The following is a 113,938-nucleotide window of genomic DNA, read 5'->3' on the forward strand; positions in this document are numbered from 1 at the left end:
CAGGGTTACTTGGTGACGTCCTTCAGTAGAATGCTTAGATAACATGTATATTTCTCCCCTCAAACATTATCTAATTTAATTCTACAATAAAAAAAGCTTGTAGACATATACTTTGTCTACAAGCTGAGACTGGTTTTCACCAGTCTTTCATATCCTATTAACTTAATTGCTGAACGGTAAACAAATCATAATATGGTCCTTGTTTTTCCATCAGTTCTTTGTGTTTACCCATTTCGACGATCTTCCCATGATCGACAACGATAATCCGGTCAGCGTGTGTAATTGTTGATAATCGATGAGCGACAATAAATGTCGTTCTATCTTTCGCGAGCTTCTCCAGCGCTTCTTGAATAAGATGCTCACTTTCTAAATCAAGAGCAGATGTCGCTTCATCTAAAATAAGAATAGGAGGATTTTTAAGGAAAACTCTTGAGATCGCGACACGCTGCTTTTGTCCGCCGGAAAGCTTTACGCCCCGCTCCCCTATTTTTGTGTCGTAGCCATTGGGAAGATTCATAATAAAATCATGAGCATTCGCCGCTTTAGCTGCTGCAATCATTTCTTCATCAGAGGCCTCAGGGTTCCCCATAAGAATGTTTGCCCGGACAGATTCGCTGAATAAAATATTATCCTGGAGAACCATCCCAATTTTATCACGCAAACTTCTCACCTGAAAATTTCGGATATCCGTTCCATCTAGCTTAATACTGCCTTCTGTTACATCGTAAAATCTCGGAATCAGACTAATTAACGACGACTTTCCTCCCCCGCTCATTCCAACGAGCGCAATCGTTTCCCCAGCTGCGACAGATAACGAGACATTATGCAGTACATCCGCTTCTTCCTCATTGTATGAAAACGAGACATTTTCAAATTCCAATGCTCCTTTTACAGAATTAAGAGGTTTAGCCCCAGGTGAATCCTCAATATCATAAGTTTCATCCAAAAACTCAAACATTCTATCCATTGAAGCGATCGATTGTGTAAGAGTCGTTGATGAATTCACAAGTCGTCTTAATGGATTATAAAGTCTGTCCATATAAGCAACAAAAGCTACTAAGGCTCCTATGGTTATATTCCCTGTGATAGCCTGATAAGTTGCGAATCCGATAACAAGAAGCGGAGCTATATCAGTAACAGTGTTTACGACAGAAAAAGTTTTAGCGTTCCACTTCGTATGATCCATGGCCCGGTTTAAAAATTTTGTATTCCGCTTATCAAACTGAATTTGCTCGTGATCTTCTAGAGCAAAACTACGGATAACTGACATCCCCTGTACACGTTCATGAAGGTGCCCCTGTACTTCCGCAAGTGCCTGTGAACGATCTTTTGTGAGCTGCCTTAGACGGGCATAAAAAAATTTTACTGAGAACGCGTAAACCGGCAGCATCGATAAAGCAACGATTGTCAGCCAGAAATCCATAGAAAACATAATAGCAGCAGCAATAATAATGGTTGCCATGTCGAGCCAAACATTCATAAGTCCAGTGATTACGAACGTTTTTGTCTGCTCAACATCGTGAATCACCCTGGAGATGATTTCACCTGACTTATTGTTCGAATAAAACCGAAGACTCAACCTTTGAATATGATCGAACATTTTATCACGAATATCATACAGAATCTTACTGCCGACCCATTGTGCGTAATATTGTCTCCAATATTCAATAGGCGGTCTGAAAACAACAAAAATGATTGCAGCGCCGCCCATCAGCCAATATAGCTTATTCATTTTTTCATCTAGAGGCAGTGGGGTTTGAATGATGTCATCAACCACATATTTTAAGATGAGCGGTGTTAATAACGGAATCCCGAATTTAGCAAGTCCGATCAAAATCGTCCAGAAAATCTGCCATTTGTAGGGTTTTACAAAAGCTAAATAACGCTTAATACTATCCATGCACATCACACCATTCTGTATTCATAAAGGAAACTTGGCTGATGCCAAGCCTTTTTCGTCAGCCTTAGTTGAACTTATACTTTTTTCCTAAACTTGTTTGCTACGTCGTTTCTTATACCGTTAACAAGGTATAGTTTCTAAAAAGTGAAAAAAGAAAACTTGGCGGAGGCCAAGTTATCTCTTATTAATGAGTAAAAAAAGGATAACCTGCTGACAATACAACAGGTTTTCCTTTTTATCTAAATTCTAAATATCTTTCATACCATTGTTCCACAAACCCAGGTTCAAAAGGTCCCTTTTTTTGTGTAACCATCAAGATTAGTTCTTGAAGATTTTTTTGGATGATCGCATCCAGCTGACTCGGATACCTCATCATTCTTTTATGAAGTTCATATTCATCTTCATCTAATAAGATATAAGTTCCATCTGGAAAGACTTTGATATCTAAATCATAATCGATATACTTCAATGCTTCCTTGTCCCACATAAATGGTGAACCTAAGTTGCAGTAATAATAAATGCCATCTTCCCGTATCATGCCGATCACGTTAAACCATTGCTTGGAATTGAAATAGCAAATAGCAGGCTCTCTTGTCCGCCACTGACGTCCATCAGATTCGGTAACCAGGATCCGGTCGTTACCGCAGATAACCTGACTTGGAGTCCCCTTTAAAATGACTGTATCTTCCCAGTTACGGTGCAGATAGCCATTATGTTTGTAGCTTTGAATATTGATTATACTTCCGGTTGCAGGAAAACTCATCTCTCTCTCCTTTCTGCCCGAGTTCCGGAAGCTAATGTTACCTATTGAGTTTTTTAACTCTCCTTCCTTGAAACCATTTGTCGGTAATTCACCAGCTCCATGTTTAAACCTCGTTCTACAATTTGATTTTTTATTCCCGATTCATTGCCTTCTTACAAAACACGCTTTTTTTCTCTACTTTATTATATCGTTTTAAGAATAGTTTGGAAATGTACTTGTCCCTGTTTTTTAAAATCAAGCGCCTTTTTTATAATAATTCCACTCTAAATAGTATTCCCATCGGTTATGTATAGAAAACGTATGGATTAAAAACCAAAAAATGCCCCCTAGTTATTAGGGAGCATTTCTGGATAGAGGTTATTGTTGTTGGCCTTGTTGACCTTGTTGACCTTTACGTTGTTGAGACTGTTGGTTTTGCTGACGAACTTGTTGAGCGTTAGTTTCGCTGCCAAATTCAGTCCCGAACTGACCAGCACCAGAAGCAGACTGAGCGTTTTGCTGTCTCACTTGTTGTGCATTTGTTTTTGAAGCTTGTTGTTGTTGTTGTTGTTGTTGTTTGTCCATGTTTTTCACCTCCACGAAATATAATTTACCCGGGGATGCAGTGTTTTATTAGGATTTTTTTTATTATATATTTCCAGTATTAAAAGATTAAAAAATGGGGGATAAATGAATGATTACACTAATTTAAGGAGGGATTAAATCATGTATGTAGGACGAGATATGACCGAACTAAGCATGACAAGCAAGAATGAATGGAAAGACGAAGAACTTGCCTATTTTCATCATTCACTCCAGCAGATGGCCCCTTATTTAAACGAAGAAGGAACAAGTATACACAGAGAAATCATTAAGGAAATTGAGGCAAGAGGCGGTTTGAAACGCGGCGAAGCCGATTGGACACACGGAACGGAGATTAAATACGATTGAGGAAGATGAACCCCAGCGAGCTGGGGTCTTTTTTTGATCGCAACCGAGCATAAAACTTCCTGAACGCGCATAAAACTTCCTGAACGCGCATAAAACTTCCTGAACGCGCATAAAACTTCCTGAACGCGCATAAAACTTCCTGAACGCGCATAAAACTTCCTGAACGCGCATAAAAACAAGCCCCTGCGCTCTGCTGGGGCTTGTTTTTCCTGTTTTTATTAAAAATTGCTATAAGACTGCCCGCCGTCGACATTCAGCGTGCTTCCTACAACCCATGAAGCCTTCTCTGACGCTAAAAACACAACAACATTCGCAATTTCTTCCACTTTACCGAATCGGCCGGCAGAAATATGTTCCTCGACAAAAGCATTAATTTTTTCTGGATCTTGTTCCAATCTTTTTTGCCAGTTGCCAGTTTCATGCAGAATTGATCCTGGAGCAACACCGTTCACACGAACACCTTTTGAGATCATCTCATCTCCAAATGATTTTGTGAAAGAAATTAAGGCAGCTTTACTTGCATTATAGGTCGGCTTTCCGCCTGATTCCCTGCCAAAGATCGATGAAATATTAATGATTGCTCCCCCTTCAGCATTCGTAATCATTACTTCAGCGGCTCTTCTACTCAAGTCTACTGCTGATAAGAAATTCAGATGGATCGCTTCTTCAAACTGTGCCATATTTGTCTCCATGACTGTCGAACCGTTGCTTCCGCCAGCATTATTAACAAGAACATCAATCGTGCCGAACTTTTCTAAAAAGGCACTCATCACACGATCGCGATCCTCTCCGTTTGTAACATCCCCTTGAAAAATTTCAATGCCATCTTTTTGTGCTGCTTCTAAATCCCTTAAGTCTCGCCCTACGATTCCTACTTTTGCACCTTCTTCTAAAAACGCATAAGCAATCGCTTGGCCGATTCCTTTTGATCCGCCTGTTACGAGTACTGCTTTACCTTCCAGTTCTAAATTCATATCAATAATGCCTCCTTTACAAGCCGGATAATTTTTTGATGGGAAACAGGAAACGGATACTGATCAAGCTCGTCCACAGTAACCCATTTCCATTCCGGCGGCAGCTCTCCGGGATACTTTTCAATTTTTCCTTGCCATATATTGATTTCCCATTTCAAATGGGAAAAAACATGTTCAATATAACCTGCCTTGTCTTCAAAAACAGCTTGAACCGCAATTTCATCTAAGTATCCATTCAGCGCCTCGGTTTCGGCATTTTTGTTTTCTCCAAGATATTCCGTATTGGGAAATTCCCACATGTTTGCGAGCAATCCTTCTGATGGCCTTTTATGAATGAGCAAACGCCCATCTTTTCCAACTAAAATCCCTGCTGCCACCTTTGCTTTTCTGACTTTTGTTTTCCCAAGTTTAACAGGGAGCACGTTCTGTTTCCCTTCTTCAAAACCTTTGCAAAGCTCCCGCATGGGACATAGCAAACAAGCTGGAGATTTAGGGGTACATATAAGGGCACCAAGTTCCATCATTCCCTGATTAAAGGAAGAAGGGTCCTCATGAGAAATCAGTTCACGAACTGCATTTTCAAACAGCACCCTGGTTTTGGGCTTGCTGATATCTTCTTCAATTAAGAGTATCCTTGATAAAACACGCATGACGTTTCCATCAACAGCAGGCTCTGGTATACCGTAAGCAATACTTAAAATGGCTCCTGCGGTATAAGGACCCACACCTTTTAAACCTGCAATATCCCGTGGTGTGTCAGGCACTTTTCCTCCGTAAGATTCACATACTTCTCTTACTGCGGTTTGTAAGTTTCGAACTCGGGAATAATATCCTAGACCCTCCCAAGCTTTGAGTACTTTTTCTTCATCGGCGTAAGCAAGATCTTGAAGAGTCGGAAAAAGACTTGTGAACCGTTCGAAATAAGGTATAACAGTGTCTACTCTGGTTTGCTGAAGCATGATTTCGGATACCCAAACCCGATAGGGATCCTGATTTGCACGCCAAGGCAAGGTACGTTTATTTTCATCGTACCAGTTGAGTAATTGCTCCTGAAATTGTTTCACATATGGAACTTCGAGGGAAAATAAAGTATTACTTGTGGTGGTCAATTTACAACTCTTCCTTTACGTTCATTTTTTCAAACGCCCAGCAGTGAATTTTTTCTGCTCCCCCTGATAAAAATGGGAAAAGCTTTGAAAATACAGGATGTTCAGAGGACGTACGGTTTTCTTTTATCGATTGATAAAGCTCATTATCTCTCACATTAAAACATTCAACATAAAGTGATGGCTGATCTGCCGCTCGATACCATTGAATATCAGCAGCACCAAGGTTCTTAAGCTCGCTAATCACAGATGGCATTTCTGCCTCATATGATTGAAGTGTCTCTGGAATTACTTTATACTCCATAAAAACTGTTAACATATAACTTTCACTCCATTCCTACATAGGAGGTGGTCGCCTTGGATACAGGCACACATATCGTGATGGGGTTGGGATTAGGCGGATTAGCCATGCTGGACCCCGCAATAGCGAATGATCCAGCGACATCCCAAGCCATACTTGCCGGGACACTAGTCGGTTCCCAGGCTCCTGATTTTGATACTATTTTAAAACTAAGAAACAACGCAGTCTACATTCGTAATCACAGGGGTCTTACCCATTCCCTGCCAGCATTAATTATCTGGCCGCTTTTATTATTCGGTATCCTATCATTATTTGTACCGCAGGCGGATAGCGGAAAGTTATTGCTCTGGACCGCTATAGCCGTATTTCTTCATGTTTTTGTAGACATTTTCAACGCATACGGCACACAGGCATTATATCCAATATCAAAAAAATGGATAGCACTAGGCGTGATCAGTATCTTTGATCCATTTATCTTTTTCCTTCATATTGCAGGGCTTCTTCTTTGGTATGTTGGTGCAGATCCTGGGTATACGTTCTTAGCCGTATATATCATCCTTGTTTTTTATTACATCTGGCGTATCCTCGCACGTCAAAAAGTGAATAAAATTGTTTTAGAAAAAATACCAGAAGCAGAAGAAATATATGCAAGTCCAACAATCCGATGGGGACAATATCACCTTGCTATTAAATCAAAGCATGAATTTTTTGTTGCAGGCTTAAAGAACGGGAAAGTGACAGTGTGGGATACATTTGACCGGCTCCCAGTTCCTGAATCAGAAGTTATCGATGCTGCAAAATTGGATAAAAACATCTCAGCATTCTTATCCTTTTCCCCTGTCCACAGATGGGAAATTGAAAAGAACGATCACGGCCATATGGTTCAGTTTATTGATCTTCGTTACCGAAGCAAAGGTCATTATCCCTTCGTGGCCATGGTTCAGCTTGACGAGAATCTAAACATTATTACCTCATATACGGGATGGGTCTATTCTGAAGACCGTTTAAAGAAGAAAATGGATTTTTCTCCGATGGATCTTATAAACAACAACGAATAAGTAAAGAGACGGGCTTAGTTTACAGGCCCGTCTTTTTTAATGAAACGTTGAAATTTCGGATTGCTTGAGAAGTATTCATGCAGCTTATGACCATATGAATTAATGAGCTGAGCAACCATTTTCTCTGTAACATCTTGCCCTTCATATTCCCAGCCGGCTTTTGCCCGGGTCGATTCAAAATCTTCCCATAAACCTTCCACCCATTCCCTTGACTCTTGATAACTCAGGCCAGGGTTCACTTTTTGAAGCTGTTTCGCCAGTCTGTCAAAACGCTCTTCCATTTTTCTCCCTCCTTATCCAATTTTTAAAGAAAGTCCCGTCACATAAAGGTTTCTATAACGTTTCATACTAGGTTAGAACCGATTAAAAGGAGGTAAAACAAATGAGAAACAAAGCCAAAGACTTCCCTAATCGGATCTCCTTCTCAGGTGAGCCGAGAGCAAAAGAAGAATTTTCTTCTAAACGGCCAGATGGAACCATTCGTGACCATCCGCAGGAACGAATGTTTTTATCCAATCAACACCGAGATGACCAGTAACTCTTGCGGTTATGAATTTCATTCTGGGGGGTGTATCAGATGAACAAAAAACAGTACTTTAAATCAACTCTGTTTAATGGAAAATATTCTGACCCCTTTCACTCACCGCGTGCCAATTCGAAGCATGCGTACAATCAGGTGAATGGGGAGACCCAGCAAGCATTAAATAATTATGTGCTTGAAATTCAAACACGTAAGCGTTCATAGTGACGAATAAAGAAGCGGTCCTGTTATCGCTTCTTTATTTATGCCGGTTTTTCTTATACCTTTGTTGCTCTTGAAAGTGGTTGATCTTCGTTCCAGGTCGCTCCCTTTCCGCGGGGCGTGCGGTGAGCCTTCTCGACGCTTTGCACCATTAGAAGTCTCATCTGTCCCGCTGCTCCCGCAGGAGTCTCGCACCTTCCACTACAATCAACTTGTCGAAGTAGTCTTTTGTAAAACCTTAGTTATTCTAGTACTGAAATAGGCAATGCCTCTAATGTACTCTGTTTATTTTTATATCCCCAGGCAAAAATACCATTTAAGTACAAAACAGAGAATGTAGATCCTGGATCTCCTTGTATACCGTATTCTTTTCCGCTTTCAATAGACGAAGGATCCATTAAATAGCATTTTGCCATTGCTATTTTGCGTTCATAAACAGCGTACTCACTTACCATGCCCATTTGTTCTGCTTTTTGTGCTTTTGCCCGTAAAGAAGCAATTTCAGCCCTTATTTCAGACTCTGTCATTTCACTAAACCTTTTTTCCATTTGAATCTTTCCTCTCTTTTCTGTACGCTGTATCTGGATGAAAAACCTGATTACATAGGAGTGATTACCTTGAATAAAACTGTCATTATTACAGGCGGAGGTTCAGGTCTTGGTCTTGCCTTAGCCCGCCAATACAATAAAGAATTTAATATATGCCTTCTCGGGCGTACGGAAGCAAAACTGCAAGAAGCAGTACAAACCCTTTCACAAAAAGGTAACCGAGTTTTTTATAAAGTTTGTAATGCTGCTGACTATGAACAAATACAAACCGTTTTGAGAACTGTATTTGAAGAAGAAACTGTACATCTTTTAATCAACAACGCTGGCATTGGCGTTTTCGAGCCCCTGTATTCATTAACAAGAGCTGATATTGAAGGCATGGTCGAAACGAATGTGTATGGTACGATCTACCCCTCACAAGCAGCTTTCCCATATTTTAAAAAACAGGGCTTTGGAAAAGTTATGAACATTATCTCAACTGCTGGATTAAGAGGCAAAGTGAATGAATCAGTATACTGCGCAACGAAGTTTGCCGTGCGCGGTTTTACAGAAAGCCTCGTTAAAGAATGGGAAGGTACAAATATATTCCCAACGGCTGTCTATATGGGAGGCATGGATACCCCGTTTTGGGATGAGACTGACCATATTAAAGACCGGTCCCGGCTAAAGTCTCCTGATACTGTTGCTGAATTGATTTTCAGCCAGGATGATAACCGTTCTGAAATTTTTATAGATCGTTAATTTCTTCACCATTCAGCAATTCAGAAATTACAGATGAATCGAAGCCCTTGCTGTACAAAAAACGCTTCATGCGTGACTCGTACTCGTACCCGTTATATTTTTTGTACTTTTGATGCGCTTTTCTCGCATGAACAAGCAGGGCTTCTTTTTCCTCTTCAGGAGTTTGACTGATTTTTGCTTCCTGAAATGCCATTTCAATTACTTCCCATGTAAATCCTTTTTGCTGAAGCTGCTGAGCGATCTTTTGCTTTTGTTCTTTTTCTGATCGTTTCGCACTGCTCCTGAATTGCTTTTGAATAAACTTCACGGAAGCCTCAAGCTGTTCTTCATAAGTGAACTGATTCAGTGCTTCTTCCGTATGACTCTCACCGATTCCTTTTTTCTTCAGTTCCTGGCGTATTGCGCCCGGTCCCTTAAAAGAAGTATTCATACGGCTTTTCACAAAAGAATCCGCAAAAGTTTTGTCATTAACAAAATCGTATTCTGATAATTTATTCATTACTCTTTTGATCGTGGTTTCAGGAACCTCTTTTTTCTCCAGATAGGCCTCTATTTCATGTACTGTCCGCATACGGTAAGATAAAAAATGAAGGGCTTTGTTAAATGCTTTCCGATATTGATCTTCCTCAATAATCTCTTCCCACTCATCTTCATTGATCTCCATACCTTTTTGCAGCTGAAACTTTATTAAAACATCAGCATCTACACTAAAGGCAAACTCTTCTTTTGTTCCTTTTTTTAAAAAAACATTAAATCGATCATCATTTTTTTGCTGAGCAGAAATCCTTGTTATAACAGCCATCTACCCACCTTCTTTCATCCATTAGTGTACCATAATTTCTAATTTTAGTGGCCAGGTAAACCTCTTTGTTGTGTGTACGGAAACCTGTCTTCCGTGTAATATCAACGAAAGGCTGTTTTCGTAAACTTTGTTGTTCTTAGAAGTGGTTGAATTCCGTTACAGGATGCTCGCTTTCCGCGGGGGTAAGGTGAGCCCGTTCGAAGATAATTAAAGATACTGAGTCAGAGAAGCATATTGCTCCTGCGTCTCCAAGATAATTCTATCGAAGAGGGCTTCCTCGTCGCATGCCTTACGGGAAGGCTACTCAGGTGGTTGGCACGCACCTTGAACTCTAATCAACTTGTCAATGAAGGCACTTTACAAAAATAACCTAAAAGCAACAACCTTTTAGAAAAGAGCCCAACGAAAAAAGCATCCTCCCTATTAGAGAAGATGCTTTATCGTCGAAAGTGCAGCCTGCACTTGTTTGTAGCTTATCAACAGCGTTTTGCGTTTGCACCATATTTATTTTCAAGTAAATCCGCAAAGAACTCTTTCTCAGTTGGCGGCTTTTGTTCAGGATGATTTTTCTCCAAATGCTTCACATAAGCTTGGTAGTCAGGCAGGTTTGATATTCCCTTTCCAATATAAAAAATCACTTGAAAGATACTTCTCACCCATTCCCAAGCGGCTTTAAAACTCATGAAACCTCACCAAGCTTTGTTTGTACAAAAGGCTCTTCAGAAGTTTCTAAAGGTTTATCGCTCTTGATCGCTTTATACCAAATTCTCAATGCATCAATGAGGACACCTAAAATAAGAAGCATAAAGATAGCAGTTAAATAAGCGTTAAGCGTGTTATTAAAAACCAGTTTTTCAGCCGCTTCAATTGATGGTACTGTCGGCGGCAGGTTACCGCTTGCTGCAGCTTCCTTCATAACTTCTGCCTGTTTTAAGAAACCAATCTTTGGAATATCGGAGAAGATCTTTTGCCATGCTGCATAAAAAGTTACAATCATTAACCAAGCAAGCGGAACAAGTGTAACCCAAACAAACTTCTTTTTACCCATCTTCAAAATAACCGTTGTCGCCACAATCAGAGCTATTGCGGCTAACATTTGGTTAACGATACCGAACAATGGCCAAAGCGTGTTGATGCCACCTAGCGGATCTGTTACACCTACTACTAAAAAGTAGCCCCAGCCAGCCACTACTAATGCACTCGTAAAGTATACTGCAGGCATAGAATCTGTCTTACGAAGCGGCTTAAATACTTGTCCAAGCAGATCTTGGAGCATAAACCGTCCCACACGTGTACCTGCATCTATGGTAGTCAAAATAAATACAGCTTCAAATAATATCGCAAAGTGGTACCAGAAGGCCATCAATTGTGGTCCTCCGATTACTTGCGAAAAGATTTGCGCGATCCCGACAGCAAGGGATGGAGCTCCCCCTGTACGGGATAGAATGGACTCTTCATCTACATTTTTAGCAAGTTCATTGATTTCATCAGCTGAAACCGTAAAGCCCCATGACGAAATCGTTGATGCGGCAGTCGCTACATCTGGTCCTATGGCAGCCCCTGGTGAATTAATTGCAAAATAGATTCCAGGAGTCAAAAGCGTTGCAGCTACCATCGCCATAATTGCAACAAAGGATTCTGTAAGCATACCTGCATATCCAATCATAGGAGCATGCTGCTCATTTGCTATTAACTTAGGTGACGTACCAGAAGAGATTAGTGCATGGAAACCAGAAATAGCTCCACAAGCAATGGTAATAAACAGAAACGGAAATAGATTACCTGCGAATACAGGCCCTGTTCCATCAATAAATTTAGTGAGTGCAGGCATCTGAATTTCTGGCATTACAATCAAAATACCTAATGCCATCATTCCGATTACCCCTACTTTTAAAAATGTACTTAAATAATCTCGAGGTGCTAAAAGCATCCATACAGGAAGAACGGACGCTAAGAAACCGTAAATGATCAGCATCCACGCCAATGTTTCACCATCAAATGTGAAAAGAGGTGCCAACGTTGGAGAATCAGCAACCCACTGTCCGCTGATCAATGCAAAAATTAATAAAACAAATCCAATAATAGATGCTTCTCCAACTCTTCCGGGCCTTATGTATCGCATATAAAAGCCCATAAACAAAGCAATTGGAATCGTCATGGCAATCGTATAAGTTCCCCACGGACTGGATTTTAGTGCATTAACTACAACCAATGCGAGTACGGCAATTAAAATAATCATAATAGCAAAAACACCGATTAAAGCTAAAATACCTCCAACTGGTCCTATTTCTTCTTTCGCTATCTGACCAATTGATTTACCTCTTCTTCTCATGGAAATGATTAAAATTACAAAGTCCTGAACCGCTCCAGCTAATACTGCTCCGACGATAATCCATATCGTACCAGGCAAGTATCCCATTTGAGCAGCCAGTGTTGGACCCACAAGCGGACCGGCTCCAGCGATCGCTGCAAAATGATGGCCATATAACACCCATTTGTTTGTTGGTACATAATCTTTTCCATCAGCGTATCGTTCAGCCGGTGTAGCATTATTTTTGTTAAGACTGAAAATTTTCGTTGCAATAAAACGTGCATAAAAACGGTAAGCAATAGCATACGTACACAAAGAAGCAACAACAAACCAAATAGCATTAATCTTTTCGTCTCTCTGCAAAGCTATGATGGAAAGAGCAATACCTCCAGCCAGCGCTATCCCGATCCAAAATAGCGCTTTCAAAAACGGATTCTTTTTCTTTGCAGGTAAGTTTCTCTGAAGCTCCATACGCGTTCTCTCCTCCTCAATAATGGTACTATAATATGTACAAGATGAATTATAACAAATATTCTAAATTTTTAAATAACAATTATTTGATTGAGGTGGAATTTATTGAAAAATATTTTAATAACTGGAGGAACAGGTTTCGTAGGAAGGCATTTGTCAAAACATTTAACAGCACAAGGAAATGAAATTTATATACTCACAAGAAGTGACAGAAAAACAAAGGAAAAAAGTATTCATTATGTAAAATGGATGAACGGTCAGCAGCCAGAACTTCCATCTATTGATGCAGTTATTAACCTCGCTGGAGAATCAATCAATGGAAGATGGACCGATGAGAAGAAGAAGGCAATTTTAAACAGCCGTTTAAAAGTAACAGAAGAATTATTACAACTGGTTGCAAAGATGCAGGAAAAACCGGCCGTTTGGGTCAACGCATCTGCCATCGGCTATTACGGGACATCCAAAACAGATATTTTCACAGAGCAAACAACAAAACACGGAAACGATTTTTTAGCAGAAGTAGTCAAAGCATGGGAAACGAAAGCAAGTGAAGCTGAAACACATGGCTGCAGAACCGTATTTACCCGTTTCGGTCTTATATTAGGAAGGGACGGAGGCGTACTTCCTCAACTTTCTTTTCCGTATCGCTTTTTTGCAGGAGGAACTGTAGGCTCAGGTGTTCAGTGGGTATCGTGGGTTCATGTTGAAGATGTTGCACAGCTAATAAAAGAATCCATTGAAAAAGAGCAATATGCAGGTCCAGTTAACGTTACCGCTCCAAACCCTGTCACCATGAAAGAGTTCGGTCAAGTTACAGGAGACGTTATGCACAGACCACATTGGCTCCCAGTCCCGTCCATTGCATTTAAGCTCTTATTTGGAGAAATGAGCATGCTGATTCTAAAGGGGCAGCAAGTCCTCCCTGAAAAAGCTTTAGACGCAGGCTACACTTTTAAATATCCTCACCTGAAGGGGGCTTTACATGATTTGTTACAATGATAATAAAAACAATTTATCAGGTGACAAAGAATGAAAAAATTAATTCAAAAAGCAAAAGTTTACCCTATAACAAGCAATGAGCTTGAGCAAGGAGACGTACTAATCGAAAACGGCAAGATCATTGCTGTCCAAAACCATATAGAGCCTTCAGATGATATGGAAATCTTTGAAGCAGAAAATCTGCATCTTCTCCCTGGCTTTATTGATGTACATACACACTTAGGTCTCTATGATGAAGGTACTGGCTGGGCTGGAAATGACGCAAACGAAACTCATGAAGTTTTAACTCCCCATATCCGTGCCATTGATGGCTGTCATCCTCTTGATATCGCGTTTAAAGATGCTGTTAAATATGGTGTAACTACCGCTCATATCATGCCGGGAAGTGCAAATGTTATAGGGGGAACCACCTCTGTAATCAAAACACACGGGCATGATATCCGGAAGATGATCATCAAGGAAACAGCAGGATTAAAAATAGCACTCGGAGAAAATCCAAAACGGATTCATAGCGGCCGCCATAACGATTCCATTACTAGAATGGGGATTATGGGAATGCTCCGGGAAGCATTTTATCAAGCCATGGATTCCGCCTATCAGGATAACTTGCGTGTTGCACCTATTGCAGCAGCATTAAAACGAGAGATCCCGGTCCGTATTCATGCACATCGAGCAGATGACATCTTATCCGCCATCCGTTTTGCAGAAGAATTTAATCTTGATTACCGGATTGAGCATTGTACCGAGGGACACCTAGTTGCAGATTCGCTTAAAGATTTAAATCTTAAGGTAAGTGTCGGCCCAACTTTAACGCGTAAATCAAAAATTGAATTAAAGAACAAAACGTGGGACACGTATCGTATACTATCTGAAAATAATGTCGAAGTTTCGATTACGACGGATCATCCTTATATCCCGATTCAATATTTAAATGTTTGTGCAGCCATCGCCGTCCGCGAAGGACTAAGCGAGAAAAAGGCACTTGAAGGCATCACCATTGCACCTGCCAGGAACCTTGGAATAGCGAATCGTGTCGGAAGTATCGAACCTGGAAAAGATGCTGATCTATCCCTTTGGACAGAGCATCCGTTCCACTTTTCAGCAGCCCCTGTAATGACCATGATTGACGGAGAAATAATTTACAAAAAATCAACAAAATAACTATTTTCTTTTTTAGAAAAATGTCTTATGATACAAGAAGAGCAACATGCGGATCACATTGATCCGGTTTAACTATAAAGTGCTCTTCTGTATACCAAAAATTATTTTCATAAATTAAATATTGAGCAAGGGAAGGCAATTGGTGCGCCACCAGCTATGACTGGTCCTAGTGGGTTCGATTCCCACCCCGAATTAATTTTTATTCTTAATTCGAGGGTGGGGGATAATTCTGCCCTCTAGGAGGGATTAAATTGTTGAAAAAGCGTGATTTATCAGAGAGTCATGTTCTTTACAATTTAATGGTGCACCCAGACGTCTTCCCTTTTGTACGGCAAAAAGCTGCTTCTTTTGAGGAATTTATGTTCCTGACGAAGCAAACGATCGAGGAAGAAGACCAAGGAAAAATCATTTCCAGAACAATTTTGGATGAATGGCATAATCCTATCGGCACCATTAATCTTTTCGATGTTCAAGATGGTTACGGCTTTCTTGGAACATGGATTGGTCAGCCATACTTTGGCAAGGGATATAACAATATAGCAAAAGAAGCATTCTTTTCTGAATTGTTTTATGAAAAGGATATTCATACGGTATTTATGAGAATCCGAAAGGTTAACATCCGCTCTCAAAAGGCTGCGGAAAAAATTCCTTATGTCACGCTTGCAAACGAGACACGCAAGGATATTTATGACCAGCTAAATCAAGGTGAGGAAATTTATAACCTTTATCAAATTGAAAAAGACAATTTCTTGATGCATCAGCTGCGTAACCAGCCGCTGGAAGTTGCAGAAGAACAATTAAAGGAAGCTTAACACACGAAACATGTTGATAAAGCTTGCACATACTAAGACCACCTTCATTTTGAAGGTGGTTTATTTAGTTGGTTGTTGCCGCAAACTTTGATGCTCTTGAAAGCAGTTGTTTTCCGTTACAGGATACTCGCTTTCCGCGGGGCGTGTGGTGAGCCTCCTCGGCGCTGTGCACCCATAGGAGTCTCACCTTCCAGGAAATGTGCTCCTGCGTCTGCAAGGAAAACAGTCGAAGCTTGTTCCTCGTCGCATGCCTTGCAGGAAGTATATCAGGTGGCTGGCACGCACCTTGCACTCCAATCAACTTGTCAATGAAGAGCATATCAAAAAATCTAAACAATGTTTTAGATTTGAACCATGAATTAGGAGGGCATTCTGATGAAAAGCAGCAAACGTGAAGCAAAAGAACGTAACAACGATTTAACGAAAACACAGGAAGTGATATACAAAGAAGAATTTAAATCTGCGGAATCAGTTGCGGAAACAAAAGAAATGACAAATGAAGACTATTCATAAATAGGTTGTTTCTTCCTGTATGGGGATTACCTATTCTGCACATTCTAAGTTCGAGGACAAGTTCCTCAAACGCTTTTGTTTTACGTTTCAAACATTGTAATATCTTTAAGGAGGTATTTGTGTGGAAAAACGTAACCGAAAGTCCCCATCGCACAACAATGCTAAAGCTTCACAAGCCAAAGGACTTGACGTCGAGTACTCAAGTGAATTGGCAGATCAGGACGATCTTGAAGCACAAGCACGTGCACAAGCCGCTGACCGACGCCAGAAAAACGGCCGTCGCTAAGTGCAAAAAGACCTGCTGGGATAGCAGGTCTTTTTTTAATATAAGAATTATTGTTTTCTTTATCCATTGTGGATAATGTTATTAACAGGCATGTGGATAATGTGTATAAATCCATTAATCATATAAGTAATTATGTGCAATTCTGTGCAAAAATTGTGAATTATACACAGAATCTGTGGAAAACCATGTGGATAGTGTGTATATTTCTGAATTTTAAAGTAATAAAATTATTATCTAACCTGCAGTGTTTTAATCACTTTAGCAGGATTACCTCCTACCACCACATGATCTGGTATATCTTTTGTAACCACTGCACCTGAAGCAACTACCGCATTGTTTCCAATCGTAACACCTGGATTGATAATTGCTCCTCCCCCAATCCAGACATTGTTACCAATTTTAACAGGTTTTCCAAATTCTCTTCCTGAGTTTCGTTCATCTGGATCTAATGGATGTGTTGCTGTATAGATGTGAACTCCTGGTGCCAGCATGCAGTTATTCCCAATACGAACTTCACAAACATCTAAAATCGTACAGTCAAAATTTGCAAAGAAGTTCTCTCCAACATGAATGTTATAGCCGTAATCACATCGAAATTTAGGTTCTACGCCAACGTTTTTACCGGTTGAACCAAATAATTTTTTGATTAATGAACTTCTTTTATCCCATTCTTCTTCAGTTGTTTCGTTATACTCTCTTGTCATTTTTCTTGCACTTGTCCGCTCTTTCATAAGCTGCTGATCATCTGGCCGATACATCTCTCCATTGATCATCTTTTCTTTTTCAGTACTCATGTAAACAGCTCCCTATTAGATTATTTTAATACTAGTGTACAAACAGCTTCCACCTGAGCGGTTTGCGGGAACATATCCACAGGAGTTACATTTTCAACTTCAAATCCGTTAGTTATCAACATGTGGACATCTTTTGCTAATGTTGATGGATTACAAGAAACATAAACCATACGTTTTGGCTTGATTCTTGCAACAGTTTCGAGAAAAGTCTGGTCACAGCCTGTTCTAGGTGGGTCTACTACAATTACATCGGGATGCCAGCCTTCTTTTACCCATTTCGGCATAAGCATCTCTGCTTTTCCGGTCTCGTAGTGTGCATTTGTGATTCCGTGTTTCTTAGCATTCTTTCTTGCATCTATAATGGATTCCTTAATAATGTCCATTCCTCTGACTTCTTTTGCATGCTTGGCGAGCCACATGCCGATCGTACCTGAACCGCAATATGCGTCAACTACCTTTTCTTCTCCGGATAACTTTGCTTGTTTTTTTACTTCGTCGTATAATTTGACGGTCTGTTGAGGATTCAACTGAAAGAAAGCTCGTGCTGACAACTCAAAACTTAGGTCTCTTAAATGTTCGGTGATGGTAACTTTACCAAAAAGTTCTTCTGTCTGATTCCCAAAGATCAGCGACGTTTTTTCTTCGTTTACGTTTTGAACGAAGGAAGTTATCTGTGGAAGCCGTTTTTTTACCTCGTCTATAAATAGTTTCTTTTTCGGAAAATCCTCTGTTGCCGTTACGATCGCAAGCTGAATTTCATCAGTACGAAATGCGGTTCTTACTACGATTGTACGAATGCTTCCAGTATGTTTTCTTTCGTTATATACAGATAGGTTCAAATCACGAATGATTTGTTTTACCTTATTCGTAACAATATTTGTATCTTCATGCTGAACAAGACAATGATCGATGTTGATCAGTTTATGAGTATTGCTGCTGTATAGCCCTGCAATCACAGTATCTTTATTAATTCCTACTTGGAACTGGGATTTGTTTCGATATGCCCAAGGTTCATCCATCCCTATCGTTTTACCTACTTGCAGCTGGTCTTTTGGGATTTTGGTATAACGTTCAAACGCTTGGATGACCATATCACGTTTTTCTTTTAGCTGAGCTGAATAAGACATATGTTGAACCTGACAGCCACCGCATGTCTCATAGATCGGGCAAAGCGGAGTTACTCTATTTTTGGATGCTTTTTTAATTTTTTTAATCTTGCCTTCCGCTCGATTTGGAAAGACTCTTGTAATTTCGACAAAAATATCTTCACCAGGTATAGCACCTGGAACGAAGACAACTTGCCGTTTATAGAATCCAATCCCTTCACCATTGATTCCAAGCCGCTTGATAGAAAGTGGAAACGTCTGGCCTATTTTCATGATTGGATTAACGCTGCTGTTTTTTTTCAAAATTCCTCACTCATTTCTTAGCTAAAAGTTGCTTTTCTTATTGTAGACGAAACTTGCGAGTTCTACCAATAAGAAAGGTGCAAATAAAAAAAGTACCTTTGTCTAATACAAAGGTACAATCAAGACTTAAACAATAATGGAGGTGCAGACCTTTTCAGCTGCAAGTCATCCAGGCTTTTAAATGTATAGCCTCTCTTCTGAAGTGCTTCTATCGTCGTTTCTAATGCCTCTGCATTATCTCTTGAAACAGTGTGAAGCAGCATGATACTTCCTGGGTGAATCTGTTTCATGATCTGGTTGTATGAATATTTCCAACCACGCTGTTTATTGGTTTCCCAATCTAGAAAAGCAAGCGACCAAAACACATGTGTATAGCCTTCTTCTTTTGCAAGCATGATCGTTCTTTCGCTAAACACACCTCTTGGCGGCCTAATATAATGCATATCCGTTCTTCCGGTTAGTTCCGTATATCTTAATTTTACTTTTTCAAGTTCATTCCTTAACCGGGCATCAGATACTTGTGTCAAATCTGGGTGATGATAAGAGTGATTCCCTACAATATGCCCTTCTTCAGCCATACGTTTTATTAGGTGAGGGTGTGTCTTCATAAATTGTCCGGTTACAAAAAAGGCAGCAGGTACTTTTTTTCTTTTCAATACATCCAGGACATCATCTGTATAACCGTTTTCATATCCATTGTCAAAGGTTAAATAAATGTCTTTCTTTGTTGCATCTCCGATAAAAAGGGCATCATATTTGTTAACGAGTTCCATAAACCTTTTATCAGTAATAGGAGGTGTTTCTTTCCCTTTTTTCTCAAAATACCATTCAAGCCTTTGATTGGATACTCCTCGTTGGGCATAAATAACATGTGATTGGGTTAAAAAAAGAATTGAAACCAATATCAGACACAGGAGCCGGTTGATTTTCATAAAAAATTTCCTCCTTCAAACGACAACCTATATCCTTATTGTGTTTTATTTGGCTAAAACCATGCTAGGGATATAAAGGAAACGGCTTCTGCCTCTTCCCATAAAAAAACCACAGTCCGAAAACCGAACTGTGGTAGTATAGACAAAACATTTATTTAAAAACCCGTTCTTTAAACTGCTCCAGCTTTTGAAGTGATGACTTTTCAACATGTTCGTGAAGGCTGTTTCCATGAGAGTCCATCGTAACAACGGCAGTAAATCCATTAACACGGATATGCCACATCGCTTCAGGAATACCGAATTCCATCAAATCGACACCTTCCACTTTTTCCATACGTTCAGCGTAATACTGTGCTGCCCCGCCAATCGCGTTCAAGTAAACACCGCCATGCTCTTTAAGAGCTGCCAATGTTTTTGGCCCCATGCCGCCTTTACCGATTACAGCACGGATACCAAACTTTTTCATGATATCACCTTGGTAAGGCTCCTCACGAATACTTGTCGTTGGTCCTGCAGCTTTTACAACCCAATTGCCCTCAGCGTCTTTCGCCATTACAGGTCCGCAATGATAGATGATCTGTCCGTTAAGGTCAATCGGAGCCGGATTATCCATAAGATGCTTATGAATCGCATCACGGCCTGTATGCATCATACCGTTGATCGTCACAACATCACCTACTTTTAATTCACGAATCTGTTCTTCTGTGATTGGGGCTTCCAAAGTAATACTTCTTGTTTTTTCTTCTTGTGTTTCTAAGGCCGCAGCAGCTTCTTTATCGGCTTTCGCGAAATCAATTTCTTCGCCTTCTTGGTACAGCCATTCTTGGATTTCCCCTGTTTCAGTGTTCAACTTTACACCTAAGCGGCGATATGCCCAGCAGTTATATGCCACAGAAACGAAAAAGCTTGCAGGAATACGGTTAATTACACCAATTTTACAGCCTAAAAGTGTTGTTTCCCCACCAAAGCCCATTGTTCCGATTCCAAGCTTATTGGCATTTTCCATTACATAATCTTCAAGCTTGCGAAGATTTTCATTCGGGTTCACATCATCCACGGAACGGAACAGCATTTCTTTAGCCAGCTCATATCCAGATGTGCGGTCTCCGCCGATTCCGACTCCAATAAAACCAGCACTGCAGCCTTGTCCTTGTGCTTGATAAACTGAGTGCATGATACATTTGCGAATCCCATCCAAGTCACGTCCCGCACGTCCTAATCCCTCTAACTCAGCAGGCAGACTGTACTGAATATTTTTATTCTCACAGCCGCCACCTTTTAAAATAAGTCGCGCATCAATATAATCTTCTTCCCATTGTTCGAACTTAATAACAGGAGTGCCTTCACCAAGGTTATCCCCACTGTTGTCTCCTGTTATAGAATCAACCGAGTTCGGGCGGAGCTTTGTATCTTTTGTTGCATCAGCAATCGCCTGGCGGATTGCTTTTTTCATTTTGATTTGGTTCACTCCTACCGGTACCTTGATCTTAAATGTAGGAAGACCCGTATCCTGGCAGATCGGTGAAACTTTCTCGTCTGCTTTTAAAATATTATCTGTAATCGTATCTAAAGACATCGCTGCACGAGTTCCTGCATTTTCTTTAAGCTTTGCTGCAAGAATGGCACGGCGAACGTCTTTCGGCAATTTCGTTGATGTTTCCACAATCAGCTTATACATGCTTTCCTGAAACTTTTCCATCTCTCCACTACCCCTTTATGACTTGCTGTTGTAAGCGTAATCAATTCTTATGTCCTATTATAATGGAAACTTGGCTGACGCCAAGCTTTTTTGTAAGCCTTAGTTGAACTTAAAACTATGGACCTAAACTTGTAGCCACGTCGATTTTCGGCATGTTAACAAGTTATCCTGTCTATAGTGTAACAAAAAAACCCGCTTCTTTAATAAAGAAACGGATTTCGAGCTTATTTTTCTTCCCAATCGTAACGAAATTGCTTACATTTTTCTTCTAGATCATCTAGCATTGAAATAATCCTGTCGATTTCATCAATCCCAGCTGTTTCAGCATCTATAGAATCTAACACATCAACTAATAAATCAATACGGTTTTTAATATATTCTTTTTGAGAGTATTTATCCTGAATAGAGTTACCCATGTTGATCTCTCCTTTCCATCCCTTCTACTTTAACAAGGCGAGACGCTTTTGCCAATATAAGATTAAGCTTTTGCCAACATAAGTTTTACTCCTTTTTCTTTACCAATTGTTCAGTTAAGATAAGTATTGTCCATTTTGGCATGAAGGAGACTTATTAATGGTTATAAAAACAGCATTAAAAGCGATCACCCCGGATTATGATCCGTGGGAAGCCTATTTAGATATAGACGAGCATCAGAAACTTCAGCTATCCAATATAGAAATTACGACAACAACACTCTGTAACATGCGCTGTGCACATTGTGCTGTCGGTTACACCCTGCAAACGAAAGACCCTGAACCGCTGCCACTGGAACTTGTCATCAAGAGGCTTGATGAGATTCCCCAATTAAGAGCGTTCAGCATAACGGGCGGAGAACCGATGCTTTCATTAAAATCGGTCAACAGCTACGTCGTTCCTCTTTTAAAATACGCTAAAGAAAGAGGGGCACGCACACAGATCAACTCAAATTTAACATTAGATTTAGCGCGTTACGAAAAAATTATTCCGTACTTGGATGTTCTTCATATTTCCCATAACTGGGGAACGCTCGAGGAATTCTCGGAGACCGGTTTTGCCATGATGGAAAAGAAACCATCTTTAAGCCAGCGAGAAGCTTATTTTTCGCGACTTACGGAAAACGCACGAGCACTCACAAAAGCAGGTGTTATGGTATCTGCTGAAACGATGCTAAACAAAAAGACTGTGCCCTACTTAAAAGATATACATGAACACATACTAGAAATGGGCTGTCAGCGCCACGAGATTCACCCGATGTACCCTAGTGATTTTGCCAGTACGCTTGAAACGATAACCTTGGATGAAATGAGGGAAAGCATTCACAAACTGCTCGATGTACGAGACAAGAAAACCTGGATGCTGTTTGGAACACTTCCTTTTTACGCATGCTCTGACAATAAAGAAGATCTCAGATTGCTGAAAAGACTTCAGACTGAGGAAAATGTGACCGTCAGAAATGATCCTGACGGCAGGTCTCGGCTTAACATCAATCTGTTTGACGGCCATATCATTGTTACTGATTTTGGTGATGCTCCTCCTCTTGGAAATATTAAGGATACAAGTTTGCTTAAGGCTTATGAAACCTGGAATGAATCTAAGCTTGCTAAAGAAATCGGGTGCCATTGTCCCGCTGTTAAATGTCTTGGTCCAAACGTACTTGTCAAACATTCTTATTATAAAGATACTGAATTTAACAGTAGAACATCAAAGCTTTAATGCAGTAAAAAGTTATAAACTTTACAAAAGTAAGTTTAAATCGTATAATAAAAGGCAAATATTAAACTGTAGTTTAAGCTTTATATAGAGGTGAATGGTATGGATTACAGCACAATGTGTCCTAAATATGAAGTAGCCATGGATATAATCGGTAAAAAGTGGACAGGACTCATCATTCGTGTTTTGATGGACGGTCCTAAACGTTTTAAAGATATTAAATCTCAAATTCCTGAGATGAGTGATCGTATGCTTACGGAACGCATGAAGGAATTGGAGTCTGTTGGAATCGTGAAAAGAAACGTTTACCCGGAGACACCTGTAAGAATCGAATATTCACTAACCGATAAAGGAAATTCATTAAAATCAATCATTAATGCGATACAAGACTGGAGTGAACAGTGGGTAGACCACTGTTAGTCTCTATCATAAGAAAAAGGACAGCCATCTAGACGCTGTCCTTTTTTACATATTACTTGTATGGAAACGGAATGATACATGGTCTTGGATTGGAATCCATGCTCCAATACCCTGTTGTGTAACGTTTTGAATAACGATTTGTCTTTTACCGCCTTTTAGAACAATGTAGACCTCTCCGTAAGTAACTCTGCCTCTTTCATTAACTGCTGGAACATAACTATACAAGTATCCGACCTGCTTTGGAGAAACGTGGTAAACATTTGGCTTTTTTGTTCCTGCTCCTACAGCTGTCTGAAACGCAAGCGGCAGTTTTGATTTTTCAGCTGCTGCAATAAGCATCATTTTTTGAACTGCCTCACTATTAGGAATTGACGCTGTTAAACCTCCGCTGACTTTTTTATGAGCGGTCTGGTTGTAATATAATTTCGCAACCGACTTTGCGCCTCTGTTATCCAGGCGGTTTAAATTAATTTGCTGATGCTCCCAGTTTACTGTAGTCTCCGTTGATTGATAAGAAAGCGGCCACTGTCCTAAGTAAATTTTCGCACGATACCAGAATGCCACTTTTGATGCATTGATGCTTGATTCGTTCAAAAGCCTGATTAAATCTGGATTCGTGATAGGAACATCAGATGTCATTAGCATTGCCTTTGCCAGCTTGCTCGGCTCCAGGTATGGAAGATCTTGCGCTGAGTTTGGATACGTATTTTCTTTTGATATGCTAAGCACTGAACCAGGAACTTTAATGTCTGCTTTTTTAACACTCTTTTCAGCTGCTTTTTCTGCTGTTTTTTCAGCCTGTTTTCCTGTGGTTTTTTCAGCTGCAAAAGCCTGGTTAGTCAAAGCAAAAAGCATAACAAATATGATAATAAAAATTCTTTGTCTCATAATATCCTCCTTTACCCCTATTTTTTTCTATCAGATAAAATTTATCCGCATACACGCCCCTCTTTCACTGGGGTATTGTTGGAAATAAAAATACCCCGATTCTAAAAAAGAATCGGGGCTGGCCGTTTTTTATGCCTGTAGTATTTCAAAGCTCTCTGTTATATGAATGCTGTCTTTAACAGACTGTACCATGGAACAATTTTTACGGGTTACTGCTAATGCTTTATTTATTTTTTCATCCGGAAGTTCATTCCCTTTTATTATGAAATGAAGGTGGATGGCTGACACTCTGTTTGCTTCTTTTTCATTGCGAGTCACTTTCGCCTGAACCTCAATGTTTTCATATGGCAATCTCATACGTTCTAACACTTTTCTTAAAACACCCCCGCTGCAAACTGCTACAGAGGATACAAGCAGCTGAAAAGGCCGAAAACCATGTTCTTCATTGCCGCTGATCTGCAAGGTACCGTATTCTACAGTTGTTTCAAAACCAATTTCGGTCATTTTAAATTCCATTGTACTCACACCTTTGGAAAAGTTTTTATTCAACTTTTAGCTGCATCCATTGTACAATGGTTTTAGTTTGTTTTGAAAAGGAGATGCTCATGCAGCTTTCAACTTATAGATTCTCTGTTTTAGTCAGCATTGTTTTTATTTCTGGTTTCGCACAAGGAATGTTATTGCCCTTGATTGCTGTTATTTTTGAACAGAACGGAACCTCAGCTTCTTTAAACGGTTTTCATGCCACTGCCCTATATATTGGAATTTTGATCGCTTCTCCGTTTATAGAAAAACCATTGCGCAAATTCGGCTATAAACCGTTAATCTTGACGGGTCTATTGGCTGTAATATTATGTTTTTCATTATTCCCGCTTTGGAAAGTATTTTGGTTTTGGTTTGTATTGAGACTCCTTATCGGCATTGGCGATCATATGCTGCATTTTTCAACTCAAACCTGGATAACTTCTAATAGCCCCGAGAGCAAGAGAGGTCGGAATATTTCACTATACGGAATTGCTTTTGGTGCAGGCTTCGGAATAGGCCCGTTAATGACAAAAATTCTTGAAGTAAACGAAAACCTGCCATTCTGGCTTGCAGCAATTCTTTGTTTGATATCCTTTTTATTAATGACATCCATCCGGAATGAAAAACCTGAAACGGAATCAGCACGAACGGCTGGTGTTACCGCTCTTTCGCGTTATAAAGATGTCTTTAAAATAGCATGGGTATCATTGCTTCCTCCGTTTGGTTATGGATTTTTAGAAGCTACTCTTCACGGTTCATTCCCTGTTTTCGCGCTTCGTAACGGCATAAGCCTTGATTGGGTTGCTGTACTATTGCCTGCCTTTGTATTAGGAAGTCTTGTTTTCCAGCTTCCTTTAGGAGTATTAAGTGACAAATATGGGAGAAAACCAATTCTAATTTTCTCTTTTGTTTCTGGTTTCTTTTCATTTTTAGCAACGTATTGGACGATGCACTCATTCTGGATACTCCTAGCACTATTCTTTATGTCAGGTATGTTTGTTGGTTCCATGTTCTCTCTTGGTATTGCATATATGAGTGATCTGCTTCCGAAATACCACCTTCCTGCAGGAAATATTTTAGCAGGTATCAGCTTTAGCATGGGAAGCATGGCTGGACCGCTGATCGGCGGTAGTTTTATAAGCTGGTTCGAAGGCGGTGCTTTCGTATTTGCTATATGCGGAATGCTGTTTGTACTTTGTGTGCCGATCATGTTTATGAAAAACCAGACTGCTGCTGAAGTACAAACAAAAACAGCCTGAGTTAAATAATTTTTTGTATTTTACCCATATTATGAAAGCAGGAATTTTGACTTTGAGTGGGCAATCTTTAAACTAGAATTAACGATACTCATACTATTTTGAATGATAAGGAGTAGATTTTTATGATGAGATTACGTTCAGACATGCCTGAACTAAACGGCGCTACAGAGTGGATTAATGGTGAAGTTTCAAAAAGCGACCTAGTTGGTGATAAACCAACGCTTATTCATTTCTGGTCAGTAAGCTGCGGTTTATGTAAAGAGGCAATGCCAAGTATTAATCAGTTCCGTGATGATTACAAAGATGAGCTGAACGTTATTGCAGTACATATGCCTCGTTCTGAAAAAGATCTTGATATTACACAGATAAAAGAAGTTGCTGCAGAACATGATATCACACAGCCGATTTTTGTAGACAATGACCATGCGTTAACAGATGTATTTGAAAACGAATATGTTCCTGCCTATTATGTATTTGATGCAGAAGGAAAACTTCGTCATTACCAAGCTGGCGGAGACGGAATGAAAATGCTGACAAAGCGTGTTAATCGTGTACTAGGAAAAGAAACAAAATAACTTGTTGATTCAGATAGCGAGAAGGTCGAGGAAATGAAGTTTTGAAGAACGGATAGTATTCCAATACTTGAGTACCACAAAAACAAAACTGACATAGAGATTGGACGCTTATCAATTAACAAAAAAATAAAACCGGGCAAGCAGCCCGGTTTTATTTTTTTCTCTTTTTTCCAGTAAAGGGTTTTTCCATAAGACGAAAGATAAGTGCAAAAAATTTATATATGAATAAGCCGGTTATTGCTCCTAATCCATTTAATAATATGTCATCAATATCAAAGATTCGTTTTGCGTATTCGTATTGCAGCACTTCAATAAGGAAGCTTGTTCCAAATCCGACAACAAACATGATGCGCCATGAATTAAACACACGAAAAATTAAAGGCAGTAATAAACCAAGGGGTAAAAACAATATAATATTGCCAATGATATTCTTAAAGATAAGCCAATAATCTCCGCTTCTCCACATCAGCCGTATACTGTCAAACAAAACAAGGTTTGCTGATTTTCCATATACGTACTCATTAAATGAGAAAAGTGTGGCTTTGATAAGAACGGCCATGTACAAGATAAATATAAGTGCACCTAAAACGCTTAATACAATTCTAACTTTTTTCATATTGCCTTTCTCCTGCCTTTATTTCAAAAATTCCCATAAGTGCCTTTCTAAGTGTAACACGCAAAGGTCTTAGGAGATACAGGTAAAAGACACAGAATCTCTCCACTCAAGTTACACGGTGATTTTTTTTCGCACCTTTTTTACAACAATGAATAAAAGAATGGTTGTAATAATGATTCCAGCAACCGGAAACATGTTATTCTTCTGCCTTGGCGCCAACATCTTTCCATTGTGGACCAAATTGTTTTCCAAGATAAATATAAAAAGCGGTTATCGGAAACATGGCTAAGAAGGTGTATATCGAAAAGACCCAAACGTTCATTTTTGCCATGCCGCATGGAACAGAGATCGTTGTACGGACTCCGGGAAGAAAACGTCCGAAAAAAGCAACTCCAGCTCCATATTTTCCAAAGAAACGATCGGCTGCATCAATTTCTTTTTCCTTAATAAATACATACTTTCCGTACTTGAGCAGAAAAGGTCTTCCTCCATATCTGCCGAGTGCATAAAGCGTTAAAGGTCCAAATGTACCCCCGAGTGTTCCTGCAAACACGGCAAGCCAATAATTCATATCTCCTTCATATACCCAAAATCCCGCGAGCGGCAAAACAAGCTCCGCCGGAACAAATTCAAATGTAAGTGCGATGATCAGTCCAAAATAAGAAAATTGTTTTAAAAACTCTATTAATGAGAGTATAAGTTCTTCCATCTTATCTCCCTCCCTTTCTGCCTAAAAACACAACGGAAAATATTATAACACAATCGTGAATTTGCTTTAAAGTTTTCGCAATAAAGAAAAAAAAGCCGCCCGTAACCGGACAGCTTTTACTTGTTAATGAAAGTTGTTCTTTTTATTTGCACTGCTGCTTGTTTTGTGTTTACTTTCATTTTTGTTGTTCTTGCTATGATTGGTATTTTGTTTATTGCTTTTTCCCATAAAATAATACCTCCTTAAATTAAGGTAGTATTAGCTTTCCCTAGGATTCTGCCCTTAACAAGCCCCTTTTCTTGGCAAAATCAATCTTATATTTATGAAATGTAGCGTTGAGAACGCCGCCGGATAGCAGTACGATTCCCGTTAAATAAAACCAAAGCATCAAGACGATTATAGCTCCAATGCTTCCGTACGTTTGCGAGTAGTTCCCAAAGTGATCAACGTAAAAAGCGAATCCTAAAGAAACCATTTGCCATAAAAACGTGGCAACAAGAGAACCATACCAAATTTCACTGTATTTTAATTTTTTGCATGGGGCCATGTAGTACACTACCGAGACAACTGTTGCTATAAGGAAGAAACTGATCAGCCAGCGAAGAACAGACCAGATTGTTAAAAACTCCTCACTCAAACCTAAATAAGAAAATGCAGCGTTCCCGAGCATTTTACCAAAAACGGGGAAGACTAAAGCAACAATAAATGCAAAAATAACGCCAAATGTTAAAAAGATTGCTAACAGCCTTGTCTTAACAAAGCCTCTGCATTCTTCCACGCCATATGCTTCATTCAATGTTTTAATTACGGCGTTAATCGCATTGGAGGCTGACCAGATTGTTGCTAAAATCCCGATCGAAAGGAGACCGCCGCTTCTGCCTTCAAGCACCGCCAATAAGTTTTCCCTGACTGAATCCATTGCTTCTGCTGGTACAAAGTGTTCAAGCAGATCCAGCGCATCAGCAGGTTCAATAAAGAAAGCACCCAGAGTCAATAAGAAAATTAAAAATGGAAACAAAGATAAAAGAAAATAATAAGCAAGCTGAGCTGCAAGCCCAGTAACATCCCCTCTTTTAAAACCGTGCATGAACTCAATCCCAAAGGCTTTTGCCTTCATGTGTTTAAGAATGTGCCATAAAGTCACTGGTTCTCTCCCCCCTTGCATAGTTGTTTATTTCCTATATCATTCCCTTTCCTTATAGTGATAAAAACTTTTTTCGCAGAAGTTTATATTTTTTTATAATGGGTAACTTAAGAATAATTCCATATTACAACACACAAAAAAAGGAGGAATTTTAAATGAGTTTATTATGGGCACTTATAATTGGAGGAATCATCGGTTGGTTAGCAGGACTTTTAACAGGGCGTGACGTACCAGGTGGAATCATCGGTAACATCATCGCTGGTTTTGTTGGTGCATGGTTAGGCGGATTGCTGTTAGGAGACTGGGGTCCAACTGTTGCCGGATTTGCAATTATTCCTGCAATCATCGGAGCTATCGTCGTTGTACTTATTGTGAGCTGGATTATGCGCAGCATGCGTAGCCGTGCTTAATTAGAACCAAAAAAGAACATAACATTAAAAAAGAAAGCTGCCCCAGAAGATCAATTGATCTTAATGGGTCAGCTTTTTTAATGGTAACTGCAGGTTTTATGCGTGTTTATGGAGATTTATGCGCGTTCACGGACTTTTATGCGCGCTCATTTTTTACAGTTCTCCAACCTGCTTAAAACCTCTTTTTAAACACAAAGCTCGGTTTTTCATAATGCATTTTTTCTTCATAAAACCGGTGAGCGTCCAAACGGTTTACGTTAGAGCTTAATGCAACACAATTGCAGTTATTCTGTACTGCAAATGACTCCAAAAATGCTAATAATTCTTCACCATAGCCTTTGGAACGTTCATCTTGATCCGTTATGAGATCGTATAAGTAAACATGTTTTCCATCATAAAAATTCGTTAAAATAGCAAATCCGGCAAGTGCCACAATTTTTTCATTATGATAATTCGCAAACAGCGTGTAGCCTTCATTTTGCATTTTAAGAAAAAGTTCATAAAATAAGTCTTCTGAAAGATGTGTACGCAGCTGGTTCATGACAGGAAAAGCTTCACGGACCTCATGTTCTAACGATAATTGCCTGATCTCACCCATTTTTATATCCTCCAATTAAAGCGATTCTCTATTTAATCTCAATCAGCAATCTTTCACAACCCGCTGATACCAGTTCATAAACTTCATGGAAATTTCCTGTAAAGTACGGATCCGGTACATCTTCAAATTCATTTTCCGGCACAAAGTCCATTAATCTTGCAATCAAGCCTGTCTTGGATTGCCCTGCCATCTTATGCATGTTTCCGATATTCTCAGCATCCATTCCAATTATATAATCATATTGCGTCAAATCGTTGGTTTTGATTTGGCGTGCTTTTTGTCCTACAAATGAGATTTCATTTTTTGTTAAAATATTTCGTGTTCCTTCATGCGGGGGTTCGCCCACATGCCAGTTGCCCGTCCCTGCAGAGTCTATTGAAATTTTGTTCTCCAGTCCTTCTTTTTTAACTAAATCCCGAAATACAGCCTCAGCCATTGGAGAACGGCATATGTTGCCTAAACAAACAAAGAGTACCTTGATCATGATCATACCCCTTTCTTTCTTCCTTATAAAGTATAACATTCTTATCCATTTTTAAAGAGTAATCTGAAGCAAAAAGAAAAACCGGGCTTGTTTCCGCCTGGTTTTCTTATGCAGCAATTACGCGAGGTATGCTTCACGAACTTGTTCATTTGTGATTAATTCATTTCCTTGGCCAGCCATTACGATTTCTCCCGTTTGGATCACATAACCCCTATGGGCAATCTGGAGAGCCTGAAAGGCATTTTGTTCTACTAAAAGGATCGTCATTCCTTCTTTATTCAAATCTCTTATGATATCAAAAATTTGTTCCACAATTACTGGAGCTAATCCCATTGATGGTTCATCCAGCAGCAGCAGACGTGGCTGTGACATCAAGGCACGACCAATCGCGAGCATCTGCTGTTCCCCGCCGCTCATGGTCCCTCCTTTTTGGCTTAACCGTTCCTGAAGACGAGGAAAATATTGAAAAACTCTTTCCATTCGTTCCTTTACGATTTTTTTGTCTTTAACGATAAAAGCACCCATCTCAAGGTTCTCTTTTACGGTTAATCTCGGAAAGATCCTTCTTCCCTCCGGAACATGGGCAATCCCTGTTTGTGCTGTCACGTGGGCAGGCTGCTTTGAGATATCTTTTCCCTCATAAGTAACAGTACCTGTTTTCGGCATTACTTGTCCGCTTATCGTTTTAAGCGTAGTGGATTTTCCTGCACCGTTAGATCCGATTAATGTAACGATTTCGCCTTTTTCAACAGAGATGCTGATTCCTTTTAGCGCATGAATACCACCGTAAAATGTATTTACATCATTTAATTGCAAAATACTCATCGTTCTCCTCCTTTACGCTGGCGTTACGGCACTTTTTCCAAGATAAGCTTCAATCACTTTTACATTGTTGCGGATTTCGGCAGGTTTTCCTTCTGCTATTTTTTCCCCGTGGTCCAAAACAAAGATTTGTTCTGAAATTTCCATAACCAATTTCATATCATGTTCAATTAATACGATAGTGACATCGAGATCTTCTCTCATACGGTGTATAAATTCTGTTAATTCCCTTGTTTCCCTAGGATTCATCCCGGCAGCTGGCTCATCGAGCAGCAATAGTTTCGGTTTTGTTGCAAGTGCACGGGCAATCTCCAGCCGTCGCTGTGCTCCATACGACAGATTTTGAGCATCCTCGTTCAGATGCTGAGAGAGACCTACATATTCAAGCCAATGGTAAGCTTCTTCCTGGGCGCGGTTCTCCTCTTCGCGAACTTTTTTCGTTTGAAATAACGTACCGACTATTCCGGCATTCAATTGTTTATGCAAACCTACCATTACATTTTCAAGAACAGTAATGTTTGAGAAAAGGCGGATATTCTGAAACGTTCTTGCTATTCCGTGTCTCGCAATTTCATGAGGCTTCTTTCCAATTAAGGAAGTGGACCCAAGCTGCACGTTTCCTTTATCAGGCTGATAGACTCCTGTAATTAAGTTAAAAAAAGTAGTTTTGCCTGCTCCATTAGGACCAATGACAGCTGTGATCGAACCTTTTTCAACTGTTATATCCACTGAATTTACGGCAACGAGACCGCCAAATTGTTTTGTTAAATTACTTACTGTTAATATAGACATTTCTTTCCACCCCCTTTATGCTTGAAATCCTTTATCATGCTCAACCGTAATCTGTTCTTTTCTGTGTTTTTTAGAACCCTCTTTTAAAGATTCCTCATCGAACACAGGATTTTTCGCAGGAATTAATCCTTGAGGGCGATAGATGGCAAATATGATTAAGATGGCGCCAAAAATAAATCTTTGCATTTTAGCTGGTGCAAGTGCTTCTGGGAAACTGATCACACCGTTAAGACTTAATTGGTTCAAATAGTTTGTTACTTCTGTAAGCACCTGAAGATTTAGGATCGTGATTACTGCAGCACCTAATATAACTCCAGGCACGCTGCCCATTCCGCCTAAAATAACCATTACCAGAATGGTAATAGACTCCAGCAATGTAAAACTCGTCGGATCAACGAACGTTTGCTTCGCCGCAAAAACTACTCCCATCATTCCTGAGAAAGATGCACCAATAGCAAATGCCAAAAGTTTTGTCCGTACCAGGTGGATTCCCATTGATTGTGCAGCAATCTCATTTTCTCGTACTGCCTTCCATGAACGGCCAATTCTTGAAAACTCAAATCTTCTAACTGCCAGAATGACAAACAGCAAGATTGCAAGAACGATATAATAAAACTGATTCGGATAAACAAATTGATAGCCAAAGATTTCAGGAGGCTTTACAGATGCCAACCCCATTGCACCGTTCGTGATATTAACAGGCTTATCAAGGTTGTTAAAAACAATCCTGATAATCTCACCAAACCCAAGGGTTACGATAGCAAGATAATCACCTTTTACACGCAGTACAGGAATTCCTAAAAGGACACCGAAAAGTGCCGCGACAAAACAGCCGATTAAAATAAAGATCCAAAAGCTTTCACCTGATAATGGAAAATCACCAAATGGCATGAATTTTTCGGCCTGGCCTGTTGCAAAGATTCCATACGTATAAGCACCAATGGCAAAGAATGCGACGAACCCAAGATCTAAAAGACCTGCCAGCCCGACAACAATGTTCAATCCAAGTGCCATTGCCACATAGATTCCTACCACCGTAGCTACTTCCATATATGACTGGTACCCTGGTCCTGTACTTGAGACGAAAGGTATGACACCAACCAGCACGACTCCTGCAATCACCCATTTTAAACGATCCGGCAGTTCTGTATAGTAAAGAAGCAGCAAAGAAAATAAGAGCAGAAGAAATGCTGTTACAGAAGCTTGAGCTAGATATAAGCTCAGTGAAGTTACCAAAACATAAAGCACGAGCAGAATGATTTGTGCCAGCTTGTTGCCTTTTATTTTATTTGTCAGTTTTTGCACGCATCTTCACCTACACTTTCTCAGTAACTGCTTTGCCAAACAGTCCTTCTGGTTTGAAAATCAATACGATGATCAATATGGCAAACGCAAAAACGTCTTTGTATTCTGCACCAAAAATACCGCCAGTTAATAGCTGAAGATTAGCTGCAGCAAACATCTCGAGAAGTCCGAGCATAATACCGCCTGCCATCGCTCCCCGAATATTTCCAATACCGCCTAGTACAGCTGCTGTAAATGCTTTTAATCCCAGAATAAAGCCGATGTAAGGATCGATTGTCCCGTATTGAACCGCGAACAGTACACCCGTTGCTCCTCCAAGAGCTGATCCGATAAAGAAGGTAAGCGAGATGATTTTGTTCACGTTGATTGACATGAGTGATGCTGTTTCACGGTCTTGTGCAACAGCTCTCATCGCCATTCCCCATTTTGTTTTATTAACGAAAAAGTCCAGTCCAATCATCATTAGCACGACAGAAATGATAAGGATGATCGTTGAAGTCTTAAAAAACGCATCACTGAATGATGAAGAAATACTAGAGAATTTAATGGCAAACTGTTCATTAAACATAGATGGACCCGTTAAGATATAGTTGCCTCTTTTGTATTCCGTAATAAAACGAACCAAATCTTGAAGCAAAAACGAGACACCGATCGCAGAAATCAGCGTGATGAGTTTTGGTGCATTCCTCAGAGGCCTATAAGCCATCCGTTCTATTCCAACACCCATAAATCCTGTAAGAATAGAGGTTACAACAAGCACTAAAATCAATGCGAGAACTGCAGGCATAGCAGCAAGCCAGCCCATCCCTGTCATAAGGATCAGCATCGCAACACCGATAAAAGCACCCGCCATAAAAATCTCACCATGTGCAAAGTTAATCAGTTCCAAAATTCCATAAACCATCGTGTACCCGAGTGCAATAACAGCGTATATCGCACCTAGAGCTAAACCATCTACAAGTACTTGAGGCAAGGATTGTAAAATTTCAGCTACCATAAATATTCCTCTCTTTCACAACTAGGGAGTTAATGTAAAAAAGAAGAGGGATATGGCCAATAGGGTCATTCCCTCTCATGTAAACGTCTGTTTACTTACTGATTTCGCCTTCTTGTACTCCTGGATATTTAGGTTCACTGAATTTGTAGATGTAAACTTTTGCGAACTTGTTATCACCTATGTCATCGAATCCGACTTTTGTTACAACACCTTGAAAATCCTGAATTTTACGAACTTCTTCCGCTACTTTTTCACGGGATGGAAGTTCTCCGTCACTGCCTTTAATCGCAGCCTCAAGACCTTTTAATAGAACGCTCATTGAATCATAGCCATAAGCAGAATAAGATTCTACGTTCTTATTAAACTTCTCTTTATATTTAGAAGCGAAGTCTTGCCCTTCTGATGTTTTGCTGGCATCAGCAGCTACAGAAGTATAATACACGTTTTCGACAGCATCACCCGCAATTTCAACGAGTGTTGAAGAATCAAGCCCGTCTCCACCCATGAATGGAATAGAGATTCCTTTATCGCGTGCCTGACGGATTAGCTGTCCGCCTTCCGTATATAGTCCGCCAAAGAATACTAAGTCAGGTTTCTTTGATAAAACTTGTGTAAGTACTCCATTGAAATCTTTCTCGCCAACTGTTATTCCTTCATAGCCAAGAATTTCAGCCCCAGCATCTTCTGCTGCTTTTTTGAACGCGTCAGCAAGCCCAGTTCCGTATGCTGTCTTATCCTGAATAACAAAAATCTTCTTAGCTCCTAATTTATTTATCGCAAAGTCTGCACCTGCAGGACCCTGGAAGTCGTCACGTGCAACAATACGGTTTACTGTTTTAAGCCCGCGGTCCGTTACTTCCGTTGCCGTATTAGCCGGAGAGACCATTGGAACTTTATACTTTTCATAGACTTCAGATGACGGAATAGAAACACCTGAATTTAAGTGGCCAACTACCCCAAGAATCGATTTATCAGAACCGATAAGCTGAGCGTTTGCTACACCTTTTTTAGGGTCAGCCTGATCATCATATGGCTGCAGCTGAAGCTTGTATCCTAAGTCTTCAAACTTCTTTTTGTTTTCTTCAAGAGCAAGCTGTGCACCAAGTTTAATAGATTCCCCAAGTGTTGCACTTCCTCCTGATAATGGAGTTTGTGTTGCGATTTTAATAACCTTTCCGCTTCCTCCACCACTGCCTCCTGATCCTCCTGAAGCATTACAGCCTGCTAAAAGTCCTAAAGACAAAGCAGAAGCTGCTAATACTTTTAACCCTCTTTTAATCCCCACCTAAAAATCCCCCTTGTTAAAATATTTTGATAATTGCAACTATTTAAAAAAATAGTACATGAATACGAGGCTCTAGACAACTAAAATTTTTAAAAAATAGAAATTTTATTTTAAATTTAAAAGTTTTCCCTAATATTCAACAAAATTCCTTAAATGCCGCACCTAGAACTTTAGTAGGAGAAATAAATAAAATCCGCTGCATCCCTGTCAGCGGATTTTTGATAGATTTAATTAGAAATAATTTCAACCTGATAGTTCCTCTGTCTCGGACCATCAAATTCACAAAAATAGATGCCTTGCCATTTTCCTAGGAGCAATTCACCGTTTTGTATCAAAATAACTTGTGATGCTCCTACTGTGCTTGCTTTTAAGTGAGAAGCTGAATTTCCCTCTGCATGACGATACTTTGTGTGTTCCCACGGATACACCTCGTCAAGTCTCATCAGCATGTCTTTCACAACATCAGGATCAGCGTTCTCATTAATCGTTATTCCAGCAGTCGTATGCGGACAGTACACATACATAACACCGTCTTCCACCCGCTGTTCCTCAAGATACGCCTGCAGTGAACTCGTAATCTCATACATTTCGTCGCGCTGGTGTGTTTGAATCGTAAATGTTTGAGCCACTTCCTATCCCTCCTCTACTCTTCTTAATTTGATGATTCCCTATAAAAAACCTTTTTATCTATGAAAAAACCCCAAAAGGGAAATTCCTCTTGAGGTTTATTTTGTATTTTATTTTCGATGAACTCTTGTACGGTCACCAGCGATCTTTTTCCAGCGTGCTTTTTCAGCAAGTGCCAGCTTTTGATCCTCTTTCCTTGAAAAATAAGCGAGTTCACGCTGAAGCTTTAAATAGCTGTTATAGCGCTCATCATTCAGTTCTCCGGTCTCGATAGCACTTCTGACTTCACATCCTGGCTCATTGTTATGTGTACAATCACGGAACCGGCAACGTTCAGCAAAAGACTCTATATCCTGAAAGCTTTGACTTAAGCTATTGTCACCTTCCCAGAGCTGAAGCTCGCGCATTCCCGGTGTATCAATCAGAATGCCGCCTTTTTCAAGTACGAGCAGCTCACGGTGAGTCGTCGTATGTTTTCCTTTTCCATCCTCTTCACGGATAATGTTTGTCTTTAGTACTTCCTGACCAAAAAGCTTATTGGCGAGCGTTGATTTCCCGACACCAGAAGAGCCCAATAGCGCCACGGTCTCTCCTTCTTTTATAAAAGAAGATAGAGCATCAAGGCCTGTTTCGTTTTCCGCGCTTACTGCGAAAGTCGGTACTCCAAAAGCTATCGACTCAACCTCATCGATGTACTTCTGAACATCTTCGCAAAGATCTGCTTTACTCAGAACAATAACTGGCACAGCCCCGCTTTCCCAAGCCATCAATAAATAGCGTTCCAGACGGCGCAGGTTAAAGTCCTGATTCAACGCATTTACTAAAAATACGGTATCTACGTTAGTCGCTACAATCTGTTCTTCTGTAGTAAGTCCTGCGGCTTTTCGGGAGAACTTGCTCTTACGAGGCAGTATGCCGTGAATATAGGCTTTCCCTTCCTGGGGAACAGCTTGAACAGCAACCCAGTCACCTACTGCAGGATAATCGTGTCTTCCAGTAGCGTTGTATCGGATTTTACCCGTGATTTCTCCAAGTAATTCGCCATGTTCAGTCAGAACGTCATATAAACCTTTATGCTCTACACTGATCCTGCCTGGAACAAGTAATTGATTTTCATATTCTTTAAAAGCCTCTTCAAATGTTTGATTCCAACCTAGTGATTTTAAATTCAATGTAATACCCTCCGAATAAATGTTGTCTATTTTTAAAAAATAAAAAAGAACCGCAATATACGGTTCTTTACAGAATAAAAGGTGCACAAATACCCCTTACTTCATATAAAAAACCATGAACTGATGCACAGCCCATGGTTAAAATGACAAATTTAATCGCAGAAATTACAAATCAAAAACGTTATCTGCTATTCTTCATTGTCCCAATAGGCTGTACAAGAAACAATACACTCTCTGAAGTCAATCCTTTAAGTTGTCTCATCATACATCCCTCCTTGGGTTTTGTTAGAATAATTTTACTTCTTTCTTCACTATACCAGTATATGCATTTTTTGTAAATAGATGCTTACATTTATTTTGTAATAGCAGAGTTGTCGTGATAGCCCTTTATGATTCTCTTGATCATCTCTTCATCCATTCTGAGAGATTTTTTACCGAGCATGGCAAGAAGTTCTTGTGTATTAGAATCATCAAAAGTAATGTTTCGGTTCAAGTAATTTTTATATACCTCAACCACATTATTTAAAAGCTTTTCTTCTTCATTTAGATTCGGTTCATAATCGTAAGGAGCAAGCTTGAAAAGTTCTAGATCAGCCTTCTCCCTCATGATTTGAAACACATCCGCACTCATCGGCGGTTTGCTGTTTGTAATGTGGTAGATGTGATTTTCTCTGCCTTTTTGCAACACGTCTGATAAAACATCAGCTACATAATCTACAGGAACGAGATTCTGCGTACTGCCTTCTTCACACAACAAATGAAAAACACGGTCTGTTAATCCTTTTCTCTGAAATCTTTTCTTAAATACTTCCAGACTTCTCATTAAGCCATAAAGCGTAAATTTCGAATCTGCTTCGCCTGTTTTTGAATCACCAATAATAATAGCAGGTCTTAGAATTGTAACGTTGAAGAATTCCTTATATTCCATGCAAAGGTGCTCTGCTCTGCACTTGCTTTCTTCATAAGGATTATTAAATGAACGGTCCAGCGAATGCAGTTCTTCTTTTGCCGTTTCGTCCATTCCTAACGTGTAGGCCGTACTCACATAGTAAAAATGAGAAACACCTATTTTTTTTGCTGCCTCAAGAGCATGTTTTGTACCTGTATAATTTATTTGAAAGAGTTCTTCTTTAAGATCGAGGTCAAACTTTACAAGTGCAGCCATGTGATAAAACACATCAATTTTATTTATAAGCACTTGTTCAGTTTCCTTGTTCATTCCCAGATCAGGATCTGTGATATCCCCTTGAATAATATGAATATCGCCTTTAAGATCGGCAGTCTTTTGAAGAAGTTGTTCTGCTTTTTGTAAGTTGCGTGCCAGCACAAATAATGTGTGTCCTTCACGTGCCAGATTTTGAATTAAGCGTCCACCTAAAAAACCGGTTGCTCCGGTAAGAAAAATAATCATTAAGCCGGTTCCTTCCTATTCCTATATCAGCATATTTTCTCTTCTATAGTAACACATCATCTTACAGTTGGAGCCGTATTCATGGGTTTTGTACGTACTTTAGTAAAGAAAACTTTGTTTGACACTAAGCCATATCCGTCAGTCTTAGTTGAACTTATATTCTTTTCCTAAACTTCTTTGGTCTCGTCGATGATCATACAGTTAACAAGTTACACTTTCTATAAGTTCAAAAAAATAAAGCCGCCGCAGCAGCTTTATTTTTCATCATCTGGTTTTGCAATATTTACGGCTGGCATCTCATTGTTCATATAGTCAGTGGGATGACCATCGTCTTCCCGGTTTTCATCATAGAAGAATTCATTGATTTCTTTTTCAGCGTGAGCTGTCGGATCTTCATATTGATTTTTGGATTTTTGTTCCTTGTCCATCGCTATTCTTCCTTTCCGCAGTTTTCGCAAGCTTTAAATACTTCCTCATATTGAAGTCTTTCGTTTGCATCAAACTTATGATTACAGTAACGAATAATGCCCTCTTGATCGATTACAAAACAAGATCGTTTCGCAGTACCATTCTCTTCGTTCAATACTCCAAAAGCTTTTGTCACTTTTTTATGCCAGTCGGCTAAAAGTGGATAAGGAAGTGTCCCAAGGCTAGCAGAAAAGACATTGTGTGAATAGATGTGGTCCACACTTATCGCAAGTACTTCAGTATTGGCATCTTTAAAACGCTGGTAATCCTCTTTCCAAGAGGTAATTTCCTTAATTCAGCCAGGTGTGAAGTCAAGCGGATAAAACGCAACAAGTACATTTTTATTGCCTCTGAAATCCGCTAAAGAAATATCTTTTTGAAGCGTGGATGGCAACGTAAAATCAGGTGCCCGATCGCCCGTTTTTAACAACTAACCCACCTCCTTAGTTCATCAAGAATATAGTTCCCTGTTCCGTTAAAAGAAAACGTTGGAATATATAGTTATTGTTTAGAATATGCAGGAAGGTTAGAGCTTGTCTCCATATGTGCCTGTTAAGACACACGTCAACAGCGCTGGTTTTGTCGAAAAGCCTATAAATCATCATTTAGGGCCTATAATTTTTATAAAATAAAATTACGGCCTAAAACTTTATGATTACGGCCCATAAATTTAAATTACGGCTTATAAATCATTTTCCACCTAACAAAAAAGCCAGGAAGCTTAGCCCTGGCTTTCTTAAAAAATTATTTTACTTCAACTACAATTGTTTCTTCGGCAGTTTCTTCTTCAGTTGCTGGCACTTCAACAACTTCAGGAGCATTTTCTTCTAAAACATCTTCAACTGCTAAAATCGCTGCATTGATAGCTGCGTTAAGCTTTGCATTTTCACTAGCATTCTCAGCTGCCAAAGAACGGATCTTGTTTAAAAGAGCCGTAACTTTTTCAGTAACTTCTTCTTCAGTCGTAGTTTCTTCAGTTGCTGGTGCTTCCTCAGTTACTTCTTCTTCAATCGCAGTTTCTTCAGTCGCTGGTGCTTCCTCAGTTACTTCTTCTTCTGTTGTAGTTTCTTCAGTTGCTGGTGCTTCCTCAGTTACTTTTTCTTCTGTTGTAGTTTCTTCAGTTGTTTCTTCTTCAGCTGGCACTTCTACTGTTGCTGTAGCGTGTACCGCAGCGTTTGGTGCAGCGTGCAGCTTCGCATTTTCACTTGAACGCTCATACGCATTAGAGTTGATCTTGTTTTGAAGAGATTTATTTTCTTTTACTTCTGTTTCTTCTTCAACAACTTCATCAGTTGTTTCTTCAATAGCCGGAGCTTCCTCAGTTACTTCTTCTTCAGTCGCAGTTTCTTCAGTTGTTTCCTCTTCAGCTGGCACTTCTTCTGTTGCTGTAGCATGTACAGCAGCGTTTGGTGCAGCGTGCAGCTTCGCGTTTTCACTTGAACGCTCATACGCATTAGAGTTGATCTTGTTTTGAAGAGATTTATTTTCTTTTACTTCTGTTTCTTCTTCAACAACTTCATCAGTTGTTTCTTCAGTAGCCGGAGCTTCTTCAGTTACTTCTTCTTCAGTCGCAGTTTCTTCAGTTGTTTCCTCTTCAGCTGGCACTTCTTCTGTTGCTTTAGCATGTACAGCAGCGTTTGGTGCAGCGTGCAGCTTCGCGTTTTCACTTGAACGCTCATACGCATTAGAGTTGATCTTGTTTTGAAGAGATTTGTTTTCTTTTACTTCTTCTGCATCTTCAGACTCATCTTCATCAGAATCTTCGTCTTCTTTCACTGCATCTTCGTCAGCGATAACATCTGTTTCCTCTTCTTCTTTAACAGGATTATCTTCATTTTCCTCTTGAACTTCTTCAGTTTCTGAGTCATCATCGTCTTCTTTTACAGCTTCTTCATCAGAATCAACATCCGTGTCTTCTTCGTTGCGGGTTGCATCCTTTTCTTCAGTTACAGTTTCATCAGTTTTACCCTCATCACTGTCCGCTTCAGGAATTTCAACTTCGATCACTTCAGTTTCTTCTTCCTCAACAGGAACTGTAACCTCAGTTGGCTCTTCTGTTACAGGCTCTGTTACAACTGGTTCTTCTTTTTCAGCTGGAACAGCATGAATAGCTGAGTTTGGAGCTGCGTGCTTTTTTGCAGTTTTACTTGCATGCTCTGCACCTTGAGAGTGGCTCTTATCTTTAACTGATTTTTCGGCTTTTGCAGGCTTTTCAGCTTTTACAGGTTTAGAAGCTTTAACCTGTTTTTCTTCTTTTACAGGTTTTTGGCTAGGCTTTACGTATGTTTCATCTTTTGCCTGTACTTTCCCGTGAGATGCTTTTGCGCTTTGAGCGGCAATCGCTTTCTCCGAATTATGACCAGCCGCTTCAGCAGCACCTGTTCCTACAACTGCCGCAAGAGTTAATGTTCCAGCAAATACTAAAGATTTTACAAATGTACGGTTGACTTTTTTCATTATAATTCGCTCCTTAATTTTTCAAATGGTTGTTTTTACATCACTATTTCTCCATAAAAAATTAAAGAGCAGTTTCCGGTGGTCTTGATGGCGGTGCGTTCACCCATTGACTTCTCAAGAGGTCCATTCTGCTAAAATACACAGAAACCTTTTCACTATCAGTAAAGATCAGCGGCAGAACCAGATTAGCCTTAAAGCTGGCTGATGCTGCAGCTCCATTTCCAACATCCTTTCCGGAAGTGGAATGAGAGGAAGTTTGCCCTGCATTTACTGGTATTGCCTTTGATGCTGGCTGAACAGGGATTTTTTCAGAAGGAATATCAATTGGAACCTTTGGAACAAGCTTTTTCAGCTGTTCTTTATTCTTCGGTTTTAAAGATTTCTTCTCTTTTTGATCCTCTGTCAGCATATAAGGCAGCACTGATTTGTTCTTAGGTGCTTCTGTATGTATATAACTTGATGTCTCAGCCTTTTTCTTAACAGACTGTTTTATTGGAACATTCTTTTTAAGTTGTCCTTGAGGAACTGATTTTTTTATTCCGTTCGTATTTTCCTTTTTTTGAGGAGACTCTGTTTTCACAGCTGCAGGGTTCGTTTGCCTTACTTCAGTACTTTTTTCAGAACCGTTTGAGACGCGTGTTTTTTCTTTAGATTTCTGTGGCTTAGCCTCAGAAACTTCTGGTTTTGACACATTCTCTTTGCGTTCTGCCTGCTTAGGAATATGATCCGTTGCTTGATCCTGTTTAAGTTCCGATTGGTTGTTTTGTTCAGCAGTGGCATTACGTTTTTCTGCATCTGCTTTCTCAGCAAAAACTTCAGCCGGAATAAAAAGGACGGCACCCGCGATCAAACCTTGCATAATAAGGTTTGGTATTCGCACAAATTCACCTCCCTTCTTTCATCTATATAATACTACCAATTTGTGTGATATTTGTCGGTCTTTGTCCAAATTAGTCATTATTTCCTAAAGAGCCATAATTTCAAAAAAAATACAAGAGGAAGTTTGCCTTAAAATGAAGAGAAGTAAACAGCGTGTGAATGAAACTTTACCTGCAGAAAAACGTATAGCTAAAGAGAAGAACGAGAATAGGGGGATTTTATATGAGAAGTGCTAATCCTGCTTTGAAAGGTACAACCTTTGATAAATTCAGAGGAATATCTGTCGGCAAACAGATGACACTGTCTGGGACAGTGTATAAAACATTGATTTTATTGATAGTTTTAATGGCTTCTGCTTTTTATACTTGGCATCAATATAATTTAGGTAATACTGTAGGATATTTAATCTTAACAGGTTTAATTGGTGGGCTTATTACAGCTTTAATTATTGCTTTTGTTCCAAGAACAGCCCCGCTCCTTGCGCCTGTTTACGCAGCACTGGAAGGACTGGCAGTTGGCGGAATATCCGCAAGCTTTGAATCTCAATTTAATGGGATTACTCTCCAGGCTGTTGCTTTAACATTTGGAACATTGTTTGCCCTACTTCTTGCTTATATGTTTCGGATCATAAAAGTCACACACAATTTCAGATTGATTGTTTTCTCTGCTACTGCAGGGATCATGCTAGTCTATCTTACAAGTTTTATCTTAGGATTTTTTGGAATCAGCATTCCCTACCTTCATAGCACAGGACCTATCGGCATTGGCATTAGCTTATTTATTGTCGTTATAGCGGCGCTGAATTTAGTACTGGATTTTGACTTTATTGAATATGGGGCTAATCAGCGGGTTCCCAAATATATGGAATGGTACGGTGCATTCGGTTTAATGGTAACATTAGTCTGGCTTTATTTTGAGATTCTTCATCTCTTGGCAAAGCTTAGACGAAACTAAAACAAGAAGAGAAGCCAAATCGGCTTCTCTTTTCTTATAAAAAAATCATTATCCATCTGTTGATTGTCCAAATCACGATACCGATGTTAACAGCATAAAGTCCGAGACCCATTAACTTATTTCCTTGCATAATAAGCTGCACGAAGTATAAAATCCCCCAAAGAACGAGAATTAACACCGCCCATAGTAAATCGGTGAATTCTCCGTTCATTATTGCTCCATAGCCGTAGATTAAGGTATAAGGCATTAACAGAATAGCTGAAAGAAAATACAAACTATGCACGGTGTGTCTGCTCAATGAGTCTGAAAGAGGAGCTGATTTTACCGCTAAGCTATACAATAAAGCAATTCCAAAACCGAACCCGAGAAAGAAGATAACCTGAAAAATATCATAAAAAAGTATCGGTAAAACTTGAAATGCTTCTGCCCAGTGTATTCTGCTATAAAACAAAAGCCAGAGAACAATAGTTACTACCGATATAGACAGAGCCGTTTTGATTCCCTTCCAAACGGTAGTCGCTATTAAAAAAATACCTAGAATAAAAAACGCAAAACCCAGCAGCTTGCTGGAAAATAACAAAAGAAAACTATAAAAACAGAGAAGAACGGCAAACGCAATATGAAAAATGTAATCATACTTTGTATGTTCAGCTTGTTTGAATGTATGGTTTATTGAAATCATGCTGCACCTGCCAAGTCTAGTCGTGTTTATCAATTTATCGTCATAAAATTGGTTTACCTTAAATTATTCTTTAGGTACCTTACCAACACCGCGAATGTGCCACAAGTTAATAAGTTCGATTCGTTTACGATATTGCTTTGCCTGCAGCTTTCCGTTTTTGTATCTTTTTTTTACCAGCTGCAAGTAATCTTCAATCTTAAGATGATAATCATTCATGCTATCCACCCTCACCATTTTTCTCATTGTCATATTCCCGAATCTAGTCGATTTGTAACATAAAATATGAAAATACATGGCCAGGATAGGAAAAAACAGCTACAAACATCGCAGCTGCTATATTTTTAGATTATTCGCCGAGCTTTTTAATTTGTGTTAATAGGTCTGAATAAACCGCAATCTCATCCAATAAACCGGTTTGTTCGAGCAGATCAGCATTTAGTTTCCCATCTTTTACGATTGTTAAATATTTATCTATTCCCTCTTGAAGGGCATTATTGTGCTCGATCACCTGGTTATGAACATCCTCAAACACGGAAGGTGGTGTCAATTCCCCAAACTCACTAATGTCTGTTTTCATTTCTTCCAGCATCTGTTCAAGTTCAGCTTTCGCTTTCGGATCGTTTACTGCCGTTTCTGCAAGTGCTGAAATTTCTTTTGAAAATTGTTGTACATCATTAATATATTCAGTGGCTTCAGGTACATAGTTCAGACCGTTCGTTACTTCATTCACTGCAGAACAACCACTTAATACAGTGATAGATAACAAAGCTGCCAGCAACGTTTTTTTCATTTTTTGTCTCCTCTTTCCTCAATTTTCCGGCAAAAGATTAAAGTGAAAAACGCCCTGTTTAAACGGAGCGTTTACATTCCTTCTTATTCTCTTCATACGCTGATGAGCGTTCAAAGTTTCGTTTTACTTCCTCAACGAGTAAAAAAGATCTGTGAACTTATCAATCACGTTATTTAGTTTCAAGCTTTCTTTTTCACCATAAACCTTTGATTTTAAACGCTCAGGATCAATAGAAGCGAGTTCCTTCATATAGGCTTCAATCTTTTTTAATACCGCATTAAAACGTTCGAGCGAAATTTCTTTTTTATAAACCTTAGAATCCATCATACGTTCTTCAAAAAGTTTCTGCACTGTTTCGTTAGAAAATTTAATGTCTACTGCCTTACGTGTGCCATACCCGTCCACCACATAGAACATTGTGGTTCCTTCTGATTTTTTGTTAGGATCCGAGAACGTTATTTTAGAAGTGAGACTGCCAACTCTAACCTCCAGCTTAAAAGAACCTGGTGAAAAAACCTGATACGGAGCGGGTGTAATCACCGGGTTGGTCACTGGCGGAATTGGAATAACCGGATTTGATTCCTCAGCTGGCAATGGAGCTTCAATATCGTTTCCCGGATTATCGTTATGATTTTCAGGGACAGCAGGGTCATGTTCCTTAACGGATTTTTCCATTTGATACCATAACAATTCCCGTACAGTTTCTAATAATTGGTGGGCAGACTTCATATGTTTCTTTACTTGTCCTTGCGGAGCTTTTTCCAATAAAGTCTCCAGATCATTTTTCAGACCAGATAAAAACTTATCCAAAGACTCATACATTTCTTCCCTATAAGAATCTGCAGCTGCTTCAGCAGATTCATCCAACTCACTTTTAATGGTATGTATAAAGTCTGCTGAGCTCTCAGCTAATTCATGTCTCCAGTTGTTATAGATCCGTTCCGCTTCTTTAGCGTCTTGGTGCTTTTTTTCTATGTCTTTCTTTGAATATGTTTTAAAGGGGTTAGATTCATTCGTATTTCTTTTATCATAAAAATCTTCTCTTTTTTCTTTTTGGGGTTTTACTGTAGATACTGCTTCAAGATGCTGGACCTTTTCATTATGCTTATTCTTAAAATGACCATATGCAAAATGATTTCCCCGATCATATGAAGATGCAAATGCTGCATGATTTAACACCTTAAAACCCCCTTTTCCCACTAATTTTTTGTGATTGTTCTTGTTTTTTGGGACAAAATAAAAAAGCCCACAACAGAAGATAATATCTTCTACATGCCGGCCGGTTGCATCACTAGCTCCACATACTTATAGATGCCCAAATGAAAAGTATGCTTCCTCACTTCCTTAAGCTGTAATTGGTTACAACTTAAAAATATTCCATTAATTTCAATTATATAACAAAAGACATAAACAACAATATATTTTTTCACTTTACACAAAAGAAAGGTGATAATTATGAACAGCAAAGATAATGCTTATGAAGGAAAAGATGATTTATATCTGGATATTGATAGAATGATAAACGAAGGAATGGCTGGCGGAACTGTAGCGGATACAGAAGACTTAAGACAAATCGGATATGATTCAGGAATTACTTCTCAAGAAGAACCGCCTAATATTACTGATGAACGAAAAGAAAAGACGAAATAAAAGCAGAAAAAAGATGCCACTCAGGGGGCATCCTTTTTTGTTTTTAGCATTATAAAGGTTTTGAGATCTCCGTAAGTGCGTCTCCAGCTTTATCGTTGTCTTCATGTTTAACAGCTAAATCGCCTAATGAAACAATACCCACAACCTTGCCATTATCCAAAACAGGAAGCCTGCGGATTTGATATTCAGACATCAGCTTTTTTGCTTCGTCAACCGTCATTTCAGGAGTTCCAGTTACAGGATCGAGCGTCATAACATCTCTGGCAATTCCTTCGATATTACCATCAGCTACACAGCGAATAACGATATCCCGGTCTGAGACAATCCCTTTAAGTTCTCCATTTTCATAGACAGGTATAGATCCTACACCTAAACTTTTCATCTTTTCCGCAACTTCCGTAATTTTTGCATTTGGTTCACACGTCTCAATATCTACAGTCATAATATCTCTTAATTCCATTTTATCGCCTCCCATAGGTAGTGATACGGTATTCCTGTACCTTTTTCTGAAGGAAGCTAAACCTATTGCAACAGATTCAACACTAAGTTTATTAAGTTTTTAACTGCCTGATTTCTTTTAAAACTTCCAGATACCTTTGATCGAGCTCCTTTTTTCTATCTTCTTTTACGTTTGAAGAAAGCTGCCCGATTAAATCTGTCATTTCAAGCTCGAGTTTCATTAATTTTTCCTGCTGATCAGGTGTTCTATTAACTGACTTACTACCTGTATTTTTATGATCTGTGTACTCCCTATAAGTTCCTTCAAACCAATTTGCTTTTGGCGGTTGAAGATCCAGTACATGTGTGGCTGCCTTTTCCATTAATCTTCTATCATGCGTGGCTAGAATAAACGTGCCAGGATAGGCAATCAGAACCTCTTCTAATGCTTCTCTTGTAAACAAATCCATATAATTCGTCGGCTCATCCAGCAATAGCAAGTTGTGGTCATTTAAGAAAAGCTTAGCTAATGCTGTTTTCATCTTTTCCCCGCCACTCAGAACCTCAACTTTTTTGAAGACATTCTCACGCTTAAATAAGAGCCTCGCCAAAATAGTTCTGACCCATGTCTCATCATACAAGCTGTTTTCCATGACATTTTCTAAAATACTTTTAGAGTCATCCAATATGTTCAGGTGCTGGTGAAAATAACCGATTTTAAGCTGCTTTGATTTTTCGATATTCTCGTGGCCACGATAGATGGCTTCTAATAGCGTTGATTTTCCGGTTCCGTTTTTTCCCGTCAATACAACCTTCATACCCGGTTTTATCGTAAAAGTTACATCATTAAACAGTTGACGCTCACCGAATGCAACAGAGAAATCTTTCACAACAAGAGCTTGTTTCCTATGAATAACAGAAAAACGCTGAATATCAAAATCAATTTTTGGCTGTTCTTTTGGCTTTTCTTTCTTATCCATCATCTCAATTCTCTTTTCAATTACCTTCGAGCTTTTCTCTAAAGACCTCCTTGCATTCTGGAATTTCATTTTTCCTAATTTCGCTTCACTATGAGACATGCGTGCTGGTTTATCTTTCATGCTCTTTGCTTTTGACACTTTTTCTTTTGCGGCATTCTTAAGTCTTTCTTTTTCCTTTATATACTGCTCATATTCAAATTGCTGCCGCTCCAGCTTTTGCTCTTTTTGAACAAGATACTCTGAAAAATTACCTTGATACAATGTGAAAGTTTGCTAATCAAGTTCGATGATCTTGGTACAAACCGTATCCAGAAAAGCTCTGTCATGGGATACTAGTAAAACTGCACCATGATGATGGTTCAAAACTTTTGCAAGCTGATCCATTCCGTCCATATCCAAGTGGCTTGTCGGTTCATCCAATATTAGAATGTCAGGCTGCTGTTCAAGAGCAGCTGCAATTTGTGTCCGCGTCTTTTCTCCTCCGCTCATCGTTTCAAAGCTTTTGCCTTTTAGATTCCAAAGCCCTTCGCTTCTTGATGTTATTATCTGTGAATTCTCCTCAAACTGACTGACCACAGCAAACGTACCGAAAAGATGAACATATCCGGTATCTGCCTCTTCTGCCCCAGTCAAGAGTTTGAGGAATGTTGATTTCCCTGTGCCATTCAGTCCCACTAATCCAATACGTTCTTTGTTAAAGAGCTGAAAAGGCTCAGATTGTTTTAAAATACATTTTCCTTTGTATGATTTTTCAAGTCCTGCCGCTTCTAATAAAAGCATAAAAAAAACCTCCCAGTTTACTAGAGAGGTCTGCCCACGCCAAATATCGCAAAAAACCACTATAAATACGGTTTTTTGGCAACAAAAAAACAGGCATGTAGTTAAGTCCTAAAATGGGCAGAGAAATCCTATCTAGCGTTCTACTTTATTCATTCAAGTAAATGGCTAAAAATAAGATTAATTGCTCATTGGACGTATGCACCTGTTCCTTCCGTTATTTTTCTAAATTGTAATCGATATCCTAATCGATAGTCAAGGGGCATTTCTTTACTCCTGTACCCAATGTAAATTAACTTTTCTTTGATTGGCACCAGGTCTCGTGTCTTTCAGCATTCGGATAAAAAGCAGACCTTTCCTGTAATGCGCTTGAACAGGATCTTGATGCACCCGCACAGGCAGCGTGATCTCCCGCCTAAACTCGCCAAGCTGAAATTCTTCTGTATTCAGTCGATATGAATCGAGTACAATAGATAACTTTCCTTGCACAGTCAGTTTAAATGGATCAACGAGCACTTCTACGTCATCCGTACGGTTCAGTCCAGGCAGAGCCAGCACACAGCAAATTTCTTGAGGTGTTTCGTATATGTTGCAAAGCGGATTTTCATGCCTTATTTCAGAACTCGGTGCCTGATTAGGGGCAAAGAACTGATCTCCAAAATATTCTTCAGCCATCCTTTTCCAGTCCATCATTTGTTTCCATGTGTCCATTCATATTCACCTCTTATGAAGGCGGTCCTAAAGGAACGGAAGGAGTATCAGGATCAGGAAGTTGAGGAGCCGGACCTGTAAAACCGCCTGTGTTAAATAATTGCGAGACCGGTTGTATAACGCCAGCACTGCCGATCTGGAGCACTGAGGAATTTTGAATGCCTTCTACTTTTAATTGCTGAATGACTATGGTCTGGCTCACAAACAGATTCATGATTCCTCCTCCTCAATATCTGGATAAGGATTTTTTAAAAAGTGACGAATGTGCTTTACGCGGGATTGCAAAGTCATCTCGCAAACAGAGCCAATATGAAGAAGCGCAGAACTCGATACACCCAGAATATCAATCTTGCAAACGCGTATAAAAGGATTAGCATTGAACGTTTTTTTGATTTTTACCGGCGGACATACCGGAATGACAACTGGCTGCGAAAAAATATCGTACTTGTTTAACGGGATATCCAACCTGCCGAAATCTGTGCGCTCTCTTTGAATAGCAAGAGCTGCTGAAAAGCATTGAATTTTTTCCGTATCTCCTGTTTGGAGAACGGAAGCTGATGTAAGTGAATTTATGATCACTTCGTCAACAGCAGAAGTCCTGTACATTTCCTCACCTCTATAGCGGAACGAGTGATGATCCTAAAACAAGCGACTCTGGAGGGGTGTCAAAAGCCGACCCAAGATTGATGCAGTCGGTATCTCCTACTAAAACAACCGATGATAGACTTACCCCAATGATGTGGATCTCACCTACAAACAACTCATGGTTGGTTACGCAAAATTTCACTCTCGCCACCTCCGTCTGACTTTGAATCTTTTAGATGAACAATAAAAGTTTCGATTCCTCTATAAATATCTTCTTTCGTTTTTTGAAGAATATCTTTCCGTCCCCGCTCATCTTTTGGTTCATATTTTGTAAGGTAGTGCTTAATTCTGCCCGGCACTTGCCGCTGAACATCTTCTAATATAAAAACGCGATACGATTCATCAAGCGGAACATTTATTTTCGTTTCAAGAGATTTCAGGTATATAGGAGCTTCTTTGACAAAGAACTCATCCATCGCTTTTATCATTTCACTGTAATTAGGGTTTTCAATGACACTCCGCTTCATTTGTCCTGGCATCTGAACTGTATTTTGACCGATATTGAATTGCTCGATCAAATCCTTGCTCTCAGCAGAATGGCCTAAGCCGATATGAAGTGTGCCCTCAAGCTTTTCTACTTTTAATTGATCAAACTTATATTCTACCGTTTGGGGTTTTGAAGCCATTTCTTTTACCTGCTTTTTTAGTTCTTTTATTTGATGTTCCAGTTCTTTCATTTTGTCGTTTTGAACTTCAATCATCTGCTTAAGCTTGCTCAAATAATAGTTATTTTCCTCGTGCATACACAATCAGCTCCTTAGTAAGTTGTATGCCTTCTTACTAAAGAATTTGCATGCCGCTTAAAAATTTGTAGCGTTATTACTGTCATTCACATCTGGATCTTGTGTATGAGTAACGTTGTAGCCATTATGCACGCGAAGGTTATCACCCGTATTAAATGAACCTGCACCCGCATAAGTTTTGGCATAACTTACCGGGCAGATTGTCTGGACATCACCGATATGAAATACAGAACCGCTAGATACGGCGTTTAAAGATATCTTTCCTACGATAGCCGGCATACACGTTCAGTCCTTTTTAAAGTTCTCCTCATATGCTATGCATACGCCCATCTTCCTGTGATAAAAAACATCCATTCACCTTTAGGCTCTTACCTACATAAGCTATCTCGAAGGACGACGTCACACTCGTAAATCCTAAAAAAAGGAGGTGTTAAAGTGCCCTGTTTGATTGTTGCACCTATCAACATCAATGCGGCAGAAGGAGTTGTTAATTTCGGCGATACATTAGTAATCAATCCTAAAACGACAGGTAAGGGATATAGCGGCTCTGGCGGCGGAAATACAGGGAACTTTATTCAGACAATAAATGTTGTCAGTGCAACTAACACGCTGGATCCTGATGTTTTTGATTCTAATAATGCCGGCAATGCGTAGGAGGTATCGCGGATGTTTGGAAAAGGTCCTTTAATGCCTTTCTTTAATAACCGTTCTATGGATGACTGGCTAAAGTCGTTTGAACAGTTTGTTAATAAGGGGATAACCCAATTTGAGCAATATGCAGATCAGTTATCATTCGAGGTAGAGACAGAAGAAACACCTCAGGATTACAGAATTTATGCAAATCTTAAAGAATATCAGCCTGAAGATATTCAAATAGAAGTCCTTAATCAAGGGCTTCAGATCAAAGCCCAAAAAGAAGAAATTCATTCGGTGAAAAATAAGCGTACCGGTCATTTTCAGGAAAGAAAATCCATGAAACGGACAGAGCGATTTGTGCAGCTGCCTTTTATGTTTAGAAATGAAGATATTAAGGCGCAATACAACAGCGGTATTTTAATGATTACCGTTAACAAGAGTGGTGGAGAAACTGCTAATCCAACTGTTCCGATTGAGGTTCCAAAAGAGAATAACGAAAACGAATTTGAAGAATAAAAATAAAAGGCCCCTCACTTTTAATCATGAGGAGCCTTTTATTTTGTTAACGGCCTAAAGTCGGAGCCAGCCAGACCTCACCAGTTCCTTCAAACACATGCAAATATCCTTCACCGCTTGTAGCAGATCCAATGATGGAAGAAGATGAACGTTTTACCGAAAAGTTGATCTCTCCCTTTCTTAGCAAAGCAAACGTACCGTCGACTTGTAGTTTTTCATCATTAAGTTGTACCTTCATGATCTGATTTAATGGAACCGGGCTTTGAAGGACACAGAATCCTGAACCTTTTAGTTTTGTCTGAAATAATCCTTCATCCCCTTTAATGGACGAAGTTAGTTTTTGCCTTGCAACTCCTAATTGAACAGTCGGCTCTGCTGCATAGAACATTCCTTTATCCGCTACCACTTCTTCATCGTTCAAGTCCATTAATAAATAGTGGCCATAGGAAGGCTCTAAGTAGATCTCACCTGTTCCTTCATAAAGCGGTTTAAATAGTGATTCATCCGTTAAAATATTGGACGCCATCTTTTTCATAAAACCGCCTACACCGCCTGCGTTGCTTTTCAATTGCAGATCACCCTTCATGAACTGAAGTGCACCTGCTTCAGCCTGTACAGCCCCTTGCCGAAGTGTAATCCTGACTTGTTTCAGCTTAACTCCTGTTTCTTTTGCGTAATAAGATGAACTTGACCCAGCATTCGTAATGGGCAGTTGATTATATTCCAGGACTTCAAACGTAGCGCGGCGTCCTTCTTGTTTTTCAATAACTGTAAATAGAGATTCATTCATCATTATCACCCTCCTTTTACTAGCATACCAAAGAGTCTCTTAAGCTAGTCAAAGCATGTTATAATTCACATAAACGATAAAAAAGAGAGGTGTGATTTTTTTATGCAAAATAAAATCATTCTAGTCACTACAGATTCTTTTGGTACCGGTAACGATCCTGCTCTTGGTGAAAATGTGATGGAGACATATTTCACTGTATTGAAACAGCATTCAGACCTTCCAGCAGCTATCTTTTTTATGAATCGCGGGGTTTTTTGCCTGACGGATCAGTCACTTTGCTCACTCCACCTAAAAGAGATCGAAGAAAAAGGCGTAAAAGTCTTCGGTTGTAAAACATGCGTTGATCACTACAATGTTGAGAACGAACTGGCAGCTGGAGAAATATCCGGAATGGCACACTTCGTAGAGCTTTCAGCGAAATATGAAGTCATCACGATCGCTTAGTACATAGGTTTAATGAGGGAGATGGATAAAAACGTCCATCTCTTTTCTTATTATCCATATTTCAAAAAAGAACAACCAAAAAAATACACCCCAAATGGCTGGAGTGCATCGTTTTATCTATTTATCTGCGTTTTTCTTTTATAATTCTCTTGTCATGTGATGTTGGCTCTTCTCTGATTACGGTCTCTCTGTGAACTGGATCTTTCCTGGCTGAAAAAAGACGCTTAAGCAGCATGCCCACAACTCCATATACAATGATGGCAACAATTGTAGACAGCTCGACAACAAAACCATTCGCTAATTCGATGTTCGGGAAAATGGCTGCGAAAGGAAGCAGCAGCGGCTGGCTTAATCCGTAAATGAGCTGTGCGAATGCAGCTCCTTCATTTGCATTGAACAATTGAAAGATAAAGCGTAAAACTAAAATTAATTGTATGATACCTAGAATAAATGAAATTATCGTTGCAGGTACGGAACGTCTCATAACAATTCCCTCATTTCAGATGGATTTGCTTTTAAGATACCCGTTAATATTGCACTTTAAGCATTTGTGTCACGCTTTGATGCATTATCGTAGTTGATAAGCCATTTTTGTGTAAAGTCTACAAGTTCGACTTGCGGAATCAGCCGGCAATCCGCTAATCCTGCTCTTCCTTTTTTAACAGGAAGACCCGCTTCTTCATAATCTTTTCCGATCTCCTCAAATAATTCTTCACGGTAAGAGATTTGCGTGAAAGTCTTCCATACTCGTTTTCCATCCAAATAAAATGGTCCAGCATTTTCTTCTATTTTTGGCTCCGGAACACGATGTTCTGCTAAATGCATCGTCGTATTTGAGTCATAACCAACGCCAATCAGCAGCACATAGCCACCGAGTTGATACATTTTTCCAAGCGGCGACTCTTCTCCTAGCGCAAAGTCCAATGTTTGACCGTTTATGATTGTTTCTTTATTTTTCCCCCACGCTGCAAACGATTCAGTTGGATGGTTACTCCTTATGACACCTGGAAACGTCCGAAAAGCTTCAACAATCGCTCCCATAAAATAAGTGGGTGTTACCACAGGATCAAACGCAGGCATTTCTTCTCGAATAACAGGCCACCAATCTTTTGGCACAGGCGGATTCATCCAGCCAGCCGGGTCAGAATAATGCGCTGTATGCGCCGGCATTATGAGCGTGCCTTCTTCAGTTATAACATCCATTAAAGCCTGTACGACAGCTACTGGTCCTCCCACTACCCAGCCTAGAGATTTTAAAGAGGAATGCACGATTATTGTCATACCCTCGTTCAAGCCAAGCTTGCGAAAATCCTCCGCTAAAATTGATCTCGTTTTCGGAAAATCCGTTTTTAATTCCATACTTTCACTCTTTTCAAAATGATGTCCTTACCATTATACAAGCAGATGGATGGTAATGGTTAATGATTATTGTTGATTGTTTTTGATTGAATTTGATTGTTTTTGATTGAGAAATGTAAGGGCTTACGTTAAACTAAAATCAATGAATGCAGACTTTTGGAGGTTTACCCCATGTTAACTCCTGAGAGACATCGAAAGATCATTGAACGATTAGGCGAAAAGCAAGTCGTTACGATACAAGAGCTGGTTGAAGCGACATCTTCTTCCGAATCAACTATACGGAGAGATTTAAGCCAGCTTCAAAAAGAAAAGAAACTTAAACGTGTACACGGAGGTGCTTCTCTTTTACATCAAAAAAGTGAAGAGTTAAGTGTTGTTGAAAAGTCAGCCAGAAATTCTTCAGAAAAAGAAAAAATCGCTCACTTTGCAGCAAACATTGTGAATGATGGCGATTGTATCTATATTGATGCTGGGACGACAACCCACCTGATGATTCCTCATTTGAAGGATAAAGAAATAACAGTGGTAACGAACGGCATTTCACATCTTGATGCTTTGATCGACCATCAGATTACGACATATGTAGTCGGGGGTCTCGTTAAACCAAAAACAAAGGCACTTGTCGGCAGCGGAGCCCTTAACAGCTTAAGCTCTTACAGGTTTGATAAATGTTTTATGGGAATAAACGGCATACATCTTGATGCAGGGTTTACTACACCTGATCCTGAAGAAGCTGCAGTAAAACGCCTGGCGATCTCTCTTTCACAAGAGGTATTTATTCTGGCAGATTACAGTAAGTTCAATGAAGCCTCGTTTTCAAAGGTTGCTGATTTGAACGAAGCTGTCATTATAACAAACGAATTGGATGAAGATGCTGCGTATGATTTTGAAGATAAAACAAACATAAGGGTTGTGACACCATGATATATACTTGCACACTCAATCCATCCATAGATTATGTCGCAAGAGTAATAGATTTTAAAGAAGGCCATTTAAACAGAACTGAAACTGCACAAATGTATCCCGGCGGAAAAGGAATCAACGTTTCAAGAGTCCTTAAAAGGCTTGGGGTTAATAGTACCGCCTTAGGATACTTAGGGGGCTTTACAGGAGAGTTCATAAAGGATTTCCTATCGAGCGAAGAGATCACCCACAATTTCATTTCTGTTTCAGATTCTACAAGAATAAATGTGAAACTCAAATCTGAAAAAGAAACAGAGATTAATGGACTTGGACCAAGTATTTCTGATGCTAAACAGCACGAATTGCTTGAAAAAATACACACCATGAATGAAGGCGACTATCTTGTCTTAGCAGGCAGTATCCCGCAATCCATCGCAGACGATTTTTACGGGGAGATTGCAAAAAAGTGTCTCCAAAAAGGCATTAAAGTCGTTATTGATACTACAGGAACAGCCCTAATAAAAACTTTTCCGTACAAGCCATTTTTAATAAAGCCTAACCATCATGAGTTAGGTGACCTTTTTCAAACGAAAGTTGAGAGTATGGAAGATGCCGTTTTCTATGGAAAGAAACTGCTGAATGAAGGCGTACAGAATGTCATTGTTTCAATGGCTGGCGAAGGCGCGATTTTCCTTAATAATGACCAAGCACTTTTTGCAAACGTACCTGCTGGAACTGTGAAAAATTCAGTTGGTGCCGGAGACTCAGTCGTAGCAGGCTTTCTTTCTCAAATCGTCCGGAACAGCGACTTTCAAACGGCCTTTCAATATGGAGTTGCTTCCGGCAGTGCTACTGCATTTTCTGAAGATCTTTGTAAAAACGAGCTGGTTGAGAAGCTGCTGAGAGAAATTTCTGTACAAGAGATATAAAAAATTTAATCTTTTGGAGGGTTGAAATTATGAAAATTACAGATTTACTAACGAAGGATACCATCATATTACATCTAGAATCCCATTCTAAAGAGACAGTAATTGATGAACTTATCGATAAACTGCACTCTGCAGGAAAATTAAATGATAAAGAAGAATACAAAAAGGCAATTTTAGCAAGAGAAAGTCAGAGCACGACCGGGATAGGCGAAGGCATTGCCATTCCGCATGCAAAAACAAATGCTGTCAGCCAGCCTGCGATCGCATTTGGCCGCTCTAGAGATGGGATTGATTATGAATCTTTGGATGGCCAGGATGCTCATTTATTCTTCATGATTGCAGCTTATGAAGGAGCCAATAATGATCATTTAGCGACTCTTTCAAGACTATCCAGCTTTTTAATGGATGCCGGATTTAGAAAAAAACTAGATACGGCTGCAACGAAAGAAGAAATCTTGCAAGCTATTGATGCAAAAGAAAAAGAGATGGAAGCAGAAGTTGACCCTATCGTGTCAGCCTCCCGTCAAAAAATTTTAGCGGTTACAGCCTGTCCGACAGGTATTGCGCATACGTATATGGCTGCCGATTCTCTTAAAGCAAAAGCGAAGGAAATGGGCGTAAATTTAAAAGTTGAAACAAATGGTTCGAGTGGAATCAAAAATGGTCTTACAAAAAAAGATATCGAAGAAGCCGACGCGATCATTGTAGCAGCCGATAAGCAAGTGGAAATGGACCGCTTTAACGGCAAGCATGTTATTCAGGTTCCCGTTGCACAAGCGATCAGAAAACCTGAAGAACTCATTCAGCAGGCACTCGATCAAGATGCGCCGGTTTACAAAAGCAGCGGAAACTCACAATCTAATGAAAAAAATAATACGGCTAAACATGGAAGATCCGGATTTTATAAGCATTTAATGAGCGGTGTATCAAACATGCTTCCATTCGTTGTTGGAGGAGGTATCTTGATTGCGATCTCGTTCATCTTTGGGATTAAAGCATTTGACCCTAATGACCCTTCTTACCACCCAATAGCTGAAGCACTGAATACCATTGGAGGCGGGAATGCCTTTGCTCTGATGATTCCTGTACTTGCCGGTTTTATCGCGATGAGTATCGCTGACAGACCTGGCTTTGCTCCTGGTATGGTCGGCGGATTCATGGCAGCAACAGGCGGAGCTGGATTTTTAGGTGGATTGATCGCAGGCTTCTTAGCTGGTTATCTCGTGGTTGGATTAAAGAAAGTGTTCAGCACATTACCTGATTCATTAGAGGGTATCAAGCCTGTCCTTTTATATCCTCTGTTCGGAATTTTGTTAACAGGTCTGATAATGATGTACATTGTGATCGAACCTGTAAAAGCGCTGAATGATGCGCTGACAGTCTGGCTAAAAGGAATGGGAACTGGGAACCTCGTATTGCTTGGGTTAATCTTAGGCGGTATGATGGCCATCGATATGGGCGGCCCTATCAATAAAGCAGCCTTCACATTTGGTATTGCGATGATTGATGCTGGAAACTTCGCACCGCATGCTGCCATTATGGCTGGTGGAATGGTTCCGCCGCTTGGTCTTGCTTTATCAACAACATTATTCAAAAAGAAGTACACGAAAGCAGAAAGAGAAGCAGGTAAGACGAACTACATCATGGGTGCTTCCTTTATTACGGAAGGAGCTATTCCATTTGCAGCTGCCGACCCAGGACGTGTCATCCCTGCAGCAATTGCAGGATCAGCTGTTGCAGGAGCACTTTCCATGGTGTTTGGCATCGGCCTCCCAGCACCGCATGGCGGGGCATTCGTTATTCCGATCGTAAACGGTAATCCTCTTCTTTACATCTTGGCAATTTTGATCGGTGCAGCCGTGACTGCGTTTATCGCTGGTTTCTTAAAGAAAGAGGTAAAACAATAAAGAGCAAAAAGAGGGTTCCCCATTGAAGGGAACCCTCTTTTCCTTATGTGGACCATGCTTTTGGTGGGGCTTTTACAGTACGTGTTCTTTTATTTATTACACGTTCGCCCATTATCGATGGTGTTTCATCCAAACACGTAATAACCGTTTCGCCCCAACGAGGATCAGTTTCGCCCCAAAGGTTTGAGGTTTCACCCCGTGAAGCTTTATCTTCACCCCAAGCATTATTTTCCAACTTAAAATTCCGCCTAGAAGAACGTCAACAATACAAAGATTTCATAAATAGCGAAGAAAAAGACTCAAAAGGCTTCTTCCATAACCTGATGAGTCTCACTATTCTTACTTTATGCGGCTGCATGTTCGCTTTTGTCTGTTTTTGATTTTTTCTGGCCGATGCTCCAGCCTGTGTACGCAAGCAACAGTGTAAACATTGGTGATAACCAAAGGAACAATGCGTATGGGATGTATTCAATAACTGATACTCCTAACGTTGATGCAAAGAATGCACCACTGACACTCCATGGTACGAGCGGATTCACAAGTGTTCCTCCATCTTCTACTGTTCGCGACAGGTTCTTTAATGGTACACCTGATTTTACATAGGCATCTTTTAACGCCTGACCCGGCAAAAGAATGGACAAGTACATCTCGCCTGCAAGCAAGTTAATTCCTACTGAGGAAGCCAAGGTTGTTGCAATAAGCTTCCCTGCTTTTTGCGTTGTGTTTTTTACAGCTCCAAACAATAGATCGAACAATCCAAGTGCTTGAATCACTCCGCCTAACGCTAAGGCAATGACTACAAGCGAAATCGACCACATCATCGATAATAATCCGCCTTTGTTTACGATACTGTCTACTGTACCGTTGCCGGTTTCCGTCTGTAAGCCGTTTTGCATAATGTTCATCACTTTTTGTACTGTCAAATCTGGTATCAAGAAAAATGAGACCGCGATTGAAACAACCACACCTGCTAATAAAATCGGAATGATCGGAAGTTTTCTAAACGCTAAAACAAGTACAACGATTGGTGATATAAGAGTTACTGCATGTATCGGAAATTCATTGGAAAGTACAGATTGAATCTGTTGAATTTCCTCAAAGTTAGCGGCTCCCGTCCCTTTTCCACCAAGAACAAAAAATGCAATAGCAGTTAGAATAAAGGCGGGTACTGTTGTCCACATCATATGGCGAATGTGATCAAACATGTTCACACCAACAACACCAGGTGCAAAGTTAGTCGAATCTGATAAAGGTGACATCTTATCTCCAAAACATGCTCCAGATACAACTGCTCCTGCTGCCAATGCAGGATTCACACCTAACACATGTCCGATTCCCATAAGAGCGACTCCAACTGTACCAACAGTTGTAAAAGAACTTCCCGTAAATGATGAAACGATCACTGTAATAAGGAGTGCGCTGACAGCAAACCATTCTGGCTGAATGATATCCATACCATAAAACAGCAGAGTAGGAACTGTTCCGCTTAACATCCAGCTTGCAATAACAAGGCCAACTGTTAAAAGAATCATAATCGGCTGCAGACCAGCGATGATGCCATTGAACATACCTTTTTCGAGTGTTTTCCAGCTGGCTCCAAATACCGCACCAACTGCCGACAATAAAACTAAACAAGCCAGCAATGGAATGTGAGGCTCAACTTTTGTATATACAAGACTCGTAAACATAACAGCAAAGATCGCTGTAAATAAAACGAGCGCTATCGGTAGTGAGATTTGTTTTTTCATAAGGATATTTCCTCCGTTCGTATAAATCACAAGATTTCACTTACACGCTTAAACGCTTTTATGCGTTGAAGTGAATGAGTAACTGTTTAAATACTAACGGACTTTACAGATGCTGTCAACACTTTAAGAGTGGTAAATTAAAGGAGAGAATGATTCCGGAGGGTGCTGCAATTGTATAAAATTCGAAGTTCTGTGAAGGCTTTAATCATCCATGATCACCATTTACTCACAATAGAAAAGAAAAGCGAGCGCAATAAAAAATACATTTTACCAGGTGGCGGTCAGGAATTTAATGAAACATTATCCGATGCAGTTGTCCGTGAATGTATGGAAGAACTTGGTGTGAAAACCCAGGTTGAAGGACTTGTATGGGTGCGAGAGTTTATAAGCAAAAATCACATATCTGATCAGTCTAAGGACAATCAAGCGCATATTGTGGAGCATATCTTTGAAGCTTTTTTGATGGAGATTCCAGAAAAGTTTGAGCCAATTGTGCCTGATTCCACTCAAACGGGTGTTGTTTGGCTGCCGATTGACCGGCTTTCGGAGTATAACTTCTATCCTCAGGAGCTGATTCCGATGATTCAAGCGATAAATATCGGTAAATATTTCCATAAGGGGTATGTTGGGGATATAAATTAGTAGCTAATTACGATGAATCCAAAAGTTTTGCTGTTGAATCCACGAGTTTTAGGGGGAAATCCAAAAATTTTGCTCTTCAATCCAGAAATTACAGGCATTTATCCACGAGTCTACATTTGCCGACAATAAACGACACCACCACTGCCAAAAAACTAACAAAAAAAGGAGCGAGGCAACTTCCCCCTCTCTCCTTTCGTTCTTCTATCTACCCCGTCTTGCAAAATCCACAAATCGGAATTTGTCTAACCGGTGGCGTGATTCTGTATATTGAAAAAGGCTTGCATCGTCTAGATACACATAGTTTTTAACGACAACAACATGCTGAAACCCATCTAAGTCCAGCAGTTGTTTATCTTCATCTGTACAATCGACAACCACGATTTCTTTTTTCGCAAAGCTGATCGTTAACCCCAGCTCTTTCTCTATATAAGCGTAAATGGATTTTTCCGCGATTTCTTTTGACAGCTTCGGAATGTACGTTTTTAAAAAGAAATCCTTATCTAAAATGATGTTTTCCCCGTCAATTTGTCTAGAACGAATAACCTTCCAGACAAGTTCATCCTCATCTGCCTGAAGCTGCTGCTGTAAAAAGCTGTCCGGTTCTATTAAGCCAAAATCATGAACAGTCGTTACACTGGTTTTCCCCATCGTTTCTGACAGCTCTTGAAAGCTTACTAAGCCAGAGACAGGGAAACTTAACTTATTCGTTTCGAGAACAATCGAACCTTTGCCGCGGATTTTTTGGATAAATCCGTTCTGAGACAAAAGATTGAGAGCTTTTCTAACCGTTTCTCTCGATGTATCATAGCGGTCGGCTAGCTCGTGTTCGGATGGAAGCTGTGTGTTTGCCGGAATAATACCCTGTCCAATCTGTGAAGATAATTCTTGATAGATTTCTTGAAATTTATTTTTTCGCATCTTTATTCACCATGCTTATTGTAGCACTATTTAATCAAGTGAAAAACGACAGATTCATACGGTCTCATTGTAAATGAAGAGTAATCCTCAGGTACAGATTCGTAGTTACTGATCAGCACATCTGCTTTATAGCCATCCAGAGCTATTCCACCTGGCAATGTGAACTGAGTCTCTTTCCCATAAAAATTATTAACGACAAGCAGTTTTTCACCATTTTCGCCATTACGGAAATATGCGAAAATTTCTGGGTGATCCTCTAAAATAAGCTCAAAATCGCCATAAGTCAAAACATTCAGTTCTTTTCTGATCTTATTGAGTTTCTGATAATGATAAAAGACAGAATCCTCGTCCTTAACCGCTGCTTCTGCATTTATTTCCTTGTAGTTCTTCGCAACCGGAATCCAAGGTTCACCCGATGTGAATCCGGCATTTTTTTCATTGTTCCATTGGACAGGCGTACGGGAATTATCACGAGACTTATGCTTTAGAATTTCTAAGATTTCTTCTTCACTGCGCCCTTCTTCTTTTAGAAGTTTAAACATGTTTAAAGATTCAACATCGCGATACTGATCGATCGAATCGAACTTCGGATTTGTCATACCAAACTCTTCACCTTGATAAATGTATGGTGTACCTTGCATCATATGGATCGTTGTTGCAAGCATTTTTGCTGATTCCACACGGTACTTCCCATCGTCACCATAGCGGGACACGATTCGCGGCTGATCGTGGTTGCACCAGAACAGCGCATTCCAGCCTCCGCCTTTATGCATTTCCACTTGCCAAGTGGAGAGAATATCTTTCAATTTTAAGAAATCAAAGTCTGCAATACTCCACTTTTCACCGTTCGGATAATCCACTTTTAAGTGATGAAAGTTGAAGGTCATACTTAACTCGTTTCGATCTGGATTCGTATACTTTACGCAGTTATCAATTGTCGTGGATGACATCTCTCCTACTGTCAGCACATCATACTTCGAGAAGACCTCTCTGTTCATCTCCTGCATATATTCGTGAACACGCGGTCCATCTGTGTAGAATTTACGGCCGTCACCAGGTGCCACTGACCCATCATCATTAGGAAACTCCTGATTTTTCGAGATCAGGTTAATCACGTCCAGACGGAAGCCATCAACACCTTTTTTAAACCAGAAGTTCATCATCTCATAAACCTTTTGGCGAACCTCTGTGTTTTCCCAGTTCAGATCAGCCTGCGTCACGTCAAAGAGATGAAGATAATACTGTCCTGTTTCCTCATCTAGTATCCACGCAGAACCTCCGAATTTAGAGATCCAATTGGTCGGCTCCCCGCCATTAACAGGATCTTTCCAGATGTAAAAATCGCGATATGGATTGTCCTTAGAAGAACGTGACTGCTCGAACCACTCGTGCTCAGTACTCGTATGGTTTACGACAATATCCATGATGATCTTCAGATCACGCTTGTGAGCTTCCGCCAGTAAACGGTCAAAGTCTTCCATCGTTCCATATTCATCAAATATTTTATAATAATCACGAATGTCATATCCATTATCGCGCTGAGGAGAATCATAGATCGGAGTGAGCCATAACACATCGACACCTAAATTCTTTAGATAATCTAATTTATCAATGATTCCTTGGATATCCCCTGTTCCATTTCCTGTTGTATCATTAAAACTTTTCGGATAGATCTGATATACAACTGATCGTTTCCACCATGGTTCCTTTTTCATATTTTCACCGCCATAAAATTTTTCATTATCAATGAAAACAACCGGAAAATTATGAGTCATCCGGTTGTTTTGTTTTTAAGCTCTATTCTAAAAGATTGTTGCTTTTGAATCGGAGCGGAAGGTGCGAGACTCCTGCGGGAATAGCGTGCCAACCACCTTCGCAAGGCATGCGACGAGGAAGCCGCTTCGGTAGTATTTTCTTGCAGACGCAGGAGCACAAATTCTTCCTTGAATACGAGTTTTTACCAACTTCCTCCAAGGCTCACCGTACGCCCGCGGAAAGCGAGCATCCTGTAACGGAAATCAACCACTTCTCATAGCAACAAATGCTTACTTCTCTTTTTTTACTTTTGCAAAGAGATACGTCAGTACAAAAGGCACGACAATAACGATACCCATGCCGATGAAGAATGAACCCCAGCTTCCAGGCAGGATTGAAAGGAATCCTGGAATTCCCCCTACACCAATGGAAGAGGCGCGTACGCCCGCAATAGTAATCACGATACCTGCGATTGCAGAACCAATCATCGCGAAGATAAATGGATATCTAAAGCGTAAATTCACCCCGAACATTGCAGGTTCTGTGATCCCAAGATAAGCAGATATAGCTGATGTTCCAGCAAGACCTTTAAGCTTTTCATCACGTGCAGCAACGAACATGGCAAGTGCAGCTGACCCTTGTGCGATGTTTGATAAAGCAAGCATCGGCCATAAGAACGTACCGCCAGTATTTGAAATAAGCTGCAGATCCACTGCTAAGAACGTATGGTGCATTCCCGTTACAACGAGAAGTGCGTAAAATCCTCCGTAAATCAATCCGCCTAACCAAGCAAAGTTGTCAAAAATAGATACGAAGAAGTCAGTTACAGCATTACCAATTGAGAACGTAATTGGACCAATAACGATAAATGCCAAGAATCCTGTTACTAATAATGTAATTGGTGCAACTAACAACAGCTGCAGCGAATCAGGAATGCGCTTTTTCAAAAAGAGTTCAATTTTAGCCAACACATAAGAAGCAATTAGGACAGGCAGCACTTGGCCTTGATACCCAACCTTTTCAATCGGCAGTCCAAAAAGATTCCACGTTGGAATATCCTTCGTTTTCCCGTAATCCCATGCGTTAAGCAGGTCTGGATGCACCAGCATAAGTCCCAGAACGATACCTAATAAAGGACTTCCGCCAAACTTTTTAACAGCTGACCATCCGATCAGACCAGGCAAGAAAACAAAAGCGGTATTCGCGATCAAATTAATGATTCCCGCAAGGTCTGCCCAGTTTTTATGAACATCAATAAATGATTTTTCATCATAAAAAATTCCCGGTCCAGTCAGGATGTTGTTAATACCCATCAATAGACCTGCTGTAACGATGGCAGGCAGAATCGGGATAAAGATATCAGCTAAGGCTTTGATCGCTCGTTGAAGCGGATTCAATTTCTTGCTTGCTTCGTCTTTAATGTCCTCTTTTGAAGCCCGTCCTGTACCAGTGATGTCGATAAATTCGTTGTACACTTTATCAACGGTTCCTTGTCCGATGACGACTTGATACTGACCGTTTGCTGAGAACGATCCTTTAACTAGATCAATATCCTCAAGTGCTTTCTCATCTACTTTCCCTTCGTCCTTCAATGCGAGGCGAAGCCGTGTGACACAGTGTGTAGCCGCAGATATATTATCTTTACCGCCGAGAGCCTCGACGATTTGTTCAGCTGTTTCACGGATTTTGCTCATTTACGTTCCCTCCTAGAAACCGTTTCCATTTTCACAGATAATAAAATGGACTCTTCAATGCTATACCCTTTTCTATCATGTGATGAAAACTATGACTTTAATCAAACTGTAGTTTGAAGCGTTTACATGTATCGCAAAACTTGTATATACATATCACAGAAATAATTTAACCTGTATATACAAATAAGTCAACCGCTTGATTCCGATTGGTGCTATTTGCTAATAGCCACAACTTTTCCTTTTCACTTTTTCTTTTGATATAATCTGTTACAGAAACAGAAACGAACTTAAAAGGAGATAATCGAATGTCACCTAAAAAAGCACTTACAATAGCGGGCTCTGATACTAGCGGCGGAGCTGGTATTCAAGCGGATTTAAAAACGTTTCAGGAGCTTGGCGTTTACGGAATGACTGCACTTAACGTTGTAGTTGCTCAAGATCCGCATCGCGACTGGTTTCACGAAGTATTCCTACTGCCAATCGATATGTTTAAAAAGCAGTTAGAAACCGTTGTCGCAGGAATTGGAGTCGATGCATTAAAAACGGGGATGCTTGCTTCTGTAGAAGTAATCCAAGCAACTGCCGAATTGATTGAAAAACATAATCTGCAAAACGTAGTCGTTGATCCAGTTATGGTTTGTAAAGGTGCTGAACCGCTTCACCCTGAACTGGCAAGTACGCTTCAAAACGTTCTTGTACCAAAAGCTACGGTTGTTACACCAAATCTTTTTGAAGCGGCACAGCTTGCAGGTATGGAGCCTATTACGACAGTTGAACAGATGATGGAAGCAGCTCATAAGATTAAAGCCAACGGCGCAAAATACGTAATCGTTAAAGGCGGCGGCAAGCTGGACCATGAAAGTGCGGTAGATGTTTTATATGATGGCAATGAATTTGAAGTATTAGAATCTGAGAGAATTGAAACAACGTGGACGCATGGAGCAGGCTGCACATTCTCAGCTGCCATTACGGCTGAGCTTGCAAAAGGCAAGTCGGTGCGTGAAGCGATTTTAACAGCAAAAGATTTTATTACAGAAGCCATTGCATCTGGTTTTGAACTAAACCAATATGTAGGACCAACATGGCACGGTGCATACCGCGACAAATTAAATAAGTAATTTTTATAGGGAGCCTGGTTCTTGCAATCAGCTCTCTTTCTTATGGCAGGCATATCATACACGATTTTCGACGTTTTGGATTATAATAAGTACATCTATCTAGCAGGAGTGTGAAGGTATGCAGCCTATTCAAGCTAATGATGTCCAGAACGCACTGGATCAACTTATTGGAAAAGAACTTTATTTGCATCTGGAAACGACAAATGGCGCTTATGCCAATCACAATAATGAATCAGTACTTACTGTTAATGCATATATCCGTAACGGAAAAGTAACCCCTTTATCTGGAAAAATCATGGGGATCGGCCCTTTTCGTGTCGGTTTAAAGATTGAACTTGGCTGGATTTATGCAGAAGGATTAACACATTGGGAAATCGACTCAGAAGGAAGGCTTCTTCTTGCGGGTCACGATCAGGAAGGCCGCCTGGCTGTCGCTCTTCAGCTCAGTTCTTCCCCATTTGATGTATAAAGGAGGTTATCATTCATGAACGATCACTTGTTAGTCATCTTTCCACATCCTGATGATGAGGCGTTCGGAGTATCAGGGACAATTGCCAAACACACGAAAAAAGGTTCACCCGTTACTTATATTTGCCTTACTTTAGGCCAGATGGGCAGAAACATGGGAAATCCGCCTTTCGCAACACGTGAATCCCTGCCGCTTATCCGTCAAAAAGAACTGGAGAATGCATGTGCTGCAGTTGGCATAGAAGACCTGCGGCAATTCGGATTGCGTGATAAAACAATTGAATTTGAAGACGAACAGCTCCTGGCTGACCAGTTTTTATCCGTAATTGAGGAAGTAAAGCCAGCGACTATTATTACGTTTTACCCTGGATACAGTGTTCATCCCGATCATGAAGCTACAGGCAGAGCAGTCGTACGTGCCGTGAAAGCTATGCCTGAAATGGAACGTCCTGAACTTTTATGTGTCGCATTCGCGAAAAATTCGGAAGAAGACCTTGGCGCACCTCACATCGTTACAGATGTTTCTGATGTTTTTGAAGATAAAATGAACTGCATTAAAGCACATCGCTCGCAGACACAATGGCTTGTTAATAGTGTAGAAAAAGATCCCGCGATGCTTGAATGGGTTCAAAAAGAAAGATATTGGCGCTTTCCACTATAAATGATAATCCTGAGAATCCGTTGCCTTATTGGGCTTCTGGATTCTTTTGTTTAGCATAAATCTTGAATTTTCAAAAAAATGTACAAATCCATGTGGCATTTTTCTCCTATTGTGGTATACTAAATGTAACAAATCGTTCACATTTTAGACGCTAATTTGTCAAAATTGTAAGCGCAAACAATACTTCAAGGGGTTGATATGTAATGGATGTTTTTATGGTTTATTTGTTTGTAGCAACTGCGACACCTTTATTCTTATGGAATGACAGTCGTAAGCTTGCACTCTTGCAGACGCCGTTTATCGCCCTGTTATGGACTTACGTTGGATTATTTATGGCATATGACAGTTTAAGCCTGTTTGTGCATAGTTTCTTTATAACGGTATTCATCGCAAACGTCATCTTTGCTCATTATGCAGCTTACGTCGTTTGGGGCCGTCCATATCTGGCGAAACGCAAAATGGAAAAAGACTATTAAGATTAACTTTGCTCCCCTCTTTAATTAGAGGGGTTTTTGCATTTTATGGTAAAAGTTTCTTTGAAAATATGGCGGTATATTAGGCTCTGTGCTCCTCTCATCTCCCCTCACCCTCTATAGCGTATATATCCAACTTTTCTTCCGTTTTCTTCACTTTTTGCCCGTTTTCTACACTATCTCACCAACCCCTGTTGTCATAAAATACAGCCATGATATACTGTTTAACGTTGTATTTTTGACCGGAACAGAAAACAAAAACAAAGAAAAATTATCTAAGAAAACAGGAGTGATTAACACCAGATATGGATTTAAATGAAACAAGAAAAAAACGTATCGTAATTAAAATAGGATCCAGCTCATTAACGAGCGGACTTGGTGATATCAGCAGACGTAAATTAGAGCGTCTTGTAGATGAAGTCGTGAAATTAAAAGATGAAGGACACGAAGTATTGCTGGTTTCGTCCGGTGCAGTTGCAGCAGGCTACAGGCGTTTAGGATGTCTTAACCGTCCTACGACGTTAGCAGAAAAACAAGCGGCAGCATCTATCGGACAAGGCCTTCTAATGGAAGCTTATTCTGAAAGATTTGTTTCTCATGGCTATACAGCTTCACAGATCTTAATTACCCGCAGCGACTTTTCTGACCGTGATCGCTACCACAATGCACGTAATACAATTAACGTTCTATTAGACCGAGGTATTATTCCGATCGTTAACGAAAATGACACAGTCACCGTTGAGCGCCTAAAGTTCGGAGACAACGATACACTTTCTGCAAAAGTTGCGGGACTCGTTGATGCGGATCAATTGATCATACTTTCGGATATCGATGGTTTATATACAGAAGATCCTAGAAGGAATCCTGAAGCTAAGCTATTGACGAAAGTAAGCGAACTTACACCAGAAATTGAGGAATCCGCGGGTGAACCCGGAAGTGAAGTGGGTACAGGCGGAATGCGTTCCAAAATTGATGCTGTCAAGATCGCAATGGCTTCCGGCATCCCTTCATTCTTGGGTAACGCAACTGGTAAAGACATCATCCATAAAGCTGTTTATGGAGATGCGCGGGGAACTTATTTTGTTCCTGAAAAAAATGATTTCAACCTGGATACGAAGCTTCAATGGATTGCATTCCATTCAGGTCCAGAAGGTGAAATCGTCGTTACGAATAAAGCCAAAAAAGGCATTGATGATCTGAAGAGCCTTTATCCTACAGGAATTCATTATGTAAGTGGACACTTTAAAAAGGGTTCTGTCGTCCGAATAAAAGATCTTGATGGCAATGAAGTTGGATTAGGTGTATCAAATTATTCCTCTAAACAGCTTATTAAAATTAAGGGCTTCTCAACTGACGAACTTGAAGAAGCTGGTCCACAAGAAGCCATAAATAATGATGATCTAGTGTGTCACACACGTTTAGCTGTACCAATCCACTAAGGTAAATTTGAGGGAAAAATTAAACAAACGTTTAAAAATTACAAGGAGGCGTTGGATGAGTACTTTTAAAAGTACAACCAAACTATTGAATGTAAAAGAGCAGGCAAAGCTTGCACAGAAAGCTTCAAAAAAGCTTGCCTTACTAACTGAAAAAGAAAAAAATGAAGCTTTATTAGTAATCGCTGATTTCTTAGAAAAAGAGTCAGCATTCATTTTAGAAGAGAATAAGAAAGATTTATTAAACGGTGAAGAAAAAGGCTTTTCCGATGCTCTTATGGACCGTCTGCGCCTGACTTCAGACCGTGTAAAGGAATTTGCTGAAGGACTTCGTGAAGTTGTTGAACTGCAAGATCCTGTCGGTGAGATTTTATCCGGCTGGACTTTGAACAACGGGCTAAAAGTTGAGCAAGCACGTGTTCCATTGGGTGTTATTGGAATGATCTATGAGGCCCGTCCGAACGTAACTGTGGACGCTACAGGTCTCGCATTAAAATCAGGCAACGCTATTGTGCTAAAAGGCGGATCAAATGCAATTCACTCTAACTCTGCAATTGTATCTGTCATTCATAAAGCGCTTGCGGATACAAAGATTCCTGAGGATGCTGTACAGTTTATTGCTTCAACAGATCGTGAGGCTGCCGGGCAGTTGTTTACGATGAAGGAACACATTGACGTGTTGATTCCTCGTGGAGGTGGTGCTCTGATTCAAACAGTCGTTGAGAATGCGACTGTACCTGTGCTGGAAACAGGTGTAGGTAACTGCCACATCTATGTTGACCAGTTTGCAGATGTTGAAAAAGCATTGGCCATTATGGAAAATGCAAAAACAGACCGACCTGCTGTATGTAATGCAGCCGAGACGTTTATTTTTCATGAGGCTTGGTTAGAGCAACACAAAGATAAAGTTCAAGCTCTTTTTGAAAAGCATGATATTGAAGTTCATGGTGACGAAAAGGCTGCCAAGTTGCTGCCAGACGTTATCCCAGCAACTGAGAAAGACTGGGCTGAGGAATATTTAAGCCTAGCTGTAGCTGTGAAAGTTGTTAGATCAGCGGGAGAAGCGGTAGCCCACATTGAGCGTTATGGAACGAAGCATTCAGAAGCTGTGGTGACAGAAGATGCTGAGACTGCACTAACTTTCTTGAATAACGTTGACGCTGCTGCCGTATACCAAAATGCTTCAACACGTTTCACGGATGGCTCAGCACTTGGATTTGGAGCTGAGATCGGAATCTCTACGCAAAAGCTTCATGCTCGTGGGCCGATGGGCTTGCCAGCCCTTACTACGATTAAATATCGTATGACTGGTGATGGTCAGGTTAGATAATAATCTTGAATGTGAGTTTGAGAGCAGTCTCGCTATTGCGGGGCTGTTTTTTATTGTTTTATAGGCAGGTAAAACTTCAGTTAAGAAGAATAGTTAAGCAAAGGAGGACGACCATGTTAGTTAAAAATCGTTCAAAGTCGCTTAGAATTAAGAAGCTGGAGGTGTTTCAACGGCGTTTAATTCAAAACCACCCGAGGCTACTACCTATTTTAGATGAATTAGGCGGAAGACTCGCAGGACACCATGGTGAACAATCCAATGATTATTTTTTAAAGCCCTTCTTGAGCAAGGACTATTGTGTTCTTCATGACTTGAGGCTGGCTGCCCATGACAGCTTTTTTCAGATCGATACTCTTCTCATATCCTCGCGCTACATTTTAATCCTCGAAGTTAAATATATCACTGGCACTTTACATTTTGATCACCTCCATTTGGTCATCCGAATCCGAGACGACGGTACGGAAGAAGCCTTTCAAAATCCTATTTTTCAAGTAAAGCGCCAGCGTTCGCATTTAACTGATTGGCTGTCTAGAAATCGTGTTCCTAATATCCCTATCCATTCTCTAGTTGTAATGAGTAACCCCAGAACCATCATCAAATCCCTTCCCTCTCATAAAGACGTACTTCAATATGTCACCCATAGTCCTTATCTACAAGAACGAATTCAAGTTTTCGATAAGATGCATTCTGTTGAGAAGCTGACGAAAAAAGAGATCACAAAGCTTTCGAAGCTGCTCGTACGACACCACACTCCCGAAAATCCCGACTTATTAAAAAGGTATCAGGTTGAAGAAAAGGATATTATCAAAGGTGTTTATTGTACTAAGTGCTTTTATATGCCTGTTGTAAGGAAGTACGGGGCTTGGTTTTGTTCAAAGTGTTCTTTGAAGTGCATAAATCTCCATTTACCTACTCTTGAAGATTACGCTCTTCTGTATGGAACTTCTATTTCAAATAAACAATTTTGCGATTTTCTTCAGATTTCGTCAAGGCATTTAGCAAAAAGGCTATTGACTAATATGAATCTCCACAGTGTCGGGGAGAATAAAGGGCGAAGATATATTTTACCTAGTCCAAAGTAAAAAATTTGCTCATGTATTAGTAAGGTGCCTATATAATTCGTATGGCGCTCATATAATTCGTATGGCGCTCATATATCTCGTATGGCGCTCATATACTTTCAAAGTGTTCAATCTACTGCAAGAATGTTATAAACCAAATATATAGCTAGGAGGCTCTCGCCCAACGAGAGCCCACAACATCCAATTCCCATACAAAAAAGCCTCCTGCTACCAAAAGCAAGAGGCTTTTTTTCAATATTAATGACTCCCATGCTCCTCAGAATCATGTTCACCGCCATGGTTTTCACGGTTCTCAGTCTTCGGTTTGTCATGTTTGTCGTGCTTTGCATGGCCTGCTGTCATTACCCAGACAGAGCCGATGACGATGACGATCGCTACGAACGCGGCAAATAGGATGTTACCTACTTGTACACGGCCGGTTAGCTTCGTGTTCGTCGAGTTCTCTGTCACGTGCATGAACATCAATAGCTGCAAGGCAGCTTGCAGGAACGCAAATCCAAAAATAATAATCAAAATCCACGTCAGAGACAAGTCAGTCCCCAGGGCAACCCATAATGCGAACAACGTTAGCACGATGGACAGCACGAAACCAACTAAGTGCTTCCATGGGAAACCGCCATGTCCGTTAACTTCTGTCTTATTAGCCATGATGCATCACCATCCCCATCAGATAAACGGCAGTGAAGATAAAGATCCACACTACGTCTAAGAAGTGCCAGTATAGACTGGTGATGAAAACTTTTGCAGAAGTGGCTGGCGTAAGACCACGCTTGGCCACTTGGATCAAGACCATCGTTACCCAGAAGATACCAAACGTTACGTGGGCACCGTGGGTACCTACAAGAACGAAGAATCCTGACCATGCTGCACTCGTACCGATGTTTGCGCCCTCATGGATGAAGTGCAGGAACTCCTGAATTTCGAAGTAAAGGAATCCAAGACCTAAACCCAGTGTGATAATCATCCAAAGCATCAAGCCTTTTACATTATGACGGCGCATTTCGTGAACAGCGAGTCCGCAAGTGAAACTACTTGTTAGAAGCAAGAAGGTTTGAATCAACAAACTCTTCACTTCAAACAGTTCACCAAGCGCCGGACCATCTGCAATACGATGTGTTAAAACCATATATGTTGCGAATAGCGTTGCGAATAACGCAATTTCTGCCCCTAGGAAGATCCAGAAACCGAGAATGTTTAAACGCCCGACCTCTGAACGATACTCTAAAGGCGTGTTGGGGTCGTGTGTTTCTGCATGTGCCATTTTTTCACGCCTCCTTATTTAGATATCTTTTCTGTTTCGATTACTTCTTCAACACTTACATAATACCCATCGTCATATTCAAATGAACGGTAGATCAATGTTCCAATTACACCAATCAATCCGATGATCGCCATCCACATCCAGTCGAATACAAAACCGAATCCGAGAACGAAGAAGAACGATCCCATGATGAACGGTACACCAGAGTTATTAGGCATATGAATCTTTTTAATATCTTTAGCTGTCAGCTTCTCTACCTTGCCTTCTTGCTTCTGTCTCCAGAAATGGTCAAGACCTGTTACCTCTGGAATTTTAGCAAAGTTATAGAATGGCGGCATCGCTGCTGGAGTTGACCATTCAAGCGTACGTCCACCCCAAGCGTCACCAGTTGTTTCACGCTTCGCGAAACGGAAGCTGTAGTACATGTTGTATACGAGTACCAAGAACGCAATACCCATCATGAAACCACCGATTGTAGATAACATGTTCAATGGACCCCAGCCAGACTCTTCACTGTACGTGTATACACGTCTTGGCATACCGTCTAGACCAAGGAAATATTGAGGCATGAAACATACGTTAAATCCGATTGTGAACAACCAGAATACCCACTTACCGATACGTTCGTTCAGCTTGTAGCCAAACATTTTTGGATACCAGTAGATTAGACCTGCAAAACAGCCAAACACTGTACCAGCGATCAGCACATAGTGGAAGTGAGATACCAGGAAGTAAGTGTTGTGGTACTGATAGTCAGCAGCTGCCATTGCAAGCATGACACCTGTAACCCCGCCGACTACGAAGTTCACGATAAAACCTAGTGACCAAAGCATCGGCGTTGTAAACTGAATCTTACCTCTGTACATCGTGAACAGCCAGTTAAAGATCTTAACCCCTGTCGGAATACCGATCGCCATTGTTGTAATGGAGAATACAGAGTTAACGGCTGCTCCTGAGCCCATCGTAAAGAAGTGGTGGACCCATACCAAGAAACTGTATCCAGCGATAAGAAGCATAGACCAGATCATGGCCTTATAACCAAACAACGTTTTCTTAGAGAACGTAGAAATAATTTCTGAGAAAATACCGAATGCCGGCAAGATTACGATATATACCTCTGGGTGACCCCATAACCAGAAGAGGTTTGCCCAAAGCATATCCATCCCTTCCCCTTGAAGAGTAAAGAAATGACTTCCGAATAAACGGTCAAATGACATAAGTGCTAGTGCTACTGTTAAAATTGGGAATGCGAAAATAATGATAACCATTGTTACAAGCGATGACCAAGTAAACATTGGCATACGGAACAATGTCATTCCTGGTGCACGCATCTTAAGTATCGTAACAAGGAAGTTAATACCGGTTAACAGTGTACCGATACCCGCAATCTGCAGACCCCATAAGTAGTAGTTCTGCCCTGGTCCCGGACTGAGTTCGTTACTTGCAAGCGGCATGTAACTCGTCCAGCCTGCTGATGGTGATCCACCGATAACAAATGAGATGTTAAACAGCATAGCACCGATAAAGAACGTCCAGAAACTTACTGCGTTCAAATATGGATAAGCTACGTCACGAGCTCCAATCTGCAACGGTACAACTACGTTAATAATACCTATTAAGAACGGCATCGCCATGAAGATGATCATGATCGTACCATGTGTTGTAAAGATCTCGTTATAGTGCTGTGAATCAAGGAACTTTGCTTCAGGAACCGCGAGCTGTGTACGCATTAAGAGCGCATCGACACCACCGCGGAACAACATGAGCACAGCGGAAACGATATACATGATACCAAGTTTTTTATGATCAACAGTTGTAAGCCATTCAGTCCAAAGCCATTTCCACTTTTTATATCTAGTCATGTAAAACAGGATTCCCGCCATTGTTAAGACAATGGAAACGTCAGCCCCATAGATGAGCGGGTCGCCTGTTACGAAAAATTCATCCCATTTCATATTAAGTTGCCTCCTCTGTTAATGGGCATGTGAATCCCCATGAGACTCTGATTCTTCTTGTTTCTTCTTCTTTTCTTCTTCACGCTTCTTCTTTGCTTCTTTAGAGTGAGGGATAAGCGGCTCATAGCCCAATCGCTCACGAGCTTTAATTGCATAATCAGCTTCATCAGCATGGTTAACAAAATCTAAATGAGTAGAAGAAAACGTCATTTCTTTAACGTGGCCAGGCAGCATCAGCTTGTCATACTGCTCCTTGGTCAGTTCAGGAGCTTCAGCTTTCGCTTCACTCGCCCACTTTTCAAACTCTTCATCTGACATAGCCATTACATCAAACGTATGATCTGTGAACCCTTCTCCTGTAAAGTTGGAGTTTCGTCCCTCATACGTTCCTTGCTCATCAGCTTGCAAGTAAAGCTCTGTCTCCATACCAGCCATCGCATACTTTTGACCGCCTAGCTGAGGTACCCAGAATGATGCCATAGAATCGGCTGAAGTCAGTTTAAATAGTACAGGCCGATCTTCTGGGATATGAAGATAGTTCACTGTTTCGATGTCTTGCTCAGGGTAAGTAAACACCCATTTCCAATCTACAGATGTAGCGTTGATGACCAATGGTTTTTGATCTTTCGTCTCTTCAGGAGGTCCTTCTAGCGAGTAGATCGTTTTAACCGTTGGAACAGCCAATGCAATGGTAATAATAATAGGAATGATCCACCAAATCGTCTCAAGCAAATGACTTCCTTCATTATCAGGATCATAGCCCTTATGATTTTTGCGGTCACGGTATTTATAAACAATAAAAGCAGTAAGTGCATAAACGACTAACAAAATAAAAAGCATAAACCAGATCGAATACATAATAAGGTCCTTTTGCTGCTCACCTACAGGCCCTTTAGGATCTAGAACAACCATATCGCTGCAGCCGCTAAGCATGAACACGGCCATCAATAACCCGAATGTTATAAACGGCTTCAACCGTTGCATCACCAGGTCCACCTTCCTTTCTCTATTTAAAAAGCATTTCTTTTGCCTAATAAAACGAACCAAAGTGATTATAGTACATTGTGAAACAAATCACAATGGATATCACAGGCAAAAACAAATGACAAAAAACCTTTGCCCTCATAATATCAGAATCCCTTGAAATGTGGCTTACCCGTAAACAAATGTCACGAGAACTTCAAATAAAGCTCACAACTTTATCACACTTTTGACATACAATGTTCACGAATTTGGAAGAGCCTTCATCTACTGGTAACCGTTTATTTACTTTTTGAAAGTTCAGTTTTTAATTTTTACCCTAATTGGTAAACCTTCACACCTGTTACATTGAATTTTTACAAATAAAAAAAACGCAGGACATGATGAATCTTGCGCCATTTTTTTATAAATTATTATCGAATAATTCTCGTTATAGTTGTTCCCAAACCATTCGGCGGCAACTGGTTGCCTCTTCTTACTGATGTGATCGCACAAATAGGAATGAGAATAGGGATGGCAAGTTGAAGAATGATGGTTCCGCAATTTACTTTTACAATTCTTCCAATTTCAATTGCATTGCCTTCAAGAGTAATTGTCACTTCTTTACCCATGCATTTTCTGAGTTCATCCCTTAAGGACTCCGTACAGATGTCTTCTATGCATTCACAATGACATTTTAGTTTACATACTTTTGTATGGTTAGCGATACCGCATAGAGAATTAGGACTATTAAATTGAATGACACTCGTAATCGCGCATAATGGAATAATATAAACGGTTTGAATAAGATTATCCCTTAAAATGATAAATCCGCATCTAACATCTAATAATGTTCCATCTATCGGGGTAACAGGGGTGGTTATCCCCATATCTTTCCCGATGCAAGATTGGAGCTCTTTTCTTAGCTCTCTAATGCATTCATTTTCTGTACATTTACAGTCACAGTGCAAACAAGTATCATGCTGCTGTTTTTTTTGTAAAAAATCACATGCTGTCGTCTGAACCGGATCAAAAGCAATCCCACATGCCAAAGCAAGAATATCACATATTTTTATTAAAATTGGACCTGTGATTTGTTGAATTTCACTTTCAACGATTATTGTTCCGCAATCTACTTTAATCAATCTTCCCACAATAAAGATTACGCCCGGAATATTTGCCCTTGTTAATACCGTAATCCTCTTTCCCACAATCTTTCTTAATTGCTCCCTAAGATCTCTTGTACAAATACTTTCACCACACTTGCATTTATCACACTTTAGTTTTTTTGGGTTAGGTTGTAAATTCCCGCAACTCACAAAGAGTTCCTCCACTCCATTTTTAAACTTTATGTATTCTATGCAGATATTGGGACAACCGTTCATGCTTTTACCAAACAAAAAAAACGACCTAGCCCTTTCAGGCAAGATCGTTCTTCTACTCTGACTTATGCACTTACTTCAACTTGATTTTCACTATCATTATAAGCATCAGTATCTAGTTGTTTCTGTACTTTACTTGTTAATAGCCCGGATGTCATCGCACCACTCACATTGACTGCAGTACGACCCATATCAATCAATGGTTCAACTGAGATTAAAAGACCAGCCAGCGCAATTGGAAGATCCATGGCAGACAATACAAGTATCGCTGCAAAAGTTGCTCCTCCACCAACACCTGCTACACCAAATGAGCTAAGCGCTACAACTACAATGAGCGTCAATAAGAACGATGGTGACAACGGATCGATCCCTACAGTCGGAGCAATCATCACAGCAAGCATTGCTGGATAGATTCCGGCACAGCCGTTCTGACCGATCGAAAGTCCGAATGAACCTGAGAAATTCGCGATTCCATCAGGTACACCCATGCTCTTCTGTGTACGGATGTTTAAAGGAAGCGCCCCTGCACTTGTACGAGATGTAAAGGCAAAGGATAGAACCGGGAATGATTTTTTCATATATGTGATTGGATTCAATCCAGCAAACGTCAGTAACAACAAGTGAATTCCAAACATGATCAGCAATGCTACATATGACGCAATAACGAACTTACCAAGCTTTGCGATCGCACCCATATCGCTAAGTGCTACCGTTTTTGTCATTAACGCAAGCACTCCGTATGGTGTTAAACGAAGAATTAATGTAACAACGCGCATGATTACAGAGTAAAAAGCATCAACAATCTTCGCAAACAGTTCAGCGTGTTCCTCCTGCTTACGCTTCACTCCAAGGTAAGCAATTCCAAGGAATGCCGCAAATATGACAACTGCTATTGTTGAAGTTGGTCTAGCTCCTGTGAAATCTAAAAACGGATTCGCAGGAAGTAAAGATAAGATCTGCTGCGGCAGTGTTAAGTCTTTCACTTCTGCAAAAGTACCTTCCATCTGCTCACCGCGTGCTGTTTCTGCCTCACCCTGTTCGATTTGAACTGCTTCTAAATTAAACGCAACAGATGTTCCAATACCGACAACCGCTGCTATTGCTGTAGTTCCAATTAAAATCCCGATGATCAATCCGCTTAATTTTCCAATATTACCTTTTAGATTCAAACGAGTGAACGCAGAAAGAATGGAAATGAACACAAGCGGCATAACAATCATTTTTAAGAATGTTACATAACCGCCGCCAACTAGATTGAACCAATCCGTTGATTTTGCGGCAACTTCAGAATCTGCTCCATAGCCGTATTGGAGTACAAGACCGAAGAGTATTCCTAATCCAAGGCCTGTAAATACACGTTTAGAAAAGGAAACGTGCTTCTTTTGCATGTAAAACAAAACACCTAAAAGTATAAGCATAATTGCAATATTTGATAATACCAAGTAAGTAGTCACCTACAAGTCCCCCCTTTAGTTAACTAAAATAAATTAATACAATAAATCCTATCTGTCAAGTAGGAATTACTGAGGGATTACTTTTAACACCAACCAAGCCTTTCCCAAAAGAAAGAACTAGCCCTTAGTGTGATGATGTCTTCATAATTTTGAGAATATATTTAGTTGTGTTTCAGATATATTCTTCAAAGAAATAAATTATGCTTGTTTTTGTAGCACATTCCTATGAGCAGGTGCTAAAATTTGGTTATACATAAGGGAGGGCAAATTTATGAAAAAAGTGTTGCTGTTTGTTTATGATTCTTTTGCTGAATTTGAAATTTCGATTTTAATCACTTGTTTAAATGGTTCCGATTATGAACTCGTTACTTGTTCACCCTATTCACCAGGCAAAACCGTTACGTCCACAGGAAAGCTGAAAATCATGGCTGATATTACGGTTGATGAGGTTAATACTGATGATTATGCAGCACTTATTATCCCTGGTGGCAATCCTTATCATTTACTAGAAGAAACTAAAGTTACTAAGATGATTCGTTCTTTCTTCGATAGCAGCAAATTGGTCGGTGCTATTTGCGGGGGACCTGCTTTGTTGGGTGGAGCCGGAATTTTGAATCATATAAAATACACAGCTTCACTCACTCCAAATGACACACAGTACCAGCCTTACCTAAACTGGGATAATAAGTGTGAAGAACATTTGGTTGTTGATCAAAATGTGGTCACTTCAACGGGTTCGAACTATATCATTTTTGCTGAAGAAATTTTAAGACAGTTAAAAATCGTCCCTGCCGAGGAAAAAAGTCCGCTTTTATATTTTAAAGAACCTTCCATGTCGTAATTACTTTTTGGAAAGCATGTTCTTAATTTCTTTTAGTACAGGCATGATTTCCATGTCTTCTTCACTTACTTTGTCCCAAACGATCCCTGTTGGTTTTGGATAAGGAGATTTCGTTTCAATCAAGCCTTTTTCCGTTGCAATCCAATCAACCGTTAAATCAAACACATCAACAGGGATTTCATCTTCAACAAGCTGAGCGCTCTGAATAGACGTAATCACTGGCACTTCCTTGTTGCCCAGTTCGCAGATAATCGCATATTCACGATCAGCATACCCCTCGCCTTTTCCTAATCGTCTTCCGTCACGGTGTATCGCAACCGACCCCACAACAATCAAATCAATAGAAGGCATCTCAGCTAAAGAAAGAACTTTTCCATAGTTCATGATGCTCGTAAGACTTGCTGCTTTCCTTTCCTCTCCTTTTGGAACGCATTCCGGCTTCACTTGAATAAAACCGTCCTTAAGCCTTGGCGTCGGTACGAGCAGCATTTTTCCGTCTTTTATAATTTGTGTTCTTAACGGCAGCTGTGGTGAATCCGGATTGACTTTGATCACTCTCGCTTCTTTATACTCTTTCATTTCTGTTATGTATTTAGCCGCAGCCTCTGCTCCTTTAAAATTGGGAATCCTGTTTGTTAAAGGAAAAGGAAATCTCCCCAGCTTTTCTTCCTTCAGCTTGTTCCACACTTTATGTCTAATTTCATCCTTTTGGTTCATTTGAATACTCCTTTTCGATATTTTAGGACAAATATCCCGATAAAAGAAGGACTATTATCCTGTTTTACTTAATAAATTGAGGGGGGACTCAAAATTACTTTTTATTGAAATGGGGGTATTTACATGACACTATATGGATCGCTAGTCTTGATTCACATTATTGCGGCTATAGTCGGACTTGGTGCCAGCTTTGCAATGCCTGTTGTAACTAAATTTGCAAAAACAGCCAGCCAGGCTAGATTTGCGCTGGAACTGAACACTAAAATCGAAACATTACCGAAGATCGGAAGCTTAAAGCTGCTTGCTACAGGACTTTTATTAGGCTACTTAAATTCTGCACTGTTTAGCGAAGTTTGGTACATCTCTTCATTAGTAATTTATGTTTTGGCTCAAGTGCTTGTCATTGGTATCATTCTTAAAAAACAAAAACAGATGGGCGAAATTCTTGAATCCCACGAAGGTGATGAACTGCCAGATTCTTATCGAACCGTAGATAAACAACTTGATCCCTATGTTTATCTTTTACACGGTTTAGCTGTTGTACTAATCGTATTAATGGTTGTAAAACCATTTTAGCCGTTCATAAATTCTTCTTGTCTCGGGCACAATACGGTGTAAAGAGATGAGGAGTGAAAAACACATGGCACGCGGAAAAGAATTCGAACATAAGAAAAAAGGTCATCCAGGTCGTTTTCCGGATAACACACTTCAAAACAGACTCGTTCAAAAAAGCGACGAGACTGATTCAGCGAACCTCGCTACAAAAGAAGCTTTTAAGAATCGTACTGAAGAACAAGAATAATACACTTGAGCACTCTTGGAATATTTCTCCTTGGGTGCTTTTTCTTTGTCACGATTCGGCACGCACCTATTGAGTTCCTTCCCCATTCAATACTATAATCAAGAGGGTACAAATTACTGACAGAAAAGGTGTTATATAGATGAGTATTTTAACGGTAAAAGGCTTAAGCCACGGTTTTGGGGACCGGGCCATTTTTAATGATGTTTCTTTCCGTCTATTAAAGGGAGAACACATTGGATTAATCGGTGCGAATGGTGAAGGTAAATCTACCTTTATGAATATTATCACAGGCAAACTGAAGCCTGATGAAGGAAAAGTTGAATGGGCGAAAAAGGTGCGCGTAGGCTATCTGGATCAGCATACCGTTCTTCAAAAAGGAATGACAATTCGCGACGTACTAAAAAGTGCGTTTCAATATTTGCTTGATATGGAAACAGAAATGAACAGCATGTACGAAGAAATGGGTGAAGCTACACCTGAAGAGCTTGAGAAGCTTCTTGAGGACGTCGGTGTTATTCAAGACACCCTGACAAACAATGACTTTTATGTAATTGACGCAAAAGTTGAAGAAATCGCGCGCGGCCTTGGACTTGACGATATTGGCTTAGACCGTGACGTACATGACTTGAGCGGCGGACAGCGTACGAAAGTTCTATTGGCAAAACTTCTATTAGAAAAGCCGGAAATCTTGCTGCTCGATGAGCCGACAAACTATCTGGATGAGCAGCATATTGAGTGGCTGAAGCGCTATCTGCAGGAGTATGAAAATGCGTTTATCCTGATTTCGCATGACATTCCATTCCTAAACAGCGTTATTAACCTGATCTACCACATGGAAAATCAGGAACTGAGCCGCTATGTCGGTGATTACGATCACTTCAAATCCGTTCATGAGATGAAAAAATCTCAGCTCGAGTCTGCGTTTAAACGCCAGCAACAGGAAATTGCGGACCTAAAAGACTTTGTGGCGCGTAATAAAGCACGTGTTTCCACTCGTAATATGGCCATGTCCCGTCAGAAGAAACTGGATAAAATGGATGTTATTGAGTTGGCAAAAGAAAAGCCAAAGCCGGAGTTTAACTTCAAAGAAGCACGTACACCAAGCAAGCTTATTTTTGAAACAAAAGATCTTGTGATTGGTTACGATGAGCCATTGTCCAGACCGCTTAACCTGCGTATGGAACGCGGGCAAAAAATTGCGCTAGTCGGTGCGAACGGTATCGGTAAAACAACATTGCTGCGCAGTATTTTAGGTGAGATCAAACCTGTATCCGGTTCCGTTGAACGCGGTGAAAACTTGGAGATCGGCTACTTCGAACAAGAAGTAAAAACAGCAAACTATAACACATGTATTGAAGAGATCTGGAACGAGTTCCCTGGCTTCTCTCATCACGAAGTCCGTGCAGCTCTAGCGAAGTGCGGTTTAACAACAAAACACATCGAGAGCAAAGTAGAAGTGCTAAGCGGAGGAGAAAAAGCGAAAGTCCGCTTATGTAAGCTGATCAATCACGAAAATAACGTATTGGTACTCGATGAGCCGACAAACCACTTGGATGTAGAGGCGAAAGACGAGTTAATGCGCGCGTTGAAAACGTTCAAAGGAAGCGTTCTGCTGATCTCCCACGAACCTGAATTTTATAAAGAAGTCGCTAATGAAGTCTGGAACTGTGAAAGCTGGACGACTAAAGTGTTTTAATCGAATTTTTGAGCCCTCACTGATTAGGTGGGGGTTTTTATTTTGGGAGTGGAAGGGTGTAGGTTGCAGCTTTTCGTGAACCAGTTGATTTTAGGTCCATAGCACGGAGGAGTTTATACATACTGGTAGCGGATTGTACATGTAAGAAGTTTCGTAAACTTGCATTCTTAGCCTCAGTATTTAACAATAGTGCATAGTCATTAATAGCTTTAATATGAGCATAAGCATTTTTTTGAGAACATGATAAACAAATCCAGTTCCTCATTACTCTTTTCATCGGCAGAGTTCCACAATACGGACAGATAACACCGGTAGTTAATTCTTCTGTACTAATATCATACTGTTTTAAAACATTAATATCACTTTGTTTATTATTCTTAATTAGTCGTTTAGACAATTTTTTAATGTCTTTTTGAGAAAAACATCTGTTGTTATTCATAGTATTTAATTTGTGAATAGCCCGTATCAGATCTTTACCTCGTACGATCTTATTTAAACTCGTTTTATAATTTGGAGAGGTTCTGATTACTGAATGAATGTTTGTTACTACAACTAAATAAAATATAGGTATGTTTAAAATCTTATGACTGGCTAACCAATCCTTAAAACATGCAGCTTGAAATTCAACTTGTATGATAGGATCAGGAAATGCTTCTTCGATACCGTTTCTCGTACGGATCACTTGATTAAATTGATGGTCAAAATATAGATTTCCTATTAAGTTTTTAACCTCAATTAGCAAACAATACTTTGGAGTTATAATAAGAGAGTCAATTTGGAAATAAAGCTTTTGCAATTTATCTCTTGGAAGTCTTAAATCGTGGAAAATGTAATGATTTTCATCAGACAAGTCAGCTAAGTGGTAATCTAAAGATTTTTCTCCATTAAAACCAGCATTAAATTTTGCCCGATCACTTTGAATATTAGCTTTTTTGAAGGAATTAGAAGGAATTCGTTCTAATAATGAATCGAGTTTAAACAGAATTAAAGGCTTTGTTCTTTCTTTTACAATCAAATAATCACCTCGTCTTACTATTGCTTTTTAGTTCTATGTAGACACTCGATTTTCCTTGTGTGAAATGTGGAAATTTTATTTATAAGTCTTCAGAAAAATTTATAAGTCTTCAAAATTTTTTATAAGTCTTTAGAAAATTTTATAAGTCCTCAATTTTTTTTATAAGTCTTCACGGAATCCCCGCCTATTTAGGGGCATAAAAAAGCACCCCTTGCCAGTCAGCAAGAGGTGTACCATACTTAACTATCCAATTCTTCTACCAGCAGCGACAGCTCTTCCCAGCGTTCCATTGTCGCTTCGAGCTCTGTCTCTACTTTTTTCTGTTCCCCATAAAGCTCACTGATCCTGCCAAAATCACTGCCGGCTGCAACGATTTCAGCTTCAATCTGCTCTTTTTTCTCCTCTAGTGCCATAATGCGGTCTTCAATTGTGTCCCATTCTTGCTGCTCTTTATAAGATAGCTTTTTCCGCTTTTCTTTTCGTTGTGGAGCATCATCAACCAAAGCCGCAGTTTCCTTCTTAACAGAAGCTGCACGCTCTTCCCGTTCTTTTTTCTCCTCCATATAATCGGAGTAGCTGCCCTGGAACCTAATGACCGTGCCCTCTCCTTCAAATGCGAGCAAATGGTCCACTACACGATCCAAGAAATAACGATCATGCGAAACCGTTAAAACTACGCCAGGGAAGTTTTCCAGATACTCTTCTAAAATTCCGAGAGTCTGAATGTCCAGATCATTAGTAGGCTCATCCAGAAACAAAACGTTCGGCTCTTCCATCAGCACTTTCAGCATATAAAGACGGCGTTTCTCTCCGCCAGAGAGTTTACGAATATACATGTATTGCATATAGCGGGGGAAGAGGAACCTTTCCAGCATCTGTTCCGCTGTAATGGTCTGTCCATCGACAGTACTGATCACCTGAGCCGTTTCTTTAATGTAATCCACCACACGGAGATTTCCATCAAGTTCATCATGATCCTGCGTGTAATAGCCGATCTTCACCGTTTCACCGACTTCAACAGAACCTGAGTCAGGCTTCATTCTGCCTGCAAGCATGTTCAATAAAGTCGTTTTTCCGCTGCCGTTTGGTCCGATGATTCCGAGACGTTCGCCCGGAACGATGAGATAATCCAGTCCCTCAACTAGCTTCTTGCCATCAAGACTCTTGCTTAATCCCTCAACTTCAATCACCTTTTTACCGAGGCGCTGGGAGCCAATCGCGAATTCTACGGAACCTCTTGTAACCGGACCCGTTTCCTCTTGCAAGGTTTCAACTCGCTGAATACGGGCTTTTTGTTTAGTCGTACGTGCTTTTGCACCACGGCGAAGCCAAGCTAATTCGCGGCGGAGCGTATTTTGCCTCTTATCCTCATTTTGCAGGGCCATCTCTTCACGATCTGCTTTTTTCTCTAAATAGGTTTCATAATTTCCTTCGTAAACATAAAGTTTTCCGTTATCAAGCTCAAAGATATGGTTCGTTACTCGGTTTAGGAAATAACGGTCATGGGTAACCATTAAAAGCGAGCCTTTGTACCCAGCTAGGAAGGTCTCAAGCCATTCGACGGTTTCGTTATCAAGATGGTTCGTCGGCTCATCTAAAATCAAAAGATCTGCCGGCTGAATCAATGCTTTTGCGATTGCTACACGCTTTTTTTGCCCGCCACTTAAATGCTTAACTAACCTTGAAAAATCGCGAAGTCCAAGCTTTGTGAGGACGGTTTTCGCAACGGTGTTCGCTTCCCATGCTTCTTGCTCGTCCATTTTTTGCTGATGATCCATTAAACGCTGCAGCTTTTTCTCGTTTGTAGGATCTGCTTCAAGATCCAGCAAAGCTTGCTCGTAGTCGCGCATTGTACGCATGATAACTGAATCGCCGTAATAGATCTGCTCCAAGACAGAAAGCTCTTCGTCGAGCTCAGGCTCCTGGGCCACATATTCGATCTGAAATTGATTGGCATGCGTGATGCTGCCTTGTTCTGCAGGATCGATTCCCGCTAATGCTTTTAAAAGCGATGACTTTCCGGTACCATTCGGACCGAGCAAGCCGATTCTTTGTTTTTCACTAATGGAGAAAGAGATTTTATCAAAGAGGGTTTTCTCGCCGTATGTTTTATATAAATTTTCAACAAGTAGAATACTCAAAACGTTATCATTCCTTAGGGTCAAATTCTTTTATTCTATTGTAGCTCAACCGCGTCAGAATAGCATCTTTCCCATATGATTTGGGTTTTTTCTAAATATTTGTTATAGTGTTAAACATGTTCTGAAAAGGAGTGGGCACGTTTTTGCTCAAAACGGATGCCGCTATTTTCGATTAATTAAATGGCTTTGCTTTTTTCTTGTTGTTGATGCCGGGTAATATCACATTTCCGGTAATGTTTTTTATGCGTTTTTCCACCGCGCTTTTGACTTCAAGTTTTTTCTGTCGCTCCTCGCAATCTCTTTTTGCAAATAAAAAGCTCTAGTTTATTAACAACCTGTCATCTTTTTCATAAACTTGTTATCCGTTGAGCAAACTAACGTGACCCATTTCGTGAAAAAAGAAAAGGAGAGATTTTTTTACATGCAAATAGAAGTTATTATTTCTTTGATTATTTACATGATTGGTATGCTCTACATTGGGTATTGGGCATACAAGAAAACATCTGATTTGTCTGATTACATGCTTGGCGGCCGTGGACTTGGTCCTGGAGTAACTGCATTATCAGCTGGTGCATCCGATATGAGCGGGTGGATGCTCATGGGACTTCCTGGTGCGATGTTTGCAGATGGGTTAAGCAGTATTTGGATTGCAGTCGGTTTAACGATCGGTGCTTATCTGAACTATATTCTTGTTGCACCTCGTTTGCGTACGTACACAGAAGTTGCGGATGATTCGATCACCATTCCGGATTATCTTGAAAATCGGTTTAACGACACACAGAAAATTTTACGTATTGTATCAGGTATTGTTATTATCATCTTCTTTACTCTTTATGCTTCTGCAGGTTTAGTATCTGGAGGTAAGCTGTTTGAGAGTGCATTCGGTCTTGATTACATGACTGGTATGCTGTTAACTGTCGGAGTAGTAGTTGCTTACACATTGTTTGGTGGATTCCTCGCAGTAAGCTGGACGGACTTCGTACAGGGATGTATTATGTTTATCGCTCTTGTTTTGGTTCCAATCGTAGCCTTTACGAACGTGGGCGACACTCAAACACTGGTTGATACAGTACGTGGAGTAGATCCATCATTGCTGAATGTGACAAAAGGACTTTCATTTTTGGGTCTATTGTCTCTATTAGCTTGGGGATTAGGTTATTTCGGACAGCCGCATATCATTGTCCGCTTTATGGCCATCACATCTGTAAAAGAAATTAAAGCAGCCCGCCGAATTGGTATGGGCTGGATGATCATCTCCATTATCGGTGCAATGCTTACAGGATTTATAGGTATTGCTTGGTTTGAACAATCTGCACGGACACTTAAAGATCCAGAAACCGTGTTTATCGTGTTCGCTAACGTATTGTTCCACCCGTTTATTACTGGGTTCTTATTAGCTGCAATCCTGGCAGCCATCATGAGTACAATCTCTTCACAGCTGCTCGTCACATCATCAGCTGTTACAGAAGACTTTTATAAGCAGTTCTTAAAAAAGAATGCTTCTGACAAAGAACTCGTATTAATCGGGAGACTCGCAGTATTAACAGTTGCGGTAATTGCGGTACTTCTGTCACTTACTCCGAACGATACAATCCTTAGCCTTGTAGGTTATGCATGGGCAGGCTTCGGTTCAGCATTTGGACCGCTGATCTTACTAAGTCTTTACTGGAAACGCATGACAAAATGGGGTGCATTAGCAGGTATCATCGTTGGTGCAGTTACCGTTCTAGCATGGGTACAGTTCCCAGACTTGAAAGCTGAAGTATATGAAATGATTCCTGGATTCTTCTTGAGCATGATCGCTGTTATTTTAGTCAGCTTGGTAACAAAGGACCCTTCGAACAAAGTACAGAACCAATTCGAAGACATGGAAGAAACATTAGACAACAAAATAAATGAATAAATGAAAAAAGCGTTCCTGCTTTCAGGAGCGCTTTTTCTTATGATTTTTTTATCAAACGATTTGTTGCTTTAAGTTCATCAATATTTGCAGCACCGATTCCGAACATCGCAGCTTTAAGCTCAAATTCAATCCGGTCCATTTGTAAAAGCAAGGCATCAGCATTTTTCTCCACAGCTGATTGCAGTAAACTCCGGCCAAAGCCCGCAAGATCTGCGCCAAGAGCTAAAGTTTTCGCAGCATCGACACCATGCTTCAAGCCGCCGCTCGCGATTAAAGGAATGTCTTTTGATAATTCACGGACAGAAAGAATACTATCAGCTGTCGGGATACCCCAATCCAGAAAAGCTTCTGCAGCCTTTTTTCTTGCAGCATCTTCTGAACGATAACTCTCCACTTGAACCCAGGACGTTCCCCCGGCACCTGCAACATCAATAAATTGAACGCCTGCAGCTATCAGTCTCTCAGCAGATGCTTTATCAATCCCCATCCCAACTTCTTTGACTCCAACCGGAACAGATACCTCTCTTATCAGCTGCTCTATTTTAGAGAGTAGATTTGAAAAATCCGTATCACCCTCGGGTTGAAACACTTCCTGCAATGTATTTAAATGCAGGACTAGAGCATCTGCTTCTGCAATATCGACCGCCCGGTTGCACTCATCTGGACCAAAGCCGTAATTAAGCTGTACTGCCCCGACATTTGCAATAATCGGGATGTCAGGAGCCCGTTTTCTCATTTGAAACGTGTACGCAAGTTCCTCTTTTTCAACAGCAGCTCTCATCGAACCAAGCCCGATCGCCCAGCCTCTTTCCTGGGCGGCTGAAGCCAGATTCTGATTGATTTTATGTGCAGTTTCTGTTCCGCCAGTCATGGAACTGATCAAGAAGGGAGTCCTCATCGTTTTTCCTAAGAAATCCGCAGTTAGATTTACGTCCTTAAAAGATAACTCAGGCAAAGCATCCGGTAAAAAACGATAGTTTTCTAAACCTGTTGAAATATTCTTACCTTCTACGTCTTCATGCAAGCTAATCCGTATATGCTCTGTTTTCCGTTTTTCTGTCATGTCCTTAGGATCGTTCAATTTTAAATCCTCCCTTCCTGCTGTAACTCCGAAGTAACCATACCATTCCACTTTACCTTTTCTACTCATCATGCGCTACTAATGATATTTTCAAACAGGGGGGGGACTGACCCCCAACAATTTATTTCCCGCTTTAAAAAGGGGCAAACAGCCCTAGCCGTTTGCTCCTTTTCCATACATCTAATTCTGCATTTTTAATTTCCTATAAATTTAAGTGCTCCCACTTTATGATTTGTGTTAAACTACCAATTAAAACAATAAATGGGGGTTGTTGTATGGAGGTACGGTTACTCACACCCGATGACGCAAAAGTGTACTGGGAAATGCGTTTGGAGGCATTAAAAAATCATCCTGAAGCATTTGCTACGAGTTACGAAGAAGCGCTGCAACGGAAAAATCCGATCGAGCAAGTTGCCAGCCGACTGAAGGGCGAAGGTGATTACACATTCGGTGCTTTTCAGGGTGATGCCCTAATTGGAGCGGTCACTTTAGTGCAAGATAAAATCACAAAGATGAAGCACCGTGCTCACATTGTTGCGATGTACGTGAATCCAAACCACCGCAGGTCTGGCGCGGGAAAGGCACTCGTAGCAGCAGCTATCAGCCACGCTAAAGAGTTCTCTGAAATCATTAAAATAAATCTGACCGTAGTATCCAGCAATGAAAAAGCAAAAAAACTATACACTTCACTCGGCTTTAAAACATATGGAATCGAAGAAAAAGCATTAAATGTAAATGAAACTTACTATGATGAAGAATTGATGGTCCTTTTCCTTAAATAACATAAAAGTACACCAAAAAAAGCCTGCAATCGATATGCAGGCTTTCCTTACTTATGATTATCAGTCGAATGATCATTTTTATGTTCGAGATAGTTTTCTTCTTGATTTTTCGGCTTTTTCTTTCTGGTCTGACGCACGATTAGTATTACAATAATGATCACTAATAATAAGCTTACGTTTAAGAAGCCGCCTAAAAACCGAAAAATATCTGCCATAAAGTTATCCATGCTGCTTCACCTCTTTTCAGCATTTTCCCCTTTATCACAAATGTTAAACCGTCTCTTCTTCAAACGAATTTTTCAGCGGGAGAGAAACACTTACTTTTGTCCCTTTTCCCGTCTTGCTCGTGTATTCTACCTTGCCTCCCATGGATTCAATGATACGGATAGATACCATTGTTCCCAATCCTGTACCTTGTTCTTTTGTTGAAAAAAACAGAGAGCCGATTCTGGATAGCTGTTCTTTGGTCATACCCTTTCCTGTATCTCTTACAATAATTTTAACCTGTTCACCATCCGTAATAAGTTTTATAGAAACCCTTCCTTCTTTCGGTGTTGCTTCTACGGCATTTTTTAAAATATTGATCAGCGCTTGTTTAAGCTGATTTCTGTCCGTTGTGATCTCTGCATCTGATTCGATCGAATGCGTAAGAGAAATCCCATCTTTTAAAGCATATGGATTTAATAAGATACTGAGTTCCATAACTAATACACCGATTGGAAAGGTTTCGATCTTTTTAAACTCGGGCTTTGCAAAATTTAAGTAATCGCTAATAATGTTCTCCGCTCTCTCTAATTCGCTTAATATTAGCGGATAATAATGTTTATGACGTTCATCTTCACCTGCCATCAGCTGAAGAAAACCTTTAACAACCGTCAGCGGATTCCGGACTTCATGCGCGATTGATGCTGCAAGCTCCCCTAGTGTGTGCTGCTTTTCAGAACGGCGAATTTCATCCTTCATCAAGTTTCGCTCTATCACTGCTTCATTCAGAATAGACGCAAAGACCACCGCTAAAATTTGAAGTATACCAAATACAGTTATGAATAAAATGATTTCTTGGTCTAGCTGTAATTCGTTTTCACCAATGAAATAAGAAGACATAAGAACTAATAACTGGACAAAAGCAGGCCAAAAACCTGCAATGATGGACACATAGATTCTTTTACGGGGAGGGTATCTCCAAAAATATTTATAAAGAACAAACGGAACGATACAAGCTGTGAATGCACTTATGTAGCCTAAATACAGCGTATCACCGCCTAATGCCGTTCTTGTTACTAGAATAGCAGCCAGCGTAATGATTCCCGAGATAGGTCCACCGTAAAAAATAGACAGCACTAATGGAACATAACGCAAATCCCAATATAAGCCCGAATCAAAATAAGCAAAGTACATACATAGCGAGGCTGATGCACCGTATAAAATGCCTAAAAAGTATGGGGATTTTCCTATCTTTTTGTTTTCTAACAAAAAGGTGTAGCTCAATACTGGTGCAATTACAATCAATACATGTAAAAGCAGCTTTTCTACAATCATTCTCTACTCCCCAGTCAAAATGGCTTGTGTACTATGAATACGACAAAAAAAGGGCGATTCCTTCAAGAATCGCCCTTCATTTATGACAAAAGAATTGTTCTTGTACTACGAAAGTAGTGATTTCAAAGTGCTAAGCTTCTTGTTTTAACTGACTATGATACAGAGAATGATAAAATCCTTTATTGTTTAACAGCTCCTCATGAGTCCCTTTTTCAAGGATGCCGCCATCATGAAGTACAAGAATCTGATCTGCCTGCTGAATGGTATTTAATCGGTGTGCAATCACAAAACTGGTTCTTCCTGTCATTAACCGCTGCAAAGCTTCCTGTATCTTTACTTCTGTTATCGTATCAATACTGCTTGTTGCTTCATCCAGTATTAGAAGTGAAGGATCTGCGAGTATCGCCCGAGCAATGGATAGAAGCTGCTTTTGCCCTTGGCTTATCCCGCTCCCTTCATGATTTAAAATCGCGTTATATCCTTTAGGAAGTTTTTGAATGAACGAGTGGGCATTTGCAAGTTTTGCAGCCTCTATTACTTCCTCATCAGTTGCACCCAGTCTGCCATAGCGAATATTTTCAAAAATCGAGCCTTCAAACAAAAAGGAATCTTGCAGCACAAAAGCCATATGACTTCTGAGACTGTTTCTTTTCACGTTTTTAATATCATGTCCATCAAGTAATATCTGGCCTTTATCAGCATCATAAAATCGCGACAGCAAATTAACCACCGTCGTTTTGCCGGCCCCGGTCGGACCTACCAAAGCAACTGTTTCCCCTTCTTTTACAGAAAAATTCAGACCAGCAACCGTTTGATCATCACCTTCATATGAAAAAGCAACATCACGGAACTCCACTTTTCCTTTAACTGCAGAAAGCTCTATGGCTTCCTCCTCGTCTCTCTCCTCTTTGGATTCATCAAGAATCTCAAACACCCTCTCTGCACCGGCAACTGCAGATAGAAGTGTATTAAATTGGTTCGCCAGATCATTTAATGGTCTCGTAAACTGCCTTGAATACTCTACAAAGATTACGATTACACCGATAGAAACTTTTCCGTTCAGTGCCAGCACACCGCCAACACCAGCTATTAAGGCAAAACTTCCGTTGTTCAGCACGTTCATCAGCTTCGGAATAAAACCGGAGAAAGTCTGTGCCCAATAGCCCGATTCCTTCAATCGTTCGTTTTTGATCATAAATTCTTCAATCACTCTTTTTTCCTGTGAAAAAGATTTAACAATACGCTGCCCGGAAGTGATCTCTTCCACATAGCCGTTGATCTCCCCCAGGTTTCTTTGCTGTTCTTTAAACCTGGCACCTGTTCTTTTTGTAATCCATTTCAAACCAAAGAACATTAGCGGAATAATGGAAAGTGAAATGAGGGTAAGCATCGGACTTAAATAGATCATGACTCCAACAGTACCAACAAGTGTCAATATACTTGAGAATACTTGAATAAACGAACTGTTCAGCGTTGAGCTGACGTTCTCAATATCATTCGTTACACGGCTCATCAGCTCGCCATGCTGTCTTTTATCAAAAAAGGATATCGGCAATCTATGAAACTGTTTAAACAGGTCGTTTCTCATTCTATAGACCGTCTGCTGTGCAATACCGATCATCCAATAGTTTTGCAGCCAGATTGATACAGACTGCCCTATAAAAACAAAGATCAGACCGATCAATAGTTTCGTTAACCCTTCTGCATTTTCTCCAACGATATACGTGTCGATGGCAACTCCGATTAAAAAGGGTCCAAGCAAACTTAATGCTGAGCTGATGATAACCATCAGCAGAACTAAACTTAAAAGCCACTTTTGATCAGAAAAATAACTTCCGATCCGTTTAACGGTACTGGACCAATTTTTCGGCTTTACTTTTTCTCCGAACAGATGATTATGTGGATGAGGTCTGTTTGAACCCTTTGACATGCTGAAAATCCTCCTCCCCAAACTGAGATTGTACAATCTTCACATACAGCGGCGAGTTTTCAAGCAATTCCGTGTGAGTGCCCCTAGCCTCCACACGTCCATCATCCAATAGCAAGATATGATCTGCTTCCATCGCTGTACTGATTTTTTGTGTAATGATAAAAGTAGTGCAGGAATACTTCTTTAAAGCGGTTAACAGCTTAGCTTCGGTCTTGAGATCCAGTGCACTCGTACTGTCATCGAGCATCAAGATTTTCGGTTTTCTTACCACAGCCCGAGCGATAGACAGTCTTTGTTTTTGTCCCCCAGAAAGGTTTACACCACGCTGTCCGACTCTTGTTTCATATTGATTCGGCAGTTTCATAACAGTCTCATGGATTTGCGCGTCTTTTGCAGCCTGAACGATTTCTTCTTCCGTCGCTTCTTCTTTTCCCCATCCAATATTCTCATGTACTGTGCCTGTGAAAAGAACGGCTTCCTGCGGAACTACTCCGATGGCTTTCCGAAGTGTCTCAATCGGATAAGACTTCACATTCTTGCCATCGATGAGCACTTCTCCGTCAGTCACATCATACAACCGCGGAGTCAGCTGAAACAACGATGTTTTCCCAGAACCTGTAGAACCTAGAATAGCTAGCGTTTCTCCTGATTTCACGGAAAAAGATACGTTCTGCAGCACAAGTGCTTCGCTGTCTGGATAACGAAAAGAAACATTTTTATATTCAATGTTTCCTTTTTGCACGGATAACGAATGATCAGTGTCTTCCGATTCTACAAGATCAATTTCAGTATCCAGGACTTCTCCTATACGCTGAGCTGATGCTTTTGCTCGAGAGAACGCCATAATAATAAAAGAGATAATTGTTAGTACTGACGATATGCGAAAAGAATAGTTCACTATCGCAACCACTTCTCCTACTTCAATAGCACCAAGGTTAACTTGTCTGCTGCCGAACCATAGTATGAAAAGAATTCCGACATTCATAACGAATAGCAGAACAGGAATGGAAACTTCGATTATGCGGAGTGAGGATACTGTTTGGGTCTTTAGATCATCACTCGCCTCTTCAAAGCGAGCCGATTCATGATCTCTCCGTAAGAAGGCTTTAATCAAGCGCATCCCCATCAGATTCTCCCGCATTACACGGTTCACACCATCCAGTTTGTCTTGAACATCACGAAACATAGATCCTGCCGTTTGAAGCACCCATCTCAAAAAGAAAAGAAGAAACGGCAATGCAACCACAAGCACCATGGCAAGCTTCCAATTCACAAAGAGTGACATGATGACTCCGCCCGCTAACAGCAAAGGCGCTCTTAACATGATCCGCAAACTCATGAATACCGTATTTTGAAGCTGAGTAACATCATGAGTCATTCTTGTGATTAGTGACGAAGCAGGAAATTTATTAAAATTAACGAACGAAAAGGACTGAACTTTTTCAAAAACACGGCTCCTTATATCGAAACCGTAGCTTTGACTCACATGAGCAGAGAAAAAGGAATTGGCGATCCCTGCTGCAAAAGCAGCCAAAGCAAGCCCGAACATTACCGTTCCCCAATGTTTCACCACATCCAGATCGCCTTTTAAAATACCTTCATCAATGATTTTAGCCATAATTAAAGGCTGCAGCAGTTCTACCGCTAGTTCAGCAAGCGTTAGAAAAAGGGCAGCCGCAATAGCCACTCGGTACGTTTTTAGATAAGAAAATACTTTCCACATATGCCATCCCCCGGACTTCCCAGATGTTTAACAAACTTAACAATCTACTTTTATTCTATCCTTTTTCTTGAAAAAATTTAACTATTTCGACTTCTTATTCTATTTTTTTATATAGAACACTTGGATGACGTTAAGCCTTTTTGTCAGCCTTAGTTGAACTTATACTTTTCCCTAAACATCTTTCTCAGTCGATTCTCATAAAGTTATCAAGTTATACTTTTAGAAAGTACGAAAGAAAAACCCGCTATCTGGCTTAGCGGGTTTTCTCTGTTTCATCTTCATGTCCGTTCACTTCTATTATTGCTTCTTTTGGCCAAGTTTTGACATGATCTGTTTCCAGGATTCCCATCGTCACGTCTCCAATATTGGAATCTTCCAGAAGAGAATCTCTGACTCGAAATTTGATATCATCTGCATCTGCCAGTGTAAATCCTTCTTTAAGTTCTATATAGCTTTCAACATGATACCTTCTGCCTTCCTGCAGAATTCTTAACTCCTTGATGTCTACAACATCTTTATCCGCAAGAATAGTCTCCGCAACTCTATCTTCAACTACTTTTGGTGCCGCAACACCAATCAATCCTTGGGTATTTTCATAGCCTAACTTAATGGCTACGACGACAAGCAGAAATCCTATCAGCAATGTTCCGATTCCATCGAGGATATATGCACCTGTCAGATCAGCTAATACAATAGATATAAGCGCTAAAAAAGCACCTGAAGTTGCAATCAAATCTTCATAAAAAACAAGTCGTGTCGGCGGAGCAGCCAAGCTTACATTCTTGAACGACTCTTTTACAATCCCTAACCCAGTAGCTTCACTTCTCGTTTCATGTACAATTTCTTTCATTGCTTTAATTAAAATAAAACCGTCGATTAAAATCGCTAACAGCATAATTCCGATATTAAGCAGAAGATTCGTTGAAGGATGCGGATCTTGAATCAACTTCCATCCTTTTAAGATCGTTTCATAAGCCATTATGGAAACCACTACAACAGCAACCAATACGAATAGATTTACAACACGGCCAAAACCTGCTGGAAACCTTTTTGTAGGTTCTTTTTCAGAAAGCGCACTTCCGAAAAAAACAAATGCCTGATTCAAAGCATCTGCCGCTGAGTGCAGTGTGGTTGCAAACATCGCACCACTACCGCTTACTGCGGCGGCAATACCTTTAGCAATGGCAAGTACCGTGTTTCCTAAAGCAGCAATTCCGGACGATTTGTTTCCTTTTTTAAGTAGATTAATCAAAGGTCTGCCTCCACTCCTGTTTATTGTCTTTTTATAAGAATTCCTGAATTACTCCGAGTTTAAACCCCATAAAGAAAACTTGGCTGACGCCAAACAGTTGCACTTATACTTTTTTAAAGTGTAAAAAAACAGACCGCTGAAAAAAACGGCCTGTTCTAGATGTTTACGATACTTTTTCTTCTGTATTTCCTTGTGATTCGTTATATCCGCCTTCCCAATACTCAGCATTCTTAATGCCTAGCTTAGTGGAATCGAATACTGGATCAAGTCCGGCTTTCTTTTGTTCCTCGTAATCTTTCAGCACACGCAGAGCCGGCTTCGCTAAAATGAGGATCGCGATTAAGTTCAGCCATACCATGATACCAAGTCCAAGGTCACCTAGTGCCCAAGCAAGGCCAGCTGTTTTAACAGCTCCATAATACGTTGTTCCTAACAATACAATTTTAAGCAAGAACATCGGAATTTTATTGTTACGGCCTCGCATAAGGTACGCAATATTCGTCTCTGCGATATAGTAATAAGCCATGATTGTTGTAAATGCAAAGAAAAATAGGGACACAGCGACAAAACCAGAACCAAAACCAGGAAGCACTTGTTCGATGGCTTCTTGAGTAAATGCTGTTCCTGCCTCAACATTAGGAATGTTTTCAACAATAAACGTTCCATCTGCTTCATTTTGAACATTGTACATACCTGTAAATAGGATCATGAATGCTGTTGCTGAACATACAAGCCACGTATCGATGTAGACAGAGAAAGCCTGTACAAGACCCTGTTTAGCTGGATGTGATACTTCTGCAGCTGCAGCCGGGTGAGGTCCTGTACCTTGTCCAGCTTCATTAGAATAAATACCACGTTTAACTCCCCACATAATTGCTGAACCTACAATCCCGCCAAAAGCAGAATCAAATGAGAAAGCACTTCTAAAGATAAGAGAAAATACTTCAGGAATCTGTGGTAAATGGAAAGCTACAATGATTAATGAAACTAGTACGTATCCAATCGCCATGAATGGCACAACATATTGGGCAACATTCGCAATACGTTTTACACCACCAAAAATAATAGCTGCTAATATAATTACTAAGAAGATCCCCGTAACAACAGGACTAATATTAAATGCGTTATCAAGTCCGGCTGCAATCGAGTTTGACTGAATACCAGGCATAAGTAATGCCATTGCTGCCAAGGCTGATATGGCAAAAATAATTCCATACCACTTCCAGCCGATCCCTTTTTCAATATAATACGCAGGACCCCCTCGATACTCGCCGTCCTGTTTGACTTTATACACTTGAGCTAGTGCTGACTCAACAAAAGCGCTGGATGCACCGATAAACGCAATCATCCACATCCAAAATACTGCACCTGGCCCACCAAAACCGATAGCCGTTGCTGTACCGGCAATATTACCCGTTCCTACACGACCTGACAGGGCGATAGCTAAAGCTTGGAATGAAGATACTCCTGCTTTAGAGCTCTTACCCTCCATCATCAGTTTGATCATTTCTTTGAAGTGCCTTACTTGCAAAAATCTCGTTAAGATAGAAAATAATAGCCCGACGCCTAAACAAAAATAAATCATCGGCTGACTCCAAAGAATACCAACTAAATCTCCTACAAACGTTTCAAAGCTGTTCAATAACTTTACCCCCTTGTATTTGACTGAAAATTTACTCTATTTGTAATTATAAGTGAAATCGTATATGATTACAAATTGTGACAAGAATCACCACTTCTTACTTCCTATTATGAGTTGATATGAAATGAGATTACAAGATAAAATTCTTTCCAGTATGGACATTTGTATCTTTCGTAGCGTATAAGTTACTAGCTTAATCCCAAATACATACATTTACGTAGTAGAATGTAATGGGTTTGGGCATAAAAAAACCAGCAGATAGTTTCAGCTGGTATTCTGTCGTTATTTGATTTCGATCTTGTTTTATTCAATATTTCGAAGTTTTATTCCTAATTAACGTTCATTTGAGAATTTTATTACTCTTTTCAAGCTTTGATTCTGAACTCGGGGCTTTTTTACTATTCGAACTTACTGCGATTTGTTCACGATCGTCTTTAACTTTGATTTTCTAATGATCTGGTTGATCACTTCCGAAAATACCAGCCCGATCGCAATGGATCCTGAGATCATAAACGCTTTTGCCGCTAAGTTAATGGCAAGATTGTAGTCATTCTGAACAAAGTTGCGCATAGCATTATATGCAATCCCCCCCGGAACGAGCGGAATGATCCCTGCCACACTGTATATAATGACAGGTGTTTTATATTTTTTTGCAAAATATTGTGAAGCGATGGCAATCGAAAATGAAGCAATAACAGTCGCTAGCACCATATCAACGCCATTAGCCTCTAGTAGAAAGTAAAGAATCCAGCCGATCATTCCAACGAGTCCGCAATGAAATAATGAGCGTTTCGGCCCGTTAAAAATAATAACAAAAGCCGCCGACGCGATAAAACTTGTTATAAGCTGTTCAAAAATCGTCATCGTGAACGCTCCTTTCTAAAAAAATGAAAATGTAACGGCAATCCCTGCTCCAATCGCAAATGCGGTTAGAAAGGCATCTGCCCCTTTGGCAAGGCCGGAAATAAGGTGCCCCGCCATTAGGTCACGTACAGCATTCGTTATCAGAAGTCCCGGAACGAGCGGCATGACTGAACCTATTATGATTTTATCCAGCTCTTCGCCGATCCCTGTAGTTACAAAAAAGAGAGCCTGCAACCCAATTAAAAGTGATGCCGAAAACTCTGAGAAAAACTTAATTGGTACAAGCTGATGAAAATAAAGCAATGAAAGAAACCCTAATCCGCCTGTAATCAATGCCGGAAAAAAATCACCCCAGCTTCCTTGAAACATGATTAAAAAACAGCCAGAAGAGATAGCTGCTGCAAGGACATGAATCCATAATGAATAGGGAGAGCCAGATTCACTTATTTTCTTTAATTGTTTATATGCTTCTTCGATCGTATATTCGCCTGCGCTAATTTTACGCGAGATTCCGTTAACACTAGCTACTTTTTCTAAGTCCGTTGTACGCTCAATAATACGAATCAGCTTTGTTTTAGTAGGTTCATCACCTTCCACCGAAAACAGAATACCTGTCGGCGTAACATATGGATGTGACTGATGGGCACCAAAAGAAGCTGCAATGCGCATCATCGTATCCTCGACTCGATACGTTTCCGCTCCGCTTTGCAGCATAATTTTACCTGCCAGCAAACAAACCGCCATTATGTCGTAGGTTTCTTGTCTTTCCATCTCCATTAAGCATACTCTCCAATTTCATACTTACCATCATTCTGTCCAAAATCGAACATTTAATATTTTTACAGTTTAACTGATTGGAGGTTTGAGGGCAATGGAGTTGAACAAGTTTGTATATGTTACTACAATAAATTCAAAGGTTATTAACCATAAACATCAAACAGGTAGCTGAAAGCATCTTTCTTTTCTGATTTTTTTCTTACAAAACCGCTTTTTTCATGCAATTTAACCGGAAAAGACGACAAGACTACTATAGAACCGCACAAGAAAATTAAACACATGATACCTGCTAAAATCACCATGTTTTATTCCTCCTTTTTCTTTATATGCCGAGCATAATTTATGAAACGCGTTTCAATGCAAGAAAAACTTTTACACAAAAGAAGGTCCGTAAATGGCAAATATAAAAGATATCGCAAAAATGGCTGGAGTATCGGTAACAACTGTCTCACGAGTGATAAACAATTATCCTTATGTAAGTGCTGAAAAAGCCGAAGCAGTGAGACTTGCTATGAAAAAGTGCAACTACCAGCGGAATATCAATGCGGTGCATCTAAGCAAGGGAAAAACCTATTTAATCGGAGTTGTTGTTCCTTTTTCAAATCATCCATACTTTGGATTGCTGATCGAAGGTATAGCGAATGCTGCTTTAAAGAACAACTACAAGTTAGTATTAATCCAGACAAATTATGAAAAAGACAAAGAAATAGAAGCTCTGACGATGTTAAAAGACAAACAAATCGATGCTCTTATCGTCTGTTCGAGGATTTGCGAGTGGAGCGTTATGGAGGATTATATCGAGTACGGGCCGATTATTCTTTGTGAGGATGCGCGAGGGAAAACCGTAGCTTCTACATTTGTTGATCATTATAAAAGTTTTACTGCTGCATTAAATTACCTTTATCAAAAGGGACATACAAGGATTGGGTATTGTATAGGAAGACGCTCTGGAACAAACAGTGAACAAAGAGATGCTGCTTATAAAGACTTTTTAGAGGAAAACGCACTATCCTACAATTCTGATTTCATATTTTCAGGGTGTTTTAATTTTGAAGACGGGGAAAAAGTTGTAGCAAAGCTAATACAGCAGAAAAGTCGCCCAACTGCCCTGCTCGTTACAAGCGACCAGGTAGCTGCCGGAATTCTAACCTGCTGCAAGGAACAAGGTATTTTTATCCCAGAAGACTTAGCAATTATGGGATTCGATAACCAGCCGATCTCACAAGTGATGCATATCACAACACTGGAAATACCACTTGTTGAGGTCGGGAAAAAGCTATTTCATCAGGCGATGGACGGAGAGAATGTTTCACATGAAGAAATTCCTGTGAAATTGATCGAGCGGGAGACCGTTTAGATGGGGGCTAACTCAAAATTATATGAGTTAGTTCTTTTTTATGATGGTTTTACGGTACGTGTTCTTTTATTTATTACATGTTCGCTCAGAAAAGCTGAGTTACACTCAAAATCCTTGTCGAACCACCCCTAACATGCTGGTTTTCGCTCAAGATGCTTGTCGAACCACCCTTACCGTGCTGGTTTTCGCTCAAGGTGTTAGATTTTCGTATTTAGAAACACCATAAAAAGGCTCAACAGGGAACAATCGCCCTCTTGAGCCTCGTTTTTCATATGAAAAGGATTATAATCTGCCTTTTTTCCTTAGATTCTGTCATGATCCGCTTTCCAGTTGTTAATCGCTTGTTTAATTTCTTTTGGTTTCATGTTTTCTGCAGCAGCTCTTTCTGTTAATCCCGGAAACTCGTTATCTGGCGCGAAACGCAATGCCACAATCTGTCCTGGTGTCAGCTTCGCATCAAGAAGCTTTCCTGTTAACACATAATAACGCAGGTTCTCTTCAGCACGAATGGCACGGTCCTGTGCTTTCAACGGATATAAACGGAGCAGGGCAAAAGTAATCGCTAAGCTCAGTGACATCACCATTAAAAGTACCCCTAAAAAAGTATCCTCCGCTTTAAAAAGATAAACGATGCTTGCAATCAATCCCCCGATTACGAGCAAACTCAATACATAATGATAGATCGGGTGCATGCGTGCATGATTTTTATAGTTTTGTGTATTCATTCTGTCTCCTCTTTCTCTTTTGAACTTACTCCCACTTAAACGTAAAGCTTGCGGCAATAAACGCTCCAACGAGCCAGCAGCCGAGAATAATTGCTTCCATGCCGAGGTCCATGAACGAAGCTCCAACGTTCATCGTTTCTCGCAGTGCATGACTCAGATGGGCAATCGGCAGAATCTGTACGATCGGCTGCAAGAATTCAGGCATGTCTTTTATCGGGAAGAATACACCTCCTAAGAACAGCATCGGAAAGGACAAAAATCCTGCAATCGGACCTGCACTCTCTGGTGTTTTCGCTATCCCTGCAATAATAAAACCGATCGCCATAAATGCTAACGTTCCGAGTGTTACAAATGCGATTACTGTCAGCCATGAACCACGGACTTCAATACCGAACGCAAGCCACGCTACACCAAGTACAATCATCGCCTGCAAACCATTGAGCATGAAGCGGGCTGTAATCTGCGCTGCTATAAACGTCGATGCCTTCAATGTAGTCCCTTGCATCCTCCGCAGAATTCCGCGTTCACGCCAAGAGGAAATCTGACCCGCAACACCGTTCATGTTGTTGCTCATAATCATCATCGCAACGATTCCTGGCACAAGGAAATCGATGTAACGCAGGTTCAAAGCTTCTACGCCTTTAGAATCTGTTACAACAACCGGCTTGTAGTCTACTTGTTTTTTACTGATCGTATCCACCGCATTATTTACAAGCTGCAAACCAACCTGTGATATAGCAAAATTAGTTTCGTTATAATAGACTGGGAGTTTAAATGGCTCGTTACTATCGCCAGCTGTCACACTCTCAGCGTAGCCATCAGGAATGATAACGACTAGCTGCAGATCTCCTTTTTTCAGCTTCTCGAGCTCTTCTTTTTCATTAGAGCTTTTTTCAAGCGAGATTGCTTCGTTTTTCTTCAATTCTTCGAAAAGAACCTTCGACTTTTCACTCTTCTCTTGATCAACTAAGGCTACCGTTAATGAAATCCCATTGCCGTTTCCTAAAAATGCCCCTAGCATAATCATCAAGAAAATCGGAAATGCAAGCGTCCAGAACAATACTTGCCGGTTTCGAAGGAAAATCCGGAGCTGGGCTAAAGTGAGTTGATAGTATGCTCTCATCCTTCTCTTAACCTTCTTCCTGTCATATGAATAAACACATCTTCAAGGGTTGCCGTTCTCGTTTGTAAATCCACCAGCTTCAGCTCTTTTTCAGACGCTAAGGCTATTAAGCTCGTAAGCGTCTTTTGCAAGTCATCCGTATACAGGATATGTACATCCTTTTGACTTCCGATCTGTTTTACAGCATCAATCTCTGACAGCACCACATCAGCTTCATCATCAAAACGGAACTCAACCGCACTGTCAGACTGCAGGTTTTTCACAAGCTCTCCCGGCGTATCTAAAGCTATGAGCTTTCCTTGATCCATAATCGCGATCCGGTCACACAGTACATGTGCTTCATCCATGTAATGAGTCGTCAATACCACGGTTTTTCCTCTGTCTTTTAATCGTAAAATAATATCCCACAGCGTTCGGCGTGCTTGTGGATCTAAACCTGTTGTCGGCTCATCTAAAAAGATAATCTGCGGATCATGAACAAGTGCCAGCGCAATAGCAAGGCGCTGTTTCTGGCCACCAGATAATCCCTTAATCCGGCTGTTCTTTTTCTCCGTTAATAACATGTCATCAATCAATTCAGGAACCGAAATGTGCTCACGATAAAAACTGCCGTATAGATAAAGGATTTCTTCCACTGTCAGCAATTCAAATAATGTTGTAGATTGAAGCTGTACGCCGATGACTTCCTTCACTTTATCCAGCTCTTGCGTGATATCAAATCCGCCGACAATCGCTGTTCCTTCATCGGGTTTACGAAGCCCGACCAGCATTTCAAGTGTCGTCGTTTTACCGGCACCATTCGGACCCAATAAACCAAATACTTCACCTTTATGTACCGAGAATTCACTGCCATCCACCGCAGTGAAATCCCCATATCGTTTCACCAAGCCCTGCACTTTAATAATCTCTTGCTGAGACTCCATTTTTCACACTCCAAACATTAATCACTGCTTTTTGTTTTTGCTGCAGGATAACATATCTTCAAATCTTGACCATAGCTGTTTTAGAGCATCCATCCATTCACATGCTCCATCCATTGAGTTCGGTTTTATAGAGTAGTACCGGTAACGCCCCTCTTTGCGCTGCGTTACAAGACCCGCGTTCTCTAAAACTTTTAAATGCTTTGAGATCGCCGGCAGCGACATATCAAAAGGCTCTGCTAACTCTTGAACACTCCTTTCTCCTTTTGAAAGCTGCTCGATAATACTCCTTCTTGTTGGATCTGACAAAACGGAAAAAACATCATTCAAATTTTCATCATTATATTTAACCATTTGGTTAAATATAGAACGTTTTAATCTACATTGTCAATTTATATCTTGCCTAGCTGTACGTATATTCTATTTTCACGGTCGCCTTCATCTTATTTTCACCTGGCTGAATCGGAGTTCCCGCGTCTTGAGCTAGTGTTGCTGCCTGAAAGGGAACAGGTCTTGGAGGAAATGGCTGTGATATTTCTTGAACAACAATGGGAACAGTTTGAAGCGTAACTTGCAGTGCTCTTGCCATAGCCACTGCCTTTTGCTGCGCATTTCGAATAGCTAGCGTTAACGCTTGGTTATAAAAAGCATCCGGGTTAGAAACCGTAAACTGAATAGTTGAAACAGAGTTGGCACCGCTGGCTACCGCTTGATCAATCACCTGCCCTGTTTTGCTAAGATCTTTTACCGTTACTTGAAGCTGGTGCTCTACTCGGTATCCGCGGAATATCTGCTGTCCGTTTTCATAGTTATATTGAGGTTCTATCCGATAGGAAAAAGTTTGAATATCCTGCTGAGAAATCCCCAACGACAGCATTGCATTAATAACAGCAGACGTCTTAGCAGCGTTCTCTTTTTGCGCAGTACTTAGATTCATATTTTCAGTGATTACCCCAAGTATAATCATAGCTTGATCAGGTACAGCTGAAACAGTACCCTCGCCAGTAACCGTTAATCGATTCAGTTTTGCTCGGCTATACGACTGACTGCTGCCCATATTCTGAAGCCCTGGCTGACCGTAGTACATATGCAAAGCTCCTTTCACCTTCTATTCCATAAAAGCTATGCTTGCATAGTTGATAAAAGAAGAAAAAGAAAAAGCATTTGCCACAATGGTGACAAACACTTATTTAAAAGGAAACGCCTCAACGGTATGACCATTTCTCCCGATCGTTTTTTCGGCTTGAGATAACGAATTTAATATCGCTTCTTCCGTTGCTTCTGCAGCAGCCGTGAAAAGTTCGTTCATAATAGGCTGATCTTCCCTCAACTGAGTACGTATTTCTGTTTCCTCTTTTGTAAAATGAGGGGTCTTTTGTGCCGTAGAAAACGCAATTACGATATCCCCGCTTCCGTTGCTGAAATGGCTACCTGTTCTTCCTAGACCAATTCCGCAACGCTTTGCCACTCTTAACAGCTGCCTGTCGCTTAATGGTGCATCTGTCGCGAGTACAATCATAATAGATCCATCACTCGTCTCGGTTAACCCCTCTGTTTCTTCATCCATTAAATATGAGCATTTAAATTCTTCCCTCTTACCAAAATTACTGAGTACGAGACAGCCTACCGTATAATTTTTAGAAATAATTCGTGACGATGAACCAATACCGCCTTTGTAACCAAAACAGACCATTCCTTTCCCAGCGCCAACCGCGCCTTCATCAGCAGTTTTGTCCGTTGCCTTCATAATAGCCTCGATCGCATGCTCTGGTTTTACAGGAAAATGGCGAATCGAATTCAGAAAGCTGTCATTACACTCTCCCACAACGACGTTAACCGTCCCCGTCGCGTCACCAATTTCAGGGTTTTGTTCTAGCATATATTCCAATGTTCCTTGAGTAACGGCCGGCACACCAAAAGTGTTGGTCAGCATAATCGGAGACTCTAACACACCCAGTTCATTCAGCTGAACAAGACCGGTTGTTTTGCCAAAACCATTGATTACATAGCTTGCTGCTGTAACCTTTTCTTGAAACATGTTGCCTTCGTGCGGCAAGATTGCCGTTACACCTGTGCATGCATACTCTGTATCATCAATAGGATAATCCAGTGTAACATGTCCGACCTTTACACCTTTTACATCGGTTATACAATTGTTTATTCCCGGAGAGAGAGTTCCAATAATAACTCCTCTGTCTCGAACCTTCATTGACTACACCCCTGGCGTTTATTTTGGCAGATAGTTTAAGAAGTTTTGATAAGCAAACCCTCTTACTTCCTCTTCTGAATAATGTTTTAACAACTCATTAATTAAATTCTGAGTTTTGGATGCATCCTCTAAATTTGTTATATGAGAAGCAATCCCGTCAAAATCAGAGCCAAGACCAATCTGTTTCACCCCGCCCAGTCCACAGAAATGATCAATATGTTTAATCAGATCAGCAATGCTTAAAGGACCTTCACTCTTTGTAAAAGGTGGATTGTAAACAACGTGAACAACTCCGCCTTTTTGAAACATTTCTTTTGCCATATCATCTGTTAAGTTACGAGGATGTTCACATAACGTACGAGAATTAGAATGACTGGCTAAAGGATATTTCGCCAATTCCATCACATCCCAAAATGCCCGGTCACATAAATGAGAAACGTCAGTCAGGATTTTATGCTTGTTATTAAAGTGGACGATTTGCTTTCCAAAGAGAGTTAATCCTGCTCCGCGCGGTTCTTGTGCGCCATCTGCAGCTAAGTTTGCATGATTCCATGTAAGCCCAATCAGCCGAACACCCAGCTGGTAAAGAATGTTGAGCTTTGTAAGATCATCGCCGATTGCTTCAACACCTTCGAGCGTCAGTACGGCGCCAATTTCTCCATCTTTTAATGTGTCTAGTTCAGACCAGTCTTTTATTTGCTTCATCTCAGGATTTTTACCAAGTACTTCACGGTAAAAGTGATCGATTTGGTCTAATGCTGCCTGGAATTTTTGATCAGAGGGAATGAACGGCTCTGTGAAAATCGCAAAAAACTGAACCTTAACCTTCCCTTTTTGAAGACGTTCTTTATTTGTTGAAAGCTCAGGAGCATCTGCATAGCTCAGTTTTCCTTTCATTTCCCAAAGTTTCAATAATGCATCACAGTGCAAGTCAATGACATTCATGTCTTATCCCACCATTCAATTGAATAATTTTTAACGCTAAAAGGCTGAAGGGAATTAAATATAAACCCTATCTAATAAAAGAATACGTTTAGTTAAAAAATATTTTTGTTATAATGTAAAGTATACTTTAGTTTACATATAAGGAAAGGCTTGATACGGGATGGAGAATAGTAATTTTATTAAAACAATTATCCAAGGCGATCTGGAATCCGGAAAGCACAAGAAAGTCGTTACACGCTTCCCTCCAGAACCTAACGGATATCTTCATATTGGACACGCAAAATCTATCGTCATTAACTTCGGACTTGCAGATGAGTTTGGCGGAGAAACGAACCTGCGCTTTGATGATACAAACCCATTAAAAGAAGACCAGGAATACGTAGATGCGATCAAGACAGACGTAGAGTGGCTTGGCTTCGAATGGGAAAACCTTCGTTATGCTTCAGACTACTTCGAGGAAATGTATAATCGTGCAGTACTTTTAATCAAAAAGGGCAAAGCATATGTCGATGACCTAAACGCTGACGAGATCCGTGAATATCGCGGAACGTTGACGGAGCCTGGAAAAGAAAGTCCTTACCGCAACCGTTCTGTGGAAGAAAATTTAGACCTGTTTGATCGTATGCGTAAAGGCGAGTTTGAAAATGGACAAAAAGTGCTTCGTGCGAAAATTGATATGAGTTCACCAAACATTAACTTGCGTGACCCGGTACTTTACCGTGTATCTCATGCAACTCATCATAACACAGGTGACAAATGGTGCATCTATCCAATGTATGCATTTGCTCACCCGATTGAAGATGCGATCGAGGGTGTTACTCACTCTCTTTGTACAACCGAGTTTGAAGATCAGCGTCCTCTTTATAACTGGGTAGTTGAGGAGTGCGAAATGGAAAGCCAGCCTCAGCAAATTGAGTTTGGCCGTCTGGGTCTTATCAATACAGTTACGAGTAAACGTAAATTGAAACAGCTTGTAGACGAAGGCTATGTGGATGGATGGGATGATCCGCGTATGCCGACGATTTCCGGTTTGCGCCGTAAAGGGTACACTCCTGAATCCATCGTTGAGTTTGTTAAAGCGGTTGGTGTTTCTAAAGGTTCTGGTGCAGCAGACACGGCAATGCTTGAGCATTTTATCCGTGAAGACTTGAAAGTGAAAGCACCTCGTACGATGGGTATCCTTGATCCGCTTAAAGTAGTAATCACAAACTACCCTGAAGGTCAGGTTGAAATGCTTGATGCTGAAATCAACCCAGAAAATGAAGAAATGGGAACACGCCAGATTCCGTTTTCCCGTGAGATCTATATTGAGCGTGAAGACTTTATGGAGGATCCTCCGAAAAAGTACTTCCGCCTCTTCCCTGGAAACGAAGTCCGCTTGAAGCATGCATACTTCATTAAATGCGAAGATTTCACAAAAGATGAAGACGGCAATGTGGTTGAGCTTCATTGTACGTATGATGTAGAAACAAAATCAGGCACTGGATTTACTGGACGTAAAGTAAAAGGAACGCTTCACTGGGTTGAAGCTACACAAGCGGTTCCTGCTGAGTTCCGTCTATACGAGCCATTAATTCTGGATGCTGATATGGAAAGTGAAGAAGACAGCGAAGGCAAAACATTCTTGGATTATGTGAATCAAGATTCTTTAATCGTAAAACAAGGATTTATCGAGGCGAACATGAAAGATGCGAAGCCACAGGACAAGTTCCAATTCTTCCGCCACGGCTACTTCAACGTAGATCCAAAGCACACAACAGAAGATAAAATCGTATTTAACCAAATCGTTTCATTGAAGAGTTCGTTTAAGCTTTAATGACATATAAAAAGCAGGTTTCCGTCTGGGAACCTGCTTTTATATTTGATATATATAGCTTATTCATGTGCAAAATTGAACTTATGAGCCCTCAAATTTTTTTATGATCCTTCATCACTTTTTATGGTCCTACAAATTTTTTTATGAGCCTTCAAAAAATTTTATGAGCCTTCAAATGGAATTATAGGCTTTTCGACAATGTCTGTCCTATCTTACTGGAGGTCTCTCACCATACTGCAGCTCCCGAATGCTCAACCCAAAGTCCATCTCAAGGTGCGGATAATCCTTGAAGCCCATCCAATCTCCACCCCATTCAAAGCCTAACTCTTTTCCAATACTCACAACTTCCATCCAATCTGACTGTCCATTCTTATTATCATCACGCTCTAAATCCCACACAACTGTTCCATCTTTTAGCTGAAGCGCAAAATCAATGGCTAGGCCGTAATTATGATACGACTCTCCGCCTTCAACATGGGTTACGATTGTTCCTTCTTCCGATCTCCCACGGGCATAAAGTTCATCCTGTTCTTCCGCTGAACGAAAGTCATCTGTTATCACGATTGTAATTCCTTTTTGAGCAGCTCTCTGAATCAGCTGGTCTCTTTTTTCAGCAACAATCGGATGAATTTCAGTTGGCATAGGAACATTCTTTTTTCTCATCTCATCTATGATTAAAAAAACAAGAAATCCTAACAAAAACGCAAATACAACTCTTATTATCCATTTCACTTGAAGCAAATCCCCCCAGAATCTAGCAATCTATTTTATTGTAACGTATGTACACTGTAAATGTTTCATCTTACTCTATATCTATGAAAAGAAGGCAGCAAAAAAGACCAGGTTCCTCCTGGTCTATAAAAAAATATTATTTTTCTGTAGCAAGTGCTTGTGCAAGACTAGATTTAATAGAAACTTGGTCGAAAGAGAGTCCAAGTTGGGTCGCGGTTAAAGCAATTTCCGGTCTGATTCCTGAAAGAGTTGATTTAACCCCGATCAAGCCGAGCGTCTCTATTAAAGAGAAGATCTGTTGAGCAACCATCGTATCAATAATGAGAACACCTGATAAGTCGATTAAGAGATGTGAGATTCCTTTTTCTGAGCATTGCTCTAATGTATTTTCTACGATAAGCTTTGCCCTCGCCGTATCAATCACACCGATTAATGGAAGCAGTCCCATATGATTATTGAGCGCAATAACTGGTGAGCTCAGCTCATTAATCATTTCCTGCTGTGCTATTAGTTTTTCTTCACTGTATTTTTGGTTCTCTTCAACGAACCACGTAACAATTTTATTAAAGGTATCAATAATAATTTCATTCCATGAATCTATAAAATCTTGAGAGTATCTGCCTTTATGAAGGTTCACAAACTCTTTAACAAATCCAAGATATTGTCTCTGGACGTTAAAAAATTCCTTCATAATTACAGTTACTGGCGTATTTAAGTGTTCATCATCTTTCGCAATCATAATGATCCATTTTTCAAGGTCTTGTAAGAACTTCGATTCCTCCTGGACAAAAACGTCGCAAAAATGCAGATGGAATTCATGATTTTGTTTTTTTAGAGTTGAGATGGTTTCAGGATCTGTAGAAGCATATACCCCAGTGGCTTTGCTTTTATCGATGGAAGTATACCATTCTTCAGTCATTTGCCATGTCTTATCAATTAAAAAAGAATGCAGTTCCTTATCTCTATGCATCTCTTTTACACTCTCCCAATCTACCATATTCTCTATATCATATATCGATATTGTGGTCTTTACAATGTATAGGTTTCTTAATCTTCATCCTTTGCATCCCAGTCCTCTGGAATCGGTTCACTTAAATATTCTTCTACTAATTTTTTATATTTTTCAAGCTGTTCAAAATGTGTATTGAACTGTTCCTTGTTAATCAGGTGCTGGGTTCCGTCAAAGATTGCACGGATCTTTTTTTGCTGAACTAAACTCTCCACTACCGCTTCTGGCATCGATAAATATTCTGCTGTTTCTTTTATTGTAAGGTACATAATTTTTCTCTTCCCTTGTTTAACATTTGTTTAAACTAAGATTACCGCAAGCATTGTATAGATTCAATAAAACAGACAATGAACATAAGGCATTTAGCGGAATGACCTTTGTTTCATTAACAGTTGATTGCCCATGAGAAGGGTAAAGGCGAAAAGTACAAAATCTACAAAACCGTATACCAGGTTGTAGCTTCCTAAATGGAAAAGAAAACTTCCTAATAACGGTCCCACCGACATACCCAGATAGCGGAAGAAATTATAAGCACCTATTGCTGTCGCACGGTTCGATTGGAATTCGTGTGTAAGCAATGCCGTCTGCACAGGAAGAGACATACCTAAGAACAATCCAAACAAACTGATTGATAAAATGAGCATGACAAGAGAGACGTTCGATACCAAGATAAAAAATAGTAACGAAACGACATTTAATAAAGCTGAATAGACTACAACTTTTCTTTCATCAAAATTTCGCAGTTTTCCGCCAATGAAGCTGCCCACTACTATTCCTAATGACAACGGAAGAAAAACGAGACCTTTTTGTTCTACTGATAGTGCATAACGGTCACTCATTATTCCCGGCAGGAACACGAGAAAGTTATAAAGCGCGTAGTATTGGATGAAGCCAAGTCCGATTACTGAAAATCCAATCCTATTCTTAAGAATATGAATAAAATCAGTAAACTTAAAATTTTGCTTTTTTTGAGTGGCTGGCTTCGTTTCTTTTAAATAAACAAAGTTTCCTGATAAAACGAGAAAACCAACACATAGTAAAGCGATAAAAATCATATGAAAATCAAATGAACCGCTTAAAAAACCGCCAGCAACTGGCCCGACAACAGGGCCAAGGGATACCATCATCTGAAATGTACCCATCGGCTGTATTCGGTCTTTCCCTTCAAATAAATCACCAATAACGGTTACAGCGACAACCGAACCAGCCGCAATTCCGACTGCCTGTAAAGAACGGAAAATCAATAAGAACTCAATAGTCTCGGAAAAATAGCAGCCGATCGTAGCACCCAAATAAATAAGGAGACCCGTAAGCATAACTTTTCGTCGTCCTAATGAATCTGTTAAAGGACCATAAACCATCTGCATGAGTGCAAGAAAAACCGTATAAATGGAAATTGAAAAATTAACTAAGAATGGCGTGGTATGAAGTTCACGAGTAACTTCAGGAATAATAGGAACGTAAATCGTCTGTGAAAAAGGACCGAGGAACGCAGCAAAAGCAACAAGATAAACCAATAGAGTGCGGTGTTTCAATGTAAAAACTCCTTGCTGTATGAAATAAAAAAGTCTGCTGAAATAAATCCAGACAGACGAATACCAACGCTTGAACTTTTAAATTATACACCTTATTAATCTTTTTTTGAAAAGATTAGCATTTAATCTTCTTTAGTCTTCGGTTAATTTTTTTCAGGTTAAAATACTCTGGATCAAAATTGCTTTGACCAGTAACTTCCTCTGCCCACCGCATCATATGTACATATTCTTCATTTTCAGGGTTATTTCTTATAGATACAAAATATTCGTAGCCACCAGGACCACCTATATCTTCAGGAGGACAATTCCGTTCTCCCTCAAGACAATACGGATATCCTGGATCTTCCTCAACAAATACTTCTTTTTCAACTTTAATGATATGACGCCAAGAATCACCAAAATCATATTCATACATAAAAGAACATTTCACCTTCATAAAGTCATCGATCCTAACACTTACCGGATGTTTCTCTTCTTTATCAAATGTAAAATAAGGATCTTTTTCTTTAATGATGTAATCAGGCAGATCAAACAAATACAAATGCTGATTTCCCCAGCCAAAAGCCGTTTGGATAATCTTGTGGAACTTTGTAAAAGGAATATTATCAGGAATTAGTAGTCTTCGATAAATGGATGGTTGAACATGTTCTAATGTAATTTTAACTTGATAATACTTACGTGGTTTCAATTCAGACTTATTCGCTTCAAACTCGCGATCAGATAAACCCTTATTAAACACTTCTTTCATTGCCTTTACAGAGTATATTTGAGGCAGTTTTGACATTACATACGTATTTAAATTTCGGTTGATTTTAACTAGATCTGGTATCTCATTTTGCTCCTTAAAATCATCTAAAAAGAATTCACAGAAATGCACCATTTCTTTAATCTGACTGATAATAGACCTTTCACTCGTTGTAGTAATAGCAGATTCCTTACATCGCAATAGATATTCATCAACAGCTGATGCATCAAATTCATCAGCTAATAAATTTTGTTTTATACCTTGGATTACTAAATTGGTAAAGTTTTTAAAATTATTACTTTTTAGTCCATACAAAAGAAAGTTATATCTTGTATGATTATTCATCACTAAAACACATTTCTTTTTATTATGAACAAATATATTTGCATGCCAGCAATAAAGAGGATCAGCATGTGTGACATCAACTTTTTCAACTGAGATTTTTAATTCTTCTAGTAACTTCTTCGTACATTGGATATAAATCAAAAAGTGAACACTCCTTCATGGCTATATGTCTAACGACAACATAGCTGACTTTGCACGTGAAACACAAGTTAATATCCTCGATTGGCTTTGTTTTTGTTCTTCACTCAAAAAAGAATCATAGTGCGTAATTTCTCCTTCTAAAACTTGGAGCTCACATGTACCGCACCGGCCGACTCTGCATGAATATGGTGCTTTGATTCCATTGTTTAGGAGAGTTTCTAGCAAAGTCTGCTCTTTTGTCACCTCAATAAGAGTTCCATCTTTCAAAAGGACCATAAATGCTTTCACCTCTTTAGGCTGCAACGGAGTAAATCGTTCCATATGTACAGAAGATGCCGGATAACCTAATTGAGATGCTGATTCTGTTAAGTCAGTGATAAAGGACTCTGGGCCACAAAAATAAACATGAGTTCCAATAGGGTGTTCTTCTAACGAAGAAACATGAATTCGCTTCTTTTTATTAGAAAAGTAAAAGCGGCATTGAATTGGATAATGCTCCTGAAGAAATTCATAGAATGCACAAGCTTCCTCCGTTTTAGAAGCATAGTGAAGTTCAAATGAAGTACCTCTGGAATGAAGTTCATTCATCATCGATAAAAATGGGGTAATTCCAATTCCAGCTGCATAGAACACATGATGCTTCGCTTTAAAGCTAA

Annotated in this window: 126 protein-coding genes, 2 pseudogenes and 1 riboswitch (1 of these 129 cut by a window edge); of the genes and pseudogenes, 39 read left to right on the plus strand and 89 right to left on the minus strand. The window is 40.1% G+C overall.

Annotated features, from left to right (window positions below):
- Positions 1-157: 157 nt before the first annotated feature.
- From M3196_RS15290 to M3196_RS15300, 3 genes and pseudogenes are all read right to left on the minus strand, one after another.
- The gene (locus M3196_RS15290; RefSeq protein WP_251323187.1) at positions 158-1,900 is read right to left on the minus strand and encodes an ABC transporter ATP-binding protein; all 1,743 of its coding nucleotides are present in this window, start codon (positions 1,898-1,900) and stop codon (positions 158-160) included.
- Between the two features lie 235 nt (positions 1,901-2,135).
- Positions 2,136-2,663, minus strand: coding sequence for a nucleoside tri-diphosphate phosphatase (gene ntdP, locus M3196_RS15295; RefSeq protein WP_251323188.1), 528 nt, complete (start codon positions 2,661-2,663; stop codon positions 2,136-2,138).
- Between the two features lie 363 nt (positions 2,664-3,026).
- Positions 3,027-3,227, minus strand: a pseudogene (locus tag M3196_RS15300) (gamma-type small acid-soluble spore protein); the annotation flags it as partial.
- A 141-nt stretch (positions 3,228-3,368) separates the two neighbouring features.
- Here M3196_RS15300 and M3196_RS15305 point away from each other — a divergent pair.
- On the plus strand, positions 3,369-3,593 hold the full coding sequence (locus M3196_RS15305; RefSeq protein WP_251323190.1) for a hypothetical protein: 225 nt from the start codon (positions 3,369-3,371) through the stop codon (positions 3,591-3,593).
- On the opposite strand, the gene M3196_RS15310 is transcribed toward M3196_RS15305, so the two are convergent.
- The 4 genes from M3196_RS15310 to M3196_RS15325 are packed head-to-tail and all read right to left on the minus strand — an operon-like array spanning position 3,580 to position 5,992.
- Complete coding sequence (locus M3196_RS15310) at positions 3,580-3,846, minus strand: hypothetical protein (protein WP_251323191.1); 267 nt, start codon at positions 3,844-3,846, stop codon at positions 3,580-3,582. The genes M3196_RS15305 and M3196_RS15310 overlap by 14 nt on opposite strands.
- On the minus strand, positions 3,812-4,567 hold the full coding sequence (locus M3196_RS15315; protein WP_251323192.1) for an SDR family NAD(P)-dependent oxidoreductase: 756 nt from the start codon (positions 4,565-4,567) through the stop codon (positions 3,812-3,814). The genes M3196_RS15310 and M3196_RS15315 overlap by 35 nt, the downstream gene beginning before the upstream one ends.
- A complete protein-coding gene (gene mutY / locus M3196_RS15320) occupies positions 4,564-5,676 on the minus strand; it encodes an A/G-specific adenine glycosylase (RefSeq protein WP_251323193.1) in 1,113 nt (370 codons plus the stop codon). The genes M3196_RS15315 and mutY overlap by 4 nt, the downstream gene beginning before the upstream one ends.
- A 1-nt stretch (position 5,677) precedes the next feature.
- Entirely contained in the window at positions 5,678-5,992 is a 315-nt protein-coding gene (locus M3196_RS15325) for a hypothetical protein (protein WP_251323194.1), read from the minus strand.
- A 38-nt stretch (positions 5,993-6,030) separates the two neighbouring features.
- Here M3196_RS15325 and M3196_RS15330 point away from each other — a divergent pair, with 38 nt between their 5' ends.
- Positions 6,031-7,032 carry a metal-dependent hydrolase gene (locus tag M3196_RS15330; protein ID WP_251323195.1) on the plus strand — a complete coding sequence of 334 codons (1,002 nt, stop codon included), beginning with the start codon at positions 6,031-6,033 and terminating at the stop codon, positions 7,030-7,032.
- Between the two features lie 14 nt (positions 7,033-7,046).
- Here the strand turns inward: M3196_RS15330 and M3196_RS15335 are convergent, their stop codons facing one another.
- Positions 7,047-7,313 (minus strand): YfhJ family protein, encoded by a 267-nt coding sequence (locus M3196_RS15335; RefSeq protein ID WP_251323196.1) that lies wholly within the window; start codon positions 7,311-7,313, stop codon positions 7,047-7,049.
- 101 nt (positions 7,314-7,414) lie between these two features.
- Between M3196_RS15335 and sspK the strand changes: the two genes are divergently transcribed.
- Positions 7,415-7,570, plus strand: coding sequence for a small, acid-soluble spore protein K (gene sspK, locus M3196_RS15340; protein WP_251323197.1), 156 nt, complete (start codon positions 7,415-7,417; stop codon positions 7,568-7,570).
- A 39-nt stretch (positions 7,571-7,609) separates the two neighbouring features.
- Positions 7,610-7,777, plus strand: coding sequence for a YpzG family protein (locus M3196_RS15345; RefSeq protein ID WP_251323198.1), 168 nt, complete (start codon positions 7,610-7,612; stop codon positions 7,775-7,777).
- 239 nt (positions 7,778-8,016) lie between these two features.
- On the opposite strand, the gene M3196_RS15350 is transcribed toward M3196_RS15345, so the two are convergent.
- Positions 8,017-8,322, minus strand: a complete 306-nt coding sequence (locus M3196_RS15350; RefSeq protein WP_251323199.1) for a YfhH family protein — start codon at positions 8,320-8,322, stop codon at positions 8,017-8,019.
- Positions 8,323-8,382: 60 nt separating this feature from the next.
- Between M3196_RS15350 and M3196_RS15355 the strand changes: the two genes are divergently transcribed.
- On the plus strand, positions 8,383-9,063 hold the full coding sequence (locus M3196_RS15355; protein ID WP_338082957.1) for an SDR family oxidoreductase: 681 nt from the start codon (positions 8,383-8,385) through the stop codon (positions 9,061-9,063).
- Here the strand turns inward: M3196_RS15355 and recX are convergent.
- From recX to M3196_RS15370, 3 genes are all read right to left on the minus strand, one after another.
- Positions 9,050-9,865 carry a recombination regulator RecX gene (recX, locus tag M3196_RS15360; protein WP_251323201.1) on the minus strand — a complete coding sequence of 272 codons (816 nt, stop codon included), beginning with the start codon at positions 9,863-9,865 and terminating at the stop codon, positions 9,050-9,052. The two genes, M3196_RS15355 and recX, sit on opposite strands and share 14 nt — an antisense overlap.
- 476 nt (positions 9,866-10,341) lie before the next feature.
- Positions 10,342-10,548: a YbdD/YjiX family protein gene (locus tag M3196_RS15365; RefSeq protein ID WP_251323202.1), complete on the minus strand. Its 207-nt coding sequence runs from the start codon at positions 10,546-10,548 to the stop codon at positions 10,342-10,344.
- On the minus strand, positions 10,545-12,647 hold the full coding sequence (locus M3196_RS15370; RefSeq protein WP_251323203.1) for a carbon starvation CstA family protein: 2,103 nt from the start codon (positions 12,645-12,647) through the stop codon (positions 10,545-10,547). The genes M3196_RS15365 and M3196_RS15370 overlap by 4 nt, the downstream gene beginning before the upstream one ends.
- A gap of 105 nt (positions 12,648-12,752) precedes the next feature.
- Here M3196_RS15370 and M3196_RS15375 point away from each other — a divergent pair, with 105 nt between their 5' ends.
- The 5 genes from M3196_RS15375 (at position 12,753) to M3196_RS15395 (ending at position 16,418) form a co-directional block, all read left to right on the plus strand.
- Positions 12,753-13,646 carry a TIGR01777 family oxidoreductase gene (locus M3196_RS15375; protein ID WP_251323204.1) on the plus strand — a complete coding sequence of 298 codons (894 nt, stop codon included), beginning with the start codon at positions 12,753-12,755 and terminating at the stop codon, positions 13,644-13,646.
- Positions 13,647-13,676: 30 nt separating this feature from the next.
- Positions 13,677-14,807 (plus strand): amidohydrolase, encoded by a 1,131-nt coding sequence (locus tag M3196_RS15380; protein ID WP_251323205.1) that lies wholly within the window; start codon positions 13,677-13,679, stop codon positions 14,805-14,807.
- A 251-nt stretch (positions 14,808-15,058) separates the two neighbouring features.
- Positions 15,059-15,619, plus strand: a complete 561-nt coding sequence (locus tag M3196_RS15385; protein ID WP_251323206.1) for a GNAT family N-acetyltransferase — start codon at positions 15,059-15,061, stop codon at positions 15,617-15,619.
- 375 nt (positions 15,620-15,994) lie between these two features.
- Positions 15,995-16,132 (plus strand): YfhE family protein, encoded by a 138-nt coding sequence (locus tag M3196_RS15390; protein WP_251323207.1) that lies wholly within the window; start codon positions 15,995-15,997, stop codon positions 16,130-16,132.
- Between the two features lie 121 nt (positions 16,133-16,253).
- The gene (locus M3196_RS15395; protein ID WP_251323208.1) at positions 16,254-16,418 is read left to right on the plus strand and encodes a YfhD family protein; all 165 of its coding nucleotides are present in this window, start codon (positions 16,254-16,256) and stop codon (positions 16,416-16,418) included.
- Positions 16,419-16,648: 230 nt separating this feature from the next.
- Here the strand turns inward: M3196_RS15395 and M3196_RS15400 are convergent, their stop codons facing one another.
- From M3196_RS15400 to M3196_RS15420, 5 genes are all read right to left on the minus strand, one after another.
- A complete protein-coding gene (locus M3196_RS15400; RefSeq protein WP_251323209.1) occupies positions 16,649-17,212 on the minus strand; it encodes a maltose acetyltransferase domain-containing protein in 564 nt (187 codons plus the stop codon).
- Positions 17,213-17,232: 20 nt separating this feature from the next.
- The gene (gene rlmD, locus M3196_RS15405) at positions 17,233-18,591 is read right to left on the minus strand and encodes a 23S rRNA (uracil(1939)-C(5))-methyltransferase RlmD (RefSeq protein WP_251323394.1); all 1,359 of its coding nucleotides are present in this window, start codon (positions 18,589-18,591) and stop codon (positions 17,233-17,235) included.
- Between the two features lie 149 nt (positions 18,592-18,740).
- Positions 18,741-19,553 (minus strand): delta-lactam-biosynthetic de-N-acetylase, encoded by an 813-nt coding sequence (gene pdaA, locus M3196_RS15410; protein ID WP_251323210.1) that lies wholly within the window; start codon positions 19,551-19,553, stop codon positions 18,741-18,743.
- 151 nt (positions 19,554-19,704) lie between these two features.
- Positions 19,705-21,252 (minus strand): fumarate hydratase, encoded by a 1,548-nt coding sequence (locus M3196_RS15415; protein WP_251323211.1) that lies wholly within the window; start codon positions 21,250-21,252, stop codon positions 19,705-19,707.
- Positions 21,253-21,476: 224 nt separating this feature from the next.
- Entirely contained in the window at positions 21,477-21,668 is a 192-nt protein-coding gene (locus M3196_RS15420; RefSeq protein ID WP_251323212.1) for an SE1561 family protein, read from the minus strand.
- A 157-nt stretch (positions 21,669-21,825) separates the two neighbouring features.
- Here M3196_RS15420 and yfkAB point away from each other — a divergent pair, with 157 nt between their 5' ends.
- Together yfkAB and M3196_RS15430 are read left to right on the plus strand one after the other, a co-directional pair.
- On the plus strand, positions 21,826-22,944 hold the full coding sequence (yfkAB, locus tag M3196_RS15425; protein ID WP_251323213.1) for a radical SAM/CxCxxxxC motif protein YfkAB: 1,119 nt from the start codon (positions 21,826-21,828) through the stop codon (positions 22,942-22,944).
- A 99-nt stretch (positions 22,945-23,043) separates the two neighbouring features.
- Positions 23,044-23,361: a winged helix-turn-helix transcriptional regulator gene (locus M3196_RS15430; protein WP_077364763.1), complete on the plus strand. Its 318-nt coding sequence runs from the start codon at positions 23,044-23,046 to the stop codon at positions 23,359-23,361.
- Positions 23,362-23,406: 45 nt separating this feature from the next.
- Here M3196_RS15430 and M3196_RS15435 read toward each other — a convergent pair whose 3' ends face one another.
- Both M3196_RS15435 and M3196_RS15440 read right to left on the minus strand, forming a co-directional pair.
- On the minus strand, positions 23,407-24,249 hold the full coding sequence (locus M3196_RS15435; RefSeq protein WP_251323214.1) for a YfkD famly protein: 843 nt from the start codon (positions 24,247-24,249) through the stop codon (positions 23,407-23,409).
- Between the two features lie 129 nt (positions 24,250-24,378).
- On the minus strand, positions 24,379-24,765 hold the full coding sequence (locus tag M3196_RS15440; RefSeq protein WP_251323215.1) for an OsmC family protein: 387 nt from the start codon (positions 24,763-24,765) through the stop codon (positions 24,379-24,381).
- 89 nt (positions 24,766-24,854) lie between these two features.
- Between M3196_RS15440 and M3196_RS15445 the strand changes: the two genes are divergently transcribed.
- Entirely contained in the window at positions 24,855-26,033 is a 1,179-nt protein-coding gene (locus tag M3196_RS15445) for an MFS transporter (protein WP_251323216.1), read from the plus strand.
- 125 nt (positions 26,034-26,158) lie between these two features.
- Entirely contained in the window at positions 26,159-26,608 is a 450-nt protein-coding gene (locus tag M3196_RS15450; protein ID WP_251323395.1) for a TlpA disulfide reductase family protein, read from the plus strand.
- A 151-nt stretch (positions 26,609-26,759) separates the two neighbouring features.
- Here the strand turns inward: M3196_RS15450 and M3196_RS15455 are convergent, their stop codons facing one another.
- The 3 genes and pseudogenes from M3196_RS15455 to M3196_RS15465 form a co-directional block, all read right to left on the minus strand.
- The gene (locus tag M3196_RS15455; protein ID WP_251323217.1) at positions 26,760-27,224 is read right to left on the minus strand and encodes a VanZ family protein; all 465 of its coding nucleotides are present in this window, start codon (positions 27,222-27,224) and stop codon (positions 26,760-26,762) included.
- A gap of 222 nt (positions 27,225-27,446) precedes the next feature.
- Positions 27,447-27,933: pseudogene (locus M3196_RS15460) on the minus strand (DedA family protein); the annotation flags it as partial.
- A 268-nt stretch (positions 27,934-28,201) separates the two neighbouring features.
- Positions 28,202-29,077: a YihY/virulence factor BrkB family protein gene (locus tag M3196_RS15465; protein ID WP_251323218.1), complete on the minus strand. Its 876-nt coding sequence runs from the start codon at positions 29,075-29,077 to the stop codon at positions 28,202-28,204.
- Positions 29,078-29,232: 155 nt separating this feature from the next.
- On the opposite strand from M3196_RS15465, the gene M3196_RS15470 reads away from it, so the two are divergent.
- Positions 29,233-29,487 carry a GlsB/YeaQ/YmgE family stress response membrane protein gene (locus M3196_RS15470; protein ID WP_066286139.1) on the plus strand — a complete coding sequence of 85 codons (255 nt, stop codon included), beginning with the start codon at positions 29,233-29,235 and terminating at the stop codon, positions 29,485-29,487.
- A 172-nt stretch (positions 29,488-29,659) separates the two neighbouring features.
- Here the strand turns inward: M3196_RS15470 and M3196_RS15475 are convergent, their stop codons facing one another.
- From M3196_RS15475 to M3196_RS15540, 14 genes are all read right to left on the minus strand, one after another.
- Complete coding sequence (locus M3196_RS15475; protein ID WP_251323219.1) at positions 29,660-30,085, minus strand: GNAT family N-acetyltransferase; 426 nt, start codon at positions 30,083-30,085, stop codon at positions 29,660-29,662.
- A 28-nt stretch (positions 30,086-30,113) separates the two neighbouring features.
- Positions 30,114-30,569 (minus strand): low molecular weight protein-tyrosine-phosphatase, encoded by a 456-nt coding sequence (locus M3196_RS15480; RefSeq protein WP_251323220.1) that lies wholly within the window; start codon positions 30,567-30,569, stop codon positions 30,114-30,116.
- Positions 30,570-30,686: 117 nt separating this feature from the next.
- Complete coding sequence (locus M3196_RS15485) at positions 30,687-31,394, minus strand: ABC transporter ATP-binding protein (protein WP_251323221.1); 708 nt, start codon at positions 31,392-31,394, stop codon at positions 30,687-30,689.
- 12 nt (positions 31,395-31,406) lie between these two features.
- Positions 31,407-32,183, minus strand: coding sequence for an ABC transporter ATP-binding protein (locus M3196_RS15490; protein ID WP_251323222.1), 777 nt, complete (start codon positions 32,181-32,183; stop codon positions 31,407-31,409).
- A 15-nt stretch (positions 32,184-32,198) separates the two neighbouring features.
- A complete protein-coding gene (locus M3196_RS15495; protein WP_251323223.1) occupies positions 32,199-33,488 on the minus strand; it encodes a branched-chain amino acid ABC transporter permease in 1,290 nt (429 codons plus the stop codon).
- Positions 33,489-33,498: 10 nt separating this feature from the next.
- On the minus strand, positions 33,499-34,485 hold the full coding sequence (locus M3196_RS15500) for a branched-chain amino acid ABC transporter permease (RefSeq protein ID WP_251323224.1): 987 nt from the start codon (positions 34,483-34,485) through the stop codon (positions 33,499-33,501).
- Between the two features lie 91 nt (positions 34,486-34,576).
- Positions 34,577-35,770 carry a branched-chain amino acid ABC transporter substrate-binding protein gene (locus M3196_RS15505; RefSeq protein WP_251323225.1) on the minus strand — a complete coding sequence of 398 codons (1,194 nt, stop codon included), beginning with the start codon at positions 35,768-35,770 and terminating at the stop codon, positions 34,577-34,579.
- A gap of 227 nt (positions 35,771-35,997) precedes the next feature.
- Positions 35,998-36,399: a secondary thiamine-phosphate synthase enzyme YjbQ gene (locus M3196_RS15510; RefSeq protein ID WP_251323226.1), complete on the minus strand. Its 402-nt coding sequence runs from the start codon at positions 36,397-36,399 to the stop codon at positions 35,998-36,000.
- 108 nt (positions 36,400-36,507) lie between these two features.
- The gene (rsgA, locus tag M3196_RS15515) at positions 36,508-37,569 is read right to left on the minus strand and encodes a ribosome small subunit-dependent GTPase A (RefSeq protein WP_251323227.1); all 1,062 of its coding nucleotides are present in this window, start codon (positions 37,567-37,569) and stop codon (positions 36,508-36,510) included.
- A 352-nt stretch (positions 37,570-37,921) separates the two neighbouring features.
- Positions 37,922-38,980, minus strand: a complete 1,059-nt coding sequence (locus M3196_RS15520; protein WP_251323228.1) for an SDR family oxidoreductase — start codon at positions 38,978-38,980, stop codon at positions 37,922-37,924.
- A 254-nt stretch (positions 38,981-39,234) separates the two neighbouring features.
- Complete coding sequence (locus M3196_RS15525) at positions 39,235-39,408, minus strand: hypothetical protein (protein WP_251323229.1); 174 nt, start codon at positions 39,406-39,408, stop codon at positions 39,235-39,237.
- Positions 39,409-39,410: 2 nt separating this feature from the next.
- Complete coding sequence (locus M3196_RS15530) at positions 39,411-39,878, minus strand: redoxin domain-containing protein (protein WP_276531399.1); 468 nt, start codon at positions 39,876-39,878, stop codon at positions 39,411-39,413.
- A gap of 314 nt (positions 39,879-40,192) precedes the next feature.
- Positions 40,193-41,905 (minus strand): hypothetical protein, encoded by a 1,713-nt coding sequence (locus M3196_RS15535; protein WP_251323230.1) that lies wholly within the window; start codon positions 41,903-41,905, stop codon positions 40,193-40,195.
- A gap of 61 nt (positions 41,906-41,966) precedes the next feature.
- Positions 41,967-42,785 carry a hypothetical protein gene (locus M3196_RS15540; RefSeq protein WP_251323231.1) on the minus strand — a complete coding sequence of 273 codons (819 nt, stop codon included), beginning with the start codon at positions 42,783-42,785 and terminating at the stop codon, positions 41,967-41,969.
- A gap of 221 nt (positions 42,786-43,006) precedes the next feature.
- On the opposite strand from M3196_RS15540, the gene M3196_RS15545 reads away from it, so the two are divergent.
- Entirely contained in the window at positions 43,007-43,738 is a 732-nt protein-coding gene (locus M3196_RS15545; protein WP_251323232.1) for a Bax inhibitor-1/YccA family protein, read from the plus strand.
- A gap of 34 nt (positions 43,739-43,772) precedes the next feature.
- On the opposite strand, the gene M3196_RS15550 is transcribed toward M3196_RS15545, so the two are convergent.
- The 4 genes from M3196_RS15550 to M3196_RS15565 all read right to left on the minus strand — a co-directional run bounded on the left by M3196_RS15550 (position 43,773) and on the right by M3196_RS15565 (position 46,389).
- Positions 43,773-44,420: a hypothetical protein gene (locus M3196_RS15550; RefSeq protein ID WP_251323233.1), complete on the minus strand. Its 648-nt coding sequence runs from the start codon at positions 44,418-44,420 to the stop codon at positions 43,773-43,775.
- A gap of 63 nt (positions 44,421-44,483) precedes the next feature.
- Positions 44,484-44,636, minus strand: coding sequence for a hypothetical protein (locus M3196_RS15555; protein ID WP_251323234.1), 153 nt, complete (start codon positions 44,634-44,636; stop codon positions 44,484-44,486).
- A gap of 130 nt (positions 44,637-44,766) precedes the next feature.
- Complete coding sequence (locus M3196_RS15560; RefSeq protein ID WP_251323235.1) at positions 44,767-45,210, minus strand: DUF6376 family protein; 444 nt, start codon at positions 45,208-45,210, stop codon at positions 44,767-44,769.
- A 123-nt stretch (positions 45,211-45,333) separates the two neighbouring features.
- Positions 45,334-46,389, minus strand: a complete 1,056-nt coding sequence (locus M3196_RS15565) for a hypothetical protein (RefSeq protein ID WP_251323236.1) — start codon at positions 46,387-46,389, stop codon at positions 45,334-45,336.
- An 89-nt stretch (positions 46,390-46,478) separates the two neighbouring features.
- Positions 46,479-46,562, minus strand: a riboswitch (cyclic di-GMP riboswitch).
- 103 nt (positions 46,563-46,665) lie between these two features.
- Between M3196_RS15565 and M3196_RS15570 the strand changes: the two genes are divergently transcribed.
- Positions 46,666-46,860, plus strand: coding sequence for a hypothetical protein (locus tag M3196_RS15570; protein ID WP_251323237.1), 195 nt, complete (start codon positions 46,666-46,668; stop codon positions 46,858-46,860).
- Positions 46,861-46,909: 49 nt separating this feature from the next.
- Here the strand turns inward: M3196_RS15570 and M3196_RS15575 are convergent, their stop codons facing one another.
- From M3196_RS15575 to M3196_RS15615, 9 genes are all read right to left on the minus strand, one after another.
- Positions 46,910-47,320, minus strand: a complete 411-nt coding sequence (locus tag M3196_RS15575) for a CBS domain-containing protein (protein ID WP_251323238.1) — start codon at positions 47,318-47,320, stop codon at positions 46,910-46,912.
- 91 nt (positions 47,321-47,411) lie between these two features.
- Entirely contained in the window at positions 47,412-48,539 is a 1,128-nt protein-coding gene (locus M3196_RS15580) for an ATP-binding cassette domain-containing protein (protein WP_251323239.1), read from the minus strand.
- Between the two features lie 12 nt (positions 48,540-48,551).
- Entirely contained in the window at positions 48,552-49,058 is a 507-nt protein-coding gene (locus tag M3196_RS15585) for an ATP-binding cassette domain-containing protein (RefSeq protein ID WP_251323240.1), read from the minus strand.
- A 267-nt stretch (positions 49,059-49,325) separates the two neighbouring features.
- Positions 49,326-49,766: an Hsp20/alpha crystallin family protein gene (locus M3196_RS15590; RefSeq protein WP_251323241.1), complete on the minus strand. Its 441-nt coding sequence runs from the start codon at positions 49,764-49,766 to the stop codon at positions 49,326-49,328.
- Between the two features lie 13 nt (positions 49,767-49,779).
- Entirely contained in the window at positions 49,780-49,980 is a 201-nt protein-coding gene (locus tag M3196_RS15595; RefSeq protein ID WP_251323242.1) for a spore germination protein GerPB, read from the minus strand.
- A complete protein-coding gene (locus M3196_RS15600) occupies positions 49,977-50,372 on the minus strand; it encodes a spore germination protein GerPE (RefSeq protein WP_251323243.1) in 396 nt (131 codons plus the stop codon). Before M3196_RS15600 ends, M3196_RS15595 begins: the two co-directional genes overlap by 4 nt.
- Before the next feature lie 10 nt (positions 50,373-50,382).
- Positions 50,383-50,553 (minus strand): spore gernimation protein GerPD, encoded by a 171-nt coding sequence (locus M3196_RS15605; RefSeq protein WP_251323244.1) that lies wholly within the window; start codon positions 50,551-50,553, stop codon positions 50,383-50,385.
- On the minus strand, positions 50,528-51,154 hold the full coding sequence (gerPC, locus tag M3196_RS15610; protein ID WP_251323245.1) for a spore germination protein GerPC: 627 nt from the start codon (positions 51,152-51,154) through the stop codon (positions 50,528-50,530). The genes M3196_RS15605 and gerPC overlap by 26 nt, the downstream gene beginning before the upstream one ends.
- 57 nt (positions 51,155-51,211) lie before the next feature.
- Positions 51,212-51,433, minus strand: coding sequence for a spore germination protein (locus tag M3196_RS15615; protein ID WP_251323246.1), 222 nt, complete (start codon positions 51,431-51,433; stop codon positions 51,212-51,214).
- 156 nt (positions 51,434-51,589) lie between these two features.
- Between M3196_RS15615 and M3196_RS15620 the strand changes: the two genes are divergently transcribed.
- Positions 51,590-51,808 carry a spore germination protein gene (locus tag M3196_RS15620; RefSeq protein ID WP_251323247.1) on the plus strand — a complete coding sequence of 73 codons (219 nt, stop codon included), beginning with the start codon at positions 51,590-51,592 and terminating at the stop codon, positions 51,806-51,808.
- 12 nt (positions 51,809-51,820) lie between these two features.
- Positions 51,821-52,306, plus strand: coding sequence for an Hsp20/alpha crystallin family protein (locus M3196_RS15625; protein ID WP_251323248.1), 486 nt, complete (start codon positions 51,821-51,823; stop codon positions 52,304-52,306).
- Between the two features lie 46 nt (positions 52,307-52,352).
- Here M3196_RS15625 and M3196_RS15630 read toward each other — a convergent pair whose 3' ends face one another.
- The gene (locus M3196_RS15630) at positions 52,353-53,099 is read right to left on the minus strand and encodes an AIM24 family protein (protein ID WP_251323249.1); all 747 of its coding nucleotides are present in this window, start codon (positions 53,097-53,099) and stop codon (positions 52,353-52,355) included.
- Between the two features lie 99 nt (positions 53,100-53,198).
- On the opposite strand from M3196_RS15630, the gene M3196_RS15635 reads away from it, so the two are divergent.
- Positions 53,199-53,540 carry a DsrE family protein gene (locus M3196_RS15635; protein WP_251323250.1) on the plus strand — a complete coding sequence of 114 codons (342 nt, stop codon included), beginning with the start codon at positions 53,199-53,201 and terminating at the stop codon, positions 53,538-53,540.
- A 121-nt stretch (positions 53,541-53,661) separates the two neighbouring features.
- Here M3196_RS15635 and M3196_RS15640 read toward each other — a convergent pair whose 3' ends face one another.
- Together M3196_RS15640 and M3196_RS15645 are read right to left on the minus strand one after the other, a co-directional pair.
- Positions 53,662-54,024 (minus strand): YggT family protein, encoded by a 363-nt coding sequence (locus tag M3196_RS15640; RefSeq protein WP_251323251.1) that lies wholly within the window; start codon positions 54,022-54,024, stop codon positions 53,662-53,664.
- 56 nt (positions 54,025-54,080) lie between these two features.
- The gene (locus M3196_RS15645; RefSeq protein ID WP_251323252.1) at positions 54,081-54,899 is read right to left on the minus strand and encodes an aminoglycoside N(3)-acetyltransferase; all 819 of its coding nucleotides are present in this window, start codon (positions 54,897-54,899) and stop codon (positions 54,081-54,083) included.
- Positions 54,900-55,070: 171 nt separating this feature from the next.
- On the opposite strand from M3196_RS15645, the gene M3196_RS15650 reads away from it, so the two are divergent.
- Genes M3196_RS15650 through M3196_RS15660 form a run of 3 tightly spaced genes read left to right on the plus strand, consistent with a single transcriptional unit; the run spans position 55,071 to position 58,638 of the window.
- Positions 55,071-55,823, plus strand: coding sequence for a DeoR/GlpR family DNA-binding transcription regulator (locus M3196_RS15650; protein WP_251323253.1), 753 nt, complete (start codon positions 55,071-55,073; stop codon positions 55,821-55,823).
- Positions 55,820-56,731, plus strand: a complete 912-nt coding sequence (gene pfkB / locus M3196_RS15655; RefSeq protein ID WP_251323254.1) for a 1-phosphofructokinase — start codon at positions 55,820-55,822, stop codon at positions 56,729-56,731. Before M3196_RS15650 ends, pfkB begins: the two co-directional genes overlap by 4 nt.
- A gap of 29 nt (positions 56,732-56,760) precedes the next feature.
- Entirely contained in the window at positions 56,761-58,638 is a 1,878-nt protein-coding gene (locus M3196_RS15660; RefSeq protein WP_251323255.1) for a PTS fructose transporter subunit IIABC, read from the plus strand.
- Positions 58,639-58,681: 43 nt separating this feature from the next.
- On the opposite strand, the gene M3196_RS15665 is transcribed toward M3196_RS15660, so the two are convergent.
- On the minus strand, positions 58,682-58,873 hold the full coding sequence (locus tag M3196_RS15665) for a hypothetical protein (protein ID WP_251323256.1): 192 nt from the start codon (positions 58,871-58,873) through the stop codon (positions 58,682-58,684).
- Between the two features lie 109 nt (positions 58,874-58,982).
- Positions 58,983-60,386: a Na+/H+ antiporter NhaC gene (nhaC, locus tag M3196_RS15670; RefSeq protein ID WP_251323257.1), complete on the minus strand. Its 1,404-nt coding sequence runs from the start codon at positions 60,384-60,386 to the stop codon at positions 58,983-58,985.
- Between the two features lie 171 nt (positions 60,387-60,557).
- Between nhaC and M3196_RS15675 the strand changes: the two genes are divergently transcribed.
- Positions 60,558-61,028 carry an NUDIX domain-containing protein gene (locus M3196_RS15675; protein ID WP_251323258.1) on the plus strand — a complete coding sequence of 157 codons (471 nt, stop codon included), beginning with the start codon at positions 60,558-60,560 and terminating at the stop codon, positions 61,026-61,028.
- A 201-nt stretch (positions 61,029-61,229) separates the two neighbouring features.
- Here M3196_RS15675 and treR read toward each other — a convergent pair whose 3' ends face one another.
- The 3 genes from treR to treP all read right to left on the minus strand — a co-directional run bounded on the left by treR (position 61,230) and on the right by treP (position 65,395).
- Positions 61,230-61,946 carry a trehalose operon repressor gene (gene treR, locus M3196_RS15680; RefSeq protein ID WP_251323259.1) on the minus strand — a complete coding sequence of 239 codons (717 nt, stop codon included), beginning with the start codon at positions 61,944-61,946 and terminating at the stop codon, positions 61,230-61,232.
- A gap of 26 nt (positions 61,947-61,972) precedes the next feature.
- Positions 61,973-63,661, minus strand: coding sequence for an alpha,alpha-phosphotrehalase (gene treC, locus M3196_RS15685; RefSeq protein ID WP_251323260.1), 1,689 nt, complete (start codon positions 63,659-63,661; stop codon positions 61,973-61,975).
- A 330-nt stretch (positions 63,662-63,991) separates the two neighbouring features.
- A complete protein-coding gene (treP, locus tag M3196_RS15690) occupies positions 63,992-65,395 on the minus strand; it encodes a PTS system trehalose-specific EIIBC component (protein WP_251323261.1) in 1,404 nt (467 codons plus the stop codon).
- A 305-nt stretch (positions 65,396-65,700) separates the two neighbouring features.
- Between treP and pdxK the strand changes: the two genes are divergently transcribed.
- The 7 genes from pdxK to M3196_RS15725 all read left to right on the plus strand — a co-directional run bounded on the left by pdxK (position 65,701) and on the right by M3196_RS15725 (position 71,963).
- On the plus strand, positions 65,701-66,513 hold the full coding sequence (gene pdxK, locus M3196_RS15695) for a pyridoxine/pyridoxal/pyridoxamine kinase (protein WP_251323262.1): 813 nt from the start codon (positions 65,701-65,703) through the stop codon (positions 66,511-66,513).
- 118 nt (positions 66,514-66,631) lie between these two features.
- Positions 66,632-66,982 (plus strand): YojF family protein, encoded by a 351-nt coding sequence (locus tag M3196_RS15700; protein WP_251323263.1) that lies wholly within the window; start codon positions 66,632-66,634, stop codon positions 66,980-66,982.
- Between the two features lie 15 nt (positions 66,983-66,997).
- A complete protein-coding gene (bshB2, locus tag M3196_RS15705) occupies positions 66,998-67,642 on the plus strand; it encodes a bacillithiol biosynthesis deacetylase BshB2 (protein WP_251323264.1) in 645 nt (214 codons plus the stop codon).
- Positions 67,643-67,857: 215 nt separating this feature from the next.
- The gene (locus tag M3196_RS15710) at positions 67,858-68,118 is read left to right on the plus strand and encodes a spore morphogenesis/germination protein YwcE (RefSeq protein WP_251323265.1); all 261 of its coding nucleotides are present in this window, start codon (positions 67,858-67,860) and stop codon (positions 68,116-68,118) included.
- Between the two features lie 302 nt (positions 68,119-68,420).
- Complete coding sequence (gene proB, locus M3196_RS15715) at positions 68,421-69,554, plus strand: glutamate 5-kinase (protein ID WP_251323266.1); 1,134 nt, start codon at positions 68,421-68,423, stop codon at positions 69,552-69,554.
- 55 nt (positions 69,555-69,609) lie between these two features.
- On the plus strand, positions 69,610-70,881 hold the full coding sequence (locus tag M3196_RS15720) for a glutamate-5-semialdehyde dehydrogenase (protein ID WP_251323267.1): 1,272 nt from the start codon (positions 69,610-69,612) through the stop codon (positions 70,879-70,881).
- Between the two features lie 113 nt (positions 70,882-70,994).
- Entirely contained in the window at positions 70,995-71,963 is a 969-nt protein-coding gene (locus M3196_RS15725; RefSeq protein ID WP_251323268.1) for a nuclease-related domain-containing protein, read from the plus strand.
- 237 nt (positions 71,964-72,200) lie between these two features.
- On the opposite strand, the gene qoxD is transcribed toward M3196_RS15725, so the two are convergent.
- From qoxD to M3196_RS15755, 6 genes are all read right to left on the minus strand, one after another.
- The gene (qoxD, locus tag M3196_RS15730; RefSeq protein ID WP_251323269.1) at positions 72,201-72,611 is read right to left on the minus strand and encodes a cytochrome aa3 quinol oxidase subunit IV; all 411 of its coding nucleotides are present in this window, start codon (positions 72,609-72,611) and stop codon (positions 72,201-72,203) included.
- Positions 72,604-73,224: a cytochrome aa3 quinol oxidase subunit III gene (gene qoxC / locus M3196_RS15735; RefSeq protein ID WP_251323270.1), complete on the minus strand. Its 621-nt coding sequence runs from the start codon at positions 73,222-73,224 to the stop codon at positions 72,604-72,606. The genes qoxD and qoxC overlap by 8 nt, the downstream gene beginning before the upstream one ends.
- Before the next feature lie 14 nt (positions 73,225-73,238).
- Complete coding sequence (gene qoxB, locus M3196_RS15740) at positions 73,239-75,179, minus strand: cytochrome aa3 quinol oxidase subunit I (RefSeq protein WP_251323271.1); 1,941 nt, start codon at positions 75,177-75,179, stop codon at positions 73,239-73,241.
- Positions 75,180-75,197: 18 nt separating this feature from the next.
- Positions 75,198-76,166, minus strand: coding sequence for a cytochrome aa3 quinol oxidase subunit II (gene qoxA, locus M3196_RS15745; RefSeq protein WP_251323272.1), 969 nt, complete (start codon positions 76,164-76,166; stop codon positions 75,198-75,200).
- A gap of 407 nt (positions 76,167-76,573) precedes the next feature.
- Positions 76,574-77,350 (minus strand): hypothetical protein, encoded by a 777-nt coding sequence (locus M3196_RS15750; protein ID WP_251323273.1) that lies wholly within the window; start codon positions 77,348-77,350, stop codon positions 76,574-76,576.
- A 236-nt stretch (positions 77,351-77,586) separates the two neighbouring features.
- Entirely contained in the window at positions 77,587-78,939 is a 1,353-nt protein-coding gene (locus tag M3196_RS15755) for an L-cystine transporter (protein WP_276531411.1), read from the minus strand.
- Positions 78,940-79,246: 307 nt separating this feature from the next.
- Between M3196_RS15755 and M3196_RS15760 the strand changes: the two genes are divergently transcribed.
- The gene (locus tag M3196_RS15760; RefSeq protein WP_251323275.1) at positions 79,247-79,816 is read left to right on the plus strand and encodes a DJ-1/PfpI family protein; all 570 of its coding nucleotides are present in this window, start codon (positions 79,247-79,249) and stop codon (positions 79,814-79,816) included.
- On the opposite strand, the gene M3196_RS15765 is transcribed toward M3196_RS15760, so the two are convergent.
- Positions 79,817-80,533 (minus strand): 5-formyltetrahydrofolate cyclo-ligase, encoded by a 717-nt coding sequence (locus M3196_RS15765; RefSeq protein ID WP_251323276.1) that lies wholly within the window; start codon positions 80,531-80,533, stop codon positions 79,817-79,819. It abuts the gene before it with no gap.
- Positions 80,534-80,656: 123 nt separating this feature from the next.
- On the opposite strand from M3196_RS15765, the gene M3196_RS15770 reads away from it, so the two are divergent.
- From M3196_RS15770 to M3196_RS15780, 3 genes are all read left to right on the plus strand, one after another.
- A complete protein-coding gene (locus M3196_RS15770; protein ID WP_251323277.1) occupies positions 80,657-81,109 on the plus strand; it encodes a DUF2269 family protein in 453 nt (150 codons plus the stop codon).
- Between the two features lie 64 nt (positions 81,110-81,173).
- Entirely contained in the window at positions 81,174-81,335 is a 162-nt protein-coding gene (locus M3196_RS15775) for a hypothetical protein (protein WP_251323278.1), read from the plus strand.
- Between the two features lie 139 nt (positions 81,336-81,474).
- Positions 81,475-83,031, plus strand: a complete 1,557-nt coding sequence (locus tag M3196_RS15780; RefSeq protein ID WP_251323279.1) for an ABC-F family ATP-binding cassette domain-containing protein — start codon at positions 81,475-81,477, stop codon at positions 83,029-83,031.
- A gap of 37 nt (positions 83,032-83,068) precedes the next feature.
- Here the strand turns inward: M3196_RS15780 and M3196_RS15785 are convergent, their stop codons facing one another.
- Both M3196_RS15785 and M3196_RS15790 read right to left on the minus strand, forming a co-directional pair.
- Positions 83,069-84,046 (minus strand): nuclease-related domain-containing protein, encoded by a 978-nt coding sequence (locus M3196_RS15785; RefSeq protein ID WP_251323280.1) that lies wholly within the window; start codon positions 84,044-84,046, stop codon positions 83,069-83,071.
- Between the two features lie 239 nt (positions 84,047-84,285).
- On the minus strand, positions 84,286-86,187 hold the full coding sequence (locus M3196_RS15790; protein ID WP_251323281.1) for an ABC-F family ATP-binding cassette domain-containing protein: 1,902 nt from the start codon (positions 86,185-86,187) through the stop codon (positions 84,286-84,288).
- A 421-nt stretch (positions 86,188-86,608) separates the two neighbouring features.
- Here M3196_RS15790 and putP point away from each other — a divergent pair, with 421 nt between their 5' ends.
- Positions 86,609-88,090: a sodium/proline symporter PutP gene (putP, locus tag M3196_RS15795; protein WP_251323282.1), complete on the plus strand. Its 1,482-nt coding sequence runs from the start codon at positions 86,609-86,611 to the stop codon at positions 88,088-88,090.
- Positions 88,091-88,127: 37 nt separating this feature from the next.
- Here the strand turns inward: putP and fni are convergent, their stop codons facing one another.
- Positions 88,128-89,153, minus strand: a complete 1,026-nt coding sequence (gene fni, locus M3196_RS15800) for a type 2 isopentenyl-diphosphate Delta-isomerase (protein ID WP_251323397.1) — start codon at positions 89,151-89,153, stop codon at positions 88,128-88,130.
- Positions 89,154-89,446: 293 nt separating this feature from the next.
- On the opposite strand from fni, the gene M3196_RS15805 reads away from it, so the two are divergent.
- The gene (locus tag M3196_RS15805) at positions 89,447-89,953 is read left to right on the plus strand and encodes a GNAT family N-acetyltransferase (protein WP_251323283.1); all 507 of its coding nucleotides are present in this window, start codon (positions 89,447-89,449) and stop codon (positions 89,951-89,953) included.
- A gap of 47 nt (positions 89,954-90,000) precedes the next feature.
- Here the strand turns inward: M3196_RS15805 and M3196_RS15810 are convergent, their stop codons facing one another.
- The 9 genes from M3196_RS15810 to M3196_RS15850 all read right to left on the minus strand — a co-directional run bounded on the left by M3196_RS15810 (position 90,001) and on the right by M3196_RS15850 (position 99,982).
- Positions 90,001-90,180, minus strand: coding sequence for a hypothetical protein (locus M3196_RS15810; protein ID WP_251323284.1), 180 nt, complete (start codon positions 90,178-90,180; stop codon positions 90,001-90,003).
- Positions 90,181-90,223: 43 nt separating this feature from the next.
- The gene (locus M3196_RS15815; RefSeq protein WP_251323285.1) at positions 90,224-91,492 is read right to left on the minus strand and encodes an ATP-binding protein; all 1,269 of its coding nucleotides are present in this window, start codon (positions 91,490-91,492) and stop codon (positions 90,224-90,226) included.
- A gap of 130 nt (positions 91,493-91,622) precedes the next feature.
- On the minus strand, positions 91,623-93,422 hold the full coding sequence (locus M3196_RS15820; RefSeq protein WP_251323286.1) for an ABC transporter ATP-binding protein: 1,800 nt from the start codon (positions 93,420-93,422) through the stop codon (positions 91,623-91,625).
- Positions 93,388-95,145: an ABC transporter ATP-binding protein gene (locus M3196_RS15825; protein ID WP_251323287.1), complete on the minus strand. Its 1,758-nt coding sequence runs from the start codon at positions 95,143-95,145 to the stop codon at positions 93,388-93,390. Before M3196_RS15825 ends, M3196_RS15820 begins: the two co-directional genes overlap by 35 nt.
- A gap of 253 nt (positions 95,146-95,398) precedes the next feature.
- Positions 95,399-96,397, minus strand: coding sequence for a cation diffusion facilitator family transporter (locus M3196_RS15830; RefSeq protein WP_251323288.1), 999 nt, complete (start codon positions 96,395-96,397; stop codon positions 95,399-95,401).
- Between the two features lie 163 nt (positions 96,398-96,560).
- Positions 96,561-97,982 (minus strand): alanine/glycine:cation symporter family protein, encoded by a 1,422-nt coding sequence (locus tag M3196_RS15835; RefSeq protein ID WP_251323398.1) that lies wholly within the window; start codon positions 97,980-97,982, stop codon positions 96,561-96,563.
- Between the two features lie 465 nt (positions 97,983-98,447).
- Positions 98,448-98,903 carry a threonine/serine exporter family protein gene (locus tag M3196_RS15840; protein WP_251323289.1) on the minus strand — a complete coding sequence of 152 codons (456 nt, stop codon included), beginning with the start codon at positions 98,901-98,903 and terminating at the stop codon, positions 98,448-98,450.
- Between the two features lie 15 nt (positions 98,904-98,918).
- A complete protein-coding gene (locus M3196_RS15845; protein ID WP_251323290.1) occupies positions 98,919-99,680 on the minus strand; it encodes a threonine/serine exporter family protein in 762 nt (253 codons plus the stop codon).
- A gap of 143 nt (positions 99,681-99,823) precedes the next feature.
- Positions 99,824-99,982 carry a hypothetical protein gene (locus M3196_RS15850; RefSeq protein ID WP_251323291.1) on the minus strand — a complete coding sequence of 53 codons (159 nt, stop codon included), beginning with the start codon at positions 99,980-99,982 and terminating at the stop codon, positions 99,824-99,826.
- A gap of 92 nt (positions 99,983-100,074) precedes the next feature.
- Here M3196_RS15850 and M3196_RS15855 point away from each other — a divergent pair, with 92 nt between their 5' ends.
- Positions 100,075-101,037, plus strand: a complete 963-nt coding sequence (locus tag M3196_RS15855) for a LacI family DNA-binding transcriptional regulator (protein ID WP_251323292.1) — start codon at positions 100,075-100,077, stop codon at positions 101,035-101,037.
- Positions 101,038-101,339: 302 nt separating this feature from the next.
- Here M3196_RS15855 and M3196_RS15860 read toward each other — a convergent pair whose 3' ends face one another.
- From M3196_RS15860 to M3196_RS15890, 7 genes are all read right to left on the minus strand, one after another.
- Complete coding sequence (locus M3196_RS15860; RefSeq protein WP_251323293.1) at positions 101,340-101,762, minus strand: DUF6526 family protein; 423 nt, start codon at positions 101,760-101,762, stop codon at positions 101,340-101,342.
- A 25-nt stretch (positions 101,763-101,787) separates the two neighbouring features.
- Positions 101,788-102,885: an ABC transporter permease gene (locus tag M3196_RS15865; protein WP_251323294.1), complete on the minus strand. Its 1,098-nt coding sequence runs from the start codon at positions 102,883-102,885 to the stop codon at positions 101,788-101,790.
- On the minus strand, positions 102,882-103,808 hold the full coding sequence (locus M3196_RS15870; protein WP_251323295.1) for an ABC transporter ATP-binding protein: 927 nt from the start codon (positions 103,806-103,808) through the stop codon (positions 102,882-102,884). The genes M3196_RS15865 and M3196_RS15870 overlap by 4 nt, the downstream gene beginning before the upstream one ends.
- A gap of 21 nt (positions 103,809-103,829) precedes the next feature.
- The gene (locus tag M3196_RS15875; protein WP_251323296.1) at positions 103,830-104,135 is read right to left on the minus strand and encodes an ArsR/SmtB family transcription factor; all 306 of its coding nucleotides are present in this window, start codon (positions 104,133-104,135) and stop codon (positions 103,830-103,832) included.
- A 73-nt stretch (positions 104,136-104,208) separates the two neighbouring features.
- On the minus strand, positions 104,209-104,892 hold the full coding sequence (locus tag M3196_RS15880; RefSeq protein WP_251323297.1) for an SIMPL domain-containing protein: 684 nt from the start codon (positions 104,890-104,892) through the stop codon (positions 104,209-104,211).
- Between the two features lie 99 nt (positions 104,893-104,991).
- A complete protein-coding gene (locus M3196_RS15885; protein ID WP_251323298.1) occupies positions 104,992-106,014 on the minus strand; it encodes a P1 family peptidase in 1,023 nt (340 codons plus the stop codon).
- An 18-nt stretch (positions 106,015-106,032) separates the two neighbouring features.
- Positions 106,033-106,959, minus strand: coding sequence for a dipeptidase (locus M3196_RS15890; protein WP_251323299.1), 927 nt, complete (start codon positions 106,957-106,959; stop codon positions 106,033-106,035).
- Positions 106,960-107,119: 160 nt separating this feature from the next.
- Between M3196_RS15890 and M3196_RS15895 the strand changes: the two genes are divergently transcribed.
- Positions 107,120-108,775: a glutamine--tRNA ligase/YqeY domain fusion protein gene (locus tag M3196_RS15895; protein WP_251323300.1), complete on the plus strand. Its 1,656-nt coding sequence runs from the start codon at positions 107,120-107,122 to the stop codon at positions 108,773-108,775.
- A gap of 207 nt (positions 108,776-108,982) precedes the next feature.
- Here the strand turns inward: M3196_RS15895 and M3196_RS15900 are convergent, their stop codons facing one another.
- The 6 genes from M3196_RS15900 to M3196_RS22010 all read right to left on the minus strand — a co-directional run.
- A complete protein-coding gene (locus M3196_RS15900; RefSeq protein WP_425311015.1) occupies positions 108,983-109,516 on the minus strand; it encodes a M15 family metallopeptidase in 534 nt (177 codons plus the stop codon).
- Positions 109,517-109,643: 127 nt separating this feature from the next.
- Positions 109,644-110,477: an STAS domain-containing protein gene (locus tag M3196_RS15905; RefSeq protein ID WP_251323301.1), complete on the minus strand. Its 834-nt coding sequence runs from the start codon at positions 110,475-110,477 to the stop codon at positions 109,644-109,646.
- A 77-nt stretch (positions 110,478-110,554) separates the two neighbouring features.
- Entirely contained in the window at positions 110,555-110,785 is a 231-nt protein-coding gene (locus tag M3196_RS15910) for an excisionase family DNA-binding protein (protein WP_251323302.1), read from the minus strand.
- A gap of 93 nt (positions 110,786-110,878) precedes the next feature.
- Positions 110,879-112,051 carry an MFS transporter gene (locus tag M3196_RS15915; RefSeq protein ID WP_251323303.1) on the minus strand — a complete coding sequence of 391 codons (1,173 nt, stop codon included), beginning with the start codon at positions 112,049-112,051 and terminating at the stop codon, positions 110,879-110,881.
- A 115-nt stretch (positions 112,052-112,166) separates the two neighbouring features.
- Entirely contained in the window at positions 112,167-113,282 is a 1,116-nt protein-coding gene (locus M3196_RS15920; protein WP_251323304.1) for a plasmid pRiA4b ORF-3 family protein, read from the minus strand.
- A gap of 21 nt (positions 113,283-113,303) precedes the next feature.
- Positions 113,304-113,938 carry the 3' portion of a PDR/VanB family oxidoreductase gene (locus tag M3196_RS22010; RefSeq protein WP_276531401.1) on the minus strand. Its footprint extends 319 nt past the window's final position, so the window shows 635 of its 954 coding nt (coding positions 320-954); the start codon falls outside the window, past its right edge; the stop codon is at positions 113,304-113,306.

It is taken from the genome of Fictibacillus nanhaiensis (assembly GCF_023715445.1).
Taxonomy (GTDB): Bacteria; Bacillota; Bacilli; order Bacillales; family Fictibacillaceae; genus Fictibacillus; species Fictibacillus nanhaiensis_D.

Excerpts from the sequence above, each read along its gene's own strand:
- M3196_RS15290 (WP_251323187.1), bottom strand. The coding sequence starts at position 1,900 with ATGGATAGTATTAAGCGTTATTTAGCTTTTGTAAAACCCTACAAATGG.
- ntdP (WP_251323188.1), bottom strand. The coding sequence starts at position 2,663 with ATGAGTTTTCCTGCAACCGGAAGTATAATCAATATTCAAAGCTACAAA.
- M3196_RS15305 (WP_251323190.1), top strand. The coding sequence starts at position 3,369 with ATGTATGTAGGACGAGATATGACCGAACTAAGCATGACAAGCAAGAAT.
- M3196_RS15310 (WP_251323191.1), bottom strand. The coding sequence starts at position 3,846 with ATGTCGACGGCGGGCAGTCTTATAGCAATTTTTAATAAAAACAGGAAA.
- M3196_RS15315 (WP_251323192.1), bottom strand. The coding sequence starts at position 4,567 with ATGAATTTAGAACTGGAAGGTAAAGCAGTACTCGTAACAGGCGGATCA.
- M3196_RS15325 (WP_251323194.1), bottom strand. The coding sequence starts at position 5,992 with ATGTTAACAGTTTTTATGGAGTATAAAGTAATTCCAGAGACACTTCAA.
- M3196_RS15335 (WP_251323196.1), bottom strand. The coding sequence starts at position 7,313 with ATGGAAGAGCGTTTTGACAGACTGGCGAAACAGCTTCAAAAAGTGAAC.
- sspK (WP_251323197.1), top strand. The coding sequence starts at position 7,415 with ATGAGAAACAAAGCCAAAGACTTCCCTAATCGGATCTCCTTCTCAGGT.
- M3196_RS15345 (WP_251323198.1), top strand. The coding sequence starts at position 7,610 with ATGAACAAAAAACAGTACTTTAAATCAACTCTGTTTAATGGAAAATAT.
- M3196_RS15350 (WP_251323199.1), bottom strand. The coding sequence starts at position 8,322 with ATGGAAAAAAGGTTTAGTGAAATGACAGAGTCTGAAATAAGGGCTGAA.
- recX (WP_251323201.1), bottom strand. The coding sequence starts at position 9,865 with ATGGCTGTTATAACAAGGATTTCTGCTCAGCAAAAAAATGATGATCGA.
- M3196_RS15365 (WP_251323202.1), bottom strand. The coding sequence starts at position 10,548 with ATGAGTTTTAAAGCCGCTTGGGAATGGGTGAGAAGTATCTTTCAAGTG.
- M3196_RS15370 (WP_251323203.1), bottom strand. The coding sequence starts at position 12,647 with ATGGAGCTTCAGAGAAACTTACCTGCAAAGAAAAAGAATCCGTTTTTG.
- M3196_RS15380 (WP_251323205.1), top strand. The coding sequence starts at position 13,677 with ATGAAAAAATTAATTCAAAAAGCAAAAGTTTACCCTATAACAAGCAAT.
- M3196_RS15390 (WP_251323207.1), top strand. The coding sequence starts at position 15,995 with ATGAAAAGCAGCAAACGTGAAGCAAAAGAACGTAACAACGATTTAACG.
- M3196_RS15400 (WP_251323209.1), bottom strand. The coding sequence starts at position 17,212 with ATGAGTACTGAAAAAGAAAAGATGATCAATGGAGAGATGTATCGGCCA.
- rlmD (WP_251323394.1), bottom strand. The coding sequence starts at position 18,591 with ATGAAAATAGGCCAGACGTTTCCACTTTCTATCAAGCGGCTTGGAATC.
- pdaA (WP_251323210.1), bottom strand. The coding sequence starts at position 19,553 with ATGAAAATCAACCGGCTCCTGTGTCTGATATTGGTTTCAATTCTTTTT.
- M3196_RS15415 (WP_251323211.1), bottom strand. The coding sequence starts at position 21,252 with ATGGAAAAGTTTCAGGAAAGCATGTATAAGCTGATTGTGGAAACATCA.
- M3196_RS15420 (WP_251323212.1), bottom strand. The coding sequence starts at position 21,668 with ATGGGTAACTCTATTCAGGATAAATACTCTCAAAAAGAATATATTAAA.
- yfkAB (WP_251323213.1), top strand. The coding sequence starts at position 21,826 with ATGGTTATAAAAACAGCATTAAAAGCGATCACCCCGGATTATGATCCG.
- M3196_RS15430 (WP_077364763.1), top strand. The coding sequence starts at position 23,044 with ATGGATTACAGCACAATGTGTCCTAAATATGAAGTAGCCATGGATATA.
- M3196_RS15435 (WP_251323214.1), bottom strand. The coding sequence starts at position 24,249 with ATGAGACAAAGAATTTTTATTATCATATTTGTTATGCTTTTTGCTTTG.
- M3196_RS15440 (WP_251323215.1), bottom strand. The coding sequence starts at position 24,765 with ATGGAATTTAAAATGACCGAAATTGGTTTTGAAACAACTGTAGAATAC.
- M3196_RS15445 (WP_251323216.1), top strand. The coding sequence starts at position 24,855 with ATGCAGCTTTCAACTTATAGATTCTCTGTTTTAGTCAGCATTGTTTTT.
- M3196_RS15450 (WP_251323395.1), top strand. The coding sequence starts at position 26,159 with ATGAGATTACGTTCAGACATGCCTGAACTAAACGGCGCTACAGAGTGG.
- M3196_RS15455 (WP_251323217.1), bottom strand. The coding sequence starts at position 27,224 with ATGAAAAAAGTTAGAATTGTATTAAGCGTTTTAGGTGCACTTATATTT.
- M3196_RS15470 (WP_066286139.1), top strand. The coding sequence starts at position 29,233 with ATGAGTTTATTATGGGCACTTATAATTGGAGGAATCATCGGTTGGTTA.
- M3196_RS15475 (WP_251323219.1), bottom strand. The coding sequence starts at position 30,085 with ATGGGTGAGATCAGGCAATTATCGTTAGAACATGAGGTCCGTGAAGCT.
- M3196_RS15480 (WP_251323220.1), bottom strand. The coding sequence starts at position 30,569 with ATGATCAAGGTACTCTTTGTTTGTTTAGGCAACATATGCCGTTCTCCA.
- M3196_RS15485 (WP_251323221.1), bottom strand. The coding sequence starts at position 31,394 with ATGAGTATTTTGCAATTAAATGATGTAAATACATTTTACGGTGGTATT.
- M3196_RS15490 (WP_251323222.1), bottom strand. The coding sequence starts at position 32,183 with ATGTCTATATTAACAGTAAGTAATTTAACAAAACAATTTGGCGGTCTC.
- M3196_RS15500 (WP_251323224.1), bottom strand. The coding sequence starts at position 34,485 with ATGGTAGCTGAAATTTTACAATCCTTGCCTCAAGTACTTGTAGATGGT.
- M3196_RS15520 (WP_251323228.1), bottom strand. The coding sequence starts at position 38,980 with ATGATTATTTTTCTTACCGGAGCAACCGGTTTTTTAGGTGGACGCTTA.
- M3196_RS15525 (WP_251323229.1), bottom strand. The coding sequence starts at position 39,408 with ATGGACAAGGAACAAAAATCCAAAAATCAATATGAAGATCCGACAGCT.
- M3196_RS15535 (WP_251323230.1), bottom strand. The coding sequence starts at position 41,905 with ATGAAAAAAGTCAACCGTACATTTGTAAAATCTTTAGTATTTGCTGGA.
- M3196_RS15545 (WP_251323232.1), top strand. The coding sequence starts at position 43,007 with ATGAGAAGTGCTAATCCTGCTTTGAAAGGTACAACCTTTGATAAATTC.
- M3196_RS15550 (WP_251323233.1), bottom strand. The coding sequence starts at position 44,420 with ATGATTTCAATAAACCATACATTCAAACAAGCTGAACATACAAAGTAT.
- M3196_RS15555 (WP_251323234.1), bottom strand. The coding sequence starts at position 44,636 with ATGAATGATTATCATCTTAAGATTGAAGATTACTTGCAGCTGGTAAAA.
- M3196_RS15560 (WP_251323235.1), bottom strand. The coding sequence starts at position 45,210 with ATGAAAAAAACGTTGCTGGCAGCTTTGTTATCTATCACTGTATTAAGT.
- M3196_RS15570 (WP_251323237.1), top strand. The coding sequence starts at position 46,666 with ATGAACAGCAAAGATAATGCTTATGAAGGAAAAGATGATTTATATCTG.
- M3196_RS15575 (WP_251323238.1), bottom strand. The coding sequence starts at position 47,320 with ATGGAATTAAGAGATATTATGACTGTAGATATTGAGACGTGTGAACCA.
- M3196_RS15585 (WP_251323240.1), bottom strand. The coding sequence starts at position 49,058 with ATGCTTTTATTAGAAGCGGCAGGACTTGAAAAATCATACAAAGGAAAA.
- M3196_RS15590 (WP_251323241.1), bottom strand. The coding sequence starts at position 49,766 with ATGGACACATGGAAACAAATGATGGACTGGAAAAGGATGGCTGAAGAA.
- M3196_RS15595 (WP_251323242.1), bottom strand. The coding sequence starts at position 49,980 with ATGAATCTGTTTGTGAGCCAGACCATAGTCATTCAGCAATTAAAAGTA.
- M3196_RS15600 (WP_251323243.1), bottom strand. The coding sequence starts at position 50,372 with ATGTACAGGACTTCTGCTGTTGACGAAGTGATCATAAATTCACTTACA.
- gerPC (WP_251323245.1), bottom strand. The coding sequence starts at position 51,154 with ATGCACGAGGAAAATAACTATTATTTGAGCAAGCTTAAGCAGATGATT.
- M3196_RS15615 (WP_251323246.1), bottom strand. The coding sequence starts at position 51,433 with ATGCCGGCTATCGTAGGAAAGATATCTTTAAACGCCGTATCTAGCGGT.
- M3196_RS15625 (WP_251323248.1), top strand. The coding sequence starts at position 51,821 with ATGTTTGGAAAAGGTCCTTTAATGCCTTTCTTTAATAACCGTTCTATG.
- M3196_RS15630 (WP_251323249.1), bottom strand. The coding sequence starts at position 53,099 with ATGATGAATGAATCTCTATTTACAGTTATTGAAAAACAAGAAGGACGC.
- M3196_RS15635 (WP_251323250.1), top strand. The coding sequence starts at position 53,199 with ATGCAAAATAAAATCATTCTAGTCACTACAGATTCTTTTGGTACCGGT.
- M3196_RS15640 (WP_251323251.1), bottom strand. The coding sequence starts at position 54,024 with ATGAGACGTTCCGTACCTGCAACGATAATTTCATTTATTCTAGGTATC.
- M3196_RS15645 (WP_251323252.1), bottom strand. The coding sequence starts at position 54,899 with ATGGAATTAAAAACGGATTTTCCGAAAACGAGATCAATTTTAGCGGAG.
- M3196_RS15650 (WP_251323253.1), top strand. The coding sequence starts at position 55,071 with ATGTTAACTCCTGAGAGACATCGAAAGATCATTGAACGATTAGGCGAA.
- pfkB (WP_251323254.1), top strand. The coding sequence starts at position 55,820 with ATGATATATACTTGCACACTCAATCCATCCATAGATTATGTCGCAAGA.
- M3196_RS15660 (WP_251323255.1), top strand. The coding sequence starts at position 56,761 with ATGAAAATTACAGATTTACTAACGAAGGATACCATCATATTACATCTA.
- nhaC (WP_251323257.1), bottom strand. The coding sequence starts at position 60,386 with ATGAAAAAACAAATCTCACTACCGATAGCGCTCGTTTTATTTACAGCG.
- treR (WP_251323259.1), bottom strand. The coding sequence starts at position 61,946 with ATGCGAAAAAATAAATTTCAAGAAATCTATCAAGAATTATCTTCACAG.
- treC (WP_251323260.1), bottom strand. The coding sequence starts at position 63,661 with ATGAAAAAGGAACCATGGTGGAAACGATCAGTTGTATATCAGATCTAT.
- treP (WP_251323261.1), bottom strand. The coding sequence starts at position 65,395 with ATGAGCAAAATCCGTGAAACAGCTGAACAAATCGTCGAGGCTCTCGGC.
- pdxK (WP_251323262.1), top strand. The coding sequence starts at position 65,701 with ATGTCACCTAAAAAAGCACTTACAATAGCGGGCTCTGATACTAGCGGC.
- M3196_RS15700 (WP_251323263.1), top strand. The coding sequence starts at position 66,632 with ATGCAGCCTATTCAAGCTAATGATGTCCAGAACGCACTGGATCAACTT.
- bshB2 (WP_251323264.1), top strand. The coding sequence starts at position 66,998 with ATGAACGATCACTTGTTAGTCATCTTTCCACATCCTGATGATGAGGCG.
- M3196_RS15710 (WP_251323265.1), top strand. The coding sequence starts at position 67,858 with ATGGTTTATTTGTTTGTAGCAACTGCGACACCTTTATTCTTATGGAAT.
- proB (WP_251323266.1), top strand. The coding sequence starts at position 68,421 with ATGGATTTAAATGAAACAAGAAAAAAACGTATCGTAATTAAAATAGGA.
- M3196_RS15720 (WP_251323267.1), top strand. The coding sequence starts at position 69,610 with ATGAGTACTTTTAAAAGTACAACCAAACTATTGAATGTAAAAGAGCAG.
- M3196_RS15725 (WP_251323268.1), top strand. The coding sequence starts at position 70,995 with ATGTTAGTTAAAAATCGTTCAAAGTCGCTTAGAATTAAGAAGCTGGAG.
- qoxD (WP_251323269.1), bottom strand. The coding sequence starts at position 72,611 with ATGGCTAATAAGACAGAAGTTAACGGACATGGCGGTTTCCCATGGAAG.
- qoxC (WP_251323270.1), bottom strand. The coding sequence starts at position 73,224 with ATGGCACATGCAGAAACACACGACCCCAACACGCCTTTAGAGTATCGT.
- qoxB (WP_251323271.1), bottom strand. The coding sequence starts at position 75,179 with ATGAAATGGGATGAATTTTTCGTAACAGGCGACCCGCTCATCTATGGG.
- M3196_RS15755 (WP_276531411.1), bottom strand. The coding sequence starts at position 78,939 with ATGCTTATACTTTTAGGTGTTTTGTTTTACATGCAAAAGAAGCACGTT.
- M3196_RS15760 (WP_251323275.1), top strand. The coding sequence starts at position 79,247 with ATGAAAAAAGTGTTGCTGTTTGTTTATGATTCTTTTGCTGAATTTGAA.
- M3196_RS15765 (WP_251323276.1), bottom strand. The coding sequence starts at position 80,533 with ATGAACCAAAAGGATGAAATTAGACATAAAGTGTGGAACAAGCTGAAG.
- M3196_RS15770 (WP_251323277.1), top strand. The coding sequence starts at position 80,657 with ATGACACTATATGGATCGCTAGTCTTGATTCACATTATTGCGGCTATA.
- M3196_RS15775 (WP_251323278.1), top strand. The coding sequence starts at position 81,174 with ATGGCACGCGGAAAAGAATTCGAACATAAGAAAAAAGGTCATCCAGGT.
- M3196_RS15780 (WP_251323279.1), top strand. The coding sequence starts at position 81,475 with ATGAGTATTTTAACGGTAAAAGGCTTAAGCCACGGTTTTGGGGACCGG.
- putP (WP_251323282.1), top strand. The coding sequence starts at position 86,609 with ATGCAAATAGAAGTTATTATTTCTTTGATTATTTACATGATTGGTATG.
- fni (WP_251323397.1), bottom strand. The coding sequence starts at position 89,153 with ATGACAGAAAAACGGAAAACAGAGCATATACGGATTAGCTTGCATGAA.
- M3196_RS15805 (WP_251323283.1), top strand. The coding sequence starts at position 89,447 with ATGGAGGTACGGTTACTCACACCCGATGACGCAAAAGTGTACTGGGAA.
- M3196_RS15810 (WP_251323284.1), bottom strand. The coding sequence starts at position 90,180 with ATGGATAACTTTATGGCAGATATTTTTCGGTTTTTAGGCGGCTTCTTA.
- M3196_RS15815 (WP_251323285.1), bottom strand. The coding sequence starts at position 91,492 with ATGATTGTAGAAAAGCTGCTTTTACATGTATTGATTGTAATTGCACCA.
- M3196_RS15820 (WP_251323286.1), bottom strand. The coding sequence starts at position 93,422 with ATGTCAAAGGGTTCAAACAGACCTCATCCACATAATCATCTGTTCGGA.
- M3196_RS15825 (WP_251323287.1), bottom strand. The coding sequence starts at position 95,145 with ATGTGGAAAGTATTTTCTTATCTAAAAACGTACCGAGTGGCTATTGCG.
- M3196_RS15835 (WP_251323398.1), bottom strand. The coding sequence starts at position 97,982 with ATGATTTATTTTTGTTTAGGCGTCGGGCTATTATTTTCTATCTTAACG.
- M3196_RS15840 (WP_251323289.1), bottom strand. The coding sequence starts at position 98,903 with ATGACGATTTTTGAACAGCTTATAACAAGTTTTATCGCGTCGGCGGCT.
- M3196_RS15845 (WP_251323290.1), bottom strand. The coding sequence starts at position 99,680 with ATGGAGATGGAAAGACAAGAAACCTACGACATAATGGCGGTTTGTTTG.
- M3196_RS15850 (WP_251323291.1), bottom strand. The coding sequence starts at position 99,982 with ATGGTGATTTTAGCAGGTATCATGTGTTTAATTTTCTTGTGCGGTTCT.
- M3196_RS15855 (WP_251323292.1), top strand. The coding sequence starts at position 100,075 with ATGGCAAATATAAAAGATATCGCAAAAATGGCTGGAGTATCGGTAACA.
- M3196_RS15860 (WP_251323293.1), bottom strand. The coding sequence starts at position 101,762 with ATGAATACACAAAACTATAAAAATCATGCACGCATGCACCCGATCTAT.
- M3196_RS15865 (WP_251323294.1), bottom strand. The coding sequence starts at position 102,885 with ATGAGAGCATACTATCAACTCACTTTAGCCCAGCTCCGGATTTTCCTT.
- M3196_RS15870 (WP_251323295.1), bottom strand. The coding sequence starts at position 103,808 with ATGGAGTCTCAGCAAGAGATTATTAAAGTGCAGGGCTTGGTGAAACGA.
- M3196_RS15880 (WP_251323297.1), bottom strand. The coding sequence starts at position 104,892 with ATGTACTACGGTCAGCCAGGGCTTCAGAATATGGGCAGCAGTCAGTCG.
- M3196_RS15885 (WP_251323298.1), bottom strand. The coding sequence starts at position 106,014 with ATGAAGGTTCGAGACAGAGGAGTTATTATTGGAACTCTCTCTCCGGGA.
- M3196_RS15890 (WP_251323299.1), bottom strand. The coding sequence starts at position 106,959 with ATGAATGTCATTGACTTGCACTGTGATGCATTATTGAAACTTTGGGAA.
- M3196_RS15895 (WP_251323300.1), top strand. The coding sequence starts at position 107,120 with ATGGAGAATAGTAATTTTATTAAAACAATTATCCAAGGCGATCTGGAA.
- M3196_RS15905 (WP_251323301.1), bottom strand. The coding sequence starts at position 110,477 with ATGCATAGAGATAAGGAACTGCATTCTTTTTTAATTGATAAGACATGG.
- M3196_RS15910 (WP_251323302.1), bottom strand. The coding sequence starts at position 110,785 with ATGTACCTTACAATAAAAGAAACAGCAGAATATTTATCGATGCCAGAA.